The sequence below is a fragment of the Streptomyces sp. NPDC015220 genome (assembly GCF_043079345.1).
Classification (GTDB): Bacteria; Actinomycetota; Actinomycetes; order Streptomycetales; family Streptomycetaceae; genus Streptomyces.
Genome location: NZ_JBIBUK010000001.1, coordinates 491,104 through 605,043 on the forward strand (window position 1 = coordinate 491,104; position 113,940 = coordinate 605,043).

Below are 113,940 nucleotides of genomic sequence, written 5' to 3' on the forward strand. Positions count from 1 at the left end.
CTGGGGCCTGCTGGAGCTGCGCATCGCGGCCCCGCTGGTCGACCTGCGCACCACCGCCCGCCGCGAGGTGCTGCTCACCAACCTCGCCTCGATCATGGTCGGCGTCGCCTTCTACGTCGTCTCCCTCGTCCTGCCCCAGCTTCTCCAGCTCCCCGCCGCCACCGGGTACGGCCTCGGCCAGTCGATGGTCGTCGCGGGCCTGTGCGTGGCCCCGCTGGGCCTGACGATGATGTTCACCGCGCCGGTCTACGCCCGCCTGTCCGCCCGCTACGGCCCCAAGGTCACCCTGATCACCGGTCTGCTGGTCATAGCGATCGGCTACGGCGGCGGCCTCGGCCTGATGGACGCGGCCTGGCAGACGGTGGTCACCTCCGTGATCCTCGGCGCCGGCATCGGCCTGGCCTACTCCTCGCTGCCCGCGCTGATCGTCGGCGCGGTCCCGGCCTCCGAGACCGGCGCGGCCAACGGCCTCAACACCCTGATGCGGTCCATCGGCACGTCGGTGTCGAGCGCGGTGATCGGCATGGTGCTGGCCAACACCGCCCACCGGACCGGCGACGTCGCGGTCCCGACCATGCACGGCTTCCGCGTCTCCTTCCTGATCGCCACGGCCGCCGTCGCCCTCGGTCTGCTGCTGGCCCTGTGCCTGCCGAAGCCGAACCGTTCGACCGTCCCGCAGCTGCGCGCCAGCAGCGAGGAGGAGGCCAACCTGGCCCGCGCGGAGGAAGTGCGCCGGGGGTCGGTCCCGCTGGAGCGGAGCGGAGAGCCCGAAGGAGGTTTCCGCGGCCGGGTCCTGGACGCCGCCGGCGTTCCGGTCGCCCGAGCCAAGGTCACCCTGATCGACCGCCACGGCCGCCAGGCCGGTGCGACGCTCTCCGCCGAGGACGGCGGCTACCGGCTCGCCGTGCCCGCCAAGGGCCCGTACGTCCTGGCCGCCCGCGCCGGCGGCCACGGTCCGCACGCCTCCGCCGCGACCCACGCGGGCGACGACCGCCCGGTCGAGCTGGACCTCCTCCTGCCCGGCGAGACGGTCAGCGCCTGACGGCGCCGCCCGGTCACTGAGACGCACGCCACCGCACCCCCTGTCGCCCGTCCGGCAGGGGGTGCGGCAGCATGGGCGCCCGGAACGGACGTACGACCGGAAGGACCCCTGCCATGCCCGCGGCACCCAAGCCCGAGATCCTGGCCGCGTTCGAGGCCGCGAAGGGGTTCATGCCCGTGGACGAGGGGCTCGCCCTGTACGCGGCGGCGACCGAGGCCGGCCGGCTCGGGCTGCCGCTGCTGGAGGTCGGCACCTACTGCGGGCGCTCCACCGTCCTGCTCGCCGACGCCGCCCGGCAGGCCGGAGTGACCGCCCTCACCGTCGACCACCACCGCGGCAGCGAGGAGCAGCAGCCCGGCTGGGAGTACCACGACCCGGAGACGGTCGACCCCGAGATCGGGCTGATGGACACGCTGCCGGCCTTCCGGCGCACCCTGCACCGGGCGGGCCTTGAGGAGCACGTCGTGGCGCTCGTCGGCCGCTCCCCGCGGATCGCCGCGCTCTGGAACACCCCGCTCGGGCTCGTCTTCGTCGACGGCGGCCACACCGACGAGCACGCCGGCGCCGACTACGCGGGCTGGGCGCCGCACGTGGCCCCGGGCGGGCTGCTGGTCATCCACGACGTGTTCCCGGACCCGGTGGACGAGTTCACCGGACAGGCCCCGTACCGGGTGTACCTCCGGGCCCTGGAGTCCGGCGAGTTCGCCGAGGTCTCGGTGACGGGCTCACTGCGCGTCCTGCGGCGGACCGGGGCTGTCCCCGGCACCCGCGGTTAGAGTCGCTGTCGTGTCGTACACAGGCCCCGACCTCGATCCCCCGCAGCCCGAACGCTCCGGCCGCTCCGGCCGTCGCCGCCGCTGGCCGGCCGCCGCCGGTGTCGCGGCGGTCACCGGGGCGCTGCTGGGCTGGCTCGTGTACGAGGCGGCGGGCTCCTCGGGCGGCGACCCGGATCCGGGCCGGACCGCCGCGCGGTCGGCGGCCGGCGGTTCCACGTCCCCGTCCTCCTCCGACGGGTCGCCGTCCCGGTCCGGTTCCCCCTCGCCGTCCCGGCCGTCGGCGGGCCCCCCCCCCGGCCCCCCCCCCCCCCCCGGCCCCCCCCCCCGCGGGGGGCCCCCCCCCCCCCCCCCCCCCCCCCCCCCCACGCCCCCCCCCCCCCACCCCCCCCCCCCCCCCCACCCCCGCGGGGGCGCGGCCCCGGCCCGGCCCCCCCCCCCGGCCCCGGCGGGGGGCGCCCCCCGCCGGGTCCGCGGACGACGGCGAGGACGACGACGGCGGCGGGCGGCAGGAACCGCCCGCCGCCTCCGGCCCGCTGAAGGGCAAGGTCGTCGTCATCGACCCGGGCCACAATCCCGGCAACTTCCAGCACACCTCCGAGATCAACCGCAAGGTGAACATCGGCACCAACTGGAAGGAGTGCGACACCACCGGCACGTCCACCAACGGCGGTTACGCGGAGGCCCGGTTCACGCTGGACGTGGCGCACCGGCTGCGTACACTGCTCCAACGGCAGGGCGCCACGGTGAAGTTGACCCATGACGACGGCTCGCCGTCCTGGGGTCCGTGCGTGGACGAACGGGCCCGGATCGGCAACTCGGCGCACGCGGACGCCGCGGTCTCCATCCACGCCGACGGATCGGCGCCCGGCAACCGCGGCTTCCACGTCATCCTGCCGGCGGCCGTGCACTCGGGGGCCGCCGACACCCGGCCGGTCGCCGCCGCCTCCAAGAAGCTCGGGACGATGATCGCGGGCAACTTCGTCCGCGTCACCGGCGAGCCGCCCTCCAACTACCTCGGCGGCGGCACCGGTCTCGTCACGCGCGAGGATCTGGGCGGTCTCAATCTGTCAACGGTTCCCAAGGTGTTCATCGAGTGCGGCAACATGCGCGACCGCACGGACGCGGCCCTGCTCACCAGCGCTCAGTGGCGGCAGAAGGCCGCGGAGGGGTTGTCTGAGGGAATCGTGAGTTTCCTGGGCGGGTAGCGGCCGAGGCGCTGATCCCTGCGGACAGCCCGCCCGTACTGGCGATAGTGTCACCCGTACGATGAGGGGCCACCCCCACGCTTCGCACCAGGGCCTGTTGGCGGCATGGTGACAGCGACGCCTCTACCGACGAGACGACCTACGAAGGACCTGACGTGAATATCCGCTCCCTGACTCGGGGCGACGGCGTGGTGATCGGAGCAGCGGTGTTGCTGTTCATCGCGTCGTTCCTCGACTACTACTCCTACTCCGTCTCCGGCTACTCGGACAGCCGGAACTCGTGGGAGTCCCTCGGGACCGGCCTCGGCATGTACATGGGGGCGGTCATCGGTGGCGCCCTGATCGTCCTCAACCGCTGCCTGCCGCAGCCTCGCAAGGTGGCAGGTCTCGACCTGGGCATGGTCGGCGCGGGGTTCGCGATCCTGTCCGCGTGGACCTTCTTCTGGTCGCTGGTGGACGTCCCCGACGGCATCGACGCCGGCGCGGGCCTGATCCTCGGCTTCATCGCGGCCCTCGTCCTGGCCGCCGGCGCCATCGCCACGCCGCTGGTCCCCGCCCTCCAGGTCGCCCTGATCCCGGCTCCCAGGCCGGTCTCGCCGCAGCCCTACGGCGCGCAGCCGCCCGGCGGTTACGGCTACCCGGGCGCCCAGCAGCAGCCGTACGGCGCCCAGCCTCAGCCGGGCCAGCCCTTCCCCGGCGGCGCCCAGCAGCCGCCGCCCCAGGCGCAGACGCCCCAGTCGGCGGCGCCGTTCTCGCCGTTCTGGTACGCGGTGCCCGCGCCGCGTCCGCTGTTCGGGGAGGACGGCTCGCCCACCCCGATCGCCGAACTGGCGCCGGGTGTCTGGTACCTGGCGGTGGAGCAGCGCGGCCAGGGCCTGCTGACCGAGATGCAGGACGGCCGTCGCGGTGTCCTCCAGGACGCCACCGACATCCAGCGCGGCTGACACCCGCCGCACCAACGGCCCCGCGGCCCCTCGCCCCTCGGGCGGGGGGCCGTCGCCGTACGTCACACGGTCGTCGTCCATGCGGCCCCGCGGTCGGGGAGGGCACGGGCGGGGGACGTGCGGCCCGTGGTCGGGGTCCGCTCGGTTCGGTCGTCGTCCATGCGGCCCTGTTGCCGGGGACCGCACGGTCGCGGGACGTGCGGCGCTGTCCTCAGGGAGCGGCCGTGGCGCCGCTCTTGAGGTCGGAAGTGGACGGCACCTTGTTCTGGACCGGTGCGCCCGCGTCCTTCCCTGCGCCCTTCACCTTGTCGATGGTGTCGTTGAAGCTCTTGGCCGCCGAGCCGTCGCCCTTGCGCAGCTTGGCGGGCAGGTCCTTCAGCCCGTCGATGGCCGAGTTGAGCGGGGCGAGCGCCTTGGAGAGCGTCGGGTCACCCTTGGCGTTGCGCACCGCCGCCTTGAGCCGGTTGTACGTGAACGCTCCGGCCAGGCCTGCCTTGAGCAGCGTGGCCTTGCGGCCGTGCGCCCCCTTCTTGAACTTGCCCTCCTTGTAGGGTTTCCAGATCCACTCGTAGGTGGCTCCGGCCGCGAGACCCGCGTTCGCCACGAAGCGGGTCTTGGCGAACTTCTGCCGCTCGGCGGAGGTGGTGGGACTGGGTGTGGCGGCCACGACGGCGGCCGTCGGATCGGTCTGCTGCTGCCCTCCGCTCTGGCTCGCGGCCCACGCGGCGGAGCCTGCGAGCAGGGCGCAGCAGAGGGTGAGCGCCACGGCGAGGCGCCGTATCGGTACGGGCACGGTGTCCTCCGAAATGGTGTTGCTCCGGGTACTCCGTCGATCCGTGTGATCCTGGGCAAACCAGCCGAAACAGGGCACTTGGCGTGCCGCTCGCGTCACTCCCCGTGCCCATTACAGGTTTCGAGCGGGATCGCGGGGCCAGACGGGAGTCATGTCCCCTCGATATCGCACGGGTCCCAACTCCGCCGGTACGGTCATCGCGGTGGTCGCGGACGTCATGGCCGCCATCCTCGGACTGTGGATACTGATGTATCTGCTGGACGCCAACCGGGCCAACGATCTGGTGCGGTGGGTCCATGACGCGGCCGACTGGCTCGCCGGCTGGTCCCGGGACCTCTTCACCTTCGACAGGGCGTGGGCCCGGGTGGTCGCCGGCTACGGTCTGGCCGCCGTCGTCTACCTCTTCGTCGGCCACGCCATCGCCAACCGCATGCACCGCAACTGACCGCACGCCGGGGGCGGTTCGGACGGCTGTGCTCGGTCTGCCGGGGGTCCGGCCGCCGGCCCTGTGGGCGACCGCGGCCCGGCCGACGGGAGTGCGGCCGGTGGCAGTGCGGTCAAGGACAGTCCGGCCGCCGACCGTCAGTCGCAGCAGTCCGGGTCCAGGTCCAGGCCCCTCGGCAGGCGGTCGCCCGCGAAGACCGTGCAGGTGGGCTCGTGCCCGCCGAGCGCGGCCACGGCCAGGAGCAGGGATCCGGCGGTCCACGTGGTCAGCTCCCGGGGCCATATGGCCTCGTCCTCGAAGACGTAGCCCGTCCAGTACAGGCCGGTCTCCGGATCGCGCAGGTGCTGGATGGACTGGAGCACGTCCAACGCGCGGTCGGACTCGCCCACCGCCCACAGCGCCAGCGCGAGTTCGGCCGACTCCCCGCCCGTCACCCACGGGTTGGGCACGACGCAGCGCACCCCGAGACCGGGCACCACGAAGCGGTCCCAGCCCTCTTCGATGCGCGCCTTGGCCTCCGTCCCCGTCAGCGCCCCGCCGAGCACCGGGTAGTACCAGTCCATCGAGTAGCGGTCCTTGTCCAGGAACCGCTCCGGGTGGCGACGGATCGCGTGCCGCAGCGCACCCACCGCCAACTCCCAGTCCGGTTGCGGCTCTTCACGCTGCTCGGCGATGGCCAGCGCGCAGCACAGCGCGTGGTGGACGGAGGAGGAGCCGGTCAGCAGCGCGTCCGCCGTGCCCGTGCCGTCGTCCTCCCGCTTCCAGCCGATCTGCCCACCGGGCTGCTGGAGCCGCAGCACGAACTCGACCGCCGCGTAGACGACCGGCCACATGCGGTCCAGGAAGGTGTCGTCGCCGGTGGAGAGGTAGTGGTGCCAGACGCCCACGGTGATGTAGGCGACGAAGTTGGTCTCCCGGCCGCGGTCGGTGACGTCGTCGTGCGCACCGTCGGCGTAGGCCGCGTACCAGGAGCCGTCCGGCAACTGGTGCCGGGCCAGCCAGGCGTACGCCCGCTCGGCGGCCTCGTGCTCGCCGGCCGCGTCCAGCGCCATCGCGGCCTCGACGTGGTCCCACGGGTCGAGGTGGTGGCCGCGGAACCACGGGATCGCCCCGTCCTCCCGCTGTACGGCGAGGATGCCGCGCACGGTCGCGGCGGCCTGCCCCGCGGTGAGGACCCCGGGCAGGACGAGGTGTTCTGTCCGGGGAGTGGTCACTTGGCGGCCGCCCCGTCGGTCTCCGCGGTCCTCGGCAGGTGCGGTTTGGTCGCGTAGGCCACGAAGCTCTTGCCGATCAGCGGGTTCAGCGCCTGCTCGGCCACCCGGGTGGCCAGCGGCTTCTTCATGATGTCCCAGACCAGCAGCTTGTGGTACGCCCGCACCGGCAGCGCCTTGTCGTTGTCGACGCCGAAGGCGCACTTCAGCCACCAGTACGGCGAGTGCAGCGCGTGCGCGTGGTGGGTGCCGTACGGCCTGAGGCCCGCCTCGCGGATCTTGGCCAGCAGCTCGTCCGCCCGGTAGATGCGAATGTGACCGCCCTCGACCTCGTGGTAGGCGTCGGACAGGCTCCAGCAGACCTTCTCGGGTCCGTAGCGGGGCACGGTGATCGCGATGCGGCCGCCCGGCCTGAGCACGCGCACCATCTCGGCGAGGACGCCCTTGTCGTCCGGGATGTGCTCCATCACCTCGGAGATGATGACGACGTCGAAGGACTCGTCGGGGAAGGGCAGGTTGAGGGCGTCGCCCTCCATCGCGGTCGCGGTGGCCCCGGCGGGCGCCTCCCCGGCCTCCTTCATCGCGGCGAACCACTTGGCGACCTCGCGGATCTCCTCACCGTTCCGGTCCAGCGCCACGACCTGCGCGCCGCGCCGGTAGCACTCGAACGCGTGCCGGCCGGCGCCGCAGCCGAGGTCCAGTACGCGGTCGCCCGGGGCGAGCGGGAACCGGGAGAAGTCGACGGTCAGCACGTGGCCCTGCTTTCGGAGTACTCGGGGTGGTCGCCAACATTGACTGGTGCCGCGGAGCGGTCGGGGGTCCGGTCCGTGGTGGGGGCCTGGTCCGTGGTGGGGGCCTGGCCCGTGGCGGGGGTCCGTCCGGCCACGGGGCGGCCCGGAGTACGGCCCGCGGCGCCGGCGATGGCCTCCCGGTACCGGGCCACGGTGCCCTCGGCGGCCCGTGCCCACGTGAAGTGCTGGAGGACCCGCTCCCGGCCGGCCGCGCCGAGCCGCGCCCGCAGCCCGGGGTCGCCCAGCAGCCGGCTCAGTGCGGCGGCCAGCGCCCCGGCCTCGCCCGGCGGCACCGCCAGGCAGGTCTCGCCGTCGGGTCCGGCGACCTCGGGGATCGCCCCGCCGGTCGTGGCGACCAGCGGGGTGCCGGTGGCCATCGCCTCGGCCGCCGGCAGTGAGAAGCCCTCGTACAGCGACGGCACGCACGCCACCTCGGCCGAGCGGACCAGGTCGACCAGCTCGGCGTCCGAGATGCCCTTCACGAACTCGACGGCGCCGTCGAGGCCGTACCGCTCGATGGCCTGGGCGACCGGTCCGTCCTCGGCGCGTTTGCCGACGACGACGAGGTGTGCGGCGGGGTGTTCCGCGCGCACCTTCGCCAGCGCCTCGACGAGGAAGACCAGCCCCTTCAGCGGCACGTCCGCGCTGGAGGTGGTCACGATCCGGCCCGGCACCTGCGGCACCGACGGGTCCGGGGAGAACAGCTCGGTGTCGGCGCCGATGTGGACGACGTGGATGCGGCCGGGGCGCACCCCGAGGTGGTCGACGATCTCCTGACGGGAGGTGCCGGAGACGGTGAGCACGGAGGGCAGCCGGCGCGCGACCCGCTTCTGCATGCGGGTGAAGGCGTACCAGCGCCGCACCGACCACTGGCGCTGCCGGGTCTCCGCGGCGTCCAGCTCGAGCTGCCGGTCCACGGTGATGGGGTGGTGGATGGTGGTCACCAGCGGCGCGCCGACGTCACCGAGGAGGCCGTAGCCGAGCGTCTGGTTGTCGTGCACCACGTCGAACTCGCCGCGCCGCGCGCGCAGATGGCGGCGGGCGCGCAGCGAGAACGTCAGCGGCTCGGGGAAGCCGCCGGTCCACATGGTGGCGACCTCCAGCGCGTCGATCCAGTCGCGGTACTCGTCGCGCCCCGGGGTGCGGAACGGGTCCGGCTGACGGTAGAGGTCGAGGCTGGGCAGCTCGGTCAGGCGCAGGCGGTCCCCGGCGGCGCCCTCGACGACGTCGAGCACGGGGTACGGCTGGGCGCCGATCACCTCGACCCGGTGACCGAGGCGGGCCAGTTCGCGGGAGAGGTGGCGGACGTAGACGCCCTGACCGCCGCAGAACGGGTTGCCCTTGTAAGTGAGGAGCGCGATCCGGAGCGGTCGCTCGCCGTCCGCGGCCAGGTCCTCCGGGGACCCTGCCTGACTGGCCTCAGCGGTCACTCTGGGCCCCCTTCTGACTGCACCGTCCCGCGAGATTACGCCGGGTCGCTAATCTAGAACAAGTTTCAGACTTGATCGTTCAAGAGGCTCCGAATCTACCCGCAGGTAGCCACGCTGTGAGCGGTGGCTCGGGTGATTCACACCACGGCACAGACCCTGGCATGCTGTCTGGTCGCACGCCCTCACCGACTGTCACGGAACGGGATCCATGCCTGCGGAAGTCCGTACCCCACGCCCTTCCCCGCCGCCCCTCACCGAGCGGCAGGAGGCCCGCCGTCGCCGCATCCTCCAGGCGAGCGCCGAGCTGGCCTGCCGGGGCGGCTTCGACGCGGTACAGATGCGGGAGGTCGCGGAGTGCTCGCAGGTCGCGCTCGGCACGCTCTACCGCTACTTCCCGTCCAAGATCCACCTCCTGGTGGCCACGATGCAGGACCAACTGGAGCGGATGCACGGCACGCTGCGCGACAAGCCGCCCGCCGGTGAGCGCCCTGCGGAGCGGGTGACGGAGATCCTGCTGCGCGCCTTCCGCGCCCTGCAACGCGAACCCCAGCTGGCCGACGCGATGGTGCGCGCCCTGACGTTCGCGGACAGCAGCGTCTCGGCCGAGGTGGGCCAGGTCATCCGCCAGACCACGGCGATCATCCTGGACGCCATGGGGTACGACGACCCCGGTCCCGAACAGCTCTCCGCGATCCACGTGATCGAGCACACCTGGCACTCGGCCCTGATCACCTGGCTCGCGGGCCGCGCCTCCACGGCCCAGGTCGAGACCGACATAGCGACGGCGTGCCGGCTGATCGAGCTGACCATGCCGGACGGGGCGGTGTGACGGCGGGGCGGCGTGACGGGGCGGGAACGGCTTCGACTGGCGCACGCCGGGCACGGGGCACGGGGCACGCACGGGGCACGGGGCACGGGGCACGGAAGAACCTACGAGACGGGTTCCCTTCGCCGGTATTGCCCGGATCAGGTAATGGGGGTCGCCTTCCAGTCCTTACGACTTTCCAGCCTCTCAGCCCGACCGTCGACGTCGGCCCTGGCGGATGCCTAAGCGTCTCGCCCAAGTCGGCTACTCCGGTTGAACTCCCTCACTCGCCTCGTAGGCCACTTCCAGAATAGGCCCCTCAAAGCAGGACACAACCCCTGGAACCGGGAAATTTTCGGAGATGCTTCGGCGGCCTCGTGGGGGGCGTGGGGCGGCTCGGTCACAGGGGTGCGATTCGTCTGGGCTACAGGCGTGGGACTTCCCGGCTCGGTCACAGGCGTGGGACTTCTCAGCTCGGCTACAGGCGCGGGGAGCGGCTACAGGCCAGGCGTGGGACTTCCCGGCTCGGTCACAGGCGTGGGACGGCTCTTGTGAGCGGATCCGTTGCGCTACCGAGGGCGCGTGGCCTCGGATCCGACGTGCGTCCAGGCCAGGTGGGGTGTCCTTCGGGTGAGTTGCGTCCGCGTCCGGAGGAGGGGGCCTGCGTGGGGCGCCTTCGGATGGCTTGGGGGCAGGGGCGGGATGGCGGTGGTCAGCGGTAGTCACAGGAGTCTCGCCCGTCACGCCCAGGGAGGTGAGTGGCGGGTTTGGGCCAGGGGGGAACGCGTGGCCCGAAGGAGGGGGCTTCGGGGTGGCCCGGATCAGTCATTGTGTGTGCCCCCCTCTCCAGGTGTCCGCGCCCCTCTTCCAGGCGTCTGTGTCCCCTCTCCAACTCGCTTCCGTGTGGGGCGGTGCTGGGCTCCTGCGTCGTTCCCGCCGACCGTGCTCCGCGACCGGCCCTCAAGGGGTTCGGTACGGGCCGGTAGAGTGGCGGCGTCGTCATCACAGCCGTACGGGGGGAAGCCGGTGCGAATCCGGCGCTGACCCGCAACCGTGAGCCGTCCCGAAGGGCGGCGAGTCGGACTGCCCCGTGCGGCGCGTGACCGGCTCGCCCGCGTCGGCAACCCGCCGCCGCGCAGCACCGTCGAGGTATACGGAGCCGAGCCGCGGGGATGCCCCGTGCTGTCCGGCTCCCCGCAGGGAGAGGCACCCGCCGATCATGAACTTCCGCCGCAGCGCAGCGGCCCTGGCCGCCGCAGTCGCCGTGATCGGCATACCGGCGCCCGCCTTCGCCGCCGGATCGTCCCCCTCCCCCGCCGCGTCACCCGCCCTGCCCGCCGGGCTGTACGGGCACACCGATCCCAAGTACGACGGCGTGTGGCGGCAGTCCCTCGCCCTGCTCGCGCAGCACACCGCGGGTGTGCTGCCCGCCGCCAAGGCCGTGGACTGGCTGACCGGGCAGCAGTGCGCGAACGGCGCCTTCGCCGCCTTCCGCGCCGATGCCGCGCAGCCCTGTGACGCCAAGGTCACGGTGGACACCAACAGCACGGCCGCCGCCGTGCAGGCGCTGGCCGCGCTCGGTGGTCAGGACGCCGCGACCGGCAAGGCGGTGTCCTGGCTGAAGTCCGTGCAGAACAAGGACGGCGGCTGGGGGTACACGCCCGGCGGGCCCAGCGACACCAACTCGACCTCGGTCGTCATCGGGGCGCTCACCGCCGCCGGCGAGAAGCCCGCCGCCGTCCTGAAGGACGGCAAGTCCCCTTACGACGCCCTGCTCGGGTTCGCCCTGCCGTGCTCCGGCGAGGACGCGGGCGCCTTCGCCTTCCAGCCGGACCAGAAGGGCAAGCTCACCGCGAACGCGGACGCGACGGCCGCCGGCGTGGTCGGCGCGCTCGGCCGGGGTCTGGCCGCCACGGCGGCGGGCGAGGACGGCGGCGCCGCCAAGTGCAGCGGTTCCGGCAAGCCGTCCCCCGACCGGGCCGCCGCCGACGGCGCCGCCTATCTCGCGCGGGCCGTCGCCCGGAACGGCTATCTGACCTCCGTCCTGCCCGGCGCCACCGACCAGCCCGACTACGGCAACACCGCCGACACGGTCGTCGCGCTCGCCGCGCAGGGCGGGGCAGCCCAGGCGCGGAAGCCGCTGCGGTGGCTGGAGCAGCACGCCGAGGCGTGGGCCCGGCAGAGCGGTCCGGCCGCCTACGCCCAGCTCGTCTTCGCCGCCCACGCCACCGGAACCGACCCGCGCGACTTCGGCGGCATCGATCTGGTGGAGGCGCTCAACGCCACCGGCCCGGCTCCGCAGGCGGCGAACAGCGGCAAGGGCGCCGGTGACACGGCGAAGAGCGGTGACAGCCACGCCGTCTGGTGGTTCGGCGGCGTCTTCCTCGTGGTGATCATCGCCGTCGGGTTCATGCTGAGCGGCCGCGGGAAGCGGGGACAGCAGCCGTGATCCGCCGCTCGCGCGCGCTTCCCGTCCTCGCGGCGCTGCTCCTGGCCGCCGGGGTCCTGCTGTCGGCGGGCGCGGGTCCGGCGCAGGCCGTCGGGTACCGCTACTGGTCCTTCTGGAACCACGCCGGCGAGCAGTGGGCGTACGCCACCGAGGGCCCCTCGACGGCCCGGCCGGCCGACGGCGACGTCCAGGGCTTCCGGTTCGCGGTGAGCCAGGACTCCCAGGACGCCGCCAAGCCGCGCGGGACCGCCGGCTTCGCCGCCATCTGCGCCGGCACGCCGGCCCAGCACGGCAGGAAGCGGGTGGCGCTGGTCCTCGACTTCGGCACGCGGGCCGACGCTCCCTCCGGCGAGACCCCGCCCGCCCCGCGCACGGCCTGTGCGCGCGTGCCCGAGGACGCCACGACGGCGGAGGCCCTGGCGGCGGTCGCCAAACCCCTGCGCTACGACACCAACGCCCTGCTGTGCGCGATCTCCGGATACCCGCACAAGGGCTGCGGCGAGCAGGTCTCGGGAGCGGCGGCCTCGGCCGGCGAGCAGGACGGGCAGGCCGGGAAGGGCGGCGAGGCGGAGAGCGGCGACAAGGACGGCGGCCCGTCGGTCGGTCTCGTGGCGGGTGGCGCCGTCGTGGTCGTCCTCGCCGGCGCGGCCGTCTGGCAGGCCCGGCGGCGCAGGCATGCGTAAGCCGCCGGACGGCTTCACCACTCGTACGACGTCCGGCGGCACGGTGAGTGTGCGTGCGGCGACCGGGGTGCCGCGCGCCCACCGGGCGTCCGGTGTGCACGCGGGCGCCTGGTGGCTGTGGGCCCTCGCGCTCGGCACCGGCGCCACCCGCACCACCAACCCGCTCCTGCTGGCCCTGCTGCTCGCGGTCTCCGGCTATGTGGTGGTGACGTGCCGGCCGAACACCCCCTCGGCCCGCTCCTATACCGCCTTCGCCCGCCTCGCCCTCGCCGTCCTGCTCATCCGGCTGGTCTTCGCCGTCGTCCTCGGCTCGCCGATCCCCGGCACCCACGCGCTGCTCACCCTCCCCGAAGTCCCGCTGCCGCACTGGGCGCAGGGCATCCGCCTGGGCGGCCGGGTGACGGCGGAGGCGCTGCTCTTCGCCCTGTACGACGGCCTGAAGCTGGCCACCCTCCTCATCTGCGTGGGCGCCGCCAACGCCCTGGCCGCCCCCGCCCGGCTGCTGAAGTCCCTGCCCGGCGCCCTGTACGAGACGGGCGTCGCCGTGGTCGTGGCGCTCACCTTCGCCCCGCACCTGGTCGCCGACGGCCGACGGCTGCGCGCCGCCCGCCGGCTGCGCGGCCGGCCCGACCGCGGTGTCCGCGGCCTGCTGCACGTCGGGCTGCCGGTCCTGGAGGGCGCGCTGGAGCGTTCCGTCGCCCTGGCCGCCGCGATGGACGCCCGCGGCTACGGCCGCACCGCCCTGGTCACGCCCGCGGTGCGCCGTACCACCGCGGCCCTCACCCTGGGCGGTCTGCTCGGGGTGTGCGCGGGAACGTACGGGCTGCTGACCGCGGAGGGCGGCGCCTACGGCCTGCCGGTCCTGCTCGCCGGGCTCGCCGCCGCCCTCGCCGGACTGTGGCTCGGCGGCCGCCGCTCCGCGCGCACCCGCTACCGCCCGGACCGCTGGAACCTCCGCTCCTGCCTGGTCGCCGGATCCGGTGTGGCGGTCGCGGCCCTGCTGGCCCTGGCCGCCGCCCGCGACCCGGAGGCCCTGCACCCCGGGGTCGTCCCGCTGGTCGCGCCCGCCCTCCCGCTGTGGCCCGCGGCGGCCGTGCTCCTCGGTCTGGTCCCGGCCTTCGCCGCCCCCGAGGGCACACCCCGCAGCACCCCCGCGAGCACTGCCCCCAAGGAGCCGTCGTGATCCGCTTCGAGGATGTCTCGGTGACCTACGACGGAGCGGCCGGACCCACCGTCGCGGGCGTGGACTTCGAGGTGCCCGAGGGCGAACTCGTGCTGCTGGTCGGCCCGTCCGGGGTCGGCAAGTCCACCGTTCTGGGAGCGGTGAGCGGACTGGTGCCGCACTTCACCGGCGGCACCCTGCGCGGCCGGGTCACCGTGGCCGGCCGGGACACCCGCACCCACAAGCCGCGCGAGCTGGCCGACGTCGTCGGCACCGTCGGCCAGGACCCGCTGTCGCACTTCGTCACCGACACCGTCGAGGACGAACTCGCTTACGGCATGGAGTCGTTGGGGCTCGCCGCGGACGTGATGCGGCGGCGCGTCGAGGAGACCCTCGACCTGTTGGGCCTGGCCGGCCTGCGCGACCGTTCCATCGCCACGCTCTCCGGCGGCCAGCGGCAGCGCGTCGCGATCGGCTCGGTCCTCACCCCGCACCCGAAGGTCCTGGTCCTGGACGAGCCCACCTCCGCCCTCGACCCGGCCGCCGCCGAGGAGGTCCTCGCCGTCCTCCAGCGGCTGGTGCACGACCTCGGCACGACCGTCCTCATGGCCGAGCACCGCCTGGAACGCGTCGTCCAGTACGCCGACCAGGTCGTCCTCCTGCCCGCCCCGGGCGCCGCCCCGCTGCTCGGCGGCCCGGCGGAGATCATGGCCGTCTCGCCGGTGTGTCCGCCGGTGGTGGACCTGGGCCGGCTGGCCGGCTGGTCCCCGCTGCCGCTGACCGTCCGCGACGCCCGCCGTCGCGCGGCGGACCTGCGCGAACGCCTGACCGGCCGCGCCCCCGAACCCGCTCCGGCATCCCGGCGCGCGTCGGCCGCGCCGCGGCCCGCGCCCCGGACCAGGCCGCGCCTGCGGCTGCGCAGGCCCGCCGCCCCCACCGGTGACGGCCTGGTGGCCGAGGTCCGCTCGCTCGCCGTCCGGCGCGACGGCGTCCAGGCGCTGCGCCACGTCGACCTGACCGTGGCCCCCGGCGAGACCATCGCGCTCATGGGCCGCAACGGCGCCGGCAAGTCCACCCTCCTCGGCTCGCTCGTCGGCCTGGTCCAGCCCACCGCCGGTCACGTCGAGGTCGGCGGGGCGGTGCCCCACCGCATGTCGCCCCGCGAGCTGGTCCGCCGGGTCGGGCTGGTCCCGCAGGAGCCGCGCGACCTCCTCTACGCCGACACGGTCGCCGCCGAGTGCGCGGCGGCCGACCAGGACGCGCAGGCCGCGCCGGGCACCTGCCGCGCGCTCGTCTCCGAGCTGCTGCCCGGCGTCTCCGACGCCACCCACCCCCGGGACCTGTCCGAGGGCCAGCGGCTGGCCCTCGCCCTCGCCGTGGTCCTGACCGCCCGCCCGCCGCTGCTCCTCCTCGACGAGCCCACCCGCGGCCTCGACTACGGCGCGAAGGGCCGGCTGGTCACCGAGCTGCGCGCGCTGGCCGCGGCGGGGCACGCCATCGTGCTCGCCACGCACGACGTGGAGCTGGCCGCCGAACTCGCCCACCGGGTCGTGCTGCTCGCCGAGGGCGAGGTGATCGCCGACGGCCCGACGGCCGAGGTGGTCGTCTCCTCCCCCTCCTTCGCCCCGCAGGTCACGAAGATCCTGGCCCCGCAGGAATGGCTCACCGTCGCCCAGGTCCGCGAGGCCTTGGCATGAGCGGCGCGGGGCCCGGCCGCCAGGCGCGGCCCGTCCGGCTCGGCCCGCGCTCCCTGGCCGCGCTGCTCCTCGTCAGCGCGGTCGGCGTGGCCGCCTTCACCTGGCCCTTCTTCGCCCCGCCCACCTCGCGGCTCAGCGCGCACGCGCAGGACGCCCCCTGGCTCTTCGCGGGCCTGCTGGTGCTCCTCGTCGCCGTGGTCGCCGCGACGATCTCCGAGTCCGGCCTCGGCCCGAAGGCCGTCGCCATGCTCGGCGTACTGGCCGCGTCGGGAGCCGCGCTGCGCCCGATCGGCGCCGGGACGGCCGGCCTGGAACCGATGTTCTTCCTGATGGTGCTGAGCGGGCGGGTCCTCGGGCCGGGCTTCGGGTACGTGCTCGGCTCGGTGACGATGTTCGCGTCCGCCCTGCTCACCGGTGGCGTGGGCCCGTGGCTGCCGTTCCAGATGCTGACCATGGGCTGGTTCACCATGGGCGCGGGCCTGCTGCCGGGCCCTGACCGTCTGCGCGGCCGCGCGGAACTCCTGATGCTGGCCCTCTACGGCTTCCTCGCCGCCTTCGCCTACGGCACGATCATGAACCTCGCGGGCTGGCCGTTCATGGGCGCCCTCGCCTCCTCGATCGCCTTCGACCCGCACGCCGCGGTCCCCGCCAACCTGGCCCGGTTCGTCGCGTACTGCCTGGCCACCTCGCTCGGCTGGGACCTGGGCCGGGCCGTCCTCACCGTGGTGCTGACCCTGGTCGTCGGCCCGGCGGTCCTCAGGGCGCTGCGCCGGGCCACCCGGCGGGCCGCCTTCGAGACGGCGGTCACGTTCGACGCGCCGCCGAAGTGAACCGACCGTGACCCGGGGCCGCCCGACCGTGACGGCCCCGGTGAAGCGGCCCACATGACCCGGATCACCTACGAGGCCGGGCCGTAGCCCAACGGCCGTGGCATGTACGCGCCTTTACCCGCGCCGACCAGGGCATTGAGACCGCGCTCACACGGCCGTACCTCACCCCGAATGCGACGGCGACTAGTAAAGGGGGTGTTTGCGGACGGATTTCCCGGCTGCTTCTCTGGACGACGTCGCAGGGCGCCGACGGTCCTCCCGGGCCCCGGTCCCAGTGCGGCCCCTCTCCCGCTCCCGCGGGCTCCGGCCGCTCGTGACCCCCTGTCCCCCACATAAGAGGTTCTCCGTGTCCGTCTCCTTCATCCGCCGCATCGCCGCCCCCAAGAAGGCCCTCACCACCGCCGCGCTGGCCGCCGCCACCGTCGGCATGGCCCTCACCTCGGCCCCCGCCCACGCGGCCACCACCGGCTCGGCCGCCGACGCGAGGACGATCGCGCACCAGATGATCCCGGACGACGCCCAGTTCAACGCCTTCAGCCACATCGTCGAGCACGAGAGCGGCTGGAACATCCACGCCACCAACTCGTCCTCCGGCGCCTACGGCCTGGTCCAGGCGCTGCCGGCCTCGAAGATGTCCTCGGCCGGCGCCGACTGGAAGACCAACCCCAAGACCCAGATCAAGTGGGGCCTGGACTACATGAACTCCCGCTACGGCAGCCCGGTCAAGGCCTGGAGCTTCTGGCAGGCCAACGGCTGGTACTGAGCCGTCCTCCGTGGAGTCCGGCACCGGTGACCCCGGTCTGAGCCACCTCACGGCACTCGTGGAGGCGGCGGCCCCCGATCCCCTGGGCCGCCGCCTTCGCCGTGTCCGGGGACCTGTCCGCGGTCGTGCCCGGGCTCCCGTCCTCGGTCGCGTTCCGCGTCAGTTCCCGCGTGCCGCTCCCACGCTGTCGAACCACCGCGCGATCTTCGGCAGCGAGGCCAGCGCCGACCCCTTGTGGTCGACGTGCCCCTGGTCCACGACCGGCGCCGCCACCCCGTGCCCGGCCAGCGCGCGGGCGCAGTCGCGGGCGTTGCCGATGGGCACGTCGGTGTCGCCGTTCCCGGCGTACAGGCGCACCGGCGCGGCCGGCTTCCAGTCGCAGACGTCGTCGTTGGCGCGCAGCGCCTCCAGCAGGCCGCCCTTCGGCCGGGTGAGCTGCCGGTAGAAGTCGTCCGTCACCAGTCGCCGCACGGTCGGCGCGAGCCGGGCGACGACGTCCTCGTCCTCGTGCCGCCCGTCGAAGAGGGACTCGACGCGGCTCGCGTAGGGCGCCCGGAAGACCTCGGCCGGGTTCTTGTAGATGGGGTGCAGCCGGTTCTGCGCCACCAGGAAGTACGCCATGTAGAAGACGCCGCTGGTGTCGTTGACCCGGCCGTCGGTGAGCGCCGGCATCTCCACGCCCGCCAGGTCGTACGGCCCGCTGACCGGCGCGAGCGCCCGCAGCCGGAAGTGCCGGTCGGCGCCCTCCTCGATCGCCCGGCCGAGGGCCATGGCGACCTGCCCGCCCTGCGAGAACCCGCTCACGTACAGGTCGCCGGTCAGGGTCCGGCCCAGGCTCCGGGCCGCCGTACGGGCCGCGCGCAGCATGTCGACCGAGGCGGTCACGGCCGAGCGCGTGTCCATGTACGGGTGGGTTCCGGGTCCCTCGCCGAGCCCCAGGTAGTCGGGGGCGGCGACGGCGTGCCCGGCGGACGCGAACAGGTACGACTGGGCGCGTCCGTCCTCCGCCACGGACGGCGCGTAGGCGCGGTCGACCATGGTGCCGTGGGTGTCGGACACCAGGCTCAGCCGCCGCCCGCCGCCCTCGGGGAGCGTGAGCAGCCCGGTGGCGGTGGTGGGGCGGCCGTGCGGGTCGACGGTGCGGTACGTCAGCCGGTACGCCCGCACCCCGTACCGGACCGGGTCGGTGGCCATGGGCACGGCGGCCAGGTACCGCACGACCTCGGCACGGCCGTGCGCGGCGACGGGGGTGACGGCGAGGAGCTGTCCCCTGCGGGACAGGTGTCCCGCGGACGCCGGGTCGGCGGAGGACGCGGTGCGGGCGGAGGGGGAGGCCGGGGCCGCGACGGCGGTGGCGGCGGGCGCCGCGGCGAGTGCCGCGAGCAGCAGGGCGGCGCTCGCGGCGAGTCCGCGACGCATCCGCCAACTGGTCTGCTTCTCTGGTGCTTTGCGCATGTCCTTCGTCATGTCACCGACGCTACGGACGCGCGCCGCGCCCGGACATCCACGCACCCCCCGGGTCCGTGGTGGAGATGACGACACCGCCCCAGGCGACCGGAGGACACCTTGACAGCGGACGCACGGCCGGAGGCGGACCCCGAGGCGCGCGGTCTGCGCCTGGTGGCGGTCCTGCTGGGGCTGACGGTGGTCAGCGGGCTGATCGACGCGGTGAGTTACCTCGGCCTCGGTCACGTCTTCACCGCGAACATGACCGGCAACGTGGTGGTGCTCGGTTTCGCCGCCGTGGGGGCGCCCGGCTTCTCGATCCCGCACACCGCCACCTCGCTCGCCTGCTTCCTGGCGGGCGCGCTCCTCGGCGGCCGGGTGGCGGTGCGCTACCGGGAGGTGTCGCGCCGCACCTGGGCGCGGGTGACGCTGGCCGCCGAGGCGGTGCTGGTCGGGGCGTCGGCGGCGGTGGCCTTCGCCGCGCCGGGTGCGACGGGCACGGTGTACGCCCTGATCGCCCTGACCGCGTTCGCGATGGGCCTGCGCAACGCCACGGTCCGCAAACTGGGCGTGCCCGACCTCACGACCACCGTCCTGACGATGACCCTGACCGGCCTCGCCTCTGACTCCCGCGCGGGCGGCGGCACCGGCCACCGCTCGCCGCGCCGCACCGCCTCGGTCCTCGCGATGCTGGCCGGCGCCACCATCGGCGCCTGGCTGGTCGTCCACCGCGACCTGGGCACCCCGCTGCTGATCGCGGCGGTGGCGGCGGGAGTGCTGGCGGCGGTGACGTCGGGACGGGAGTGAGTGCCGCTCGCCGTGCCGAGGAAGATCTTGTGCGGATGAGGACCGGCAGCAACCTCCGCGGTTTCCAATAGAGTTGGCGACGCGTACACGGAGGTGGTCGATGGCGCGGCAGCACGGGAACGACAAGGGACCGGCTCACGGTTCATGGGCGCCCGCCCCCGACGCCGGGGCTCCGGTGCCCTGGTCGCACTTGGACGAGCACCTGTGGCACACCTGCGACATCGTCGCCGACCTGCTCGAAGGCAGGCTGGACCGGCGTCCGCTCGTCGCCACCGCCGCGCGGCTGGCGCCGGGCGACCGCGCACTCGCCGTCGGTCCGGCCGAGCGTGCGACGTGGCGGGCCCTCGGCGACGGCAGCTACGCGCACCAGAACGTGGTCGCCTTCGGAAGCCCCGCCTTCATGGTCGGCGCCCTGGTCGGCAACGCCGTGGGCAACTCCGTACGCCGGCAGAACGCGGCGAACAGCGCGCGCCCCCGCTGGATGCCGGACGGCTTCGGCGAGCTCACCGTCACCACCCGGAAGATCTACTTCGGGCATCCGACGGCCTGGCTCGACCTGGGCTGGGACGGACTCGACACCGTCGACCTGGTCGCCCCGGACGTCTTCCAGACGAGCTTTCGCAACAACCAGGCGAACGGCCGGCAGCTCACCGTCCAGATCCGCACCCCCTGGGCGTCGCTCCTCTTCGTCCTGGCCGCGATCACGGGTTTCCCCGCCCATCCTCGGCTGCTGGGGCGCGGATGGCTTCCCCCGGACTTCGAGCGACGGTGCGCCGCCCTGGGCAGGCCCTGCCGCCCGGCGGCCCACCTCGCGGTGAACCGCGGCATCGCGGGGATGTAGTCGGTGATCAGCCGGAGACGGCGGAGCTCCACGACACGAAGTCGCCGAAAGCCCCCGGCCGGAAGGTGAGCACCGGCCCGGCGGGCGTCTTGGAGTCGCGGACGGCGACGGCGGCGCAGGGGGTGTCGGCGATCTCCACGCACTCGCCGCCCTGGTCACTGCTGTACGTGGACTTGCGCCAGGCGAGGGGGCCGAGGGGGGCGCATTCGACGCACTGGCCCCCCTGGTCACTGCTGTAGCTGGACTTACGCCACTGGATGTTCGTCGGCTGCGCCTTGTTCTCCATAGCGTTCCTCCATTACCTGCCGGATCAACTCCGCCGAGTCCTTGGTGCCGCGCGCCCGACCAGGGGCCGCCAAGGGCGCGCGGTACAGGACCTGGCCTCTCCCGCTGTGGCGGGCGCGCCTCACCGCACCGCCGGCTCCGGTCTCCCCTTCTCGTTCTCCTTGTCCTTCTCCGGCCGCGCCGAAGCCGCCGCCCGGGGTCCCTGCAAGAGGTACGTGATGCCGAAGCCCGCCGTGACGACCACCGCGCCGCCCACCGCGTCCAGGACCCAGTGGTTGCCGGTGGCGACGATGGCGGAGACGGTGAAGAGGGGGTGGAGGAGGCCGAGCGCCTTCATCCACCACTTGGGGGCGACGACGGCGATCACCAGCCCGCACCACAGGGCCCAGCCGAAGTGCAGGGACGGCATCGCCGCGTACTGGTTGGTGAGGGCGGTCAGGGTGCCGTAGTCGGGCTTGGAGAAGTCCTGGACGCCGTGGACGGTGTCGATGATGCCGAGGCCCGGCAGGAGGCGCGGCGGGGCCAGCGGGAAGGCCCAGAAGCCGACCAGGGCGAGGAGGGTGGCGAAGCCGAGGGCGGCGCGGGCCCAGCGGTAGTCGACCGGGCGGCGCCAGTACAGGACGCCGAGGACGGTCAGCGGTACGACGAAGTGGAACGACTCGTAGTAGAAGTCGAAGAAGTCACGGAGCCATTCGACCTTGACCACCGCGTGGTTGACCGCGTGCTCGATGTCTATGTGCAGGAAGCGCTCGATGGAGAGGATGTCGTGGCCGTGCTGCTCGGCGCGGGCCCGGCCGCCGGAGTTGGTGCCGCCGGTCGCCGCCAGGCGGACCTGCTGGTAGGCGGCGTAGGTGACCCGGATGCCGAGGAGTTCCAGGAGCAGGTTGGGGCGGGTGAGGACCCTGCGCAGGAAGGGCACCAGGGGGACGTGCTTGAAGCGGGCCGGGACCGGGGCGGCGTAGTCCGTGGGGACGGGCGTGCGGTAGTGCTCCGAGGTGCGGGACAGGAAGGGGACGGCCGTCGCGGCGGCCAGCGCGGCGAGCAGGACCATGTTGTCCCGCAGCGGGTTCATCACCGCCATGTTCGGCAGCATCATCTTGGCCGGCAGGGTCATGACCAGGATGACGGCGACCGGCCAGACGTAGCGGTCCGAGGCCCGGCGGCCGACGCGGCCGACGACGGCGAGCAGCACCCACAGGAGCTGGTGCTGCCAGGCGGTGGGGGACACCGCGATCGCGGCGCAGCCGGTGACGGCGACCGCGAGCAGCAGCTGGCCGTCGTGGGCGTAGCGGACGGCCCGGCGGACGCCGAGGACGGCGACGGTCGCGCCGAGGGCCAGGAAGAGGGCGATCTCCAGCGGGCCGCTCAGGCCGAACCGCAGAAGGGCGCCGTGCAGGGACTGGTTGCCGAGGGCGTCGGCACGGCCGCCGAGGCCGACGCCCGCCATGTGGTGGACCCAGTAGGTGTAGGAGTCGTGCGGCATCGCGGCCCAGGCGAGCGCGGTGCACGCGGCGAACGCGGCGCCGGTGGACGCGGCGGCCTTCCTGCGGTCGGTGAACCACAGCAGCGGCGCGAACAGCAGCATCGTGGGCTGGAGGGCGGCGGCTAGGCCGATCAGCGCGCCGCCGGTCCGCTGTCCCCGTACGACGAACAGGCCGAGGAGGACGAGCAGGACCGGGATGATGCTGGTCTGGCCGAGCCAGAGGGTGTTGCGCACCGGCAGCGACAGCATGAGCAGGCTGATCGCCACGGGCGCGGCCAGCAGCGTGGTGCGTCTGTCGGCCGGCTGGGGCAGGGCGCGGGCGGCGATCAGGCCGAGGGCGACCACCAGCAGCAGGGTGCCGAAGATCCAGCCCCAGCCGAGGGCCTCCTCGGCGGCCTTGGTGAAGGGTTTGAGGACGAGCCCGCTGAACGGCGTCCCGGTGAACCGGGTCGAGTCGTACAGCGACCCCTTGACGTGCAGGACCCCGTCCGGCCCCACCCAGGTCTCCAGGTCCGTCAGCCGCTCCGCGCGCGGGGTGGTGAGGACGACCGTCACCTGTCGTATCGCGAGGATCCCGGCGATCAGCCAGAGGCCCAGGCGGGCCACGCGCAGGCGGTCCCGGGCCGGGGCGGTGGCCGCCGTTCCGAACGCCCCCGCCGGTCCCCCGCTGTGTTCCGCATTCGCCACGCCCCGTCGGCCTCCCGCCCCGTATGTCCCGTGCGCGCGTGCGCCGGGATCCATGAAGTGAACCCTTGAACCCTATGAGGCTCGCAGGTCCCCCGTGAGCAGACGCAGGCAGCCCCGGCTTCACCTGTCGTCCGCACGCTTTTTGTCCGGAAGACGATAGTGCGCGGCCGGTGCGGTTCCCCCTGCCGGGCGCGACAAGGATCACACTTCGGGCCTGTGGGAGTCGGCGGGAAGTGGGCAGACGTGCCAGCGTATCGACCATTTAGGTGCGCTACGCATCGACCCGCGCACGACCCGTAACGAATGCAAACTTGCGTATGGTCGATTTCCGGTCGGACCCCCTGGGCCCGGCCCGGCCCGCACGGCAGAGCCGCCGCGACGGCCATGTCCCTGTCCCCGTCGAAAGGCAGGCGAGCGAAGCCTTGTCGGTTGTCACAGTCACCGCCCCCCGGTCCGTGTCCCTCACCAAGAGGCGCCCCGCCCCCACCGTCACCGACCCCGTGCTCGTCAAGCGCGCCGTGAAGGCCGCCGCGCTCGGCAACGCGATGGAGTGGTTCGACTTCGGCGTCTACAGCTACATCGCGGTGACTCTGGGCAAGGTCTTCTTCCCTTCCGGAAATCCGACGACACAGCTGCTGTCCACTTTCGGCGCCTTTGCCGCGGCCTTCCTGGTCCGCCCGCTCGGCGGCATGGTCTTCGGCCCGCTCGGCGACCGCGTGGGCCGGCAGAAGGTGCTGGCCGTCACGATGATCATGATGGCCGCGGGCACCTTCGCGATCGGCCTGATCCCGTCGTACGCGACGATCGGCGTGGGCGCCCCGATCCTGCTGCTGGCCGCCCGGCTGGTGCAGGGCTTCTCCACCGGCGGCGAGTACGCCGGCGCCTCCACCTTCATCGCCGAGTACGCCCCGGACAAGCGGCGCGGCTTCCTCGGAAGCTGGCTGGAGTTCGGGACGCTGGCCGGCTACATCGGCGGCGCCGGTCTGGTGACGCTGATGACGGCGCTGCTCTCCCAGGGCGACCTGCTCTCCTGGGGCTGGCGGATCCCGTTCCTGATCGCCGGTCCGATGGGCATCATCGGCCTCTACCTGCGGATGCGTCTGGAGGAGACCCCGGCGTTCGCGGCGGAGGTCGAGAAGGCCGAGTCCAGCCGTCCGAAGGTGCCGCTGCGCGAGATGGTCGCGGGCCAGTGGAAGGCGCTGATGCTCTGCGTCGGCCTGGTGCTGGTCTTCAACGTCACCGACTACATGCTGCTGTCGTACATGCCCAGCTACCTGACCAGCGTGCTGAAGTACGACGAGACGCACGGCCTGCTCGTGGTGCTCGGCGTGATGGCCCTGATGATGATCGTCCAGCCGTTCGCCGGCGCGCTGACCGACCGGGTCGGCCGCCGTCCGGTGATCGCGGCGGGCTGCGCCGGCTTCCTGGTCCTGTCCATCCCGGCACTGCTGCTGATCCGCCAGGGCAGCCTGGTGGCCGTGGGCCTGGGCATGGCCGCGCTGGGTCTGCTGCTGGTCTGCTTCACGGCCGCGATGCCGGCCGCCCTGCCGGCGCTGTTCCCGACCCGGGTCCGCTACGGCTCCCTGTCGATCGGCTTCAACGTCTCCGTCTCGCTGTTCGGCGGCACGACCCCGCTGGTGGTCACGGCCCTGATCGGCGCGACCGGCGACATGATGATGCCCGCCTACTACATGATGGCGGCGTCGCTGATCGGCGGCGCGGCGGTGTGGTTCATGGCGGAGTCGGCGGGCCGCCCGCTGCCGGGCTCCGCCCCGTCGGTGGAGCGCTAGCCACACGCACGGCCGAGCCGGCCGACCGCCTCCGGGCCGGTCGGCCGGCTCCGTGCTGTACCGGGGCCGTCCCGGGCCTGCCGGCCGTCTCCAGACCGGTCGGCCGCCTCCGATCCGGTCGGCCACCTCCAGACCGGTCGGCCGCCTCCGATCCGGTCGGCCGCCTCCGGACCGGTCGGCCGCCTCCGGACCCGCCTACCGCCTGTGGCTCCGACCGTCCGCCGGGGTCCGACCCGCTGTCCTGAAGCTCCAAGGCACCGGCGACCGGCCGGCCGTCCCGGACCACCAGGACACCAGGGCCCGACCAGCCGTCCCGGGCCTGCTGTCCCCCGGGGTCCGGCCGCCCACCGGTCGTCCGACCGGCCGCCCCTGAGCCGATTGGCGGAAATTCCCTGACATCACTCATGCACCGGGCTAACATTCGTTAGCGCAGCTAGTTAGCACATCTAACTAGACATACGAAAGGCTTGGTGCATGAGCGACTCGCAGCTCTGGAACGACGTCGACGCCTACTTCACCTCCCTGTTGTCCCCGGAGGACGAGGCGCTGCGGGCCGCGCAGCGCGACAGCGACGCGGCGGGCCTGCCGCCCATCAACGTCACCGCCAACCAGGGCAAGCTGCTGCAACTCCTCGCCCGGCTCCAGGGCGCCCGCACCGTGCTGGAGATCGGCACCCTCGGCGGTTACAGCACCATCTGGCTGGCCCGCGCCCTGCCCGCCGACGGCCGTCTGATCACCCTCGAGTACGACGCCCACCACGCCGACGTGGCCCGCCGCAACATCGCCCACGCCGGCCTCGACCGGATCGCCGAGGTACGGGTGGGTCCCGCGCTGGAGTCGCTGCCCAAGCTCGCCGACGAGAACCCGCCCCCCTTCGACCTGGTCTTCATCGACGCCGACAAGGTCAACAACCCGCACTACGTGGAGTGGTCCCTACGGCTGACCCGCACCGGGAGCCTGATCATCCTGGACAACGTGGTACGCGGCGGCAAGGTGACCGACGCCTCCAGCACCGACCCCAGCGTGCGCGGCACCCGGACGGCCCTCGAACTCATCGCCGAGCACCCGAGACTGGAGGGCACCGCCATCCAGACCGTGGGCACCAAGGGCTACGACGGCTTCGCGCTGGCGCGGGTGCTCGGCTGACGGTGAGGACGTGGCGTGGTGACGCCGCGGGTGGGTCCGCCCCGGACCGGATCGCCCGGCCGGGGCTCCCCCGCCCCTCACACCTCGTGGTAGAAGCCGACGTTGACGCTGCGCGGGCTCGTGCGGTCCTGGACGACGATCTCGCCGGAGCCGCCCCGGGGCAGCGGCGCGGTGCCGCCGTAGGCGAGGGGCCGCTGGTGGGCACCGGCCGTCAGCCGGACCTCGGAGGACGGGTCGGGCTGGGAACCGCGCAGCCAGGTCACCTGCCAGGCGCCGTCGGGCCCGCACCGGAACTCCAGGTGCACCCGGGAGACGAACAGCCAGTCGTCGGGGGTCACCAGACGGCACGCGGACCCGTCCCGGCCCACCCGCAGCACGGCGCCCGGTTCGCTGGGCGCCTCGGCCATGAGCATGCCGGCCGTGGCGCCCGCGTCCGTCCCGGAGACGGAGGCCATGGTGAGTTCGAGCACGTGCGCTCCTCGTGGTCGCCGGCGCCCGGGGCCGCCGCCTCGTGCTCAGCCGCCCGGCCGCGCCAATGCCGGTGTCGGGACGCCTGATTGGCGCACCGCGCGGCATGATAAATCGCCCGGCCCGGGCACGTCCGGCACAATGGACCCATGACCGAGCGAAAGCCACCCGGTGTTCCGTTCGAGTCCTGGGTCGAGAAGGAGATCCGCGACGCGCAGGGGCGGGGCGACTTCGACCGGTTGCCGGGCGTGGGAAAGCCGTTGCCGGACGACACGACGTACGACGAACTGTGGTGGGTCAAGCGGAAGATGGCCCGCGAGGGCCTGTCCGTCCTGCCGCCTACGCTCGCGCTGCGCAAGGAGGCCGAGGACGCCCTCTCGGCGGCCTACGCGGCACCCTCGGAAGGGGCCGTGCGGAAGATCATCGCGGAGATCAACACGAAGATCCTCGACATGATGCTCAAGCCGCCGCCCGGGCCCCCGCTGGGCCTCAAGCGGTACGACGTCGAAGAGGTCGTCCACGAGTGGCACCAGCGCCGGGAGCGCCGGGCGGCCGCCGAGTAGCACCGCTCCCGGATGTCACAGGCGGGTGAGCCGGTCGGCCAGCTCGCGGTAGTCCCGCAGCGCCAGCCGGAGTCGTTCGGTGTCCCCGCCCCGCTCGCCGTCACCGTCGCTCTGCCAGGACGAGCGCAGCGCATGGCGACGCCTGGTGACGGCCTCGGTGAACCGCCCGGCGAGCTCCTCCACCACCCGGTCCGCCTCCTCCACGGCGCCTCGGGGACCGTCGACGAAGCCCGTGACGGCCTCCCGCAGCCGCGCCCCGAAGTCGTCGCACTCGTCGCGCGGAAGCAGGGAGGAGACCCCGGTTCCGTCCCCGTCGGCGGCGGTGGTCGCGGACGCGCTGCCGGACGTGCGGGCTCCGGCGGAGGCGGGGAATCCGGTCGAGCCGGGTGCGGGGGCACCCTTCGTGTCGGCCGCCGCGGCCTCGCCGAGCGGCACCACGCCCGGGCCGGCCGTCCGTCGGCCGTCCGGTCCGGCGTCCTGATCCGCCACCGCCTCCCGGCCGGCGCCGTTGTCCCGGCGCGGGTCCGCTCCGGTCTCCGGATACGGGTCCGCTCCGGTCTCCGGATACGGGTCCGCTCCGGTCTTCGAGTGCGGGTCCGCTCCGGTCTCCGGGTGCGTGCCGGGGAACGGTCGCGTGCCCGCGCCGGTGCCCGTGTCGGTGACGCCCGCGGCGGCCTTGCGGCCCCTGACGGCCTCACGGCCGACGGCCGCGGCCTCGCGTGCCGCCGCCTGCCGTGCCGGCGGGACCTGTTCGTCCGTCGCGGATTCCGGTGTCCTGCCCGGTGTCGCCTCGGCCATGTCGCTCAGCTCTCCTTCGCGTGGCGTCGGTTGAGGGTGCGCGGAAGGTGGGTTCGGGCGCCGTCGGAGCGCGCCGGGGCGGAGCCGGCCGGGGCACGGTGCTGGTGGCCTGAGCCGTTGCGGGCCGGGGCCAACAGATCCTCGAAGAGGTCGCGGGCCTCGACCATGGCGGTGCGCAGTTCCTCGGTGCCGGCGCGGCCGTCGGACGTGCCGTCCAGCGGGGCGTGGGCGGCGCGGTGGATACGGCGGTAGCCGTGGACGTGGGGCCCGTGGTGGACGGACAGCGCGGACAGCTGCTCCTCGTACTGTCCGTCGTCGGGGAAGCCCTTGGCCCCGGCCAGTTCGGCCAGCAGCCGGTCCGCCTCGGTCACCGCCTCGCGCGGCGAGTCGACGAACCGCTCCTGCGCGGCCGTCCAGCGCGCCTCGAACCGCTCGCGCTCGGGCTCCTCCAACGGCCGCTCACGCAGGTCGCCGTGGCGTTCCACGCGCTCGGCGAGCTCGCGCTCGGCCGCCTTGGTGTCCCCGTCGTGACGGGCCACGGTCCGGTCGTACTCCGGACCGAAGCGCCGCTTCAGGTTCTGCCCGCCGTGCCCGCCGCGGGCACGCGAGGCGAGGACGGCCGCCACCACGACGACGACCGCGACGATCACGATCAAAGCAATGATCAGGCCTGTGGACATGGATGCCTTCCGGTGTGGCCGGCCCAACTGGCCGGTTCTCCGTTCGGGTTGCCCGGAAGGGGTCGGGCAAACGGTCCGCCGAGCCGCGAACCGGAGCGCTGCCGCCTCGTCGAGCCCGTTATCGGGTTGCGCGGCCGGTGCGCCCGCCGCCGAGAATGCCCGCATGGACCGCACGACCACGACGCCCTGGACCCTGGCCCCGGAGCCGTACGACTCGCCCACCGCCGCCGCGCTGTGGCGGGCGTACTACACCGAGGTGAGCGACCGCTGGTACCTGCTGCACGAGGGGCGCCGCACCGATCCCGCCGAGCTGGAGCACGAGCTGGCCGCCCGGACCGGCGCCGAACTCGCACCGCCCACCGGGCTGTTGCTGCTCGCCCGGTACGAGGGCGCCGCAGTGGGCACCGCGGGCGTACGGCTGCTGGACGCGGGGACCGCGGAGCTGACCCGGGTCTTCCTGGTCGAGGACGCGCGGGGCAGGGGCGGGGCGGCGCTGCTGGTCGCGGCGGCCGAGGACGCCGCCCGCGCGCTGGGCGCCCGGCGCATGGTCCTGGACACCCGCAGTGATCTGGTGGAGGCGCGCGCCCTGTACGCGCGGCTCGGCTACGCGGAGACCGGACCGCACAACGACGACGTCTACGCCGAGCACTGGTTCAGCAAGCCGCTCACGGCTCCCGAGGCGAACGGCCCGGCGCAGCCTGCTCCGCCCCTCGCCTGAGGGCGCCGCCGGGGGTCCGCTCAGGCCGGCCGGGTCGCCGCGCGCTCCTCGTGCGGCCGTTCGGCGTCGCAGCCGCACAGCTCTCCGGTCAGCTCGCGCACCAGCCGCGCCAGATCGGCCGACCGTTCGCCGCCCCACCAGTCGCCGAGCAGTTCGGCGAGGGACTCCTCGCGGGCCTGGGCCAGCCGTTCGGCGACCTCCCGGCCCTGTTCGGTCAGTACGAGGTCGAGCCCGCGGCGCTCTGCCAGCCGCCGCTCCTCGACTTGGCGGGCGGCCTCCATGAGGACGTTGAGCGGGATGGGGACGCGGTCGGCGAGCAGGGCGGGCTCCACCCAGCCGTACTTGTTGACCCGCAGGACCAGCCAGCTCGCCGCGGGCAGCAGGTCGTAGCCCGCCCGGGTGGTGATCCGGCGGTAGACCTCGTGCCGTCCCTCGCGGGTGCCCAGCAGTGACAGGGCGCGGCACACCTCGTCGTGCGAGGACCGCTCGACCGGGTTGGTGACGTAGGTCTCCGTGACGTCGGGGGCCGTGACCGAGCCGCGCAGCCTGTCCTCCTTCAGGAACCAGGCCAGCACGAAGGCGAGCAGGGCGACCGGCGCGGCGTAGAGGAAGACGTCGGTGATGGCGGCGGAGTACGCGTGCAGGGCGGCCGGGCGGAGCGCGGGCGGCAGGGCGGCGATGCCGCGCGGGTCCGACTTGAGGGCGTCCGCCGAGGCGCCCGGCGGCAGCTTGGCGCCCCGGAAGGCCGTGGCGAGCTTGTCGCCGAGCCGGCTCGCGAAGACCGTGCCGAAGATCGCCACGCCGAAGGAGGCGCCGATGGAACGGAAGAAGGTGGCGCCGGAGGTGGCGACGCCCAGGTCCTCGTAGCCGACCGCGTTCTGCACGATGAGGACGAGCACCTGCATGACCAGGCCGAGACCGAGGCCGAAGACGAAGAAGTAGCCGCTCATCTGGGCGGTGGAGCTGTGCTCGTCGAGCCGGTGCAGCAGGAGCAGGCCGACGGTGGTGACGGCGGTGCCCGTGACGGGGAACACCTTCCAGCGGCCGGTGCGGCTGACGATCTGCCCGGAGCCGGTCGAGGCCAGCAGCATGCCGACCACCATCGGCAGCATGTGGACGCCGGACAGGGTCGGCGAGATGCCCCGCACGACCTGGAGGAAGGTCGGCAGGTAGGTCATCGCGCCGAACATGGCGAAGCCGACGATGAAGCTGATGATCGCGGAGAGGGTGAAGGTGCGGATGCGGAACAGCTTGAGCGGCAGCACCGGCTCGGCCGCCCCGCGCTCCACGGCCACGAACGCCACGGCGAGCACCACGCCCAGCACCGCGAGGCCGGTGATCTGCGGGGAGCCCCAGCCCCAGGTGGTGCCGCCGAGCGAGGCGACCAGGACCAGACAGGTGGCGACCGAGGCGATCAGGAGCGTGCCGAGGTAGTCGATGACGTGGCGCTGCGCCTTGTGCGGGATGTGCAGGGCGGCGGCGACCACGGCGAGGGCGATCACACCGACGGGCAGGTTGACGTAGAAGACCCAGCGCCAGCTCAGGTGTTCGGTGAACACGCCGCCGAGCAGCGGTCCCAGCACACTGGTCGTACCGAACACCGCGCCGAACAGCCCCTGGTAGCGGCCGCGTTCGCGGGGCGATACGACGTCGCCGACGATCGCCATCGACAGCACCATCAGCCCGCCGCCCCCGAGCCCCTGCAACGCCCGGAACGCGATCAGCTCGGGCATGTTCTGCGCCATCCCGCACAGTGCCGAGCCGATCAGGAAGATCACGATCGCGGTCTGGAAGAGCTTCTTGCGGCCGTACTGGTCCCCGAGTTTGCCCCACAGCGGGGTGGCGGCGGTCGAGGCCAGGAGGTAGGCGGTGACCACCCAGGACAGGTGCTCCAGGCCGCCGAGGTCGCTGACGATGGTGGGCAGCGCGGTCGAGACGATCGTCTGGTCCAGCGCGGCCAGCAGCATCCCGAGGAGCAGCGCGCCGATGGTGACGAGGACGTTGCCGGGGACGTGCTCCGGCTCCGCCGGTCCGGCGCCGGGCGGCGGCGCGGACGCGGCCGACAGCCGGGTGCCGCCGGGCTCCGCTCCCGACGGCCCGCCCGACGGACGCCCTGCCGGACCGCCCGTCGAACGGTGCGTCGGATCACCCGCCGGATCGCCCGTCGTTCCCGCCATCCCCGTCCTGCCGTCCGCATCCCCGGCCATGGAGACCTCCCGACGCTCTGCTGACATCTCCCATCGTCACGGGTGTGTCCCGTTATGGCCTGTCGAGTCACCCCGGAAGCCGCCATTCCGGGGGCTTCGGGGAGACCTTGTGGAGAGGATCTGCATAATCCTTGGAGTTCGGACGGGAGGGGACCGACGCGTGGAAGAGCCGAAGGGTCACGTCTGCCCCGAGTGCGGTGCGCCCCGGGCGGCGGACAACTCCCCGTCCTGCGCCTGCGGGCAGCGGGCGGCCGACGCCCTGCGCGACACGCGGACGGCCGAGGCCGCCGCGGCGGAGGACTTCGACCCGTTGCGCATACGTCCGTACGTGGACATCGAGGGAGACACGGCGTCACGCACCGGAGATGCCGGTGCTTCTGAGGGCGCCGATGCCGCGGGGGTCGCCGGTGCTACCGGGGACGCCGTGGCCGCTGGGGACGCCGGTGCTGCCGGTGGCGGCGGTACCGGTGACGCGACGACGGGGCTCGGTCCGGACGGTGGTCCGGACGGTGCCGCAGCGACCGGGCGCACCGGACAGGCGGACGACGCAGGGATCGGGACGGACCGGCCCCTGGGCCGACCGGCGCCACCCGGACAGCCGGGAGCGTCCGCACGGCCGGGAGGACGGCCGGCACGGCCGGGGCAGCCCGCACAGCCGGGCAGACCCGGGCCGGCGCGGCGGGCGGGCGCGGAGGACGGGGCAGCGGCGGACGGGGCCGGGGTGGAGACCCGGCCGCTGCCCGCCGTGGAGTCCACGATGCCGCTGCGCGCGCTCGCGCCGCGGCCGTCCCCGGTGACCGCTCCACTGGCCCCGCGGACGGGCGAGCCGTCCGCCTCCGACCTCAGCCTGTTCGAAGCCGGACCCGGCGGCGGCCCGCCGGGGGCCGTGGGCCGGGCGACGGCCGCGGAGGACGGAGGGGAGCGCGGGGAACCCGGGCGGTCCGGCCGCGGTCGCCGGCCCGCCGCCCTGCTCGCCGTGGCGGGGGCCGTGGTCGCGGTCGTGGCGGCCGCCGGCTACGCGAGCGGGCTGTTCTCGTACGAGTCCCCGGCGCGGGACGACGCGACGGCCCATGATGTGCGGGAGAGCATCCCGGACGCCCCGTCCCGCCCGGCCTCGACGGCCCCGGGGACCGCCGCCTCGCCGTCGGCGCCGTCGGCGACCGCTCCGGCGAGTCCGTCGTCGTCGGCCAGTCCGAGCCCGTCGCCGTCCTCGCCGTCCTCGTCGCCCTCGGCGACGACCGCCTCGCCTTCCCCGTCGAGGTCCGCCACCACCGAGCCGGGGTCGCGGCCCACCGCGCCCACCCAGAGCGCGACGACCGCGCGCGCCGGGGAGACGGCGCGGCCCGCCGCCGTCCTGCGCCGCGGCGACCGCGGCCCCCAGGTCGCCGATCTCCAGTCGCGGCTGGCGAGGTTGTACCTCTACACGGGACCGGTCGACGGTGACTACGACCAGCAGGTCGAGGACTCCGTACGCGTCTACCAGTGGTCGCGCGGCACCACCGCGGACGGACTCGGCGTCTACGGCCCGGCGACCCGGGCGAGCCTGGAGTCGGAGACCTGACGCCCCCGCCGGCCGGCCGACCCGCCGCGCCTCACCCGACGTGCAGGCGGACGGTCCCGTCCTCCGGCACCGGTTCGACCCGCACCCGGGTGAGGTCCGGCACCACCGCGTCGGGACGGTGGAGCGCGGCGCGCGGGCCGATGCCGATCACCCGCATCCCCGCGGCGCGTCCGGCCGCGATGCCCGCGCCGGAGTCCTCGAAGACCACGCAGTCGGCGGGCGCGACACCGAGGTCGGCGGCGCCCTTGAGGAACCCCTCGGGGTCGGGCTTGCTGGCGCCGACGGACTCGGCGGTGACGCGCACGTCCGGCAGGGGCAGGCCCGCGGCGGCCATCCGGCCCGTGGACAGCGCCACGTCGGCCGAGGTCACGAGCGCGTGCGGCACCTCGCGCAGCGCCGCGAGGAACGCGGACGCGCCGGGCACCGGGACCACGCCGTCCATGTCCGAGGTCTCCTCGGCCAGCATGCGCGCGTTCTCGGCGAGGTTCTGCTCGGCGGGCCGGTTCGGCAGCAGCAGCGCCATCGAGGCGTGGCCCTGGCGGCCGTGGACGACCTTCATCACCTCGTCGCCGTCGAGACCGTGCCGGTCGGCCCAGCGCCGCCAGATCCGTTCGACGACGGCGTCGGAATTGACGAGGGTGCCGTCCATGTCCAGCAGCAGGGCGCGGGCGGTGAGCACGGCGGTGGCCGACATCGGCGACTCCAGGAACGGACGCAGGGACGTACGGGTGCGGGTGACCCCGGTTTCCGGACCGCCTCCGGGTCGGCCGGGTCCGGCCGCCGGAGGGGCCCCGAGGGGCACCCGCGGGAACAAGGCGGCCCCGCCCACCGGTCAGGGGAAGCGGGCGGGAGCCACTTTGTTCCTTCACGGTACAAAACAAGTCGGGCATCCCGCCACCGCCCCGCGCGCACTTCACCGGAAGTTCAGCTCCGCACCCCGGGCCGCCCATGGCGGATCCGCGCCTCACAGACCCCCTGACATCCCCGCCGACCTGCGGTTTTCCCCAGGGCACCGGCCCGGCTCCTCCGTTCCCGCCCCGAGGGACCTCCGGTCCTGACCGGGTCAGGCGACGGCCTCCCACAGGCTCCAGACGCCCAGCGCGATCATCAGGACGGCGGCGATCCTGGTGATCAGGACCAGCGGGACCCGCCTCATCAGCGCCTTGCCGCCGACGATGCCGAGGCCCGCGACCGCCCACAGGGCCAGCACCGCGCCGACGCCGACGGAGACCGGGTCGTCGTAGCGGGCCGCGAGGTTCGCCGTCATGATCTGGGTGAGGTCGCCGAACTCCGCGACGAGGATGAGCATGAACCCGGTCCCGGCCACCTTCCAGAAGGACTGGTCCTCCGGCCGCCGGATGTCCTCCTCGTCGTCGTCCTTCTTGAACAGCAGCACCGCCGCACCGCCGAGGAACAGCACGCCCGTCAGCGCGTGCACGATCCGCTGGGGCAGCAGCGTGAGCACGCTGCCCGCCGCCACGGCCAGCGCCACGTGCAGCAGGAAGGCCGCGGCCACGCCCGCGAAGACGTACGAGGCGCGGTAGCGGGTGCCGAGGACGAGTCCCGCCAGGGCCGTCTTGTCCGGGAGCTCGGCGAGGAAGACGACGCCGAAGACGAGCGCCAGGACGCTGAGACTGATCACTGTTCCTCAATCGGTCGGGGCGGCCCCGCCGAGAGTGCTGCGACGTGCGCGACAAGAGCCTCGGCAGGGCAGCACACGGTCCGCCCGTGGCGTACGCACGGGCGTGCACTGCTTGCCGAAGGTCTCGCCGGCCGGTCCGGTCGGTGTGACCGAACCTGCCTCCGGGCGCCGGCTCAGGCGAGCTGAGCAGTATGTCGACGGTCCGGCGAAGGACTACTCCCCTTCTGCGCCGTCCATGGTACGGGACCGAAAGTTCGACCCCAGACCTTGTCGTGTCATGCGCACGTCACTAACTTCTCACCGAGCGCACACCCCCGCGCAACACGGTGCCGCGAGCATTCCCCTGCCCGCGCCCAACGCCCCGATCCCACCAGGGAGTTCACATGACCCGCAGGTTCCGGTTCTACGCGCGTCGACGGCTGAGCATACTCGCGGCCCTCACCGGTCTGGCAGTCTCCGCGGCCCTCTTCAACTCCCCGAGCGCCTCCGCCGCCCTCCCCACCCCGGTCAGCGCCGCCACCGCCCGGACCTACCTCGCCTCGCTCACCGTGGCCGCGGAGAACCGCACCGGCTACAGCCGCGACCTGTTCCCGCACTGGATCACCATCAGCGGCTCGTGCAACACCCGCGAGACGGTCCTGAAGCGGGACGGCTCGAACGTCGTCACCGACTCCTCCTGCGCGGCCACCAGCGGCAGCTGGTACTCCCCCTACGACGGCGCCACCTGGACCGCCGCCTCCGACCTGGACATCGACCACCTCGTCCCGCTGGCCGAGGCCTGGGACTCCGGGGCGAGCAAGTGGACGACCGCGCAGCGCCAGGCCTTCGCCAACGACCTGACCCGCCCGCAGCTCATCGCGGTCACCGACAACGTCAACCAGGCCAAGGGCGACCAGGACCCCGCCACCTGGGTGCCGTCCCGGTCGGCGTACGTCTGCACCTACGTCCGGGCCTGGGTGCAGGTGAAGTACTACTACGACCTGTCGGTCGACTCCGCGGAGAAGAGCGCGCTGCAGAACTACCTCGCCGCCTGCTGAGCGAGCCGGAAACGACAGCGATGCCCCGCCCGCCGCGCGGGGCCTCGCCGCGTTCCGGGACCCGCGCCGCACGATGCCCCGGCCGCACGATGCCCCGGCCGCCGAGGCCCCGGCCCGCCCACGGCCCACCGCTTCGGCCGGCCCGCCCCGGCCGGCCGAGCGGCGGGGCGGCGCGCGCCTCCGCCGCCCCCGGGGCCGGGCACGGCCCACACCCCGGCCACCCGATAGCGGCACAGGCGCTGTGATGAGCCACCGGACACCCGGCGCGACAACAGCGACCGCCGCTCCGGCGGCCGGTTCACGGCACACACTGCACAGCCGGTCAGCCCCGTGCCGCGGCGACGGGCCCGGGTGCAGGCGGTACGGGCGGCCGGGCACGGCCGGCGCCCCCGCCGCAACCGGAACCCACCCGGCGCCGGGCGCGGCGACGCGTCCGATGACACACCCCCTATGCACGGATTCGTCCACCACGGAGACCGCCCCTCGCGCGCCGCTCAATACCCGCCATACCGGCGCAGACGGAACCGCAAGCGGAACCCGAGCATGACCGAATGTTGAACTTGCAAGTACTGCTGGCGCGGCCCTAGCCTCGGTCACCCGTTCGGATACACCCCCACGCCGGCCCGCCCCTCCCCTCGGACCGGCCGACCGAAGGAGAACCCCACATGACCGGCCTGACCGGACGCCTCAATGCCGCGCAGCCGTACGCCCTCGGCCTGTTCCGCATCGTCGTCGGACTGTTGTTCGCCTGCCACGGCGCGGCCGCCCTGTTCGGCGTGCTCGGCGGCGCGGTGGGCACCCACGGCGGCACGATCCCGGCCGGCACCTGGCCGGGCTGGTACGCGGCCGCGATCCAGCTGGTCGGCGGCGCCCTCGTCCTGTTGGGCCTCGGCACCCGGGCCGCCGCGTTCATCGCCTCCGGCTCCATGGCCTACGCCTACTTCGACGTGCACCAGAAGTCGGCGCTGTGGCCGATCCAGAACGGCGGCGAGCTGTCTGTGCTGTTCTGCTGGGCCTTCCTGCTGCTGGTCTTCACCGGCTCCGGCGCGTTCGGTCTGGACACGCTGTTCGCCCGGCGCTCCGGCGATCAGCGGCAGCCCGCGGCCGAGCGGCGGCCCGTGGCGGCCTGACGGCCCGACGCCCGGAGCCCGGGCGCCCCGATGTACGCGGTGGCCCCCGGTGCACCCTCCGTCACACCAGCGGCGTACTCTGTATGGCTGTTCACAGGCCGCCCCTGCCGCTCCCCCGCGACGTCGCGGCACAGTCCGGTCCACGGGGGGAGTTCAGGGAGTAATCGGTGCTGGAGAGTGTGGCGGGGGTGGGGTCGCTCACCGGCACTCCATGGATCTATGCCGTGGTGGCGCTGTCCGTGCTGCTCGACGTGTTCCTGCCGCTGCTGCCCAGCGGCGTGCTGATCGTCACGGCGGCCACGGCCGCCGCGGCCGGTACGGGGGCCGCCACCGGCCAGGTGCCGCGGGAGGTGCCCGACATCCTGGCGCTGACGCTGTGCGCGGCCACGGCGTCGGTGCTCGGCGATCTCGTCGCCTACCGGCTGGCCTGGCGCGGCGGCGAGCGGCTGGACCGGGCCATCGCCCGCTCGCGCCGGCTCAGCACGGCGCAGGAACGGCTCGGCGCGGCCCTGTCCCGGGGCGGCGGCGCCCTGGTGGTCATCGCCCGGTTCGCCCCGGCGGGCCGCTCGGTGGTCTCCTTCAGCGCCGGGGCGACCCACCGCCGGGTGCGCGAGTTCCTCCCCTGGTCCGCCCTGGCCGGCCTGTCCTGGGCCGCCTACAGCGTCGCCCTCGGCTACTTCGGGACCCGCTGGCTGGGCGCCGCCTGGCTGGCGACGGGCGTGTCGGTGGCGGCGCTGTTCGCGGCGGGCGCGGGGGCGGCGTACCTGATGCGCCGGACACCTGGGCGCCCCGAGGCCGAGGCGTCGTAGCGGCCGGGGTCAGCCGGCGGCCTCGCGCCGCGTTCCCCCTCCCCGCACCTCCAGGCCCGCCAGCAGCTCCTCCGTCGCCGCCGCGATCGCCTCGACCGCGTGGTCGAAGACCTCACGGTTGTGCGCGGCGGGCGCCCGGAAGCCCGAGACCTTCCGTACGAACTGCAGCGCTGCCGCCCGGATCTCGTCCTCCGTCGCCTCCTCGGGCAACGCGGGCGGGCGCAGTGTCCTGATGCTCCGGCACATGGCCCCAGTCTCCCCGCCGCCCGGCTCCGGGGACAGCCCCCGGGGCGGCGAAGGACCGGCCGGCCCGGCCCGGCCCGCGGAGGGTTCGTCCCCGGCCCCACAGAGGCATTACCTCCGGTACGCCCGCCACGTCGTGCCGCTGCACTTAGAGCACTGGGCGCGCTTCACCGAGGACGGCACGGTCCTTACCAGGGCGTTCGCCGACGCGGGCCTCGCCGAGCGGCTGCGCCTGCTCACCCGGGCTCCTCCGTCCGGTTGTAGGGCCCGCCGCCGCTCACGCGGTGAGCTGTCCGAGGGCGAGCATCGCGCAGAACAGCACGGCCAGCAGGCCCAGCCCGATGCCGCCGGCGCGGGCGCCGCCGCGCGGGTGGAACAGGCCGGCGACGGTTCCCAGGGTGACCAGCGGCACGCCGACGCGGTCCACCGCCGTGAGCGCGTCGTAGAAGCGAAGCGGGCCGCGCACCCCGTCCTGGCAGGTGTCGCAGGCGATGGCGAGCAGCGGGCCGAGCCCGCCCACGACCAGGCCGGAGAGCAGCACGAACAGGGCGAGGGCGGTGAGCCCGAGGTAGTCGGCGGTGGTCCGCTTCCGGGACCGCGGCTGCGGACCGGCGGCGGTGTGCGTGGTGTTCTCCATGACAGGGACGCTACGGAGCGCGGGGACGTACCGGCATCCGCGCCCGTACTCAGGTGCGCCTCCCCGTACTCAGTCCCTCCCGGCCCCGGCGGCGCGGACCGTGGGACCGGACTCGGACACACGGACCCCCTGGGAGAGTCGCGCCCCAAAATCGAACAGGCGTACCATTGTGCCGTGGCTACGCCGTATGACTTCCCGAGTGACCTCCTGGCCGGTCAGGAGGAGCTGCACCAGGTCCGGGCCGAGCTGTCGGCCCTGCTCAAGCGGCTGCCCTGGTCGGTCGAGCCGCTGGACGGGTTCAGCGACGACGGTGGCTGGCGCAAGGTGGAGCGCCCGGCCTCCCCCGGCTGGACGCCCGACGAACAGGCCGAGGTCGAAAAGCTCCGCCGCCGCGAGCACGAGCTGGCGGTGTTCGTCACCGCCCACCGATACTGGTCCGGGTTCACCGGCCCGGACGGCGTCGACGCCCGCAGCCGGCTCAAGCACGCCCACGGGGCTCCCGGGGCGGAAAACGAGGACGCATGATCTACCACGTGGTGCCGTCGGCCGAGTGGAACGCCGACCCGGACCGGCCCTACGCGCCCGCCTCCCTCGCCGAGGAGGGTTTCGTGCACTGCTCCCCGGACGAGGCGACGACCCTGGCCGTCGTCAACGCCTTCTACCGCACGGCGCCCCGGCCGCTGCTGGCGCTGGTGATCGACGAGGACCGGCTCGCCGCCCGGCTGGAATGGGAGGAACCCGTGCCGGCGCCTCCGCCCGGAGTGCCGGCGGACACCGCGTTTCCGCACGTCTTCGGGCCGATCGGCCGCGACGCCGTGACGCGGGTCCGCGAGGTGCGCTTCGACGAGGAGGGGCGCGCGACGGGTTTGCGGGACAGTCCCCCCGGCAGGGTAGGCTGTCCACTCGTCCCGGGTGCGTAGCTCAGGGGTAGAGCGCCTGCCTTACAAGCAGGATGTCGGCGGTTCGAAACCGTCCGCGCCCACCGATCTCGGCGTACGAGCAGGCCCAGGCCACCGGTACCGACCGGAGACCTGGGCCTTTGCCGTGCCCGGACCGCCGTCGCGCCCCGAGGGCCGCAGCTCGCGGCCGGAACCGGGGACGGGGACGGCCGGGACGGGGACGAACCCGGACAAGGGCGGCCCCGGGCGGTGCGGCGGTGGGGTTTTCCCCACCCCCCACCCGGCAGGGAGCCGGATTCTCCTTCCCCACGCGCCTTCCTAGGCTCGAAGCGATCAACCGGATCGTCGTCCGTCCCAGGGGGAGACCGTCATGACCCGCACCGCCGTCGTCCGCGCCACAGCCGTCACCGGCGCCGTCGTGGCGCTCCTCGCCACGGCCACCGCCTGCGGCGCCTCCGCAGCGGACGACGAGCACCCCGAGCACCGCTCCTTCGCGCTGCGCGGGCACACCCTGACCGTCGACTCCGACGACTCCTCGCTCGAGATCGTCGCCGCCGACGGCAACAAGGCGGGACAGGTCGAGGTCACCCGCTGGTTCCAGGGGTCGGTGATGATCGGCAAGGACCCCAGCGTGACCTGGTCCATGAAGGACGACCGGCTGGTGCTGCGGCTGAAGTGCTCCGGGATCGGCGTCAACTGCGCCGCCAAGCAGCGCATCGAGGTGCCGCGCGGGGTCGCCGTGAAGGTCGAGGGCAAGGACGGCAGCGTACGGGCGCGCGGGTTCCAGGACGCGCTGGACATCCGTACCTCCGACGGCTCGGTGCACGTCACCGACTCCACCGGCCCGCTCCGGCTGCGTTCCGGGGACGGCTCGGTGCGCGCGGAGGTCGCCTCCCGGCAGGTGCGGGCCACCACCGGGGACGGCTCGGTCCACCTCCGGCTCGGCGCCGTGCCGGACCTGGTGGACGCCCGCTCCGGGGACGGCTCCGTCGGTATCACGCTGCCCGACGCCAAGTACCGGGTGACCACGAGGACCGGGGACGGCTCCAGCCACGTCTCGGTGCCCCGCGACGACTCCAGCCGCCATGTGGTGTCCGCGCGCACGGCCGACGGGAGCATCACGGTCCGTACGGCGAACTGACCGGCCCGTGTGTTCGTCCTGTACTGGTGGGAGAATGAACACCACGCAGGGCGGACCACAGGAGAGGGATGTGACGGCCACACCGGCGGCACGGGCCACACCGGCGACACCTCGGCAGCCGCACTCGCCGGATCGGCGGCCCCGGCCCGGCCGGCTCCGGCCCTCCCGGGCCACCTCCCCGACCGCTGCCGCCGCGCGTGACGTCCTCACCCTGCTCGGCCTGCCCGTGCTGGCCGCGCTCGCGCTGCCCGCCGCGTTCGCCGGGGGCGGCACCCGGCGCTGGTTCGGCGGAAGGTCCGAGAGCCACCGGGCCGAGGCGCAGGCGGCCAAGGACGCCGCCGCGGCCGCCTTCTACGAACTCGACACCGCCCAGCGCGACCTGCGGATCTCGATGGAGACGATCACCGCCGTCGACGACTCGCCCGCCGCGCGCCGCGCGGTCGCCGACTTCGAGGCGCTCGGCCGGCGGATCGACGAGGCGAGCCGGCGCTACATCCAGGCCGTCGACGCGCAGGATCTGGACCGGGACGACCTGGAGGCCGCCGCGGCGGCCCGGGCGCGCACCGATCTGGTCGCCGCCAAGGACGAACTGGGCGGCGTCAAACGGGAGCTGGATCGTTTCGCCGACGGTCTGGGGCCGCTGCTCGGCAAGGCCGAGACCCAGCTGGCCCGGCTGGCGCCGGCCGTGGAGCGCGCCCGGCAGGCCCTGCTGGCGGCGAGCAACGCGCTGGACGCCGTACGCGCCTCGGGGCTCGGCGCGGACGACCTCGCCGCCCGGCTCGCGGCGCTCTCGCCGGAGCTGACGAGGCTGAACCAGGGCGCGGGACAGCACGGTGTGCAGCAGACGCTGGACCGGGCCGAGCGGGTGGCGCGGGAAGCGGAGGCCATCCGGACCGAGGCGGAACGGCTGCCGGAGAAGGCCGCCGAGATCGACCACCGGCTGGTGTCGTTGCGCACCCGGGCGCAGGCGCTCACCACACGGGCCGGGCAGGTGGAGCCGGTGCTCAGCGAGCTCAGGCGCCGGTTCACGGCCGCCTGCTGGCAGGACTTGCAGCACGTGCCCGAACAGGCCGCCCAGAACGTGCGGCAGGCCGAGTCGAGGCTGAAGGAGGCGCAGGCCGCCCGGGACGCGCAGCGCTGGCCGGACGCGACGGCGCTGCTGTCGACCGTGCGGGCGCTGCTCAACACCACCGACGAGGCGGTGTCGGCCGCCGGCAACCGGCTGGCGCGGCTGAACGCGGTGCAGAAGGATCCGCGGGGAGAGATCGACAAGACCCGGTTCGCCATCCGGGACGCCCAGCGGCTGGCCATGACGGGCCGGACGACACCGGACCCGCGGCACGCCCGGCCGCTGGACGACGCGGTGGCCCGGCTGGACCGGGCGGTGGACGGCCTGACGGGCCGCCACCCGGACTACTGGCACTTCCTGACGGAGACCGAGGCGGTCCGGGGGACGGCGGCCCGGGTGGTCGCGCTGATCCGCGAGGAGCGGGGAGCCGGTCACTGAAGGCCCGGCCCCCCCGCTCGGGAGCGAAACCGGATCAGGTGCGGTAGGCGTAGTAGTTCGCGTTCGGGTACGACGCGATGAGGCTCGCCACCGACCTGTTGTAGGTGTTGGTGGAGTGGTACGACACGTACGGCACGCCCTCCGGGCTGCGGTAGGTGACGATCATGGTGTGGTCCTTGGACCCGTCCCGGTCGAAGTCCATCTGCAGCACGTCACCGACGTCGAGCTGGTAGACGTAGGGCAGGCTGGTGACCCGCCCCGAGGACAGGGCGAACCAGGAGAACTCGTTGACGCCGATGAACGAGTCCGACACGATCTCGCTGTTGCCGAACCACTTGTGGAAGTCGTACGTGTAGCCGGGCACGTGCTTCCAGCCGCCGGCCTTCAGGGCCTGACTGACGAAGTTGGTGCAGTCGCCGCCGTCACCGTGCCCGTTGTAGTCGGGGTAGTCCGGGTTGTACTTGCTCCAGTACTTCGCCGCGTAGTCCGCCATGGCCTTGTAGTCGTAGGCCCCGGAGGTGAGGTTCTTCGCGTTGGCCGGCGCGTTGCGCTGGGTGGACGAACGGGGCGCCTCGGGCGGGTTGCCGTCGTCGGTCGCGGGCGCGGAGGTGGTCGGTGCCGCGGTCGTCGGCGCCGGAGCCGAGGTCGACGGGACCGTGGTGGGCGCCGAGGTCGACGGAGCCGGGGACGACGGGACCGTGGTGGGCGCCGAGGACGACGGAGCCGGGGACGACGGGACCGTGGTGGGCGCCGAGGTCGACGGAGCCGGGGACGACGGGACCGTGGTGGGCGCCGAGGACGACGGAGCCGGGGTCGACGGCTCGATGATCGACTGCGGCTTGTTCGGCTTGCCGGGCTTCGTCTGCCGCAGGCTGGGCAGCGAGACGCGCCGCGGCTTGGCGATCTGGTTGACGGCGACGCCGTCGTCGGTGTCGCGGATGCCGGTCAGCTGCCAGTTGCCGCGTTTGTCGGCCTGGAACGTCAGCTCGTGGTGGGCCTGGAAGCCGGTGGTCCTCGGCTCGTTGCCGCGGACCTTCTCGTAGGTCAGCGTGGTGCTCTCGGTGACGGCGACCTTGGCGGCGCGGCCCTTCACCTGAGTCGCGTTCAGCGTGACGGTGGTGCTGCCCGCGCTGTACTTCTCGCCGAGCTGCTCCAGGCGGGTCTTGCGGCCGCGCAGCGTGCTCAGCGCGGAGTCCTCCTGGCGGGACTGCGTCCCGGAGAGGCGGACCTTGCCGGAGAAGCCGGAGGTCAGCTGCTGGTGCCGCCCCTTCTTGCCGTCCTTGCCGCCCTTGGTGTCGTCGACCAGGGCCTGGGTGCGGTCGGTGAAGACCGCGTCGGCCAGCTTCTGGAAGGTGGCCTTGGTGGCCGCGTCCACCGTCGGGTCGTCGGTGACCGCCGCTCCCGCGCTCCAGTTGGGCACCAGGGCGACACCGGCCACCACGGAGGCGGCGGCAGCCGTGACGATGGCGGTGCGCCGCCGGCTACGGCTCAGTTTTCTGGACTTCAATGATGTTCCCCTCTACGCCGGTACTGCTACCGGGAAATCGCATCTTCGCATGACCCGGGAGGCGTTTGTGAAGAGGGTGCGCACAAGCGGAACCAAGCGGTTACAGGCGTCACTTGACGACCGAGGACCAGTCCGGGGACTGCGCCGGGTCGAGACCGCGCAGTGCCTGGAGCGTCTCCGGCTTCTGCACGTCCATCCAGTCCGCGAGCTCCTTGAAGGACACGCACTTGACGCCCTGTTTGGTGCAGACGTTCTTGATGACCTGGTCGATGGACTTCATGTAGATGCCCCCGTTCCAGTCCTCGAAGTGGTTGCCGATGAACAGCGGCGCCCGGCTGCCGTAGTAGGCGCGGTTGAAGCCGGCCATGTAGGAGTCGACGGTCTGCTGCTCCCACTGGGGGTACTTGGCGGGGTCGCCCTTGGTCTCGCCCTCGGACTGGTTGTAGAGGAAGTTGAAGTCCATGGACAGGCCCTGGTACTTGCCGTTCTCGTACGGGAGCATCTGCAGCGGGAAGTCCCAGATGCCGTTCTTCTTCTTCGGCCAGATCTGGAAGTCGCCGGGCGAGGAGGCGTCGTAGCGCCAGCCGTAGTCCTTGATGGCCTTGAGCAGGTTGGGCTGGCCCTCCAGGCAGGGCGCGCGGCCGCCGACGACCTCCTTCTTGAAGTCGAAGGGCAGCGGGGCGACGTCGGTGAAGCCGGTGTTGGTCTTCCACTTCTCCACGAAGTCGAAGAACTGGTCGATCTCGCTCTTCCACTCCTCCACGCTCCAGTCGCCGCCGCCCTTGGCGCCGCAGAAGTGGCCGTTGAAGTGGGTGCCGATCTCGTTGCCCTGCTCGTAGGCGAGGCGTAGCTGTCCCACGGTGTCGCGGATGTGCTCGTCGGTGGCGTAGTCGATCGCCGCGTCGCCCGGGTCGTGCATCGGCGGGTGGTAGAGGGACTTCTTGCTCTTGGGCAGCAGGTAGATGCCGGTGAGGAAGAAGGTCATGTGGGCGTTGTACTCCTTGGCCAGCTCCCGGTAGTGCGAGAACAGGTGGTCGCTGCCCTCCAGGGCGCCGTCCCAGGAGAACACCACGAACTGCGGAGGCTTCTCACCCGGTTTGAGCGGTACGGGCTTCAACTCGCCCTTCTGCGGCCCGGTGTACGAAGTGGACCCGTCCCCGAGCACCTTGACCTTGCCGTCCCACTCGGGCTCCTTGGTGGCCGTGGCCGTGGGCACGGGGCTCCCCCCGCCGGCCTTGGCGCCGGCCGAGGCGGTGGGCGCGGTGGAGTCGCTGCGGGTCAGCACGAGGTAGCCCGCCACGACGGAGGCCACGACCAGCAGGGCCGCCAGGGTCACGAATTGGGGACGGGAGGGGCGGCGGCGCGCGGGCGCCTTCCGGCGGCGGCCGGGGGTCGACTTCATGGGCGGCTCGATTCGCGAGGGGGTTCTTCGGGCGGGTGCGGTGCGGCCGTGCCGCCGGTGGTCAGCCGAGCGGTGCCATGGCGCCTGCCCATATGGAGTACGGAACACTGTCGGCGGTTGTTCCGGCGAGCCCCTTCAACGGCAGCGGTTCGAGACTCTTGGCCAGATCCATGCGGTAGACGACGACTGCCGTCGACACCGACTTCGCGGTCCCCACGTACCAGGCGGCGGTGTCCTTCTCGGTGGTGCCCGCCTTGCCGGTCACCCGGGCGCCCGCGGGCGCCGCGGTGGGATGGGCGGTGCGGAAGGCGTCCCCGAGCGCGTCCTCGACCTGCTGGGCGACGGTGGCGCCGACCGCGCGCCGCGAGGCCGGCCGGTCCAGCCGCACGGCGGCGCCGTTGCGGGTGATCCGGGACACCGAGTACGGCTCGGTGCTCATCCCGCCGTCGGCGAAGGTGGCGTAGCCGCCCGCCATGCGGATCGCGCTCGGCGTGGAGCTGCCCAGCGACAGGTCGGGCACCTGCGGGCCCAGGCTGGAGGAGAGCAGTCCGGCCGCCATGGCGGTCTGCTTCACCTTGTCCAGGCCGGTGTCCATGCCGAGTTGCATGAACGGGGTGTTGACCGACTGGGCGAGCGCCTTGCGCAGGGTGATCTTCCCGTAGGACCTGCGGCCGTCGTTGTGGGCGGCGACCTTGCGGCCGCTGCGGTCCCAGTAGGGGCCCTCGGGGGTGGTGACGGGAACGGCGTCGTCGCCGTCGTAGACGCTCTCCGGGGTGACCGGCTCGCGGGCCGCGTCGCGCTGCTTGATGACGCCGTTCTGCAGCGCGGCGGCGTACACGAACGGCTGGAAGGCCGAGCCGGCCGGGACAGTGGAGGCGTTGGACTCGTTGTAGCCCTGGGTGCGGTGGTCGGGGCCGCCGTAGACGGCGACGATCCGGCCGTCGGTGGCCACCGAGGCGGCGCCGTAGTGGGCGCTCTTCGCCGCGCCGGGGTCGGTCTCCTTCGCCCGCTTGCGGGCCTTGGTGACGGCGTCGGTGAGCGCGGTCTCGCGGCCGCGGTCGAAGGTCGTGTAGATCTGGTAGCCGCCCAGGTCGAAGTCCTTGTCGGAGATGTGGGCGGCCTTCTTGGCGTACTGCGTGGCCAGTTCGACCAGGTAGTCGCTCTGCTGGCCGGTGTCGGCGAGCGGGTTGCGCTTGAGCGGCTCGGGGAACGTCGTGTACTTGGCGCGCTCGGCCGGGGACAGCCTGCCGATCTTGACCATGCGGTCGAGGGTCCACTTCCAGCGCTTGACGGCACGGTCGTGGTTCTTCGGGCTCAGGGTGGGGTCGTAGAGGCCGGCGCCCTTGAGCAGGGAGGCGAGGAAGGCGGCCTCGCTGGCGTTGAGCTTGCTGACGTCCTTGCCGTAGTAGGCCTGGGAGGCCCGCTGGATGCCGTAGGTGCCGCGGCCGAACCAGCTGGTGTTCAGATAGCCCTCGAGGATCTTGTCCTTGCTCATCCTGTTGTCGAGCTTGAGGGCGATCATCGCCTCGGTGAACTTGCGGCTGACGGTCTGGTTCTGCGTCAGGTAGACGTTCTTGACGTACTGCTGGGTGATGGTCGAGCCGCCCTCGGTGTCCCCTTCGCCGACCGTGCGCCACAGGGCGCGGGTGATGCCCTTGAAGGAGATGCCGGGGTCGCTGTAGAAGCTCTCGTTCTCGGCCGCGAGCACCGCCCAGCGGACGTCCTCGGGTATGTCCTGCAGCGGCATCGCCTGCCGCTGCACCCAGCCGGTACGGGCCATGGGGGTCCCGTCGGACCAGAAGTAGACGTTGTCCTGCTGGGTGGCGTAACTGTTCAGGTTGTCCGGGATGTCGGTGGCGGCGTAGGCGATGACGAGGAACAGGGTGGTCAGGCCGCACGCCGAGAGGGTGGCGCCGACCCACTGCCGCCAGGAGGGCAGCCAGCGGCGCCAGCCGGTGCGTCCCGGGCGCGGGTACACCGGTTTCAGCTTCCGGGCGTACGGCGCGAGCACGGCGAGGACGGGTGCCAGGCGCCGGCCGACCGGGGCGGTCAGCCGGGCCACGGCCGGGGGCAGGGCGAGCCGGCGGCGCTGCCTCTTGCGCCGGTCCGCCCGCTGACCGGCGGGCCGGGAGGACGGCTTCGGCCGGAAGACGCGCAGCTGCATGGTCTCGTGCGGCTGCGGCTGTTCCGGGCCGGACGGCGGCTGTTCCCGGTTCTGCCGCCGCGGCTCCTCCCGGTCGTGCCGCTCGCGCAGGGCGTCCACCTTGAGCTGCATGGTCTCGTCCGGCCTGGGCGGCGCGGGGTCGGACGGCGGCCGCGCCGACCGGTCCCGCTTGCGCAGCGCGTCCACGCTCAGCTGCATCGTCTCGTCCGCGGTCGGCGGGGGGACGTTCGTCGAATCCCCCTGCGCGGCGCGGCCCCCACGGGGCCGGCGGCCTTCCTCCGGAAGGCCCTCCCCCTGCCCTGCCTCGGTCACGACTGCGTCTCCCTCCGCACTCCGTGTTGCTCGCGCGGGTCGACGCAGCCGCCGCGAACGCGGCCGCCTGCTCCCTCACTCCCAGCCGTCTCACGGCTCTCGCGGCCATACAAAATTATCAGCCGTCTTTTCAATTTCTCCGCATGAGAACGGGACAGAAACGAACACACAAGAAACACAGAGCTCTCTGGGTCTGCTCACGCCCGCTAGCCTGGGCGTATGCCTCGCTACGAGTACCGCTGCCGCAGCTGCGGCAACACCTTCGAACTGAGCCGCCCGATGGCGGAATCCGCCGCTCCGGCGACCTGCCCGGCCGGCCACGACGACACGGTCAAGCTGCTGTCCACCGTCGCGGTGGGCGGCTCGGCGCCCGCCTCCGCGCCCCGCTCCGGCGGCGGGGCCGGGGGCGGCTGCTGCGGCGGCGGCTGCTGCGGCTGACCCCCCGCGACGGCCGGGCGGGCCCGCGGGGGGCCGGGCGGGCCCGCGGGGGCGCCGCCCCCACCGGCCCGCCGCCCCTACCGGGGCGCCCGGGCCGTCCTGAGGAACTCCCGCACGATCCGCTCCCCGGCGAGCACACCGCGCTCGGGCAGTGAGCTGACGCCGGGCGCGGTCCAATCGGTCTCGGCCAGCTCGCCGTGGCCCGGCCGCCAGCCGCGGTCCACGGCGAGCAGCAGGTCGGCGTCGAGCAGCGAGTCGCCCGCGCCCAGCACGAGGTCCGCGCCGGTGCGGCGGGCGACCTCGCGGACCGCGGCGCTCTTGGTGAGCGGCTTGGGCACGGCGTAGATCTTGCGGCCCTGCAAGGAGACCGTCCAGCCCCGCGTCTCCGCCCAGGCGCCGAGCTCCTTCACCCATTGCTCGGGCAGCAGTTCGCGCTCCACGACGAGGTAGGCGAACAGGTCCTCGGCGACCCGCTGCTTGCGCACCCAGACCGGGTCGGCGGTCCGCAGCAGGTGCTCCCGCACCTCCGCGAGCGGTGCGCACTCCCCGGCCAGCCGTTCGGTCACCCGCCGGTGCCAGTCGGCGTCCGACACCCCGTCCACCAGCAGGTGCCCGCCGTTGGCGCAGACGGCGTACGTCGGCGCCGGACCCGGCAGGTTGATGCGCAGGTACTGCTTGCGGGTCCGGGTCGTGGTCGGCACGAACACCGCCGCGTCGCCGAGGTCGGTCAGCAGCCGGGCCGCGGTCTCCGTCATGTAGGACAGCGGCCTGCTCTCGTGCACCTCCACGCACAGCAGGCGCGGCGCGCGGGCGTCCGGCATGGTCAGCGCCAGCGCCGCGGACGAGTAGATGAGCGTACGGTCGAGGTCGCTCGCCACCAGCACCGGCGTCACAGGGCCACCGCCGTGCCGTCGGCGCCGGTCGCCCCGCGGGTGAAGCGGGGGTGGATCAGCCCCACGCAGGTGTACGGCAGGTCGTCCACCTCCTCCACCGGCACCCCTCTCTGCTCGGCGAGCAGCCGTACGTGGTCCAGGTCGGCGCCCGCCCCCGCCTTCGCCAGGATCTTCCACGGCACCCGGCGCAGCAGCACCCGCGTGGTCTCGCCGACGCCCGGCTTGACCAGGTTCACGTCGTGGATGCCGTACTCCTCGCTGATCCGCTCGACCGCCGCCCAGCCCTCCCAGGTGGGCGTGCGGTCCTCGCAGAGCAGTTCCTTCACCGCGGTGTCCACGGTCTCCGCGGCCTCCGGGAAGCGGGCCGAGACGGCGTCGAGGAAGTCGTTGGAGACGTCGGCGCCGGCGAGTTCGCGGTAGAACTTCGCGCCGTGGAAGTCCTCCGGGCCGACCAGGTCGGCACGGAGCACGGTCCTCGAGACGAGCCCGGAGACGGTGGAGTTGAGGCAGGCGGAGGGGATGAGGAAGTCCTCCCGGGTGCCGTACGTCCGCACGCACGAGCCCGGGTCGGCCAGTACCGCGATCTCCGGGTCGAACCCGACGGGGCCGCCGGTCTCCTCGAACTCCCGGATCGCTTCGGCCAGTTCCCGGGTGATGGCGCCCTTGCCGGTCCAGCCGTCGACGAAGACGACGTCGGCGGGGTCGTGGTGGGCGGCCAGCCAGCGCAGCGCGTTGGCGTCGATGCCCCGGCCGCGCACGATGGACACGGCGTAGTGCGGCAGTTCGAGGCCGTGCCGGAAGGCGGCCCAGCGGCGCATCAGCACGCCGACCGGGGTGCCGGCGCGGGCGAGCGAGACCAGGACGGGCCGGGACGCGGGCGTCCGCCCGCTCGACGCGGTGGTGCGGACCGCCCCGCGCCCGCCGCGCAGCGGGAGCTCGGCGAGGACGACTTCGGTGACCACGCCCACGGCCCGGGCGAGCCGGGCGGCGGAGTCCTCCAGGGCCGCCCGGAACAGCTCCTGGTACTGCTCGCTGGGCTGGTACTCCACGGGCAGCGACTCCGCGTAGTGCGCGCCACCGCTCTGTATCGCCTCCTCGCGCTCCTCCGTCGGCGCCTCCAGCGTCACCTCCGAGAGGTCCTGGAGCAGCCAGCCGACCTCCTCGGGGGCGTAGGAGGAGAAGGCTGGGCCGCGCAGGGGTTCGGGCAGCATGGGGCGACTCTCCTGGGAGGAGGCGGGCACGTACGACGGCACGACCGCGAGCAGGACGTGCGGGGTGTGCGCGGCGAGCCGGGCGAGCAGGCCCCGCGGCGCGTGCAGGGCGGGTGTGTCGGCGACCGAGTCGACGACGGCGACGACGGCGTCGAAGCCGCCGCCCGCCACGTTGTAGGCGTAGCGCTCGCCGGGTCCGTCGGCCGGGTCGTCGTGCGCGGGGAAGACCAGCCGGGTGCGGATCGCGTAGCCGGGGTCGTCCACGGCGAGCACCGGCGAGCGGGTGGTGGTGGAGCAGCGCACCTCGGCGTCGGCCGTCCGCTCCAGCTCGCGGGCCAGCCGCAACGGCGCGTACATCAGTTCCTCGGAGCCGAGCACCAGCACCCGTCGGGCGCCCGCGGGCAGCGCCTCGGCGATCCGGGCGGTCATGGCGGGCAGCGCCCGCTCCAGCCGCTCCCGGTGAGCGGGCGTGAAGCCGTGCCGCCCCCCGTCGGGCAGCCCCCGGGGCCAGCGCAGGTCGAGCCGAGTGACGCGGCCGCGGCCGCCCTGGGCGGGCAGGACCGCCGCCCGCTCGTGGCGGGCGACCAGTTCCCGGCCCCGGCGCAGCACGTCCTCGGGCAGGCGCACGGTGCCCGAGGCGGAGGCGATCACGTCCACGCGGGCGCCGATGCCGTGCGCGAAGGCGTCCAGGCGGGCGGTGTCGGCCGGGGAGCGCATGTCGACCAGGGCGACCACGACGTACCGCCGGCGCGGGTGGCGGGCGTGCAGGTCGCGGATGGTGTTGAGGATCGTGTTGCCGGTGGAGAACTCGTCGTCGACCAGGACCAGCGGCCCCTGGGCGGCCAGCAGGGCCGGGTCCTCGGGGAGCAGCAGGTGGGAGGTGGCGTGCGAGTGGGACTCCTCGAAGCCGCCGGCCGGGGCGAGGCCGGCGACGGGACGGCGGGTGGAGTGCAGGTAGGGGACCGGGCCCAGGCCGTCGGCGACCGAGTGGCCCAGGCCCGTCGCGGTCTCCGCGTAGCCCAGGACGACCGCCGAGGCTGCCTCCCGCTCGCCCAGCAGCTCCCGGACCCGGCGGCCCAGGGCGAGCCCGTGGTCGTAGACCACCGCGGGCGACTGGGGCACGTGCTTGCCGAGGACGTTGGACACGAGCAGGTGCGCCCGCTTGGGGTTGCGGCGCAGCGCGAGTCCCAGCAGGCCGGTCAGCTCCTCGCCGCCCACGAGTTCGATCCCGAGCCGTTCGGCGACCCAGGTGCCGGACCAGACCCCGTCGTTCACTGCCTTGTTCATGCGTTCCTTGTGGTGAGTGGGCACGGTGCCGGGATCAGCCGGGGATTCCGGCCGCGAGCAGCTCCACGAAGCCCACGTCCGCCCTGGCGACGCCGAAGACCTCGGCGCGCAGCAGGGTCCGCTCGGCCCAGGCGCGGTGCGGCTTGACCTCGTTCATCTTGTTCGTGTACGCCGACCGCAGCACGCCCCCGCCCCCGCGCTCCGGACGCAGGATGTCCGCCGCGTCGCTGTACTCCTCGTGGCTGACGACCGACAGCGCGTGCACGGGCAGGACGTGGGAGGGGTGGATGCAGGTCTTGCCCAGCAGCCCGTTCGCCTGGTCCAGGGAGATCTCCCGCAGCAGCCCGTCCATCGCGTGCTCGATCAGTCTCTCGCGCAGCCCTGCCGCCTGCACCTCAAGGAAGGGGCTCTGCCGCAATTGCGGCTTGAACATGCGCTCCGGCGCCCGGAAGTACTCCCACACCGGCCCCGTGACCGTGAACCCGGTGCCGTCGGCCCGGCCCAGCATGTTGACCACGTCGGCGATCACGGAGGCGACCACCTGCACGTCGTAGGCGGTCATGTCGGGGGCGCGGCGCAGCCCGTAGGCGGAGCAGAAGTCGGTCACGCCCAGGCGCAGCGCGAGCACCCGGTCCCGGTACTTGTCGACCGCGCGGAAGATCCCCTCCAGGGTCTCCACCCGCGACTCCCGGTACAGCAGCTCGGGCGACTCCAGCACCGGCATGGCGAACAGCCGGCGGCCGCTCGCCGCCTCGGCGGCCTCGAGCGCCTCCAGGTACGGCATCCCGCGCTCGGCGGTGAACTTGGGCAGCACGAAGCCGGACAGGAGCCGGACGGAGGGCCCGAGGCGCCGCACCAGGTCGGGTATCTGCTCGGGGGTGCGGACCCGGATGAACAGCAGCGGGAGGCCGGCGGCGCCGTCGTCCCGGGCGGGGCCGGCGGTCCGGAGGCGGGCGGCCAGGTCGGCGAAGTGCCGGACGAGGTTCTCCTCGCCCCGCTCCACGTCCGCGTCGTCGATGGAGTCCTCCAGGCACAGCACCATCGAGACCACGCCGTTCGCGGCCTGCTTGAGGATGTCGTCGGCGAGGAGCGGCCGGGTGGCCGGGCTGTAGAGCGTGGCGCCCAGGGCCGCGGCGAGCAGCCGGGCCGGGGAGTTGGCGGTGAACTCGCAGGGCTCCTGATGGAAGAGGCGCTTCCGCACCTCAGGAGCGAGGTGCCCGAAATGACGCATGGAACTCCCCCGTGGTGACGCCGAGCAGAAAAAAGGTGGCCGGTAATAGTACGTACGAATCAATGGCATCAGTTCCCATGGAGTGTGAATTTCTGGTAGCGCGGGTGGGCATGGCCGTGGTCGCGGCCCGGGCCGCGTTGTCGTGAGCAGGACCGAGAAGGCAGGATGACCGCATGACGCACGCGATGACGAAGGGGTCGAACGTCCCGCTGGAAGCCGCCACGGTCCGGGCGGTGGTGCGCTGGACGCCGGGGCAGGGGGTGCCGGACGTGGACGCCTCGGCACTGCTCCTCGGTCCCGGCGGTCGTGTGCGCTCCGACGAGGACTTCGTCTTCTACAACCAGCCCCGGCACCCCTCCGGGAAGGTATGGCGGCTCGGCAAGCGGCGGCTCGCGGAGAGTCTGACGGACACGATCCAGACAGACCTGACCGGCGTCGAGCCCGCCGTCGGCCGGATCCTGGTGGTCGCCTCGGCGGACGGCGTCACGTTCGACCGGGTACGGACGCTGAGCATCCTGCTGTACGACGCGGCGGCCGCCGACGGGGAGCCGCTGGCGTACTTCGACATCAAGCCCGAGACCGGCCGGGAGACCGCGCTGATCTGCGGCGAGCTGTACCGGCGGGGTGAGGGCTGGAAGTTCCGGGCGCTCGGCGAGGGCTACTCGAACGGGCTGAAGGGCCTCGCGACCGACTTCGGCATCTCGGTGGACGAGACGGAGGAGGCGGACGCCGACGAGGGCGCGACCGCGCACGTCGCGCAGCCGCTGCCCCCGGAGCAGCCGCCCACGTACGGGTATCCGCAGCAGGCGGCGGGCGCGGTGCCCTCGACCCCGCCGGCTCCCGCTCTGCCCGCGGCCGCCGGTCCGGCGTACGGCCATCCGCAGCCGGCGTACGGGTATCCGCAGTCGTCGCCCGTGCCCGCCGTGGTGCCGGACCCCGACTTCCGGCTGCCGCCGCAGGGTCCGCAGTTCATCGGGCGGTGAACGGACTCCCGGCGGCGCGCCGGGCTGTCCGGCTGTCCCCGGGCTCCGCGGGCGGGGGCCCGGCCCGCCGGGTGCGGGCGGGCCGCGGCACGGCGGGCCCTCGCCGCGCGGGAGGCGTCAGCGGTCGGCCTTCTTGTAGCCCCTGCCCCACTGCAGGCCCCAGCCGTAGAGCCGGTCCAGTTCGGACTGGAAGCCGTAGACGAACTTGACCTCGCGGCGGACGGTCAGCTCGCCGCCCTTGGTGTTCTCGATCAGCACCACCGCGCACGAGCGTGCCTGGGGGTGGCGCTCGTCGAGGCCGATCTCGATGCGCGGGCCGTTGCTCGGGTAGAGCGTGACGACCGCGTGGGTGCGGTCGAAGGCGGGCGTCTGGTCGTAGATGTAGACGAAGACCAGCAGCCGTTTGATGTCGTCGCGGTGGTCGAGGTTCACGTAGATCGTCTCACCCGAACCGGAGCCGAACCGGTCGTCGCCGCTGAGTTTGACGTATGGCGGTGCGTTCACGTCGCCCAGGAAGCCGCCGAGCGGCTGCACGACGCCCTTGGTGCCGTCGGCCAGCTCGTACAGGCAGCCGAGGTCGAGGTCGACGTTGACCATGGACTGGCTGTGCCCGATCACCTCCGGCGGCTTGAGCGCCCTGAAGGGGTGGCGCAGCAGGCTCTCCCGGCTGGCGCCGCCGAAGTCGGAGGTGCGCATCCGCCAGGTCAGGTTGATGCGCAGGTTCCCGGTGGCCGCGCCCTGTTTGGTCAGCGACACCTGGTGGTGCCGTTTGGTCAGCTCGATCGCGTTGGACGCGGCGCTGCCCGAGTCGAACTCGGCCGCGCGTCCGCCCAGCAGACCGTCGAAGAAACCCATTCCCGCCCCGCATTCACACCCTGGTCACCGCCCCGCACGCATGCCGCGGGGCGGCCCGGAGGATCCGGCTCGGCCTGCTCGCCGTCCTCCTCGTCGGCCGCCCCGTTCGAAGCGTTCCCTCGCCCGGAGGGCTGTCACACCCCGGACCGGACCTCAGTCTTCTCCCCCGGGCCCGCCGCGCTCCCCTCCGCGGCCGCCAGCGCCCGGTTGCGGCGCACCGAGGACCAGAAGGACCAGGCGATCAGGACCACGCCGACCAGACCGGTGATCACCTCGTTGATCTCGTACTGGATGGTGACCATGAGGATCACGGCCAGCGCGCCGATCGCGTAGTGGGCGCCGTGCTCCAGGTAGACGTAGTCGTCGAGGGTGCCCTGGCGGACCAGGTACACGGTCAGGGAGCGGACGTACATGGCGCCGATGCCCAGGCCGAGGGCCATCATGACGATGTCGTTGGTGATGGCGAAGGCGCCGATCACGCCGTCGAAGGAGAAGGACGCGTCCAGGACCTCGAGGTAGAGGAACATGAAGAACGCGGCCTGGCCGGCCAGCCTGACGGCCGAGCGCTGCTTGCCGGTGCGGGCGGCCTCTTCCTCCTCCTCGTGCTCACGCTCCTCCTCCGCCTCCAGCCGGTCCTCGAAGAACCCGGACAGACCGCCGACGATCAGGTAGGTGATCAGACCGGCGATGCCGGCGATCAGCACCGTCTGGGCCTTGTCGGCGTGCGCGCCGCCGTGCTGGTGGGCGTGGGCGGCGAAGGTGAAGGAGGTGATCAGCAGGACGATCAGGGAGATGCAGACCGACAGCATGTCGACCTTGCCGAGTTTGGCCAGCGGCCGCTCGATCCAGCGCAGCCACTGGATGTCCCGGTCCTCGAAGATGAAGTCGAGGAAGATCATCAGCAGGAACATGCCGCCGAAGGCGGCGATCGCCGGGTGGGCGTCGGTCACCAGCTGCTGGTAGCGGTCCTTGTCGTTGAAGGCCAGGTTGACGGCCTCGACGGGACCCATCTTGGCGGTGATGGCGACGATGACGACGGGGAAGACCAGCCGCATGCCGAAGACCGCGATGAGCACGCCGACCGTGAGGAAGATCTTCTGCCAGAAGGCGTTCATCTTCTTCAGGACCCCGGCGTTGACCACCGCGTTGTCGAAGGACAGCGAGATCTCCAGGACGGCGAGGATCGCAACGACCCCGAAGGCGGTCCACCCCCCGTAGAACACCGCCGCGACCAGGCCGAGCGCGGTGATCGCGAACGACCAGCCGAAGGTTTTCAGAAGCACTGGCTACCCAATCCGTACGTGTACGGGGCTCCCCCGCGCCGTACTCGGCTTTACGAAACGTTGACTCCGAAGTCTAGAGCGATGCCCCGCAAGCCGGACGCGTACCCCTGTCCCACCGCCCGGAACTTCCACTCGCCCTGGTAGCGGTAGAGCTCGCCGAAGATCATGGCCGTCTCGGTGGAGGCGTCCTCGCTCAGGTCGTAGCGGGCGAGCTCCTGGCCGTCGGCCTGGTTGACGACGCGGATGAAGGCGTTGGAGACCTGTCCGAAGGTCTGGCCGCGCTCGTCGGCCATGTGGATCGAGACCGGGAAGACGATCTTCTCGCACTGCGGCGGCACCTTGCCGAGGTCCACCAGGATCGATTCGTCGTCGCCCTCGCCCTCGCCGGTGAGGTTGTCACCGGTGTGCTCGACCGAGCCGTCCGGGCTCTTGAGCTGGTTGTAGAAGACGAACCACTCGTCGCCCATCACGCGGTTGCCGGCCGAGCAGAGCAGCGCGCTGGCGTCGAGGTCGAAGGGGGCTCCGGTGGTGGAGCGCGCGTCCCAGCCGAGTCCGACCATGACGTTGGTCAGATTGGGTGCGGCCTTGGACAGGGAGACGTTGCCTCCCTTGGCGAGCGTGACGCCCATGATGCTGGTCCTCCCCGGGGATGGTGCTTCTCTCGTTTTCCTGCGCGTCCGGCGCCGCGCGGAAACGCGCGGCGCCGGACGGTCAGGCGTTCAGTCGCTCGGGTGTTCGTGAGCGTCGGACGTACGGCTCAGACGTTCACGCCGAAGTCCTGGGCGATGCCACGCAGGCCCGAGGCGTACCCCTGGCCGATGGCGCGGAACTTCCACTCCGCGCCGTGGCGGTAGAGCTCGCCGAAGACCATGGCGGTCTCGGTCGAGGCGTCCTCGCTCAGGTCGTAGCGCGCGATCTCCGCGCCACCGGCCTGGTTCACCACGCGGATGTACGCGTTGCGGACCTGGCCGAAGGACTGCTGGCGGTTCTCGGCGTCGTAGATCGAGACCGGGAAGGTGATCTTGTCCACGTCGGCGGGGACAGCGGCGAGGTCGACCTTGATGACCTCGTCGTCGCCCTCGCCCTCACCGGTGAGGTTGTCACCGGTGTGCTCGACCGACCCGTCCGGGCTCTTGAGGTTGTTGAAGAACACGAAGTTCTGGTCGCTGCCGACCTTGCCGGCCGTGTTCAGCAGCAGCGCGCTGGCGTCCAGGTCGAAGTCGGTGCCCGTGGTGGTGCGGGCGTCCCAGCCCAGGCCGACCAGGACCGCGGTCAGGCCCGGGGCCTCCTTCGTCAGCGATACGTTGCCGCCCTTGCTGAGGCTGACTCCCACGAGTCCTCCATTGGTGTCCGGGGGCGGGGAGCCCCGTCGTGCATCGGATATGGGATCAACGTCTCGATCCTAGTGACGGGTTCCCGCCTCGGGCGGACCGTGCGACCCGATGATCAGATGGTGTCGAGCGCCTTGACGTACTCGTTCAGGTCGCGGGCGTCCGGCAGACCGTTGACCACGGTCCAGCGCACGACGCCCTCCTTGTCGACGATGAAGGTCCCGCGCACGGCGCAGCCCTTGTCCTCGTCGAAGACGCCGTAGGCGCGCGAGGCGGCGCCGTGCGGCCAGAAGTCGCTCAGCAGCGGGTACTCCAGGCCCTCCTGCTCGGCGAAGACCCGCAGGGTGTGGATGGAGTCGTTGGAGACGGCGAGCAGCTGGGTGTCGTCGTTGACGAACTTCGGCAGGTTGTCGCGCAGCTCGCACAGCTCGCCGGTGCACACGCCGGTGAAGGCGAACGGGTAGAACAGCAGCACCACGTTCTTCTCGCCGCGGAAGTCGGACAGCCGCACGGTGCGGCCGTGGTTGTCCTTCAGCTCGAAGTCGGGTGCCTTGTCGCCGACCTGGATCGCCATCGTCCTGCTTCCCTTCGGTGGGACTGTTCGGGTGGCTCCACCCTACGCAGCGATCACCGCGGGCCTGCGGACGGGCCGACACGAGCCGGCCCGTCCGCCGGGCGCTCCGGGCGTCCGGGGGCGGTTCGGGCCCCCGGGGTCCGGGACTACTTCTTGGACTTCGCGGCCTTGGGCGTCAGCAGCCTGGTGCCGTTCCAGTCCTTGCCGACGCTGACGCTCTTGGTCTGCGCCAGTCCCGCCGTGGTCGCGGCGTCGCCGATGTCGCTGGGCTCGACGTATCCGTCCCGGCCGGTCTTCGGCGTCAGGAGCAGGATCACACCGCCCTCGTCCAGGAAGCCGAGGGTGTCGACCAGCGAGTCCGTCAGGTCGCCGTCCTCTTCACGGAACCACAGCACCACGGCGTCGGCCACGTCGTCGTAGTCCTCGTCGACGAGCTCGCTGCCGATCGCTTCCTCGATGGACTCGCGGAGCTCCTGGTCGACGTCTTCGTCGTAGCCGATCTCCTGGACCACCTGCCCGGGCTGGAAACCCAGCCTGCCGGCCGGGTTGGTCCGCTCCTCCGCGTGGTCCGCGGTCGCGCTCACGGGTTGCCTCCTGATGGTGTTGCGATTGGGTCTTCGGCCTCGCGCGTGCGCGAAGCGTTGGCCGTAGTCCACACGTGCGGGCCGGATCGCGCAAGTACCCGGCGGTTCGGACCGCCGAAACGGTGACGTTCCCGGCTGTGTCGCCGCAACTCCTGACACCGTATCCCGGGCGATGGTGACGTACACCACACCATTGTGTCCGTTTCGCCCGGTCGGCAACCTCCGCCGTCGGGGCCATTGGTCCCCGGCCCGCCCCCTTACCACTCGGTAGAGGTGACTTTGCCTGTTGCGAGGTACACGATGGGGAATGGTTCAGGCACAGGCAGACAACCCGATCGCAAACCAGAAATGTCGCCCTCTGACAGGTAAGGAACAGCGTGGCTTCCGGATCCGATCGAAACCCGATCATCATTGGCGGCCTTCCGAGTCAGGTTCCTGACTTCGATCCCGAGGAGACCCAGGAGTGGCTCGACTCGCTCGACGCGGCGGTCGACGAGCGGGGCCGGGAGCGGGCCCGCCACATCATGCTCCGGCTGATCGAACGCGCCCGGGAGAGGCGCGTGGCCGTGCCGGAGATGCGCAGCACGGACTACGTCAACACCATCCCCACCAAGAGTGAACCGTTCTTCCCGGGCAACGAGGAGATCGAACGCAAGATCCTCAACGCCACCCGCTGGAACGCCGCGGTGATGGTCTCCCGCGCCCAGCGTCCCGGGATCGGCGTGGGCGGCCACATCGCCACCTTCGCCTCCTCCGCCTCGCTCTACGACGTCGGCTTCAACCACTTCTTCCGCGGCAAGGACGACGGCCGCGGCGGCGACCAGGTCTTCTTCCAGGGACACGCCTCACCGGGCATCTACGCCCGCGCGTACCTGCTGGACCGGCTCACCGAGCAGCACCTGGACGGCTTCCGCCAGGAGAAGTCCAAGTCGCCCTACGGCCTGTCCAGTTACCCCCACCCGCGCTCGATGCCGGACTTCTGGGAGTTCCCGACCGTCTCCATGGGCCTCGGCCCGATCGGCGCGATCTTCCAGGCCCGGATGAACCGCTACATGCACGCGCGCGGGATCGCCGACACCTCCGCCTCGCACGTGTGGGCGTTCCTCGGCGACGGCGAGATGGACGAGCCGGAGTCGCTCGGCCAGCTCTCCATCGCCGCCCGCGAGGGCCTGGACAACCTGACCTTCGTGGTCAACTGCAACCTCCAGCGCCTGGACGGCCCGGTGCGCGGCAACGGCAAGATCATCCAGGAGCTGGAGTCGGTCTTCCGCGGCGCCGGCTGGAACGTGATCAAGCTGATCTGGGACCGCTCCTGGGACCCGCTGCTCGCACAGGACCGCGACGGCGTGCTGGTCAACCGGATGAACACCACGCCGGACGGCCAGTTCCAGACCTACGCCACCGAGTCCGGCGCCTACATCCGCGAGCACTTCTTCGGCGACGACCACCGGCTGCGCGCGATGGTCGAGAACATGACCGACCACCAGATCCTGATGCTGGGCCGCGGCGGCCACGACCACCGCAAGATCTACGCGGCCTTCAAGGCGGCCGTGGAGCACGAGGGGCAGCCCACGGTCATCCTGGCCAAGACGGTCAAGGGCTGGACCCTGGGCCCGAACTTCGAGGGCCGCAACGCCACCCACCAGATGAAGAAGCTGACGGTCGAGGACCTCAAGCGCTTCCGGGACCGGCTGCACCTGCCGATCTCCGACAAGGAGCTGGAGTCCGGGCCGCCGCCGTACTACCACCCGGGCCGCGACTCGGAGGAGATCCAGTACATGCACGACCGCCGCAAGGGCTGCGGCGGCTACGTGCCGACCCGGATCGTGCGCGCGAAGCCGCTGCCGCTGCCCGGCGACAAGACGTACGCGACCGTGAAGAAGGGCTCGGGTCAGCAGGCCATCGCCACCACGATGGCCTTCGTCCGGCTCCTGAAGGACCTCATGCGGGACAAGGAGATCGGCAGGCGGTTCGTGCTGATCGCACCGGACGAGTACCGTACGTTCGGCATGGACTCCTTCTTCCCGAGCGCGAAGATCTACAATCCGCTGGGCCAGCAGTACGAGTCCGTCGACCGCGACCTGCTGCTCGCGTACAAGGAGTCGCCGACCGGGCAGATGCTGCACGACGGCATCTCCGAGGCGGGCTGCACGGCCTCCGCGATCGCGGCGGGCTCGGCGTACGCCACGCACGGCGAGCCGCTGATCCCGGTCTACGTCTTCTACTCGATGTTCGGTTTCCAGCGCACCGGCGACCAGTTCTGGCAGATGGCCGACCAGCTCGCGCGCGGCTTCGTCCTCGGGGCGACCGCCGGCCGCACGACCCTGACCGGTGAGGGTCTGCAGCACGCCGACGGCCACTCGCAGCTGCTGGCCTCGACCAACCCGGCGTGCGTGGCCTACGACCCGGCGTACGCGTACGAGATCGCGCACATCGTGCAGGACGGCCTGCGCCGTATGTACGGCGGCGACGAGCGGCATCCGCACGGCGAGGACGTCTTCTACTACCTCACCGTCTACAACGAGCCGATCCAGCAGCCGGCCGAACCGGCGGGCGTGGACGTCGAGGGCATCCTCAAGGGCATCCACCGGGTCTCCGCGGGCCGGGCCGGCGAGATCCCGGCGCAGATCATGGCGTCCGGCGTGGCGGTGCCCTGGGCCCTGAGGGCGCAGAAGATCCTCGCCGAGGACTGGAACGTCAAGGCCGACGTCTGGTCGGCGACGTCCTGGAACGAGCTGCGGCGCGAGGCCGTGGCGTGCGAGGAGCACAATCTGCTGCACCCGGAGGAGGAGCAGCGGGTGCCGTGGGTGACGCGGAAGCTGAGCGGCGCCGAGGGGCCGTTCGTGGCCGTCTCCGACTGGATGCGGTCGGTGCCCGACCAGATCGCCCGCTGGGTGCCGGGGCCGTACCAGTCGCTGGGCGCCGACGGCTTCGGCTTCGCCGACACCCGGGGCGCGGCCAGGCGGTTCTTCCACATCGACACCGAGTCGATCGTGGTGGGCGTGCTGACCGAGCTGGCCCGCGCGGGGAAGGTCGACCGGTCGGTGCTCAAGCAGGCCATCGACCGCTACCGGCTGCTCGACGTGACGGCGGCCGACCCGGGCGCGGCGGGCGGCGACGCGTAGGACGCCGCCCGGACACGCGACCGGTCCCCCGCCCCTCCTCGTGGAGGGGCGGGGGACCGGTCCTGTGCCGTTCCGTACCGCCCGGGGTCAGAACATGCCGTTGCCCCAGGTGGCCGCCCCGGCCAGCCAGATGATGGCCAGGAGCGTGTCGATCGCGCCCAGAACCAGGGCGACCAGGGCCGGGACCGAGCGGTCGGAGCCCGCCCAGCTGCGGCCCATCGCCAGCCATCCGCAGACGACCGCCACCGGGCCCAGGACGATGCCCAGCACGAAGAACCCGGCGATCGCGCAGATGGTTCCGATGATTCCGAGCGTCGCGCGGTCCGGCCCGGTCCGTGACCATGTACGGCTACGTGAGCGGGGGTATCCGCGCGTTCCGTGTCCGAAGCCCGCCATCATCAACTCCCTGAACCCCGGGTCGAGTCGGCGTTCTTCGGGGTTCACCGTGCCGGGTACCCCGGATCCGCGCGCCCATCCCGCCGCCCGGCGCGCCGCCCCCCTCCAGCGGCGCGCCGCGGCGGGTCGTCCGCCGTCCCCTGCGGAGGACTTGACCCACTGTCACCTGTGGCGCGCGCCGAGGGCGAGCGGTCCCGACCCGCGTCACCCTGATGGATGAACCCCGGCCGGGTCGGGCCCGGCCGGGGTTCGCGGCCGGCGGGTCCGTGCGGCCCGCCGGCCCGGAGCGCGTCAGATGTGGCCGACGCCCGCGCCCGCCTCCGCGTTCTCGCCGCGCTTGGTGAGCAGCGCGACCAGGACGGCCACGACCGCGACACCGGCGGCGACGAGGGAGGCGAGGCTCATGCCGGAGATGAACGTGTCGTGCGCGACGGAGGTGATCTTCGCCGCGACCGCCTCGGGCACGCCCTTCGGCACCGGCGCCACGCCGACCTGGACCGCCTCGGAGGCCTGGTGCTCCTGGGCCGCGGTGAGCGGCGGGAGTCCGGCGTCCTTCCAGTTGCCGGCCAGGTCGCTGTCGACCTTGGAGGCCATCACGGCGCCCAGCACGGCCGTGCCGAGGCTGCCGCCGATCTGCATGGCGGCCTGCTGGAGACCGCCCGCCACACCGGAGAGCTCCATCGGCGCGTTGCCGACGATGACCTCGGTGGCGCCGACCATGACGGGGGCGAGGCCGAGGCCCAGCAGGGCGAACCAGAGCGACATGGTGGCGCTGCCCGTGCCCGTGTCGAGCGTGGACATGCCGTACATGGCGAGGGCGGTGACGGCCATGCCGCCGGCCAGCGGGACGCGCGGGCCCAGCTTGGTGATCAGCGCGCCCGCGAGCGGGGAACCGACGATCATCATGCCGGTGAGCGGCAGGAGGTGCAGACCGGCGTCGATCGGGCTCATCCCGTGCACGTTCTGCAGGTAGAAGGTGACGAAGAACAGGCCGCCCATGAAGGCGATGGCCATCAGGACCATCAGGACGACACCCGCGGACAGCGCCACGGAGCGGAACAGTCCGAGCGGGATCAGCGGCTCCCTCACCTTCGTCTCCCAGAAGGCGAAGACGGCGAAGGCCAGCACGGAGGCGCCGATGAACGCCCATGTCTTGCCGTCGCCCCAGCCCCAGGCCGGCGCCTTGATGAGCGCCCACACCAGGCAGAACATCGCGCCGGAGAGCAGCACGATGCCGGGGATGTCGAAGGAGCGCGGAGCGTTCTCCGCGCGGTGGTCGAGGAGCATCAGCGCGCCCAGGACCAGGGCGAGGGCGCCGACGGGCACGTTGATGAAGAACACCGACTGCCAGTTGACGTGCTCGACGAGGACACCGCCGAGGATCGGGCCGCCGGCGGTGGAGGCGCCGATGACCATGCCCCAGATGCCGATGGCCATGTTCAGCTTCTCGGCCGGGAAGGTGGCCCGCAGCAGGCCGAGCGCGGCCGGCATCAGCAGCGCGCCGAACAGGCCCTGGAAGACACGGAACGTCACGACCATGGCGATGCTGTCCGACAGGCCGATGGCCCCGGAGGCGGCGGCGAAGCCGGTCACGCCGATCAGGAAGGTCTGCCGGTGTCCGAACCGGTCGCCGAGCTTGCCCGCGGTGATCAGGGAGACCGCGAGGGCGAGGAAGTAGCCGTTGGTGATCCACTGGACGTCGGCGAAGCTCGCGCCGAGGTCCTTCTGGATGGCCGGGTTGGCGATGGCCACGATGGTGCCGTCGAGGGCCACCATCATGACCCCTACGGCGACGGTGATCAGGGTGAACCACGGGTGGCCGCGCAGCCCCTTGGCCGGCCCGGGCTGCGACGGGTCCGCCGAGGCCCCGCCCCCCTGCCCGGCCTCGTCGATGGTGGTCTGACTAGTCATACATTCGAGGTTAATGTCAGTGACTGACAAACGACAAACCAATTCACAAGTCGGTAACTGACATGTCACTCCCCTATAGGCTGAACTGGGGGAACAGTTCGCGGGGAGTCCGCAGAGGCACGGAGAAGTACATGGAGACGGCGGGGACCGCCGAGGCGGCGGCACGGCCGGCGCCGCGCCCGGGACTGCGTGAACGCAAGAAGCAGCGCACCCGCGGCGCGCTGCTGCGGGCCGCGCTCGAACTCTTCACCACCCAGGGGTACGAACGGACGACGGTCGACGACATCGCGGACGCCGTCGGCGTGTCGCAGCGCACCTTCTTCCGCTACTTCCCCGGCAAGGAGGAGGCGGCCTTCGCCGTGCAGGACATGGTGGAGGCGCACTTCGTGGAGTCGCTGCGGGTGCGCCCGCCCGCGGAGGCCCCGCTGGAAGCGCTGCGCCGGGCGGTGCTGGACGGCTGGGACACGATCAACGACGCCGTCGCGAGCGTCGTGCCCGTGGAGCTGTACCTGCGCATGTTCCGGGTGATCGAGTCGACGCCCGCCCTGCTCGCCGCGCACCTGCGCCGTTCGGTGGAGACGGAGGAGACGATCGCGCGCCTGCTCGCCGAGCGCGAGGGCCTCGACGCGGACACCGACCCCCGGCCGCGACTGGCGGTGGCCGTCTTCGGCGGGGTGATACGGGTGACGGGACGTCAGTGGAGCGCGGGCGAGGACTCCAGCCTGGAGGCGATACGCGCGCTCACGGCCGCGTACCTCGACCAGATCGTCCCGGCGCTGACCGGGAACTGGCGGGCCACGGCCGCTCCGGGCGCGGCGGCCCCCGCGCGGGCCACCGACGGACCCGACGCGAACGCCTGAACGCGGGGACCGACGCCGAGCCCGGCGCGCGTACGAGCACGGACCAAAGGCACCACCCCCGGACCCAACGCCTGCGCCCGAGGACCGACGTTGGGACCGGCGCGCACGTGACGGCACGGACTTCACCGGCACCCCCGGAACGAACCACCGGGCACGGACCACCCCCGGCCCGAGACGCCCCCGGACGCGGACCGTCCCCCGACCCGGCACGACCGCCCGAACACGGACCGCCGAACCGAGCGCGGACCATCGGCTGCCCCGGCGCGGGCACTTGGGCGCGGGCCGTCGGCGGCGGGCGCCCGCACCCCGGCACGCGGCGCCGGACGGTCCGGGAGCGCGGCGCCGAACGGTCCGGCGCCGGATGTGCGACCGGTCACGAACTGCCGTACAGACGGCCGATCTTGAACAAGAGTACGGACTGAGATTCCCGTCACGCGGCTCGAAACGTGATACCCGTCACTCGGTTAACGCGAGACCCTCCCGTTCTCCTAGTGTGTCCTCCCAGTGACTTCCTTCGACACCTCCCCGCCGCTCAACGTCTCGCGCGCGCTGCTCGCGCTGGCCGTGGTCTTCGTGATGCTGGCGACCACCGGCTGGACCGCCAGCCGCGGCCACCGCGGGACCACCGCTCTCCAGGCGTCCCTGTCCGCGTGGCAGCACGGCCGCCTGCACGGGCACCGGCTGCCGGACCCGGAGGCGGCCCCCGCCCGGCTGACCCGCTTCTTCGCCTCACTCGGCGCCCGGGACCGCGACCGCCTCGCCCACCGCTACCCGCTCGCCGTCGGCAACATGAACGGCGCCCCCGTCCGGCTGCGCTACCAGGCCAACCGCATCGCGCTCGGCCAGGCCCGCGCGGTGGAGCTGAAGCGCACGCACGACAGCCGGCTCACCCCGGCCGGGCAGCAGGACGCCGTCCGCCGTATGCACCACTTCGCGGCGCTCATGGGCGACGGCCGCCAGATCCTCGCCTTCGACCCGGAGGGCTCCGGCCGCGTCGCCGAGGTCTTCGGCGACCTGACGAAGGCCGAGCGGGTCTCCGTCCTGGTCCCCGGTGTCGACACCAACCTGTTCACCTTCCGCAAGACCCACCTCCCGTACTCGGCGCCGTACGGCATGGCGAAGTCGCTGTACGCGGCCGAGCGCGCGGTGAGCCCCCGGACCCGCACGGCCGTGATCGCCTGGGCCGACTACACCACCCCGAGCGGGCTCGGCGTGGACGCGGCGACCGCGATGCGCGCCGAGGAGGGCGCCGTGCGGCTGGACAAGGTGCTGCGCGGGCTGCCCGGCGACGCGCCCGTCGCCCTGTTCTGCCACAGCTACGGCTCGGTGCTGTGCGGCGTCGCGGCGCGCTCGCTGCCGGCCCGGGTCTCCGACATCGCGGTCGCCGCGAGCCCGGGCATGCGCGCCCGGAGCGCCTCCGGGCTGCGCACCTCCGCCCGGGTGTGGGCGATGCGGGACGCCACCGACTGGATCCGGGACGTCCCGTACCTGGAGCTGGGCGGCCTCGGCCACGGCGCCGACCCGGTCTCCACGGCGTTCGGGGCGCGGGTGCTGTCGGCGCGGGACGCCAGGGGGCACGCCGGTTACTTCGAGCCGGGCACCGACAGCCTCACCAACCTCGCCGAGGTCGGCGTCGGCGCCTACGCGTCGGTCCAGTGCGCCCATGACAACGACGGGTGCCGGGCGGATCTGCCCGGCACGACGACGGCTGGACGCGCGTAGAGACAGCAGGAAGTGCGGTCCGCGCGGGGAGGGACGAAGGAGCTCGTGCCGCCTACGATGAGCCGCATGGGTGACGTACTGACCGGATTTCATGCTGCCTGGGAGTTCGAGTCCGATTCCGTGCTCATCCGATACGAACGGGGGATACGGACACCCAAGCTCTTCCAGGCGCTGGGCGAGCGCCGCGTTCCGCTGGCCGCTCTCGCCGACGTGACGCTCGCTCCCGGCCGGCGCGGGACCGTGGTCCTGCGGATCGAGCCCCGGCCCGGCGCCGACCCGCTGATGGACGCCGCCGACGGGCAGCTCAAGGAGGGCAGCGACCCCTACCGGCTGGTGCTGCCCGCCGAACGGGAGACCCTCGCCGAGTACTACGCCGACGAACTGCGCGACCGCCTGACCGGGACCGGCCCGGCCGACCGCCATCTGGTGGCCGCGCCCGAGGTCCCGCTCCGGTTCAAGGCCTACGACGGCAAGGCGTCCTTCGACGGCGCCGCGGTGCGGTTCCGCTGGTCGTGGACCGGGGCGTCGTCGGCCAAGTGGAAGGCCGGCGACCAGAGCTTCCCGGTCGACGCCCTGGGCGGAGTGGAGTGGCGCTCACCGGAGGTGTTCGAGGGGCACCTGCGGCTGCTGCGGCGGGACGCGTGCGGCGCGCCGCAGCAGACGCAGGTGCCCCCGCAGCCGGACCAGGACCCGGCCGCGGTCGTCTTCGGGCTCGGGTACGGGCCGGTCCACGAGTCCCTGCCGTTCGCGGCGGCGGTGCTGGCCGCGGTGCGGGCGGCCGCGCCCGCGCCGGCCCTCTCCGTCCCGGCGGCGCGCCGCGATCCCGCCGACATCGCGGACCGCATCCGCCACCTCGGCGAACTGCACCAGGCGGGACTGGTGACCGACGACGAGTTCTCGGTGAAGAAGGCGGAACTGCTCGCGGAGCTGTAGGCCCGGGCCGCCCGCCGCTACTCCCGTCCGGCCGAGGTGAACGTCATGTCCTGGTACCTGCTCCCGGCCACCCGCCCGGCGATCGGCTCCAGCAGCGCCAGCTCCTCCCGCGTCAGGACGATCCTCGTCGCCGCGACGTTCTCCTCCACGCGGCCGGGCCTGCGAGTCCCGGGGATCTGCACGACCGGCAGACCGTGCACGGCGGACCGCTGCTGCACCCAGGCCAGCGCGATCTGGGCGAGCGAGGCGCCGTGCGCCTCCGCGACGGCCCGGACCGGCTCCAGCAGGGCCGCGTTGGCGGCGGCGTTGTCGCCGGTGAAGCGGGGCATCGTACGGCGGAAGTCGTCGTCGGTCAGGTCCTTCTCGGCCTGGACGAAGCCGCCGGTGAGGAAGCCCCGGCCGAGCGGCGAGTACGGCACCAGCGCCACCCCCAGCTCACGGGCGGCCGGCACCACCTTCGCCTCGATGTCCCGGCTGAACAGGGACCACTCCGACTGGACGGCGGCGATCGGGTGCACGTCCTGGGCCGCCCTCAGCTCGTCGCCGGTGACCTCGCTCAGCCCCAGGTGCTTGACCTTGCCCTCGCGCACCAGCTCGGCCATGGTCCCGACGCTCTCCTCCAGGGGGACGCCCACATCGCGCCGGTGCATGTAGTACAGGTCGATCACATCGACGTCCAGGCGCTTCAGACTCGCCTCGACGGCCTGCCGGATGTACGGCGCGTCGTTGCGGATGACGCGCCTGGTCGGCTCGTCGGGCGGGATCGACAGCGCGAACTTCGTGGCGATCACGACCTCGTCCCGGTGCGCCTTGAAGAACGGGGCGAGGAACCTCTCGTTCTCGCCCGCGCCGTACGCGTCCGCCGTGTCGTACAGCGTCACGCCCAGCTCCAGGGCCCGCTCCAGGGTGGCGCGGGAGGTCTCGGCGTCACTGGGGCCGTAGGCGAAGCTCATGCCCATGCAGCCGAGGCCCTGGACCCCGACCTCCGGTCCGTGCGTGCCGAGCCGCACCGTCGCGATCCTGCTGTCGGTCATCGGGTCGTCTCCCTCTCCGTCTCGTGGTGGCGTCCGGCGTCCGCGTAGAAACCGATCTTGTGGTTCAGCACCGCGAGGGTGTCCTGGAGCTCGGTGAGGCGGGCCAGCACGTCCCGGCGGGTCGCCACCAGCAGCTCGTACCGCTCGCCGTAGGTGCTCTCGCCCCCGCGCACCAGCTCCGCGTACCTCACCATGTCGGCGACCGGCATGCCGGTCAGCCGGAGCTTGCCGACGAGGTCGAGCCAGTCCAGGTCGCCGTTGGTGTAGCGGCGCTGGCCGGTGTGCGAGCGGTCGACGTGCGCCATCAGCCCGATCCGCTCGTACCAGCGCAGGGTGTGGGCCGTCAGCCCGGTGAAGGCGACCACCTCGCTGATCGTGTACCGGTCCTGCCCGTCCGGACGCGGATGCCGCCGGGGCCCGGCGGCGCAGGTGCGAACGGGGGCGGCGCTGTCCTCGGTCTCCTCGATGGCCACGGCCGTGGTCTGCATCACCGTCATGCCCTTCACGCTATGGGGTTGGAGTGCACTCCAGGCAAGCGGAATCCGGCAAGGCGACAAAATCGCGCGACGCCTGCCAGGCTCGCTGACTAGCGTGCGGGGCATGAGTCCCGTACGACGTGCCGAGCCCGCCGACGCCGGGGAAGTGCTGCGGCTGCGCCAGGTGATGATCGACTCGATGGCCGGAGCGGACACCTCCACCGACTGGCACACGCGTTCCCTGCCCGCCCTGCGGGCCAGACTCGCCGAACCGGACGGCGACTTCGCGGCGTTCGTCGTTGACCACCCGGAGCGGCCGGGGGCGCTGGCCACGCTGGTGGCGGGCACGGTCGACTACCGCATCGGACGGGCCCGCAACCCGCTCGGCGCGGTCGGCTACGTCTTCAGCGTCGCCACCGATCCGGACGCCCGCCGACGCGGGTACGCGCGCGCGTGCGTGGACGCGCTGCTGGAGTGGTTCCGCGAGCGGGGCGTCGACCGGGTCCAGCTCACCACGTCCGCCGAGGGAGCGCCGCTGTACTCCTCGCTCGGCTTCCGGCCCAAGCCCGACCCGTTGCTGGAGCTGTGGCTGTAGCGCCCGGCCCGTCCGGCGGACCGGGCCGCGGAAGGGACGGCGGCGACCGGCCCGCGCCGGGCAGGCCGTAGGCTCGACATCATGTCGTTGAACAGCCTGGCGTCGATCGAGAACTGGCCGGTCCCCACCGCGGCGGCGGGCGTCGTCCGCGCCGACGGCACGGTCGTCGGCACCCACGGCCCGACCGGGCAGCGCTTCGCGCTGGCCTCGGTCACCAAGCCGCTGGCGGCCTACGCGGTGCTCGTCGCGTACGAGGAGGGCGCGATCGAACTGGACGAGCCGGCCGGCCCGCCCGGCGCGACCGTCCGCCACCTGCTCGCCCACACGTCGGGCCTGGCCTTCGACGAGCACCGGGTGACGGCACCGCCCGGTGAGCGGCGGCTGTACTCCAACGCCGGTTTCGAACAGCTCGGCGACCACGTGGCGAAGGCGACGGACATCCCGTTCGCGGAGTACCTGCGCCAGGCGGTGCTGGAGCCGCTGGGCATGGACCGGACATCGCTGGACGGCTCCCCGGCCAAGGACGGCGTCTCCACGGTCGACGATCTGCTCCGCTTCGCCGCCGAACTCCAGGCCCCGCGCCTGCTGGACCCGCGCACGGTCGCCGAGGCGATGACCGTCCAGTACCCGGGCACCAAGGGCGTCCTGCCGGGCTACGGTCACCAGAACCCCAACGACTGGGGGCTCGGCTTCGAGATCCGCGACTCCAAGTCCCCGCACTGGACGGGTTCCTCGTCCTCCCCCCGCACCTTCGGCCACTTCGGCCAGTCCGGCACGTTCCTGTGGACCGACCCGGACGCCGGCGCGGCCTGCGTCGCGCTGACCGACCGCGCCTTCGGCCCGTGGGCGATCGAGGCCTGGCCGCCGTTCACCGACGGGGTGCTGGCGGAGCTGCGCTAGGGCCTGCCGTCCGCACGTCCCCGTCCGCCCCTCGGGCGACGACGGGAACGTGCGGGCCCCAGGAGACCCGGGGCCGCTCGCTCGGACCGGGCCGGCAGAGGCCGGGCGGGCCGGGCGGGCCGGTCATCCCGCCGCCATCTCCCACACGATCAGCTCCGCGTCCGTCGCCGCCACCGCTTCCAGTCCCTCGGCGTCCGTGACCCGCGCCGCGTCCCCCGCCGCCATCTCCCGTCCGCCGAGGCGCACTTCACCGCGTACGACATGGACGTACACGTACGCCGCCGCCGGGAGCGCCGTCCGCCCGCCCGGCCCGAGCCGGCGCACATGGAGGGTGGCGCCGGCCCTCGGGACGGCGTACGGGGCGGAGTCGGCGAGGGCGCGTACGACCTCGTAGCGGGGCGCGCCGCCGGGCTCCCGGGGCGCCAGCCACATCTGGACGAAGACCAGCGGGACGTCGGCGTCGTTGCGCTCGACGTGGCGCACGCCGGCCGCCGCGCTCAGGTGCTGCACGTCGCCGGGGCGGACCACGCTCTCGTGGCCCGCGGAGTCGCGGTGGGTGAGCTCGCCCTCGACCACCCACGTGACGATCTCGGTGTGGCTGTGCGGGTGCTCGTCGAAGCCGGCGCCGGGAGCCAGGCGCTCCTCGTTGCAGGCGATCAGCGCGCCGAAACGGAGGTTGTCGGGGTCGTAGTGCGGGCCGAAGGAGAAGGCGTGCCGGGTGTCGATCCCGGCCGCGCTCTCGCCGCCTCGGTAGCGCTCCGCCGCGCGCCGTACGTCCATCGTCACGGGAACCACCGTAGCCCCGGGCCGAAAGCCGGCCGAGCGGCCCCCGCGCGACCCGCACCGGTCCCGGCGAGCGCGCCTGTGAGCAGCCCCCGCCAGGACCCTCCGCGAACGCCCGTGCGGCTCGTCCCGGACCGGGTCGCGCCCACCCGGGGCAGCCCGTCTCCGGCGCGGCCCCGCTTCCGCCGCCGGCCCCCGGACGGTCCAGTCCGACCCGGCGGCACGCACGTGCGTCCGGATAAGGCAGTCTTGTCCCCGTGCCCGAACCCGAATCCCGTCACGCCGAAGCCGCAGCGCGCCCCGTCCATCCGCACACCGCGACGCTGAGACGGCTGGAGAAGTCCTCCGGGTCGCTCGCCGCCCAGGCCATCGCGCGGATGGACGAGACGCTTCCGTGGTACCGGGCCATGCCCCCGGAGAACCGTTCCTGGATCGGACTGGTCGCCCAGGCGGGCATCGCCGCCTTCACCGAGTGGTTCCGGCGCCCGGACGCGCCGCAGGCGATCTCCACCGATGTGTTCGGCACCGCTCCCCGCGAGCTGACGCGGGCGATCACCCTGCGGCAGACCGTGGAGATGGTGCGCACCACGATCGAGGTCATGGAGTCCGCCATCGACGAGGTGGCGGCGCCGGGGGACGAGTCCGTGCTGCGCGAGGCGCTGCTGGTGTACGCCCGGGAGATCGCGTTCGCCACCGCCCAGGTCTACGCCCAGGCCGCCGAGGCACGCGGTGCCTGGGACGCCCGGCTGGAGTCGCTGGTCGTCAACGCGGTCCTGTCCGGCGAGGCGGACGAGGGCGCCGTGTCGCGGGCCGCCGCCCTGGGCTGGAACTCCCCCGACCATGTGTGCGTGGTGCTCGGAACCGCGCCCGACGGCGACTCCGAGCTGACCGTGGAGGCCATCCGGCGGGCCGCCCGCCATGCCAAGCTCCAGGTGCTCACCGGGGTGCTCGGGGACCGGCTGGTGGTGATCGCCGGCGGCAACGACAACCCGCTGGCCGTCGCCAAGTCGCTGATCGGGCCGTACGCGGCGGGCCCGGTGGTGGCCGGGCCGATCGTGCCCGACCTGCTGGCCGCGACCCGGTCCGCGCAGGCCGCCGCGGCGGGGCTGAAGGCGTGCTCCGCCTGGCAGGACGCCCCCCGCCCGGTGCTGGCGGACGATCTGCTGCCGGAGCGCGCCATCGCGGGCGACCCGGGCGCGCGGGAGCAGTTGGTAGAGGAGATCTACAGACCGCTCGAGGAGGCCGGGTCCGCGCTCCTGGAAACGTTGAGTGTTTATCTTGAACAGGCGAGCAGTCTGGAAGGCGCGGCCCGAATGCTCTTCGTTCACCCGAACACCGTGCGCTACCGGCTCCGACGTGTGACTGACGTCACCGGTTGGTCGCCGTCCGATGTACGATCCGCGTTCACGCTGCGGATCGCACTGATCCTGGGGCGTCTGGCCGACGGAGATCCTCAGGCCTAGCGTTTTGTCGGGGTCCCACAAAACCCCTTCGTGTTCTTCGTCCTTGTCCTCACGGGCGGCCGTGGCCGTCCCCAAGAGAGAGTGTGAGAGTGCTCGTACTCGTCGCTCCCGGCCAGGGCGCCCAGACGCCCGGCTTCCTGACCCCCTGGCTCGAACTGCCCGGGGCCGCCGACCGTGTGACCGCCTGGTCGGACGCCATCGGCCTCGACCTCGTCCACTACGGGACGCAGGCCGACGCGGACGCGATCCGCGACACCGCCGTGGCCCAGCCGCTGCTGGTGGCCGCCGGAATCCTGTCGGCCGCGGCACTCGGTGACGTGGCACCGGATGCCGTCGCGGGCCACAGCGTCGGCGAGATCACCGCGGCCGCCTTCGCGGGCGTGCTCGGTGACACCGCCGCGCTGACCCTGGTGCGCAAGCGCGGCGTGGCGATGGCCGAGGCCGCCGCGATCACCGAGACGGGCATGTCGGCGCTGCTCGGCGGCGACCCGGAGGTGTCCGTCGCGCACCTGGAGAAGCTCGGTCTGACCCCGGCGAACGTCAACGGCGCGGGGCAGATCGTGGCCGCCGGCACCATGGAGCAGCTCGCCGCGCTGAACGAGGACAAGCCCGAGGGCGTACGCAAGGTCGTGCCGCTGAAGGTGGCCGGCGCCTTCCACACCCGCCACATGGCACCCGCGGTCGACCGGCTGGCCGAGGCCGCCAAGGCGCTCGCGCCCGCCGACCCGAAGGTCGTCTACGTCTCCAACAAGGACGGCCGGACCGTCGCGAGCGGCGCCGAGATCGTCGAGCGGCTGGTCGGCCAGGTCGCCAACCCGGTCCGCTGGGACCTGTGCATGGAGACCTTCAAGGAGCTCGGCGTCACCGCCCTGGTCGAGGTGTGCCCCGGCGGCACGCTGACCGGTCTCGCCAAGCGGGCGCTGCCCGGCGTGAAGACGCTCGCGCTGAAGACCCCCGACGACCTCGAAGCGGCCCGCGACCTCATCGCCGAGCACGCGAACGCCTGACGCCCCGAAGGAGCCGATCGAACATGTCGAAGATCAAGCCCAGCAAGGGCGCCCCGTACGCACGCATCCTCGGTGTGGGCGGCTACCGCCCCACGCGGGTGGTGCCCAACGAGGTGATCCTCGAGAAGATCGACTCGTCCGACGAGTGGATCCGTTCGCGCTCCGGCATCGAGACCCGCCACTGGGCGTCGCCGGAGGAGACCGTCGCGGTGATGTCCGTCGAGGCGGCCGGCAAGGCGATCGCCGACGCCGGGATCGACGCGGAGCGGATCGGCGCCGTGGTCGTCTCCACCGTCTCGCACTTCAGCCAGACCCCGGCCGTGGCCACCGAGATCGCCGACAAGCTGGGCACCGACAAGGCGGCCGCCTTCGACATCTCGGCGGGCTGCGCCGGCTTCGGCTACGGCCTCACCCTCGCCAAGGGCATGGTGGTGGAGGGTTCCGCCGAGTACGTGCTCGTCATCGGCGTGGAGCGGCTGAGCGACCTGACCGACCTGGAGGACCGGGCCACGGCCTTCCTGTTCGGCGACGGCGCCGGCGCGGTCGTGGTCGGCCCCTCGAAGGAGCCGGCGATCGGCCCGACCGTGTGGGGCTCGGAGGGCGACAAGTCCGAGACGATCAAGCAGACCGTGTCCTGGGACCGCTTCAGGATCGGTGACGTGTCCGAACTGCCCCTGGACAGCGAGGGCAACGTCAAGTTCCCTGCGATCACCCAGGAGGGCCAGGCGGTGTTCCGCTGGGCCGTGTTCGAGATGGCGAAGGTCGCCCAGCAGGCGCTGGACGCGGCCGGGATCAGCCCGGACGACCTGGACGTCTTCATCCCGCACCAGGCCAATGTGCGGATCATCGACTCGATGGTGAAGACCCTGAAACTGCCGGAGCACGTCACGGTCGCCCGTGACATCCGCACCACCGGCAACACCTCGGCCGCCTCGATCCCGCTCGCGATGGAGCGGCTCCTGGCGACCGGCGAGGCGAAGAGCGGCGACACCGCACTCGTCATCGGCTTCGGGGCGGGTCTCGTCTACGCCGCTACGGTCGTTACCCTCCCCTAGGCACTCCGTGCCGGATCACGCGTCCGGTGCGGGAAACACTGCCACACCCTCTGGAACATCTACGAAGGAGCGCCGACATGGCCGCCACTCAGGAAGAGATCGTCGCCGGTCTCGCCGAGATCGTGAACGAGATCGCCGGGATCCCCACCGAGGACGTCCAGCTGGACAAGTCCTTCACCGACGACCTGGACGTCGACTCGCTGTCCATGGTCGAGGTCGTCGTCGCCGCCGAGGAGCGCTTCGACGTCAAGATCCCCGACGAGGACGTCAAGAACCTCAAGACGGTCGGCGACGCGACCGACTACATCCTCAAGCACCAGGCCTGATCCACCGATCACCGCCTTGGGCTGACTGCCCCGCCACCCGGCGGTGGCGCCGTACGAATCCTCGCATCCGTTGGAGAAAGAATTCCCGTGAGCTCGACCAATCGCACCGTGGTCGTCACCGGTATCGGCGCAACCACACCGCTGGGTGGCGACGTAGCCTCCACCTGGGAGGCCCTGGTGGCCGGCAAGTCCGGCGTCAAGCCGCTGACCCAGGAGTGGGCGGCCGAGCAGGCCGTCCGTATCGCGGCCCCGGTCGCCGTTGAGCCGACCGAGACCATCCCGCGGCCGCAGGCCCGCCGGCTGGACCGCTCGGCGCAGTTCGCGCTGATCGCCGCTCAGGAGGCGTGGGCCGACGCCGGCTTCACCGGCAAGGCGGGCGAGACCGGGACCTCCGCCGACGCGGCGGACACCGTCGACCCCGACCGGCTCGGTGCGGTCATCGCCTCCGGCATCGGCGGCGTGACCACCCTGCTCGACCAGTACGACGTGCTGAAGGAGAAGGGCGTCCGCCGCGTCTCCCCGCACACCGTGCCGATGCTGATGCCGAACGGCCCCTCGGCCAACGTGGGCCTGCTCGTGGGCGCCCGCGCGGGCGTGCACACGCCGGTCTCCGCCTGTGCGTCGGGCGCCGAGGCCATCGGCTACGGCATCGAGATGATCCGCACCGGCCGCGCCGACGTGGTCGTCGCGGGCGGCACGGAGGCGGCGATCCACCCGCTGCCGATCGCCGCGTTCGGCAACATGATGGCGATGTCCAAGAACAACGAGAACCCGCAGGGCGCCTCGCGTCCCTACGACGTCGACCGGGACGGCTTCGTCCTCGGCGAGGGCGCCGGTGTGCTCGTGCTGGAGTCCGCCGAGCACGCCGCCAAGCGCGGTGCCCGCGTCTACGCGGAGGCGGTCGGCCAGGGCATCTCCGCCGACGGCCACGACATCGTGCAGCCGGAGCCGGAGGGCCGCGGCATCTCGCACGCCCTGCTGAACCTGCTGGACCGCACCGACCTGGACCCGGCCGAGATCGTGCACGTCAACGCGCACGCCACCTCCACGCCGGCCGGTGACATCGCCGAGCTGAAGGCGCTGCGCAAGGTGTTCGGCGACGACGCCGACCACATGGCGGTCTCCGCGACCAAGTCGATGACCGGTCACCTGCTCGGCGGCGCGGGCGGCGTGGAGTCGGTGGCGACCGTGCTGGCCCTCTACCACCGGGTCGCGCCGCCGACCATCAACGTCGAGAACATCGACCCCGAGGCCGAGGCGAACGCCGACGTGGTCCGCGGCGAGGCCCGCAAGCTGCCCGTCGAGGGCCGCATCGCCGCGCTGAACGACTCGTTCGGCTTCGGCGGCCACAACGTCGTGCTGGCGTTCCGGACGGTCTGAGAACCCCCGTCACGCACCTGAAAGGGCTCCCACCGGTCGGTGGGGGCCCTTCGTCTTCGCGGAACCTCGCCGCGCGGTCCTCGGGGCGTGCGGGAGCCGGCACCGCGGCGGTCGGTGTGCGCGGGAGCCATCGCGTGGCGGGCCGTCGGCGGGCACGGCGGCCCCGGCGCACCGGCGTACCCGGTGGCCTTCGTGTCCGTGCGGGGCGGGGCCGTGCCGGCCGGCGGTCAGACGACCTGGTGCAGCCAGCGCACCGGGGCGCCCTCACCGGCGTACCGGAAGGGCTCCAGCTCGTCGTCCCAGGGTTTGCCCAGGAGCTTGGCGACCTCCGCCTCCAGGTCCGTCTCGCCGCCCTGGGAGCGGGTGAGCGCCGCGCGCAGCCGGTCCTCGGGGATGAGGATGTCACCGTGGATGCCGGTGACGGCGTGGAAGATGCCGAGGTCCGGGGTGCAGCTGTAGCGCTCGCCCTCCGCGGTGGCGCACGGCTCCGCGGTCACCTCGAAGCGCAGCAGGTGCCAGCCGCGCAGCGCCGAGGCGAGTTTGGAGCCGGTGCCCGCCTCGCCCTGCCAGGAGAACTCCGAACGCCAGGTTCCGGGCGCGGCGGGCTGCCGGATCCAGTCCAGGCTGACACGCGTGCCGAGGACCCCGGCGACGGCCCACTCGACGTGCGGGCACAGCGCGCGCGGCGCGGAGTGCACGTACAGAACTCCACGTGTCGTCACCGGGACCTCCGGACAGGGCGGGACAGGATGCGGTCGGGCGGGCAGTGGCGCGACGGCCACGTTGATGGCGAGGCTACCGTGCGACGGGGCAAGGAGTGTGACGTACCGTCGGTCCCGGTGCCAGGAAACCCCCGCCATTCACCCATGGGGACGCTTGTGCGGGTGTGCGCCGTCACATCGAGCGGGAACGGGAACCCCCACGCGTTCTCATGGAGGGGACCGGATCAGCGCCCGACGACCGAGGGGAACTCCAGGGGATGCGGAAGCGAAGCCACCCCATGCGGGCAGCGCACGCCGTGGTGGCGGCGGCGGTGCTGGCCACCGCGGGCTGCGACAGCGCCGACGGGGGCACCTTCGGCCGGGGCGACACCGGGGCGCGCGCGACCCGGCCGTCCGCCTCGCCGACCCCGGTGTGGGACACCGCGCCGGACTCGATCGCCGCGGTGGGCGACTCCATCACCCGCGGCTTCGACGCGTGCGCGGTGCTGTCGGACTGCCCGGAGGTGTCCTGGGCGACGGGCAGCGACGCCTCGGTCAACAGCCTGGCCGTGCGGCTGCTCGGGGTGACCGGCGCGGCGCAGCACAGTTGGAACCACGCGGTGACCGGTGCCCGGATGAGCGATCTGAACGGCCAGGTCGGCCAGGCGGTGCTGAACAAGCCGCAGTTGGTGACGGTGATGGTCGGGGCCAACGACGCCTGCCGCGCCTCCACGGACGAGATGACGTCCGTCGCGGACTTCCGCGGCCAGTTCCAGGACGCCATGAACACCCTGCGTCAGGCGCTGCCGAAGACCGAGGTGTACGTCTCCAGCGTGCCGAACCTGAAGCGGCTGTGGTCCGAGGGGCGTACGAACCCGCTCGGCAAGCAGATCTGGAAGCTGGGCATCTGCCCGTCGATGCTGGGCGACGCGGAGGCGCTGGACGGGACGGCGACCCGGCGGCGCGACGCCGTGCAGGACCGGGTGGTGGCGTACAACAAGGCGCTGGCGGAGGTCTGCGCCAAGGACCGCCGTTGCCGCTTCGACCACGAGGCGGTCTTCGACTACCGCTTCGGCACGGAGCAGCTCAGCCACTGGGACTGGTTCCACCCGAGCCGTGACGGCCAGGCCCGCCTCGCGGAGATCGCCTACCGGGCCGTCACCGCCAAGAACCCGTGACCTAGGGTTCCGGGCATGAGCGAAAATTTCGGCAGACTTTCCGACGGAACACCGGTGCACCGTTGGACGCTGGAGCGGGCCGGGGTGCGGGTGCGGGTGCTGTCGTACGGCGGGATCGTGCAGTCGGTCGAGGTGCCGGACCGCGACGGGCGCACCGCCGACGTGGTGCTCGGCTTCCCCGGCCTGGACGGCTACCTGGCCCATCCCGAGCCGTTCCTCGGCGCCCTGGTCGGCCGGTACGCCAACCGGATCGGCGGCGCCCGGTTCCCGCTGGACGGGCGGACGTACGCGCTGGCGCCCAACGACGGCCCCAACTCGCTGCACGGCGGCGAGAGAGGCTTCGACAAGCGGGTGTGGGAGGTGACCGAGGTCGAGCACGGGGTGCGCCTGGCCCGGGTCTCCCCGCACGGCGAGGAGGGCTTCCCCGGCCGGCTGGAGGTCTCGGCCACCTACACGCTGGACGCCTCGGGCGCCCTGCGCATCGCCTACCAGGCGGTCACCAACGCGCCGACGGTGGTCAATCCGACCAACCACGCGTACTGGAACCTCGGCGGGGCCGGCTCCGGCGCGGCGGGCGGTCACGAACTGCGGCTCGCCGCCTCCCGCCGCACCCCGGTCGGCGCCGGTCTGATCCCGACCGGCGTGCTGGCGGAGGTCGCCGGGACCCGCTTCGACTTCCGCCACCCGCGCCAGGTGGGCTCCGGCTACGACGACAACTTCGTCCTCGACAAGGGCGTCACCCCGGCGGCCGAGGAGGTCGCCGAGCTGTACGACCCGGCGTCCGGCCGCGTCCTGACGGTCTCGACGACCGAGCCGGGCCTCCAGCTCTACACCGCCGACCACCTCTCCGGCCCGTTCGCCCCGGGCGCCGGGATCGCCCTGGAGACCCAGCACTTCCCGGACTCCCCCAACCGCCCGGAGTTCCCGAGCACCGAACTGCGGCCCGGCGAGGTGTTCCGCTCGGAGACGGTGTACGGCTTCTCGGTGCGGTAGCGGCCGGCCGGGCGTCCACCGCACCGGGCGTTCCCGCGGCCCGTACCCGCGGCGCGCGCCGGGCGCCGGCCGCCCAGGACACGGGTGTCACTCATGTCGCCGGGCCCTCCCGCCGCGCGTCCGCCCGGCCGCCGTGCCGAGCAGGGCCGCCGCGTCCGCGCGGTTCAGCGGCGCCGTGCCGCCGGTGATCACCGGCCGTTGACCGCTCGCCTCGCGCCCGCTCCCCCGGACGTCTCCCCGTGGCGGGCTGCCGGGCCGTCCGGGCGTCCGCGGGCCGGGGGTCCGCCGGATGGCCGGTGGCGCCACGAGCCCCGGTCCGGGGGTCAGGTTCTCGGACCGGGGCCGCCGGCGGGAGACTCGTCCCCGATCAGACGGTAATCGCCGAAGGGGCGCGGTGCCCGGTGATCGGCAGCCCGGCCGCAACCTCGTACGAACCCTTCACAATCAGGCGGGTACCGCCGACCCGCCCGGTTCCTCCGCGCCGTCGGCCTCCCCCGGCTCGCCGGTCTCCTCGCCGAGCAGGTCGCGGGCGAGCAGGGTGGCGCCCGCGACCGCGCCCGGCATCAGGAACACGGCGACGAACGGCAGCAGGAAGGCCAGCCCGAGCGGGGTGCCGAAGCCCCAGACCAGCAGCTTGCGCGAACGCAGCAGGGCGAGACGGGCGCGCAGGTCCACGTCCCGGCGCTGGAGGGCGACGGCGGCCAGTTCCTCGGTGAGGAAGAAGCCGGTGACGAAGAAGCCGATCACCGGGACCACCGTCTGGCCGACGAAGGGCAGGAAGCCGAGGGCGAAGAGCAGCACGCCCCACAGCGCGGCCCGCACCACGATGCGCAGCCCGTCGCGGGCGGAGATCCACAGCTCGCGCCAGAGCGGCAGCCCGGACTCGGGCGCGGTGCCGTCCGGGGAGACGTCGCGGTCGACCTGTTCGGAGAGGTTGTCGTAGAAGGGCTGGCCGATCAGCAGGGTGGCCGCGGTGAAGGTGACCACGGCGAGGAGCAGCCCGAGGGCGAACAGCACGGCGGTGAGGAAGCCGCGGAAGAGGCCGAGCCAGGGACTCGGCCAGCCGTCGGCGAAGGGAGTGGCCCAGGCGACGGCGTCCTCGCCCCACAGGGCGAGCGCGACGAGCGCGGCGGCGTACAGGACCAGGGTGATCAGTCCGGGGAGCAGACCGAAGCCGTACGACCTGCCGTGCCGGGCGACCCAGCGCTGGCCCTTCAGGAGATAACCGAATCCCACCCCAAGATCACGCATGGGCTCACTCTATCGAGGGACGCCCGGGGGCCTCCCGGGCGATTCCCCGCCGGGCCCGGCCCGTCGTCCGCGCCCGGCGGTGGCCGCACCGGGAGTGCGGCCTCCTTGCCGGGCGGCGTCCGGTTCAGGCCAGCGTGACCGTGATGTTGCCCCGGGTGGCCTTCGAGTACGGGCACACCTGGTGGGCCTTCTCGACCAGGCTCCGCGCGGTGGCCGCGTCCACGTTCGGGATGTCGGCGGAGATCTCGACGATGATGCCGAAGCCGTCCTCGTTCTTGCCGATGCCGACCTTCGCGGTGACGGTCGAGCCGGAGATGTCGGCGCCCTCCTGGCGGGCGACGACGCCCAGGGCGCCCTGGAAGCAGGCGCTGTAGCCCGCGGCGAACAGCTGCTCGGGGTTGGTGCCGGTGCCGCTGCCGCCCATCTCCTTGGGCGGGTTCACGACGACGTCGATCTTGCCGTCGTCGGTGGCGACCCGGCCGTCGCGGCCGCCCTCGGCGGTGGCGACCGCGGTGTACTTGACGTCGGACTGCTGGATGGGCATGCGGTGCGTTCCTCCTCGTTCCGTCGTGACTCGCGCCCACGATCACAACGGTTTCGGAATAAACTTACCGCATGCCGGAATCCCTGCGGAAGACCGCGCGCCGGTCGGCCTGCCGGCCCGCCGTCGAACGGACCGGCGGACCGAGCGGACGGGCGGACCGAGCGGACGTGCGGACCGGCCGGAGGGCGGCTTGGCGGGCCGGACGCCCGGCCGCCGACGTCCCGGTCCGTCAGAGCTTGACGATCATCTTCCCGGTGTTGTCGCCGCGCAGCACGCCGAGGAAGGCCTCCAAGGTGTTCTCGACGCCCTCGACGACGGTCTCGCGGTACTTCAGCTCGCCCGAGCGCACCCACGGGCCGACCTCCTGGACGAACCGCGGCTGGAGGTCGTAGTGGTCGCCGACGAGGAAGCCCTCGATGCGCCCCCGGGTCTGGATCAGCCGGGCCAGGTTGTTCGGGCCGGGCGCGGGCTCGGTGTTGTTGTAGACCGAGATCATGCCGCAGATCGCGATGCGTCCGCCCCGGTTGAGGGAGCCGATGGCGGCCTGAAGGTGGTCGCCTCCGACGTTGTCGAAGTAGACGTCGACGCCGTCGGGGGCGGCCGCCCGGAGCTGCTCGGCCACCGGGCCGCTCTTGTAGTTGAACGCGGCGTCGAAGCCGTACTCGTCGAGGAGCAGCTTGACCTTCTCGTCGGACCCGGCGGAGCCGATCACGCGCGAGGCGCCCTTGAGCCTGGCGAGCTGCCCGACCTGGCTGCCGACCGCGCCGGCCGCGCCGGACACGAAGACGACGTCGCCCTCCTTGAGGGAGGCGATGCGCAGCAGGCCCGCGTAGGCGGTCAGGCCGGTCATGCCGAGCACCCCGAGGTACGTCGACAGCGGCGCGACCTCGGGGTCGACCTTGACCGCCTGGCCGGCGTCCACGGCTGCGTACTCGCGCCAGCCGCCGGAGTGCAGGACGTGGTCGCCGACGGCGATGCCCTCGGCCTCGGAGGCGACGACCTCGCCGACGGCGCCGCCCAGCATGGGCTTGTTCAGCTCGTACGGAGGAGCGTAGGACTTTGCCTCGCTCATCCGGCCACGCATGTAGGGATCCACCGAGAGGTACTCGTTGCGCACCAGGACCTGGCCCTGGCCCGGCCGCGGGAGCTCGGCCTCCACCAGGGCGAAGTCCTCCGGCTTCGGCCAGCCGACCGGCCGGCTGAGCAGGTGCCATTCACGGCTGACGGCGGGAAGTGCGGGGGTGTCGGACATGGGGGGCGCCTTTCGTCGGTGCGGTGGGGGGATGCTCCGGGGAGCGGATTACTTCACTATCTGAAACAACCATGCGCCTGAATATTTCAGCCTGTCAAGCAACGGGGTACGCTGGACGACATGGCCACTGCACCGAATACCCGCCGCCCCGATGCCCTGACCATGGAGGTCGTCGAGCTCATCGGTGACGTCGTGGCCCGGTTCTACGAGGACTACGAGGAAGCCGCCGGCGAGCACGCGCTGACCGGCGCGCAGGCCCGGCTGCTGAGCCTGCTGTCGCTGGAGCCGCTGCCGATGCGGAAGCTGGCGCAGAAGCTGAAGTGCGAGCCGTCCAACGTGACGGGGATCGTGGACCGGCTGGAGGTGCGGGGGCTGGTGGAGCGGCGACCCGATCCGGCCGACCGCCGGGTGAAACTGGCGGCGGCGACGGAGGAGGGGCGCCGGGTGGCGCGGGAACTGCGGGAGGGACTGCGCTTCGCGCGGGAGCCGCTGGCGGAACTGAGCGACCAGGAGCGACTGGCACTGCGGGACCTGCTGCGCAGGATGCTGGGCTCCGACTGAGCCGCGCCGCGCGGAGGGGCCGGGTCGGGGTCCTCCGCTCGCGGGCCCCGGAGGAGGCGGCCGGCCGGCGCCGACGGCGCGGGGCCCCTGGGCGGCCCCCGAGCGGCGGCTTCCGTCCACGTCGGCCGGCCTCAGGAGCACCACCACAGGAACCGCTCGCACGTGTGCGTCGGCGCCGGCTGCGGTGACGGGTCCGACGGGGCCGGCTGCGACGCCGCGGGGGCCGTCGGCTGCTGGGCCGCCGGGGTCGTGGGAGTCGCCCCCGCGCCCCCGCCCACGGCCGCACCCGCACCCGCACCCGCACCCACGGCGGCACCGGGTGCCGCACTCGGTGCCGCCGACGACGGCGACTGCCGCGCACCGCCGGAGCCGCTCGGCCCCGGCTCAGGCCGGCCGTCCCGCGCGGAGGCGGACGGCGACGCGGAGCCCGAGGACGGCATCGCCGCCGGGCGCGCGCTCGCGGCCCCGCCGGAGGCGTCCGCGGGCGGCCCGGCCGCTTCCGGCACGCCGGGGCTCGCCGTGACGCCGTCGGCCGCCCCGCCGTCGGCCGCCGTCGGTCCCGGGCCGGTGAGGCCGGGCAGGCCCGGCGCGACCGTGCCCAGTTCGGCCAGGCTCAGTCCGCCCGCCGCCAGGACGAGGCCCGTGGTGATCAGGACGGTCCGGCGACGGCGTCTGTGCCGGGCCGCCGCCTTGCGGTCGCGCCGGCTCGCGGCCGTGCCCGCCGCATCCACCGGGTCGTCGCCGGCCGCCCCGCGACCGCGCTCCGGCGCCCGGCGCCGGTCCGCCCGTTCCGCCGGTCGCCCACGGCCCTCACCACCGTCCGGGCCGTCGCGGTCTCGCTCGGCGTCAGCGTCGCCGTCGTCCCGTCGCGCACGCGCGAACTCCTCGCCGTCACTCCCAAGTTCGGGCCCGTAAGGGTCCACCGGGCGCGTGTCGGCCGGAGTGCCGCACCCCGGGCAGACGAGGGCGCCGTTGAGATGCCGTCGGCACGGGTGGCAGTAGTTCATGACGCCGGAAGACTAAGTTCCGGGCAGGCGGCGTTCCCAGTGGCCCATGTGAAGGTTCCGTGGGGGATCGAAAGAGCTGTCGAAGGGCTTGCCGAAACCGTTACCTGTCGGCCCCATTGACACCCCCCGCGCGCCGTCCTTACTGTCACGCCAGCATTTCGAACGCCTGACGAAATTTCGAACAACCCATCTCGAACAGCTACCGCCAGAACCGCAATCTCGAACAGCTGAGGGGCAACCGCCGTGCGCATCACCGGAATCAGCACACACGTGGTCGGGACGCCGTGGCGCAACCTGACCTACGTCCAGGTGCACACCGACGAGGGCATCACGGGAGTCGGCGAGACCCGGATGCTGGGCCACACCGACGCGCTGATCGGCTACCTGCGGGAGGCCGAGGCCAACCACGTCCTCGGATCCGACCCGTTCGCCGTCGAGGACCTGGTCCGCCGGATGAAGTACGGCGACTACGGCCGTGCGGGCGAGATCGTCATGTCCGGCATCGCGCTCGTGGAGATGGCGTGCTGGGACATCAAGGGCAAGGCGCTCGGGGTGCCGGTGTGGCAGTTGCTCGGCGGCAAGGTCACCGACAAGGTCAAGGCGTACGCCAACGGGTGGTACACCACGGAGCGGACCCCGGAGGCGTACCACAAGGCCGCCCAGGGCGTCATGGCGCGCGGGTACCGGGCGCTGAAGATCGACCCGTTCGGCACCGGGCACTTCGAACTCGACCACGAGCAGACCCTGTACGCCGTCTCGCTGATCGAGGCGGTGCGGGACGCCATCGGACCCGACGCCGAGCTGATGCTGGAGATGCACGGCCGCTTCTCCCCCGCCACCGCGGTGCGGCTGGCCAGGGAGATGGCCCCCTTCAAGCCGGCCTGGCTGGAGGAGCCGTGCCCGCCGGAGAACCTGAAAGCGCTGGAGAAGATCGCCGCCAAGGTGGACGTCCCGGTCGCCACCGGTGAGCGCATCCACGACCGGATCGAGTTCCGCGAGCTCTTCGAGAGCCAGGCCGTCGACATCGTCCAGCCGGACGTCGGCCACATCGGCGGCATCTGGGAGACCCGGAAGCTCGCCGCGACCGCCGAGACCCACTACATGCTGGTGGCCCCGCACAACGTCGGCGGGTCCGTCCTGACCGCCGCGTCCCTCCAGGTCGGCTTCACCTCCCCCAACTTCAAGATCCTCGAGCACTTCAACGACTTCGCGGACGCGGAGATCAAGAAGGTGGTCAAGGGCGCTCCCCAGGTGGATCCGGAGGACGGCTGCTTCCACCTCTCCGACGCGCCCGGTCTCGGCGTGGAGCTGGACGTCGACGCGGCGGCCGAGTTCCCGCAGCAGCAGGCCCGGTTCGACCTGTGGGCCGAGGGCTGGGAGACGCGCAGGCCGAAGGGCGCCCGGTGAGCACCGCCGTCGTCGTCGAGGCGCCGGGCGCGCACCGCCTCGTGGCGCACACGCCCCGCGAGCCGGGTCCCGGCGAGGCGCTGGTCGACGTGCACGCCGTGGGCCTCTGCGGCAGTGACCGCGAGCTGTACCAGGGCACCCGGCCCGAGGGGTACGTCCGTTACCCGCTCACCCCGGGCCACGAGTGGTCCGGCACGGTACGGGCGATCGGCGCCGGGGTGCACGAGCACCTGGTGGGCCGCAAGGTGGTCGGCGAGGGCTTCCGCAACTGCCAGGTCTGCGACCACTGCCACGCGGGCCGCACCACCCTGTGCGGCGCCGGGTACGAGGAGACGGGTTTCACCCAGCCGGGCGCGATGGCGGCCACCCTCACGCTCCCGGCCCGGCTGCTGCACGTCCTGCCGGACGACGCCGACCTCACCGCGGCCGCCCTGCTGGAGCCGGCCGCCTGCGTCGCGGCCGCCGCGCTGAAGGCGAACGCCCGGCCGGGCGAGCGGGTCGCGGTGGTCGGCACCGGGACGCTCGGCATGTTCGCCGTGCAGTTCCTGAGGGCGGTCTCCCCGGCCGAGCTGGCGGTGGTCGGCGTCAGCGACGACCGGGAGGCGCTGTCGAGACGCCTGGGCGCCACCGGCTTCTGGACCAAGGACCAGGAACTGCCGTGCGGCTTCGACGTCGTCATCGAGACCGCCGGGTCCGCGGACGCGGCCCGCACCGCCGCGGCGCTGCTCGGGCGGGGCGGACGGCTGGTGCTGACCGGGATCCCGGCACCGGGCGCCGAGGGCCTGGACCCGACCGATCTGGTGGTACGGCAACTGGAGGTGCACACGGTCTTCGGGGCGCCGCCGCACGCGTGGGCGCACACGGTGCGGGTGTTCGCGGCCGGACTGCTCCAGTCGCTGCCGCTGGTCACCCACGAACTCCCGCTCACCGAGTTCTCGCACGCCATCGACCTGGTCGGGGCCGGCGATCCCGCGGTCGGCAAGGTCCTGCTCCGGCCCTGACGCCCGCCTCCCGGGGGCCCCGTCCCCGACCGTGCGCCGGTCGCGGCGCGGCCCGACGACGCCGCGACCGGCACACCACCGAGCCTTTTCCGCACCCCGAGCCACGAACCGCGTTCGACATGTCGAACAGGTTGGCTTGTCGAACCGAAGGACAGCTTGTGACAGACGCTTCCGCCACGGCAGCCCGCAGGCCCGGTGAGCAGGTGCTCACCGCGCTCGGTCTGGCCGCCCCGGCCCTCGACCCCGCCGACGCCTCGCCGCACGCCTTCCCCGGCGGCGGCCGCTGGCGCACCGAGATCCCCTCGTGCGAGGGTCCCGAGGCGCTGTCGGTGGTCCTGAAGGAATCCTCGCGGCTCGACGTCCCGATCCACCGGATCAGCCAGGGCAGCGGCGTGTGGATGCTGACCGACGCCGAGATCACCGAGATGGTCGAGGCCACCGCCGAACGCGACATCGAGCTGTGCCTGTTCACCGGCCCGCGCGGCACCTGGGACACCGGCGGCTCGGTGCGCTCCGACTCCCGCGGCGCCGGACTGCGCGCCCGGGGCCACGACGCGGTGGCCGGATGCGTCGAGGACGCCGTACGGGCCGCCGAACTGGGCGTCAAGTGCCTGCTCGTCGCGGACGAGGGCGTGCTGTGGACGCTGCACCGGGCGCGCACGGCCGGCATCATCCCCGCCGACACCACGCTCAAGGTCTCCGCGCTGATCGGTCCGGTCAACCCGGCCTCGTACGCCGTCTACGAGCACCTGGGCGCCGACTCCGTCAACGTGCCCAGCGACCTGACGCTCGACCACCTCACCGAGATCCGGCGGGTGTCGGGCGCACCGATGGACATGTACATCGAGGCGCCCGACGACCTGGGCGGCTATGTGCGGATGTACGAGGTCGCCGAGCTGATCCGGCGCGGCGCGCCGCTGTACCTGAAGTTCGGCCTGTCCAAGGCGCCCGGCATCTACCCGTACGGACACCAGATGCGCGAGGTCACCCTGGCCACCGCCCGGGAGCGGGTGCGGCGCGGCCGGCTCGCACTGGACCTGCTCGAGCGGCACGGGGCGGCCGGGGACATGGCGCCACTGGGCTCCCGACTGCCGGGCGACCTGCGCCGGTTCGAAACACCGGCATAACGTTCCGGAAACTGCGCTTCACAGAACAAGACACAGCCGCGCACAATCCCACACAACCGTTCTCGGTCCATCACCGCTCCACCCGCGCCCCGCTCCACCGCACCGCCAGGCACCGCAGCCCGCACCGCAGTGGTACCGCTCCCGCACCGCATCCGCGCCACCCCAGCACCGCCGGACCGACCCCGCACACACATCAAGGATGATGAGCATGCGCAACCGCAGAGCCGCACTCGCCGCGATGGCCACCGCCGCCTCCCTCGCCCTGACCCTGTCCGCCTGCGGGCAGAACAGCGACGGCGGCTCCAAGGAGGACAAGGACAGCAGCGCCAAGGGCGGCACGATCGGCATCGCGATGCCGACCAAGTCCTCCGAGCGCTGGATCTCCGACGGCAAGAACGTCGTCAACGACCTCAAGGCCAAGGGCTACAAGACCAAGCTGGTCTACGGCGAGGACAACCCGGACACCCAGGTCTCGCAGATCGAGAACCTGATCACCCAGGGCGTCAAGGGCCTGATCATCGCGGCCATCGACAACAAGTCGCTGAACAACGTGCTCCAGGAGGCCGCGGACGCGGACATCCCGGTCATCTCCTACGACCGCCTCATCCTGGGCACCAAGAACGTCGACTACTACGCCTCCTTCGACAACGAGAAGGTCGGCGAACTCCAGGCCGGCTACATCGTCGACAAGCTGGGCCTGAAGAACGGCAAGGGCCCCTTCAACATCGAGCTGTTCGCCGGCTCCAACGACGACAACAACACCAAGTACTTCTTCAACGGCGCGATGAGCGTCCTGAAGCCGTACATCGACAGCAAGAAACTGGTCGTCCGGTCCGGCCAGACCGCGCTCAACCAGGTCACCACCCTGCGCTGGGACGGGGCCACCGCCCAGAAGCGCATGGACGACATCCTGACCTCCTCCTACAAGAGCCAGCGGGTCGACGCGGTCCTGTCGCCGTACGACGGCATCTCCATCGGTGTGCTGTCCTCGCTGAAGTCGGACGGCTACGGCTCCGGCAGCAAGCCGCTGCCGGTCATCACCGGCCAGGACGCCGAACTCGCCTCCGTGAAGTCGATCATCGCCGGCCAGCAGACGCAGACCGTCTACAAGGACCTGCGCAAGCTCGCCGACGTCGCCTCCACCATGGTCGACGACGTCCTCAAGGGCAAGAAGCCCCAGGTCAACGACGACAAGTCGTACGACAACGGCACCAAGGTCGTCCCCGCCTACCTGCTCCAGCCGGTCAGCGTCGACAAGTCCAACTACGAAGAGGTCCTGGTCAAGGGCGGCTACTACACCGACGCCCAGCTCAAGTAACAGCCCGCTCCCACCGACCGCACACGACTGGAAGGCACGACCATGGCGGGACCCGTCCTGGAAATGCGCTCGATCGTCAAGACCTTTCCCGGTGTCAAGGCGCTGTCGGACGTCAACCTGAGTGTCCGTCAGGGCGAGGTCCACGCCATCTGCGGGGAGAACGGCGCCGGCAAGTCCACCCTGATGAAGGTGGTCTCCGGCGTCCATCCGCACGGCAGCTACGAGGGCGACATCCTCTTCGAGGGGGAGGTCTGCCGCTTCAAGGACATCCGGGCCAGCGAGCACCACGGCATCGTCATCATCCACCAGGAACTGGCGCTGGTGCCGTTCCTGTCCATCGCCGAGAACATCTTCCTCGGCAACGAACACGCCAAGCGCGGACTCATCAACTGGAACGACACCCTCAGGCACGCCACCGAACTGCTGCGCCGCGTCGGCCTGGACGAGCACCCGGAGACCCGCGTCGCCGACATCGGCGTCGGCAAGCAGCAACTGGTGGAGATCGCCAAGGCACTGTCGAAGTCGGTGAAACTGCTCATCCTCGACGAGCCGACCGCGGCCCTGAACGACGAGGACAGCGACAAACTCCTCGACCTCATCCTGGAGCTGAGGAACCAGGGCATCACCTCGATCATCATCTCCCACAAGCTGAACGAGATCCGCAAGGTCGCCGACTCGGTGACGATCCTGCGCGACGGCCGCACCATCGAGACCCTCGACGTCAGGGCCGAGGGGACCACGGAGGAACGGATCATCGCCGGAATGGTGGGCCGCGACCTCGACCACCGCTTCCCCGAGCGCACCCCGCACCAGCCCGAGGACGGCGCCGCCCCCGCGCTGGAGATCCGCAACTGGACCGTGTTCCACCCCATCGACCAGCAGCGCAAGGTGGTCGACGACGTGTCGATCCAGGTACGCCGCGGGGAGATCGTCGGCATCGCAGGTCTGATGGGCGCCGGCCGCACGGAACTCGCCATGAACGTCTTCGGCCGCACCTACGGCCGCTATGCCCGGGGCACGGTCCTCAAGGACGGCGCCGAGATCCGCACGAAGACCGTCGCGGAGGCGGTCGGACACGGCATCGCGTACGTCACCGAGGACCGCAAGCACTACGGCCTGAACCTCATCGACACCATCAACCGGAACATCTCGCTCACCGCCCTGCGGAAGGTCGCCCGGCGCGGCGTGGTCGACGAGCACGAGGAACGCCAGGTCTCCGAGGGCTTCCGCAAGTCCATGAACATCAAGGCGCCGACCGTCTTCGAGTCCGTGGGCAAGCTCTCCGGCGGGAACCAGCAGAAGGTCGTCCTCAGCAAGTGGATCTTCTCGGGACCCGACGTGCTCATCCTGGACGAGCCCACCCGCGGCATCGACGTGGGCGCCAAGTACGAGATCTACACGGTCATCGACCAACTGGCCGCCCAGGGCAAGGCGGTCGTCTTCATCTCCTCCGAACTGCCGGAACTGCTCGGCATGTGCGACCGCATCTACACGATGTCCGCCGGACGGCTGACCGGCGAGGTGCCGCGGGCCGAGGCCACGCAGGAAGAGCTGATGCGCCGGATGACGAAGGACACACAGGACAAAGAGGTAACCCGATGAGCACGGATGTGACCGCCAAGACCCCGGCCCCCGCGCCGCCGGGCGGCACCGGATCGGCCGGCGGCAACGGCCTGCTCCAGCTGGTGCTGACCGGACTGCGCCGCAACATGCGCCAGTACGGCATGCTGATCGCGCTCGGTCTGATCGTGATCCTCTTCGAGATCTGGACCGGCGGCGACCTGCTGCTGCCCCGCAACGTCTCCAACCTGGTCCTGCAGAACAGCTACATCCTGATCCTCGCGATCGGCATGATGCTGGTGATCATCGCCGGCCACATCGACCTGTCCGTCGGCTCGCTCACCGCGTTCGTGGGTGCCTTCGCCGCCGTGCTCACCGTCCAGCACGGCGTGGCCTGGCCCGTCGCACTGGTGCTGTGCCTGCTGGTCGGCGCGGCGGCCGGCTCGGTGCAAGGCTTCCTGATCGCGTATCTGGGGATACCGTCGTTCATCGTCACCCTCGCCGGGATGCTGCTCTTCCGCGGCCTGACGGAGATCCTGCTCAAGGGGCAGACCCTCGGCCCGTTCCCCGACGGCCTGCAGAAGATGGGCAACGGCTTCCTGCCCGAGGTCGGCCCGAACACCAACTACCACAACCTCACGCTGCTCCTCGGCATCGTCCTGATCGCCGCCGTGGTCTGGCAGGAGGTGCGGGCCCGGCGCCGGCAGCGGGAGTTCACCCTCGACGTCGTACCCGTGAAGCTGTTCGCGCTGAAGCTGGTCGCCCTGGTCGCCGCGATCCTCGTCCTCACCCTGCTGCTCGCCAGCTACAAGGGCGCGCCGATCATCCTGATCATCCTCGCCGCGCTGGTGGTGGGCTACGGCTACATCATGCGCAACGCCGTCTTCGGCCGGCACATCTACGCGATCGGCGGCAACCTGCCGGCCGCGAAGCTGTCCGGTGTGAAGGACAAGCGGGTCACCTTCCAGGTGTTCCTGAACATGGGCGTGCTCGCCGCCCTGGCGGGTCTGGTGGTCGCCGCCCGTCTGAACGCGGCCTCGCCGAAGGCGGGCGTCAACTTCGAACTGGAGGCCATCGCCTCCTCGTTCATCGGCGGCGCGTCCATGAGCGGCGGTGTGGGCACCGTCCTCGGCGCGATCATCGGCGGTCTCGTCCTCGGCGTGCTCAACAACGGCATGAACCTCCTCAGCGTCGGCACCGACTGGCAGCAGGTCATCAAGGGGCTCGCACTGCTGGTGGCGGTCGGCTTCGACGTGTGGAACAAGCGCAAGTCCGGTTCGTGAGTCAGCTCGGGCCCCGCCGCAGGCGGGGCCCTTCCTCATCAGGGAGCCGCAGCACATGGAACTGAACAGACGCACGGTCATCGCAGGAGCGGCGGCGGGCATCGCCGCCGCCTCGCTCGGCGGCACGGCCCAGGCGGCCGGCCCCGGCCCCTCGTCCGCGGGCAAAAAGCCGGTGAGGGAACTCTTCGGCACGCTCTCCGACGGCACCAAGGTCCACCGCTGGTCCCTGGAGAACGGCGGCACCCGCCTGCGGGTCCTCTCCTACGGCGGCATCGTCCAGTCACTGGAGATCCCCGACCGCCACGGCCGCTACGCCAACGTGTCCCTGGGCTACGACAACCTGGCCGCCTACGTCGCCGGCACCACCTTCTTCGGCGCCACCATCGGCCGCTACGGCAACCGCATCGCGGGCGGCCGCTTCACCCTGGACGGCAGGACCTACCAGCTCTCCGTCAACGACGGGGTCAACAGCCTGCACGGCGGCGCCAAGGGCTTCAACACCAAGGTCTGGGACGTGGAACCCTTCACCCGGGGCTCCGACGTCGGCCTCCACCTGCACTACACCAGCGTCGACGGGGAGATGGGCTACCCCGGCACGCTGAGGACGAAGGTGACGTACACCCTCACCCGGCACGGCGACTGGCGCATCGACTACGAGGCCACCACCGACAAGCCCACCATCGTCAACCTCACCAACCACACCTACTACAACCTCGCGGGCGAGGGCAGCGGCAGCGTCCACGACCACGAACTGTGGCTCGCCGCCGGCCGGTACACCCCCACCGACCAGGGCCTGATACCCACCGGCGAACTGGCCCGCGTCCAGGGCACGCCCTTCGACTTCACCCGCCGCAAGCCGATCGGCCGGGACATCCGCGCCGGCCACCCCCAGCTGGTCACCGCCAAGGGCTTCGACCACAACTTCGTCCTCGACAAGGGCGTGACCGCCGGACCCGTGCACGCGGTGACCCTGCGCGACCCGGCCTCCGGCCGCACCCTGAGGATCTCCACCGACCAGCCCGGCGTGCAGTTCTACTCGGGCAACTTCCTCGACGGCACCCTGGTCGGCACCTCCGGCCGCACCTACCGCCAGGGCGACGGCCTGGCCCTGGAGACCCAGCACTTCCCGGACTCCCCCAACCACACCGCCTTCCCGTCGACCGTGCTGCGCCCGGGCCGCACCTACCGAACCACCACGATCCACTCCTTCGGCGCGTGAACACACCCTCCCATGCGCTGAGTTGAACAGCGCGGCAGGCACGCACCCCCGCCAGTGCACAGAGGCGGCCCGTGCTTCCCCGCACGGGCCGCCGCCCGCTCTCCGCCTGCCCCGGACGCCGCTGACCCCTCCCCCGGCCCACACCCTTCCCGGGTCCCCACCCCCGGCCCGGCCCGCGCCCCGTCCCGCAGGCCGCCGGCAGCACTCCAGGCACAAGGCAGGCGCACGGGACGAGGGGGCCGTCGCCCTCCTGCCACTGGACGGCCCGGCACGACCGGATGACCAACCCGCCCACGCCGCCCGCCCCGCCGACGCCGCCCCGCCGACGCCGCCCCGCCGACGCCGCTCCGACGCGCCTCCTCCCCGCCCACCCCCGTCCCGGGCGTACGCCCACAACGAGGTGGCGGCTCGCCATCGCGCAAGAATGACCTCCGGACACATTCCGCAGGGAGGACGAGGACACATGAGCCCACGAGGGGTCGCCACCCCGGACGCGCGCGAGCGGCTCTACGCCGCCGCGGAGGCCCTGCTGACCGAGGAGGGCCCGCACGCGGTCACCACGCGCGCGGTGGCCGAACGGGCGGGCTGCTCCAAGGGCGTGTTCCACAACTACTTCACCGGGGTGGACGAGTTCCTGGCCGAGCTGGTCCTGGACCGCATGCGGCGACTGGTCCAGCTCGTCACCGCCGTCACCGACCGGGCCGGGCAGAACACGGTGGCCGAGAACCTGCTGGACATCACGCTGGTGATGACGACCCCGCCGTTCCCCGCCATCGCCCGGACCGCGCTGCTCCGCCCTGCCGCGACGGACCGCATCCGCACCGCGCTGCACGGCGGCGAGGCCGGCTACACGGCCGTCCAGCACACCATCGCCCAGTACATGGCAGCCGAGCGCGCCCTGGGCCGCATCCCGTCCGGCACCGACACCGACACGGCCGCGCTGGCCCTGGTCGGCACGCTCCACCACCTGCTCATGTCCCACTCGGTCGACGAGGAGGAACTGCGGTCCACGCTACGACGCCTGATCGCCCTCATCACCGACGAGCGTCCCTAGCCCGCTCTCCCCGGTCGCAGGGTGTTCTCCCCACGCGGGAGGACAAGTGGCTGTGGGCCCCCGCAAGCCCCACACTCACCCGAGAAGGAGGCGGCCCCACAGCCACTTGCAAACACCGGGATCGATCTCCGCCCTTCCAGGGCGCCCATCACCGACGTCACGAGCGCCGCGACGCACGCCGCCACCGCGTACCCCCGCTTCCGGCCGCCCAGGAAACACCCAGGTGCCCTGAGACGGCTCGCGACGTCCACGGCCAGCCGCGTCCCCGACCTCACGGGTCAGTACAGCCAGCCGTGCCCACGGGTCGCGCCGCGGCCGGGGCGCGCCGTGGGTCAGGGGTTTTCCCAGGCCGTCGGCTCCGCTGCCAGGCGTCGTACCTCCTCGGGGAGGGCACACGTCGCGATGTCGGCCACCGTGACGCCCTCCAGGATCCGGCGGACGTTGGCGCGCAGGGCGATCCACAGGGGGAGCAGCGGCTCCGCCGAGCCGGTGTAGGTCAGGCCCGTGGGCCGCTCGCCGCGCACCGAGACGATCGGGCCGTCCACCGCGCGGATGACGTCGGCGACCGTGATCGACGACGCCTCCCGGGCCAGGGCGTACCCGCCGCCCCCGCCGCGCCGGCTGGTCACCACGCCGGCGCGGCGCAGGTCGCCGAGGATGCCCTCCAGGAACTTGTGCGGGATGCCCTGTTCGACCGCGATCCTTTCTGCCTTCACCGGGCCGTCGCCCTGCCGGACGGCCAGTTCCAGAACCGCCCGTACCGCGTAATCCGCCCGCGCCGAGATCCTCATGCGTCCATTGTGGCTGTCGGGACGGTGGAGAATGTCGGCACCCGCGCCCCGTAAGATCCGCCCGGGAGGCACAGCTTTGGCGCTCAGCAGACGTTCATTCAGCGCCCTCGCGGGCACCGCCGCGCTCGGGCTGGCACTGGGCGGCAGTGGCGGACCGGGGGCGTCGTCGGCGTACGCCGCGCGCGAGGTGCCGACCGGGCCGCCGCCGCCCGCGCCGAGCGCCGACGGGCGGCGGCACACCGTCGGGTTCGACCACTACTCGCTGCTGGTCGACGGCAGGCGGCTGGTGCTGTGGTCGGGCGAGATGCACCCCTTCCGGCTGCCCAGTCCCTCGCTGTGGCGGGACGTCCTGCAGAAGATGCGCGCCCACGGCTACAACGCCGTCAGCGTCTACGTGGCCTGGAACTACCACTCGCCCGCTCCCGGGAAGTACGACTTCACCGGGGTCCGCGACCTCGACCTGTTCCTTCGCACGGCCGCCGAGACGGGGCTCTACGTCGTGCTGCGGCCGGGCCCCTACATCAACGCCGAGGTCGACGGCGGCGGTTTCCCCGGCTGGCTCACGGCCACCGCGGGCACCGCCCGGACCGCCGATCCGACGTACCTCGGGCACGTCGACGAGTGGCTGGGGCACGTCGACGCCATCGTCGCCCGGCACCTGTTCACCAGGGGCCGCGGCACGGTGCTGCTCTACCAGATCGAGAACGAGTACGACGCGCACGTCGACGAGCCGACGGGCCGCGCCTACATGTCGCACCTGTACCGGAAGGTGCGCGCCGACGGCATCGACGTGCCCCTCTTCCACAACGACAAGGGCCGCAACGGCTACTGGACGCCGGGCAGTTTCGACACCGGCGGCGAGCGGGGGCGGTGGCTGTACGGGTTCGACGGGTACCCCTCGCCCTCCCAGGTCCCGCCGGACTGGGGGAAGTTCGGGACCGGCGGGCCGACCGGCGGGGCCGGGGCGAGTCCCCGTACGCCCGGGTTCATGCCGGAGTTCGGGGGCGGCTGGTTCGACCCGTGGGGCGGGGTGTTCTTCAAGGGCAAGGGGTACGCCGAGGCGCGGCGCACCCGGGACGCGGCGTACGAGCGCCGTTTCCACCTGACCAATCTCGCCAACGGCATCACGGCGCACAACGTCTACATGACGTTCGGCGGCACGTCGTGGGGCTGGCTGCCCGCGCCGGTCGTCTACACGTCGTACGACTACGGGGCCGCCATCGACGAGGGCCGGCAGCTCACCGGGAAGCTGGCGCCGATGCACCAGACGGGGCACATGCTCCGGACCATCCCGGACTTCGCCAAGCTGGACCGGGCGGCGGACGTGAAGGTGGCGGGGCTGACCGCCTACCACCTGAGGAACCCGGACACGGACGCCCATGTCTACGTCCTGCGCAACGACGGTGACCGGGAGGTCACCGCAGCCGTCGCCTCCGCGGTCGCCCCCGCCGTCCCGGTCGGCGGTGACGACCTGCCGGTCACGGTGCCGGCCCGGGACGCCCGGCTGATGGTCGCCAACCTGGCGCTGGGGCCGCGCAGGCTGCGCTACTCCACCGCGCAGCCGATGCTGTTCCTGTCCGCGGGCCGGCAGGACGTCGTCGTGTTCTGCGGGCGGCGCGGCGACATGGCGCGCGTGGTCCTGGAGTCCGCGGAGGAGCCGCTGGTCACACGGTTGAGCCAGCAGGCGGCGTACGTCTACGACCAGGGGCTGCTGCGGCTGACCGCTCCGCTGGGCGCGGGCGGGCTGATCGGGGTGCGGGTGGAGGGCGACGGCAACGACCGTCCGCTGCTGGTGCTGTTCGCCGACGAGGCGACGTCGCTGCGGCTGTGGCCGTACGACACGCCGTCGGGTTCGGTTCTGGTGTACGGGCCGGAGCTGCTGCGCGGCGCCGTCCTGCGCGACTCCACGTTGCGTCTCACCGGTGACACGGTGGCGGCGGCCGGCCTGGAGGTGTGGGGGCCGCGCGGCGTCGAGGGCGTGACGTGGAACGACGGCGCGGTGCGGACGGTTCCGACCGGTTCGGGCAGTCTGCGCGCCGCCGTGCCGCAGGCCGGGGTGCCCGAGGTGGAGCTGCCGGTGCTCGGCGGCTGGCGGACGCGGGCCGAGAACCCGGAGTCGGCGCCGGGTTTCGACGACTCCGGGTGGCGGGTCGCCGACCGGACGTCCTCGTACAGCACCACGGCGGTCCCCGAGGGCGGGCCGGTCCTGTTCGCCGACGACTACGGCTTCCACTACGGCGACGTCTGGTACCGGGGAACGTTCACGGACGCCACCGGCATCGAGTCGGTGTCCCTCTCCTACAGCACCGGAACGCTGGGGCTGCTGATGGCGTGGCTGGACGGGGAGCCGCTGGGCACGCACCGCATGCCCGTGCCGGACGACGGCACGATCCGCAGGGGCACCTGGACGGGCACGGCCGTCCTGCCGGTGGGCAAGCGGTCGCGGACGGGCGGGCGGCACGTGCTGTCCGTCCTGGTGCGGCGGATGGCGCACGACCAGGACGGCAGGGCGCTGGACACGCACAAGGCGGCGCGCGGGCTGACCTCGGCCGCCTTCACCGGGGGCGCGCCGAGGGTGACGTGGCGTATCCAGGGCGAGGCGGCGCCGGATCCGGTGCGCGGGCCGCTGAACAACGGCGGGCTGTTCGGGGAGCGGGAGGGCTGGCACCTGCCCGGGTTCGCGGACGGCGGCTGGAAGCCCGTCGCGTTCCCCCGGGCCGAGCGCCGGCAGGGGGTGACCTGGTACCGGACGACGTTCCGGCCGGCCGTGCCGGCGGGCGTGGACGCGTCGGTGGGGCTGACGCTGGAGGACGATCCGCGCCGGGCCTATCGCGCGCAGATCTTCCTGAACGGCTGGAACCTGGGGCAGTACGTCAACGACGTGGGCCCGCAGCACACCTTCGTCCTGCCGAACGGGATCCTGCGCACCCGGGGCGTCAACACCCTGGCCCTGGCGGTGCTGTCCGAGGGGACCACGCCGGCCGGGCCGGGGCGGGTGCGGCTGACGTTGCTGGGCAGCGCGGCCGGAGGGGTGCCGGTGTCCTTGGTGGCCTGTTCCGGCCGCTGAGCCCGCGCGGGCCGGGAAGCAACGCCCGGTCGGCGGTCGTTCTCCGTTGAACAGCGGTCGTCGGATCGCATGACGCGGACACATACGGCCGCGTAGGCTCGTACGAACCGTCCCGCACGGGCGGCCGGAAGGGGTGGGACGATGCACTTCGCGGGCGCGCGGCGCGCGGCGGCCCGTCCTGCGGGGCACCTCCACCGCGGGCGTCCGGGAGCGGCACGGTGATCCTGCCGGCCGAACCGGTCGCCGTCCTGGCCGGCCCGGCCGCCGGGTCCTGCGAGGACGCCGGTCCCGGCCGGCTGCGGCTCGCGTTCGACCCGGCCGAGTTCGCCGGTCACTGCTCCATCTCCTTCTGGATCCCGGCCGCGGTGCTCACCGCCGCCCTGCTGATCAAGGTGCCCACGATCATCCGGCTGTGGCACGACCCGATGCTGCGCGCGGTGGGCGGGCTGCTGCTGCTCGCCTGCGCGGTGTTCGTGTTCGTGGCGCCGCCGACGATCCACTGGACCAACCGGGTCACGGGCGTGCCGAACATCTCGGCGCCGTGGGTCTACTCGCTGCTCACCGCGTTCTGCGGGTCGTGTCTGCTGCTGATCATCGCCTGGCGCAACGGCCTGGCCGACCGCTCGGCCGCGACCCGCCGGGCCACCCGCTGGGTCGTGTCCGTCTACTCGGGGGTGATCGTCGCGCTGTGGGGGTTGTTCGCCCTGGCCGACGTGCCGGTGGAGCGGCTGCGGGACCTGGACACCTACTACGCCGGCACGCCGTTCATGCGCGAGGAGATCCTGCTCTACCTGCTCGCGCACGCCGTGGCGGTGCTCATCACGTTCCGGGTGATCTGGAACTGGGTGCGCACCGACGGGCTGGACGCCTGGCTGCGCTGGGGGCTGAAGTCGCTGGGTGTCGGTTACGGGTTCAATCTGCTCTTCGACACCGTCAAGTTCACCGCCGTGGGGGCCCGCTGGTCGGGGCGCGACCTGGACTGGCTGAGCACCGACCTGGCGCCGCCCGTCGCGTGCGTGTCGGCCATCCTGATCGCGGTCGGCTTCATCGTCCCGCACGCCGGCCAGTATCTGCACGACCGCTGGCGCGTCCGGCTGGCCCACCGTCAACTGCGGCCGTTGTACCTGCTGATGCGGACCGTCGACGGCGGCGTTCCGGCCCCGCTGCTGCGCGGCGGGCCGGAGTTGCGGCTGACCCGGCGCGAGACGTTCATCCGGGACGTGCTGCTGCCGCTGGCGCGCCACATCGACGAGGAGTCGCGCGGGCGGGCGTACGAGGCGGCGCTGGAGCTCGGGTACGCACCGGAGAAGGCGCGGGCGCTGGCCGCCGCGGTGGCGGTCCAGGACGCCGTGGCCGTCCGGGGGCGGGCCGCCCGGGACGACGCGGACGGCGCCGGAGGCGACACCACGGAACTGCTCAAGGAGATCGGCGCCCTCTCCCGTGCCCTGCGCCGGCCCGACCGTCTCCAGGCGGTGCGGGTGCGGGCCGCCGTCCCGGTGAGGAGCGTGCCCGTCCATGAGTGAACGCGCTGGTCCGGCCGTTCGGCGCGGTCCCCGGCCCGGGGGTGCCGGGGGCGCGCGGCGCGGCGATGATGGGGGTCCGCGGCGCGGGAATGGTGGAGGTTCGCGGTGCGCGGGCGACGGGGGTCCCGGGCACGGGGATGATGGGGGCGGTTCGGAACGATCCACGGGGGCGTGTGGTGCGGGTGCGTAGGAAGCGGGAGATGCGGCGGCTCGCCGACGCTCTCATCGACTCCATCCGGGTGCCGGTCCCCGCGGACCCCGAGACGCTGTTCGCGGCCCTCGTCGAGTCGGTCAGCGCCTGGCGCGGGCGGCGGGTGGTGGTGCGCCGCGAGGTCTTCCCGCCGCACACCGCGAGCGGGTTGTGGCTGGAGGCCGAGACGCAGGACGTGGTCGTCGTCGACCAGCGGGCCGCGGTGTGGCACCAGATCGTGATCTTCTGTCACGAGGTGTGGCACATGAACCGGCGGGACGCGGACGCCGCGGCGGACGAGGCGGGCTCCGCCGGCGCGCCCCGGCCCGTCGCGGCGCGCACCGACTTCAGCCTGGCCGACGAGCAGGAGGCGGACCGGTTCGGCATGCTGATGGGCGGTCGGCTGCGCGGCTGGCTGGAGGAGTCCCCGGCGGCCCCGGAGCCGCCCGCCGCGGACCGGGTGGCGGGTGGCGAGGACCTCGCCGGACGCATCGGCGCGGCGCTCAACTACCGCGGGACACGGAGACGATGACCGGCCTGATCAACTACGTCAGTTGCGGCGCGCTGTGGCTGGGCCTGGCGGTGAAGACGCCGGACCTCGTCCGCCACCGGCGCGACCCCTATCTGCGGGCGATCTGCGTGGTGCTGGGCCTGGCCGGCGTCTGCTTCCTCCTCGGGGCCGCGCCGACGGTCGGCGCCGTCAACCGGCTCAGCGGCGTGCCGAACCTCGCCGCCCCGCTGACCTACGCGTCGATCACCGCCTACAGCGCGGCCTCCCAGGTGCTCATCGTGCACTGGCGGGGCGGTGAGCGGGTGCGTCGCGTGGTGCGCTGCTGGGTGGTGGCGTACGCGTTCGTGCTCGTGGGCATCGCGGTCATGTTCGCGCTCGGCCGGGCGCCGGTGGAGCGGCGTACCGACCTCGACACCTACTACGCGACGACGCCGTTCATCTCGGAGATGATCGTGCTGTACCTGGTCGGGCACCTCACCGCCGTCAGCGTGACCACGGTGTCGTCGCTGCGCTGGGCCCGCGAGGTGGCCGGCTGGCTGCGGGCGGGGCTGGTGCTGCTGGGGATCGGGTCGCTGTGCAACGCCGGGTACAGCGTGTCCAAGCTGGTGGCCGTGGTCGCCCGCTGGTGCGGGCGGGACTGGTCGGCGCTCAGCACGTCCGTCTCGCCGGCCGCCGCCGGGGCGGGCGCCCTGCTGACCGCGGTCGGCATCCTGGTGCCGCTGGCCGGGCCCCGGCTGACGGAGTGCCGGCGCGCCTGGCGGACGTACGCGCGTCTGGAGCCGCTGGAGCGCGAGCTGGACGGCGTCCTCACCCGCCGTGCCCTGCGGCTGCCCCGCCCGCGCTGGGCCTCGCCCGCCACCCGGCTGATGTGGCGTCGCACCAGCATCCACAACGCCCTCGGCTATCTCGACGCGTCCTTCGACCACGCCCTGTACGAGCGGGTCCACGCGACGGCCCTGGACGCCACGGGTGACAAGGAGCGGGCGGAGGCCACGGCGTGGGCGGCGGTCATCCGGGCGGCGGTCCGGGAGCAGACCGTGCCCGGCCTGGCGGAACCCGCGCCGGCGGTGGGCGCCGCGCGCCCGGCGGGGGCCGCTGCGTGCGGGCGGCTGGAGGCCCGGGTGCCCGGTCCCGCGGTACTGGTCCGGATCGCCGACGCGCTGGCCGCGGGTGCGGCCGGGGGCGGTCCGTCGGTCCTGCCGGGCGCCTTCGGGGGGATGTCGCCGGCCGGGGCCCTCCCGGGCGGTGCGCCGGCGTCGGAACCGGTGGGCGGTGGCGCGGCACCGTCGCGGGCGGTCGGGGGCGGTACGTCGTCGTCGGGGGCGGTGTGAGCGGGTCGTCCGCGCCGGCGGCGCGGTCCCGGCGCGCCGTCCGCCGGGCCGGGCGGGGGTGCCGGGGGTGAGTGTGGTCGTGTATCTGGCGGCCGGTCTGTTCGGGCTGTCGGCCGTCGTGCTGTTCCGGCGGCCGCGCACGGCGGTGCGGGATCCGCTGACCGTGTCCACGTGCGTGGCGATCGTCCTCGGGTCGCTGGTGTTCGTCTGCTCGGCGCCCCTGACCCTGTCCGCCGTCAACGAGCTCACCGGCATTCCCAACTTCGGCGCCCCGCTGACGTACGGCATGCTCTCCGCGTACAGCTGCTCGCTGCTGGTCCTGCTGATCCACTGGCGCGGCGGCCCCCGCGAGCGGGTCCGGCGGATGGTGCTGCGCGCCCTCGCCGCGTACGTGCCGCTGATCGCCGCCGTCGTCGTGCTGTTCGCGCTCGGCGACGCCCGCACCGAGCGCCTGACCGACCTCGACACGTACTACGCCGACACGCCGTACCTGCGCGAGATGATCCTGCTCTACCTGATCGGGCACAGCGCGGCGACGTTGGCGATGTGCGTGCTGTGCGTGAAGTGGAGCCGGGAGGTCACCGGGCTGCTGCGGGCCGGGCTGCGGCTGATCCTCGCCGGGTCGGTGCTGGACGTGGCCGGGTTCCAGGTGACCAAGTACACGGCCGTGGCGGCGCGTTGGTGCGGGCACGACCTGGACGTGCTGTCCACGAAGGTCGCCCCGCCGATGGCCTCGCTCGGCGCGCTGCTGTGCTCGGCGGGCTTCGTGCTGCCCAGGCTGCTGCCCGTGACGCTCGCGCACGTGCGCAGCCTGCGGGACTACCGCAGGCTGGGGCCGCTGTGGTCGCGGGTGCGGTTCGTGTCCACCGCGCCCAAACCGCCCAGCTCCTGGTGGCAGTCGCCGCGGGAGCGCCTGCACTGGCGCGAGGTGTCCATCCACGACGCCCTGCTGGGCCTCGCCCCGTACTTCGACGACCGGGTCCGCGAGCGGGCCCTGGCCGCCGCCCGGAGCGCGGGCCGGACCGCGCACGAGGCGCGGATCGCGGCGGAGGCGGTGATGCTCGCCGACGCCGCGCGCCGCGCCGCCGCCCGCGAGGAGCCGCTGCGCGCGCCGAGCGGGTACCGCCTCCACGCCACGGAGGTGTCCGGGACCAGCGGCCTGGTGGAACTGGCGGTGGCGCTGGTCCGCAGGCCCGCCGAGACCGCCGTACGTCGAGGAACGGTGAGGACCTTCCATGGCTGAGCCATGGCCGACTCCGAGGAGCCCCATGTCCCGTAGAGCATCCAGCGACCCCGGCGCCCCGAGAGCGCTCGGGGCGCGCCGGGCCGTCGTCGTCGGCGCCGGCCTGGCCGGCCTGCTGGCCGCGGCGGCGCTGTCCACCGCCGTGGACGAGGTGGTCGTACTCGACCGCGACGAGCTGCCCGACGGGCCGGAGCACCGCAAGGGGCTGCCGCAGGGCCGCCACGCCCATCTCCTCATGGCCGGCGGGCTGGCCGCCATGGAGGAGGTCGTGCCGGGGGCGGGCCTGCGGGAGCGGCTGCTGGCCGCGGGCGCCCGTGAGGTGTCCCTCGGCTCGGGCATGCTGGCCCTCAGCCCCGAGGGCTGGTTCCGCCGCTGGCGGCACGACGGGCCGAGCATGCTGAGCTGTACCCGGGCGCTGCTGGACTGGACGGTGCGCGACGCCGTCCTCGCGCGCACCGGGGTCGAGGTCCGCAGGGCGCGGGCCCTGGGGCTGCTGGGCGACGGGGAGCGGGTGCGCGGGGTCCGGGCGGCGGCGCCGGACGGCGAGGAGACGGAGCTGGCCGCGGACCTCGTGGTCGACGCGAGCGGCCGGGGGTCGCGGATCGACGTCTGGCTGGAGGAGCTCGGGATCACCGGCGTGCGGACTCGGACCGTCGACTCCGGCCTGGTCAACGCCACCCGTGTGTACCGCACGCCCGCGGGCACGGAGCGGTTCCCGCTGACGGTCGTGCAGGCCGATCCGTACGGGTCCGCCCCTGGCCGCAGCGGCATGGTCATGCCGATAGAGGGCGGCCGGTGGATGGTCAGCCTCGCCGGCACCCGGGGCGGCGAGCCCCCCGCGGACCCGGCCGGGTTCCTGGCGTACGCGCTCGCCCTGCCGAGTCCCGTGGTGGGCCGGCTGATCTCCGGCGCCGAACCCCTGACCGGGGTGCACATCAGCCGCAGCACCAGCAATGTGCGGCGCTACCTGGAGAAGGCCGGGCGCTGGCCGGAGGGCTTCGTCGCGCTGGGCGACGCCGTGGCCACCTTCAACCCGGCCTACGGGCAGGGCATGTCGGTGGCCGCGCTGGGGGCGCGGCTGCTCGGCGAGGAGCTGCGGCGCACCGGTCCGGCCGCGCCCGGGCTGGCCCGCCGGGTGCAGCGCGGAGCCGCCCGGTCGGTCGACGCGGCCTGGGCCGCGGCGGTCGGCCAGGACGTCTGGTACCCGGGCACCCGCGGGGCGCGCCCCGGCCCGGCGGACCGCCTCGTGACGGCCTTCAGCCGCCGTCTGACCAGGGCGGCCACCGGCTCCTACCGCGCGGCCGCGGCCCTGTGGGACGTGACCAGCATGAACACCGGTCCCGAACGCCTCCTGCGCCCCGGCACCCTGCTGGACGTGGCCTGCGGCGCCCTGCTGCCCCCGTTGTCCGGGCCGCCGCTGACCGCGGCGGAGCGCGCGGTCCTCGACGACCTGGACCGGACCGGGGCCGGGGCCGGGGACCCGGCGCTGAGGGTCGGGGGCTGAGGGCGCAGGGCGGGGGCCGGGAGCGGGGCCCGGAGGGGGCCGGGGCCGGTCAGCCCGCGAAGGACGGCTGGGGCAGGCCCTCGCCCGCGTTCGGCACCACCAGCACCGAGCCGGCCAGGGGGTGGGGTGCGGTCAGGCCGGTGCGGGCCGTGGTGATGTACAGGTCGGTCAGGGCGGGGCCGCCGAAGGCGCAGGCCGTGGCCCGGGGGACGGGGAGGCGGACGACGCGGTCCAGCTCTCCCTGGGGGGTGTAGCGGCGGACCGCGCCGCCGTCCCACAGGGCGACCCAGACGCAGCCCTCGGCGTCGACCGTGAGGCCGTCGGGGTATCCGGCTCCCTCCTCCACCTGTGCCAGTGCCCGCCTGCCGGTGGCCCGTTCGCCGTCGAAGTCGAAGACGTCGATCCGGCGGGTGGGCGTGTCGACGTAGTACATGAGGCGGCCGTCGGGGCTCCAGCCGGTGCCGTTGCTCACCGTCACCCCGGTGAGCACCGTCTCCGCCGTGCCGTCCCCGGTGAGGCGGGAGAGCGTGCCGCCGCCCAGGGCCTCGTCGTAGCGCATGGTGCCGGCCCAGAGCGAGCCGTCGGGCGCCACGGCGGCGTCGTTGCCGCGGCGGCCGGGCACCGGGTCGTGGTGCAGCCAGCGGAAGGCGCCGTCGGGGTCCAGCAGGCCCACGCCGTCCCGCAGGTTCAGCACCAGCCCGCCGCCGGCGCGCGGCTTGGCCGCGCCCACGTGCTGTCCGGTGGCGCGCACCGTGCGGTGGCCCGTCGCCGGGTCGTAGGTGTGCACCCGGGAGGAGAGGATGTCGATCCAGATCAGCCGCCCGGCCGCCGGGTCCCACGTCGGGCCCTCGCCCAGCTCGGCCTGTGCGCGGACCGCGACCTCGAACTCGGGTCCGTACGTCGTCGTCATGCCACGCTCCGGTGGCCGAGGCGCTCCGAGAGGTCGGCGGCGCCCTTCGCGGCGAGCCGCTCCAGCTCGGTACGGCGCTCCTCGCTCCAGCGGATCATGGGCACGGAGATGGACAGCGCCGCGACGACCTGTCCGGTGCGGTCGCGCACCGGGGCGGCCACGCAGCTGACGTCCGGGTTGGACTCGCGGCTCTCCACGGCCATGCCCCGTTGCCGGATGCCGGTGAGCGCCTCGCGCAGGGCGGCGGGGTCGGTGATGCTGTTGGGGGTCATCGCCGGCAGTTCGGCGTCGTCCGGGACGCGGGCGGCGAGCTCCTGCTCGGGGAGGGAGGCGAGCAGCATCTTGCCGACCGAGGTGCAGTGGGCCGGGAGGCGGCGGCCGGCCGCGGACACCATGCGCACCGCGTGCGTGGAGTCGACCTTGGCGATGTAGATGACGTCGGTGTCCTCCAGGATCGCCACGTGCACGGTCTCGTCGCAGGTCTCGGCGACGGTCCGGGCGACCTGCTGGCCCTCGGCGGCGAGGTCGAGCTGCTCGGCGTAGCGGCTGCCGAGCTGGTAGGGGCGCACACCGAGGCGGTAGCGGCCGGGCTGGCCGGCCACCTGGACGATGTACTTGCGGGCGGCGAGCGTCGTGACCAGCTCGTGCACCGTGGTGCGCGGCAGTTGCAGCCTGCGCACGATGTCGGGGGCGGAGAGCGTCCCGTCCCCGTCGAGGAAGAGCTCGAGTATGTCGAGAGCCCGGGTCACGGCGGGTACGAGGCGTCCCACGACCGGCCCCCTCCCTTGAACTTGGCCTTGTTCGAAATCTCAACAGGCGATCGGCATGACGAACACAGGCTAGTCACGGGTGCGACGCGCGGGCAATGGGTCGTACGGGATGCGCGGGCGACGGGCGTGGCACGACACGGCAGGGCAGGGCAGGGCAGGGCACGGCACGGCACGGCACGGCACGGAGGACGGGACCGGCGACGGGGCGTGCCGGATGCCCGGCCCGGGCGACGGGTGGCGGCGGGGCGGGTCCGCAGGCGCGGGTCGTGCGGTGCGTGCTCCCGGGCGATGGCGAGCGGGCGAGGCGGGCGTGAGCGGGCGAGGCGGGCGGGTGAGCGGGCGAGGCGGGCGGGTGAGCGGGCGAGGCGGGCGGGTGAGCGGGCGAGGCGGGCGGGTGAGCGGGCGAGGCGGGCGGGTGAGCGACGATGGTGCCATGCCCGCGCCCTTCACTCCGTTCGACTTCCAGTTGGTGCTGCTGCGCCGCATGGCCGACCACAATCCGGATCTGGTGGCCGACGCCCGCCGTGAGCTGGGCGCCTCGCTCACGGACATGCGGGAGGCCAACAAGCGCTGGCAGGCGATGGTCCGCTCGCCGTGGGCCCGATCGGCCGCCGCTCGCTACCGCTCCGTCCTCGGCGCGCCCGAGTCCGCGACCGCCCACCGCGTCGGCGACCTGGACTGCGAGGCCCGGCAGTGGGCGCTCCCCCTCTGGCCCGGTCTGCGCTTCGAGGTGCTGGCCGGGCCGAACGGCCAGGTCTGGAACGAGTGGCTGGTCCGCGCCCCGGGCGCCCCGGTGCCGGACCTGCGCACCGTCGAGGACCTCACCCCCTGGTCCTGCACGGTGGACGAGGCGGCCCGCGCCTTCGCGCCGGCCCGGCCCCTGGAGGGCACCGCGCCCACGCGTTGGGGGCTGGCCTTCGAGGCTCCCGACACCCGGGGCGTACGGCGTCCGGTCGTCGCGGAGTTCACCTGGGGCCTGCTCCAGCGCACGCGGACCGGCGAGTGACGGCGGAACGTGACCGGCTTGAGGCCGCGGCCGGCGGCGGACATGGCCGGCCGTGGGGTAGGAACGGGGTGTCGTCCCCCAGTAACCCAGTACCCCCAGTCGCTCAAGTCCTCAGTCGGCACACGAGTCACAAGGAGTCGCCGCGTGTCCTCCCTCTTTCCGGCCCTGACGGGTGAACCGGGTGCGCGTCCCGCGCTGCGGTTCGGCGCCCGGTCGTTGACGTATGCGGAGCTCGCGGCGGCGGCCGGGGCCGTGGGCGCGCGGGTGCGCGGCAGGGCCCGGGTCGCCGTGTGGGCGACGCCGGAGCTGGAGACGGCCGTCGGGGTCGTGGGCGTGCTGCTCGCCGGGGTCGCCGCCGTGCCGCTCAACCCGAGGTCGGGGGAGAAGGAGCTCGCGCACATCCTCGCCGACAGCGCGCCGTCGGTGGTGCTCGCCGCCCCCGGTGACGAACTGCCGCCCGCGCTGGCCGGGTTGGAGCGGATCGACGTCGACGTGCGCGGCGCCGGCCCCGTTCCCGGCCCGGTGGAACGCTCCGGCGACGGCGATCCGGCGCTGGTCGTCTACACCTCCGGGACCACCGGTCCTCCCAAGGGCGCCGTCATTCCGCGCCGGGCCGTCGCCGTCACCCTGGACGCGCTCGCCGATGCCTGGCAGTGGACCGGCGAGGACGTGCTGACGCACGGGCTGCCGCTGTTCCATGTGCACGGGCTGGTGCTCGGTGTCCTCGGCCCGCTGCGGCGCGGCGGGAGCGTACGGCATCTCGGGCGGTTCACCACCGAAGGCGTGGCGGCCGAACTGAACGGCGGCGCGACCATGCTGTTCGGGGTGCCCACCATGTACCACCGGATCGCGGAGGCGCTGCCCGGCGACCCGGAGCTGGCCAAGGCGCTCGCCGGTGCGCGGCTGCTGGTCTCCGGGTCGGCCGCGCTGCCCGTGCACGACCACGAGCGGATCGCGGCCGCCACCGGGCGCCGGGTGGTCGAGCGGTACGGCATGACCGAGACGCTGATGAACACCAGTGTGCGGGCCGACGGCGAGGCGCGCGCGGGCACGGTCGGGGTTCCGCTGCCGGGTGTGGAGCTGAGGCTGGTGGAGGAGGACGGCACACCGATCACCCGGTACGACGGGGAGACGGTCGGCGAGATCCAGGTGCGCGGGCCGAACCTGTTCACCGAGTACCTGAACCGCCCCGACGCGACGGCCGCAGCCTTCACCGCCGACGGCTTCTTCCGCACCGGGGACATGGCGGTGCGCGACCGCGACGGTTACGTCCGGATCGTCGGCCGCAAGGCCACCGACCTGATCAAGAGCGGCGGTTACAAGATCGGCGCGGGCGAGATCGAGAACGCGCTGCTCGAACACCCGGGGGTGCGGGAGGCCGCCGTCACCGGGGAGCCGGACGCCGACCTCGGGGAGCGGATCGTCGCCTGGATCGTCCCGGCCGATCCGCAGTCCCCTCCCGGTGCGGCCGAGCTGGCCGACCATGTGGCCCGGCGGCTCGCCCCGCACAAGCGGCCCCGGGTCGTGCGGCTGCTCGACTCGCTCCCCCGCAACGACATGGGGAAGATCATGAAGCGGGCGCTGCCGCATGACTGAGCGGCTCACCGCCCGGCAGGCCGTCGCCCTGGTCACCGACGACTTCCGGGAACTGGCCGACGCGGCGCCGGAACCGGAGGCCACCGACGGGCCGCTCGGCTGGCGGGGCTACGACGCCGCGCGGGCCCGTGCCGCCGAGCGCACCGGCGAGCGGGAGTCCGTGGTGTGCGGCACCGCTCGCGTGGCCGGGGTCCGGGCCGTGCTGATCTCCTTCGAGTTCGGCTTCCTCGGCGGTTCGCTGGGCCGGCGCACCGGCGACCGCCTGGAGTCGGCGTACCGCCACGCCCGCGAGCACCGCCTTCCGGTGGTCCCGCTGGTCGCCACCGGCGGCAGCCGGATGCAGGAGGGCATGCTCGCGCTGACCCAACTCCAGCGCGTGGCGCGGCAGATCGCGCTCACCCGGGCGGCGGGCCTGCCGCAGATCGCGGTGCTGCGCGATCCGACGACGGGCGGCGGCTGGGCCACCCTCGGCGCGGGCGCCGACGTGGTCCTGGCGCTGCCCGGGGCACAGGTCGGTTTCGCCGGCTCCCGGGTCCGGCCGCCGGACGCCGACCCGGCCGCGTACACCGCACAGGCCCAGGTGGCGGCGGGCGCGGTCGACGCGGTCGTACGCCCGGAGGAGCTGCGGGAGACTCTGGGACTGTGGCTGCGGCTGCTGACGAGGCCGTCGTCGGCCGCGGTACCCCCGCCCCGGGCGCTGCCCGCGACCGGCCCGTCCGCCTCCGGCCCGGTCACACCCCCACCGGCCGACTCCGTACCGGCCGTCTCCGGGCCGGCCACGGCGGCAGCGGCCCCGGACGCCCGTCTGCCCGCGACCGGCTGGGAGGCCGTACGGCGGGCCCGCCTGCCCGGGCGGCCGCGCGCCGAGCGGTACCTGGACGCCTGTTTCACCCGGCGCGCTGCGCTGCGCGGCGACCGCTGCGGGGGCGTGGACGACGGGATGCTGTGCGGGTTCGGGGAGACCGACGGGATCGACGGCGCACCTCGCACCGTCGCCTACGCCGCCCAGACCGGCACCGCGACCCTGCCCGCCGGGTACCGCACCGCCGCCCGGCTGATCCGGCTCGCCGACCGGCTGGGCGTCCCGGTGCTGACGCTGGTGGACACCCCGGGCGCCGCGAACGACGCCGAGGCGGAGCGGCAGGGCGTCGGAGCCGCGATCGCCGACCTGTTCGGCACGGTGGCGGCGGCCCGGACGCCGGTCACCACACTGCTGATCGGCGAGGGTGGCTCGGGCGGCGCCCTCGCGCTGGCGGCGCCCGGCAGGACTTGGGCCACGCCGGACAGTTACTTCTCGGTCATCGCCCCGGAGTCGGCCGCCGCGATCCTCAAGCGGCCGGCGGACCAGGCGCCGGCCACCGCCGACCAGCTCCGCATCCGCCCCCAGGACCTGGTCGAACTCGGCGTGGTCCGAGGGGTCGTGCCCGCGGCGGACGCCCCGGACACGGGATCGGGTTCCCACTGGTACAGGTGATCGCCGCCCATGTGATCACTTGGTCGGACGGCGAGGACTCACGCCCACGGTGCGCACGTCACCGGCCGCCGAGGCGGTCGGGCGCGTGTCCCGCCTGCCCACCGCGACACGATCACCCACCTCGGCGCCGACGTGCTCGGCGGCCTCGCCCACTCCATCGGCCGGCTGGTCGTGCGTCCACGCGGACGCACGACGGCGCCGTGTCCCCCGTCCCGGGGAGGCGGCGCCGTCCGCGTACGCGCCGGGGCCCGGCGTTCGGATCACGCGGGGCGTGCGGGGTCCGAACGCCGCTCCCCCGAGCCCTTGGAGCAAGGGCGCCGTCCGAACGGCGCGGGGATTCCCCCGGCCCCGCTCCCCGGTCCGGCGTGGTCCGAACGGGAAGGCCCTACCTGACACCCGCGGCCCGCACGATCTCCTGCCGTACCGAACCGCCCCGGTCGTCGCGCGCGGCGGCCCGCAGGGAGACGGACGCGGCGCCGCGCGGCACGGTGAGCGTGCCGCTCCAGGCGGCGGCCCCGTGCCCCGCGGTGAGCCGCACCGCCTGCCAGGTGGCGCCCTCGTCGTACGACACCTGGAGGCTGCCGCCGCCGATGGTCCCGGTGCCCGGCGCGCCCGCCACGTACTGGGCGCGCAGGCCGACCGGGACCCGGCCGCCGCCCCTGAGGTCGCCCGCGAGGTCGGTGTCGAGGTCGAAGGCGAGGTTGATCAGGGGCAGCGTGCTCCAGCGGTCGTCGGGGGCGGCCGACGAGCGGAACGTCCACTCGGCGTGCCCCCGGGTGGCGAGCTTCCAGCGGCCGGGGTCGAGCGAGGTGTCCGTGACGAGTTCGTAGGCGTGCTCGTCGGCGGGCGCGTCCCACACGTACGCGGCGGAACCGGAGCGCCGGTCCACCGGCTTGCCGTCCAGGCGGACCTCGGTGGTCTGCGTCATGCCGCTGTCGGTGCTCCACACGTCGCCGAAGCCGGTGTGGTCGGGGCCGGAGTCGCCCCAGCCGGGGGCGTTGAACCGCAGGCTGTTCCCGGCGCGTTGCTGGCCCCAGCCCAGGCCGGTGCCCAGCCACGGGTGCCAGACGGGCTCGAACCAGTCCAGCGCCGGACGCGAGCCGCCCTCGTACCGCACCAGGCCGCTGCGCTCCTCCAGGGTCCCGTCGCCGACCGTGACGGACTCGTGCCAGAGCTGGCCGGGGCCGGTGGAGACGTAGTCGGTCCGCTCGGCCGGGTAGTCGATCCGTTCCTGGAAGCCGATGCCGATCGGGAAGGCGTCGGTGACGGAGTACCGGTACTCGCCGCCCTGGGCGGGACGCGCGGCGTGGAAGGCCGTCGTGAGCTCGGCGAGTTGGCGGGGGCCGGGCCGGTAGGTCAGGTCGTGGTCGGGGACCGCTCCCGGGTGGCCCTGGGAGAGGTCGTACACGTACGGGGTGTCGCGCGTGCCCGTCATGTCGACCCGGCCGGCCGCGCGCAGCCGGGCCGCGTCCGCCGTGTCGACCGTCGCTATCTGCAGGGGGCGGTCGGCGTTGTCGTCGGTGCCCCACCAGGTGCTCAGCCGGCCGGGCACGTCGTCCGTCACGAACAGCGCCCGGGCGCCCGCCCGCTGGGCGGCCTGGGCGAGGGCGGTGGGTTCGGCGCCGTCGGTGAGCTTCGCCAGGACCGCCTTGCCGCGCACGTCCCTGCCGGTGAACTCCCCGGCGCCCACGTCGACCAGCGGCAGCCTGCTGCGGCCCTCGGTCAGGGTGCCGCCGGACTGCGCCACCGCCTCGTCGATCCCCTTGACCTCCAGGAGCGGCTTGCCGAGCCGCCACACCGTGCGGTACTCGAAGCCGCCCCGGGTGACCGGCCCGGTCGGCGCGGCGAAGACGCTGTCGTACAGGGGCGGCACCTGCACGGCGCCGAACAGGTCGGAGCCGCCCCCCTTCCGGTCGTACTCCATGAGCAGCTGCCGGGTCTCGGTGCGCCGGCCGACGTCGGCCCGGATCTCGCGCAGCCGCCGCCCGTCCAGGGTGACCTCGCGGTCCCGGTCGAGGGTGATCTCGGGGGCGGCGAGGAAGCCGAGCCCGAGGGAGTCGGCGCCGTGGCCGCCGCGCACGTCGAGGAAGGAGGTGAGGCTGTACGTGCCGGGTGCCAGCCGCAGTCGAAGGGTGCCCGAGTCGCCGACGCGGGCGGGTACCGGGTCGATCCCCTCGGCGAGTTCCTGCACCGTGAGGTCGGCGGCCGTGGCTGCGCCCGCGCGGTCCTTGACGTGGACGGTGAGCGTGTACCGCTCGTCCTCCTTGACCAGGCCGAACGCGGTGTGCGCGACCGGGGCGCCGGCCGCCGAGGCGACGATCTGTCCGCTGGTCGTGCCCACCGGGGCCCCGGTGGCGTCGCCGGTGACCGTGGTGGAGGCGGTGCCGTGGGCGGGCACGGTGAGGCGGGAGTCGGCGAGGGTGGCCACGCCGTCGGGGGCGCCCTGGACGGCGAGGTCCAGTTCGACGGCGTGGTCGGTGGAGTTGGCGTAGGCGAGGGTCCGGGTGACCGGCCGGTCCGCGCCGTACGGCCAGCGGTGGAAGCCGAGATCGGCGCTGCCGGTGGCGGTGACCGGGGCGGTCACGGCGTCCGGGACGCTCACCCGGCCGGCCCCCAGCGCGTAGGCGGGGGCGTCGAGCCGCTCGGACGTCGACATCAGCGCGTCCTTGATCCGGGCGCCGGTCCAGTCGGGGTGCTGCTGGGCGAGCAGCGCGGCCGCGCCGGCGACGTGCGGCGTCGCCATGGACGTGCCGCTCATGGAGGTGTAGTAGCCGCTGCCCTCGGTGAGCTGGGAGCGGGCGGCGAGGATGTCGACGCCGGGGGCCGCGAGGTCGGGCTTGAGGGCGTTGTCGCCGAAGCGGGGGCCGGTGCTGGTGAAGTAGGCGGCCTCGTCGCCGGAGTCGACCGCGCCGACGGTGAGGGCGGCGTCGGCGGCGCCGGGCGAGCCGATGGAGGACGGGGCGCCGGTGTTGCCCGCGGCGACCACGAAGAGCGCGCCGGTCTCAGCGGAGAGGGTGTCGACGGCCCGTGCCATGGGGTCGGTGCCGTCGCTGGGTTCGTCGGAGCCGAGGCTCATCGAGACGATCCGCGCGCGCACGTCCCGCGCGGCCCACTCCATCCCGGCGATGATCTGGGACTCGCTGCCGGTCCCCTGGTCGTCGAGCACCTTGCCGACGGCGAGCGTGGCGTCCGGGGCGACCCCCTTCTCCCGGCCGTCGGAGGCGGCGCCGCTGCCGCCGACGGTGGAGGTGACGTGGGTGCCGTGGCCGTTGCGGTCGGCGACGTCCTCGCCCTCGACGAAGCTCCTGGTCCGCGCGACCCGGCCGGCGAGGTCGGGATGGGAGGCGTCGACGCCGGTGTCGAGGACGGCGACGGTGACGCCCTTGCCGGTGAGCCCGGCCTCCCATGCCTTCGACGTCCCGATCTGCTCGTTGCTCCGGGCCATCTCGGCGGTGACGCGCGCGTCCAGCCAGACCTTGTCGACGCCGTCCGGCGAGAGGCCGCGCACGCCCTGTCCGGCGCCGTGCCGGGTGAACTCCCGCCAGAACGTGCGGTCCTTGACCGCGTCCACGGCGGCTCCGTGCACGCTGGCCAGGTCCCGGGTCCGCTCGGTGCCGGGCGGGGTCGCCGTCCGGGCGCCCTTGCCGTAGGTCACGATGAGCGGTGTCGCGCCGGTGCTCCGGTCGCCGAACCCCTGCCGCAGGAGCGCGCTGACGTCGAACAGCCGCCGGTCCAGCCGTCCCGCCCGCAGGTACGGCAGCGCCTCGTCCGGTACGACGGTGACGTCGCCGCCCGCCGCCTGGGTGCGCACGGCTCCCGTGGCGCCGGCGGGCCGGTCCACCGTGACGGTCTCCTTGCCGCCGCCGAGCTCCGTGACGGTGACCTTGTCGCCGGTGACGAGGGTGACGGTGCGGGCGCCGCCCGGGGCTCCCGGGGCGGGGGCGGCGGACCCGGTCGCGGGTGCGGGCGCCTGTCGCGCGGCGGCCTGCCCCATGGGCAGCAGGGCGATCACGAGCCCGGCCGACAGCAGGGTCGCCGCCCGTCCGCCTGGTCCTCTGCTCATCCGTGCCTCTCTTCGTCGAGTGCTACGTCGAGTGCTTCGAAGAGTGTCAGGAGACTTGTGTTGCAGGGGAGTTGACGGGAGGTGGCGGAAGGGCGCGTGGCGGTTTCCCGCCATGCGTCCGGCGTGGTGCCGGGGGCCGGTGCGGCCGTCGCGAAGGGCGCGGCCGAGGGGGGGGCGTCTCGCCGGTGGGGACGGGCCGGCCGCCGTAACGGGGCGTGCCCGCCCGGGAGTCCGCCGGCCCGTGGTGAGCGGTGACGTCCGGCCCGCCCGCGCCGCGTGCGGGAGCGAGGCCGCCGCGGGCTCCCCCGGTCACCGCCCGCCGGGTCCTCGTCCGCGCCCGTCGCGCGGCGCGGCGCGTCAGCGCGCGGACGGGGCGCGTCAGCGCGCGGACGGGGCGGGCCTTGGGCCGAACAGACCTTTATATGGCACACAGGGCTTTTTCCGAGCCATATTTAGGCGTATATACGGGTTACGAGGGACAACGCACCCGTTCAGCGGCACCCCGACCGGCCCCTTCCACCGGGCGGCCCCGATCCGCTCCGCACAGGATGCGAACAAGGCCCGCCACCCGGCGGCCGTCACGGTCCGCGCTCTCGGGAGGATCTGCCATGACCGCCAGTCTGGAGCAGTTGCGCCGCTGCCACTTCGCCGTCGACCTGGGCGCGGCCCGGACCCGGGTGTACGTCAAGGGGGCGGGGCTCGTCGTCGACCAGCCCTCGGTCGCCGCCGTGAACACCCGCACCGGCGCGCTGATAGCGGTCGGCGAGTTCGCGGAGCGGATGACCGGCCGCACCCCCGGCTACATCCGCGTGGTCCGTCCGGTCTCCGGCGGCACGGTCGTCGACATCGAGATGGCCCAGCGCATGCTGCGGCACCTGATCGGCGACCCGATGCGCCGGTCACTGCGCCGCAGGGCCCGGTTGCGGGCCGCGG

Annotated in this window: 101 protein-coding genes, 1 tRNA gene and 2 riboswitches (2 of these 104 cut by a window edge); of the genes, 61 read left to right on the forward strand and 41 right to left on the reverse strand. The window is 73.2% G+C overall.

What is annotated here, in order from left to right; all coding sequences use genetic code 11:
- The 4 genes from ACF061_RS02495 to ACF061_RS02510 form a co-directional block, all read left to right on the forward strand.
- A protein-coding gene (locus tag ACF061_RS02495) for an MFS transporter (protein ID WP_392264923.1) crosses the window boundary here: on the forward strand, positions 1-1,042 show its 3' portion. 737 nt of this gene lie to the left of the window's left edge; the window shows 1,042 of its 1,779 coding nt (coding positions 738-1,779); the start codon falls outside the window, past its left edge; it ends in the stop codon at positions 1,040-1,042.
- Between the two features lie 113 nt (positions 1,043-1,155).
- The gene (locus ACF061_RS02500; RefSeq protein ID WP_392264924.1) at positions 1,156-1,818 is read left to right on the forward strand and encodes a class I SAM-dependent methyltransferase; all 663 of its coding nucleotides are present in this window, start codon (positions 1,156-1,158) and stop codon (positions 1,816-1,818) included.
- Between the two features lie 173 nt (positions 1,819-1,991).
- A complete protein-coding gene (locus ACF061_RS02505; protein WP_392265378.1) occupies positions 1,992-3,023 on the forward strand; it encodes an N-acetylmuramoyl-L-alanine amidase in 1,032 nt (343 codons plus the stop codon).
- A gap of 155 nt (positions 3,024-3,178) precedes the next feature.
- Positions 3,179-3,967 (forward strand): DUF5336 domain-containing protein, encoded by a 789-nt coding sequence (locus ACF061_RS02510; protein WP_392264925.1) that lies wholly within the window; start codon positions 3,179-3,181, stop codon positions 3,965-3,967.
- Between the two features lie 211 nt (positions 3,968-4,178).
- Here ACF061_RS02510 and ACF061_RS02515 read toward each other — a convergent pair whose 3' ends face one another.
- Positions 4,179-4,760, reverse strand: a complete 582-nt coding sequence (locus ACF061_RS02515; RefSeq protein ID WP_392264926.1) for a hypothetical protein — start codon at positions 4,758-4,760, stop codon at positions 4,179-4,181.
- Between the two features lie 151 nt (positions 4,761-4,911).
- Between ACF061_RS02515 and ACF061_RS02520 the strand changes: the two genes are divergently transcribed.
- On the forward strand, positions 4,912-5,205 hold the full coding sequence (locus ACF061_RS02520) for a hypothetical protein (protein WP_392264927.1): 294 nt from the start codon (positions 4,912-4,914) through the stop codon (positions 5,203-5,205).
- 137 nt (positions 5,206-5,342) lie between these two features.
- On the opposite strand, the gene ACF061_RS02525 is transcribed toward ACF061_RS02520, so the two are convergent.
- From ACF061_RS02525 to ACF061_RS02535, 3 genes are read right to left on the reverse strand one after another with little or no spacing between them, the layout of a single operon-like run.
- Positions 5,343-6,419, reverse strand: coding sequence for a prenyltransferase/squalene oxidase repeat-containing protein (locus ACF061_RS02525; protein ID WP_392264928.1), 1,077 nt, complete (start codon positions 6,417-6,419; stop codon positions 5,343-5,345).
- Entirely contained in the window at positions 6,416-7,168 is a 753-nt protein-coding gene (locus ACF061_RS02530) for a methyltransferase domain-containing protein (RefSeq protein WP_392264929.1), read from the reverse strand. The genes ACF061_RS02525 and ACF061_RS02530 overlap by 4 nt, the downstream gene beginning before the upstream one ends.
- Positions 7,162-8,637, reverse strand: a complete 1,476-nt coding sequence (locus ACF061_RS02535; protein WP_392264930.1) for a glycosyltransferase family 4 protein — start codon at positions 8,635-8,637, stop codon at positions 7,162-7,164. The genes ACF061_RS02530 and ACF061_RS02535 overlap by 7 nt, the downstream gene beginning before the upstream one ends.
- A gap of 208 nt (positions 8,638-8,845) precedes the next feature.
- Between ACF061_RS02535 and ACF061_RS02540 the strand changes: the two genes are divergently transcribed.
- The 7 genes from ACF061_RS02540 (at position 8,846) to ACF061_RS02570 (ending at position 17,026) form a co-directional block, all read left to right on the forward strand.
- A complete protein-coding gene (locus ACF061_RS02540; RefSeq protein WP_392264931.1) occupies positions 8,846-9,466 on the forward strand; it encodes a TetR family transcriptional regulator in 621 nt (206 codons plus the stop codon).
- A 97-nt stretch (positions 9,467-9,563) separates the two neighbouring features.
- Positions 9,564-9,737: riboswitch (TPP riboswitch) on the reverse strand.
- A 721-nt stretch (positions 9,738-10,458) separates the two neighbouring features.
- Positions 10,459-10,531, forward strand: a riboswitch (cobalamin riboswitch).
- Positions 10,532-10,661: 130 nt separating this feature from the next.
- Positions 10,662-11,891, forward strand: a complete 1,230-nt coding sequence (locus ACF061_RS02545) for a prenyltransferase/squalene oxidase repeat-containing protein (protein WP_392264932.1) — start codon at positions 10,662-10,664, stop codon at positions 11,889-11,891.
- Positions 11,888-12,574: an SCO2322 family protein gene (locus ACF061_RS02550; protein WP_392264933.1), complete on the forward strand. Its 687-nt coding sequence runs from the start codon at positions 11,888-11,890 to the stop codon at positions 12,572-12,574. Before ACF061_RS02545 ends, ACF061_RS02550 begins: the two co-directional genes overlap by 4 nt.
- A complete protein-coding gene (locus ACF061_RS02555) occupies positions 12,567-13,757 on the forward strand; it encodes an energy-coupling factor transporter transmembrane protein EcfT (RefSeq protein ID WP_392264934.1) in 1,191 nt (396 codons plus the stop codon). The genes ACF061_RS02550 and ACF061_RS02555 overlap by 8 nt, the downstream gene beginning before the upstream one ends.
- Entirely contained in the window at positions 13,754-15,433 is a 1,680-nt protein-coding gene (locus ACF061_RS02560) for an ABC transporter ATP-binding protein (RefSeq protein ID WP_392264935.1), read from the forward strand. Before ACF061_RS02555 ends, ACF061_RS02560 begins: the two co-directional genes overlap by 4 nt.
- Entirely contained in the window at positions 15,430-16,263 is an 834-nt protein-coding gene (locus ACF061_RS02565; RefSeq protein ID WP_392264936.1) for an ECF transporter S component, read from the forward strand. The genes ACF061_RS02560 and ACF061_RS02565 overlap by 4 nt, the downstream gene beginning before the upstream one ends.
- Before the next feature lie 346 nt (positions 16,264-16,609).
- A complete protein-coding gene (locus ACF061_RS02570; protein WP_392264937.1) occupies positions 16,610-17,026 on the forward strand; it encodes a transglycosylase SLT domain-containing protein in 417 nt (138 codons plus the stop codon).
- 159 nt (positions 17,027-17,185) lie between these two features.
- Here ACF061_RS02570 and ACF061_RS02575 read toward each other — a convergent pair whose 3' ends face one another.
- Complete coding sequence (locus ACF061_RS02575; RefSeq protein WP_392264938.1) at positions 17,186-18,493, reverse strand: alpha/beta hydrolase family protein; 1,308 nt, start codon at positions 18,491-18,493, stop codon at positions 17,186-17,188.
- Between the two features lie 99 nt (positions 18,494-18,592).
- On the opposite strand from ACF061_RS02575, the gene ACF061_RS02580 reads away from it, so the two are divergent.
- Together ACF061_RS02580 and ACF061_RS02585 are read left to right on the forward strand one after the other, a co-directional pair.
- Positions 18,593-19,279 carry a YoaK family protein gene (locus ACF061_RS02580; RefSeq protein ID WP_392264939.1) on the forward strand — a complete coding sequence of 229 codons (687 nt, stop codon included), beginning with the start codon at positions 18,593-18,595 and terminating at the stop codon, positions 19,277-19,279.
- Between the two features lie 190 nt (positions 19,280-19,469).
- Positions 19,470-20,120 carry a hypothetical protein gene (locus ACF061_RS02585; RefSeq protein WP_392264940.1) on the forward strand — a complete coding sequence of 217 codons (651 nt, stop codon included), beginning with the start codon at positions 19,470-19,472 and terminating at the stop codon, positions 20,118-20,120.
- Positions 20,121-20,127: 7 nt separating this feature from the next.
- On the opposite strand, the gene ACF061_RS02590 is transcribed toward ACF061_RS02585, so the two are convergent.
- Positions 20,128-20,406 carry a DUF397 domain-containing protein gene (locus ACF061_RS02590; RefSeq protein ID WP_392264941.1) on the reverse strand — a complete coding sequence of 93 codons (279 nt, stop codon included), beginning with the start codon at positions 20,404-20,406 and terminating at the stop codon, positions 20,128-20,130.
- A gap of 120 nt (positions 20,407-20,526) precedes the next feature.
- The gene (locus ACF061_RS02595) at positions 20,527-22,575 is read right to left on the reverse strand and encodes a bifunctional glycosyltransferase 87/phosphatase PAP2 family protein (protein ID WP_392264942.1); all 2,049 of its coding nucleotides are present in this window, start codon (positions 22,573-22,575) and stop codon (positions 20,527-20,529) included.
- Between the two features lie 317 nt (positions 22,576-22,892).
- Between ACF061_RS02595 and ACF061_RS02600 the strand changes: the two genes are divergently transcribed.
- Positions 22,893-24,365, forward strand: a complete 1,473-nt coding sequence (locus ACF061_RS02600; RefSeq protein ID WP_392264943.1) for an MFS transporter — start codon at positions 22,893-22,895, stop codon at positions 24,363-24,365.
- A 474-nt stretch (positions 24,366-24,839) separates the two neighbouring features.
- The gene (locus tag ACF061_RS02605) at positions 24,840-25,511 is read left to right on the forward strand and encodes an O-methyltransferase (RefSeq protein ID WP_392264944.1); all 672 of its coding nucleotides are present in this window, start codon (positions 24,840-24,842) and stop codon (positions 25,509-25,511) included.
- Positions 25,512-25,588: 77 nt separating this feature from the next.
- Here ACF061_RS02605 and ACF061_RS02610 read toward each other — a convergent pair whose 3' ends face one another.
- Positions 25,589-25,981 (reverse strand): FHA domain-containing protein, encoded by a 393-nt coding sequence (locus ACF061_RS02610; protein ID WP_392264945.1) that lies wholly within the window; start codon positions 25,979-25,981, stop codon positions 25,589-25,591.
- 147 nt (positions 25,982-26,128) lie between these two features.
- Between ACF061_RS02610 and ACF061_RS02615 the strand changes: the two genes are divergently transcribed.
- Positions 26,129-26,542 (forward strand): DUF1992 domain-containing protein, encoded by a 414-nt coding sequence (locus tag ACF061_RS02615; protein ID WP_392264946.1) that lies wholly within the window; start codon positions 26,129-26,131, stop codon positions 26,540-26,542.
- Positions 26,543-26,557: 15 nt separating this feature from the next.
- Here the strand turns inward: ACF061_RS02615 and ACF061_RS02620 are convergent, their stop codons facing one another.
- Together ACF061_RS02620 and ACF061_RS02625 are read right to left on the reverse strand one after the other, a co-directional pair.
- Entirely contained in the window at positions 26,558-27,340 is a 783-nt protein-coding gene (locus ACF061_RS02620; RefSeq protein ID WP_392264947.1) for a hypothetical protein, read from the reverse strand.
- Positions 27,341-27,345: 5 nt separating this feature from the next.
- Complete coding sequence (locus ACF061_RS02625) at positions 27,346-28,020, reverse strand: hypothetical protein (protein WP_392264948.1); 675 nt, start codon at positions 28,018-28,020, stop codon at positions 27,346-27,348.
- Positions 28,021-28,183: 163 nt separating this feature from the next.
- Between ACF061_RS02625 and ACF061_RS02630 the strand changes: the two genes are divergently transcribed.
- Complete coding sequence (locus ACF061_RS02630; RefSeq protein WP_392264949.1) at positions 28,184-28,738, forward strand: GNAT family N-acetyltransferase; 555 nt, start codon at positions 28,184-28,186, stop codon at positions 28,736-28,738.
- Positions 28,739-28,758: 20 nt separating this feature from the next.
- Here the strand turns inward: ACF061_RS02630 and ACF061_RS02635 are convergent, their stop codons facing one another.
- Both ACF061_RS02635 and ACF061_RS02640 read right to left on the reverse strand, forming a co-directional pair.
- Positions 28,759-30,945 (reverse strand): DHA2 family efflux MFS transporter permease subunit, encoded by a 2,187-nt coding sequence (locus ACF061_RS02635; RefSeq protein ID WP_392264950.1) that lies wholly within the window; start codon positions 30,943-30,945, stop codon positions 28,759-28,761.
- Positions 30,946-31,959: 1,014 nt separating this feature from the next.
- Positions 31,960-32,238, reverse strand: a complete 279-nt coding sequence (locus tag ACF061_RS02640) for a hypothetical protein (RefSeq protein WP_392265401.1) — start codon at positions 32,236-32,238, stop codon at positions 31,960-31,962.
- A 61-nt stretch (positions 32,239-32,299) separates the two neighbouring features.
- Between ACF061_RS02640 and ACF061_RS02645 the strand changes: the two genes are divergently transcribed.
- A complete protein-coding gene (locus ACF061_RS02645) occupies positions 32,300-32,506 on the forward strand; it encodes a peptidoglycan-binding protein (RefSeq protein WP_392265379.1) in 207 nt (68 codons plus the stop codon).
- Positions 32,507-32,537: 31 nt separating this feature from the next.
- On the opposite strand, the gene ACF061_RS02650 is transcribed toward ACF061_RS02645, so the two are convergent.
- Both ACF061_RS02650 and ACF061_RS02655 read right to left on the reverse strand, forming a co-directional pair.
- On the reverse strand, positions 32,538-33,200 hold the full coding sequence (locus tag ACF061_RS02650; RefSeq protein ID WP_392264951.1) for an HAD-IA family hydrolase: 663 nt from the start codon (positions 33,198-33,200) through the stop codon (positions 32,538-32,540).
- 369 nt (positions 33,201-33,569) lie between these two features.
- The gene (locus ACF061_RS02655; protein ID WP_392264952.1) at positions 33,570-34,148 is read right to left on the reverse strand and encodes a TMEM165/GDT1 family protein; all 579 of its coding nucleotides are present in this window, start codon (positions 34,146-34,148) and stop codon (positions 33,570-33,572) included.
- Positions 34,149-34,531: 383 nt separating this feature from the next.
- Between ACF061_RS02655 and ACF061_RS02660 the strand changes: the two genes are divergently transcribed.
- The 3 genes from ACF061_RS02660 (at position 34,532) to ACF061_RS02670 (ending at position 37,124) form a co-directional block, all read left to right on the forward strand.
- The gene (locus ACF061_RS02660; RefSeq protein ID WP_392264953.1) at positions 34,532-35,185 is read left to right on the forward strand and encodes an HNH endonuclease family protein; all 654 of its coding nucleotides are present in this window, start codon (positions 34,532-34,534) and stop codon (positions 35,183-35,185) included.
- 674 nt (positions 35,186-35,859) lie between these two features.
- Entirely contained in the window at positions 35,860-36,315 is a 456-nt protein-coding gene (locus ACF061_RS02665; RefSeq protein WP_392265380.1) for a DoxX family protein, read from the forward strand.
- 167 nt (positions 36,316-36,482) lie between these two features.
- Positions 36,483-37,124, forward strand: coding sequence for a DedA family protein (locus ACF061_RS02670; protein WP_392264954.1), 642 nt, complete (start codon positions 36,483-36,485; stop codon positions 37,122-37,124).
- A gap of 9 nt (positions 37,125-37,133) precedes the next feature.
- Here the strand turns inward: ACF061_RS02670 and ACF061_RS02675 are convergent, their stop codons facing one another.
- Together ACF061_RS02675 and ACF061_RS02680 are read right to left on the reverse strand one after the other, a co-directional pair.
- Complete coding sequence (locus tag ACF061_RS02675) at positions 37,134-37,370, reverse strand: DUF2277 domain-containing protein (protein ID WP_392264955.1); 237 nt, start codon at positions 37,368-37,370, stop codon at positions 37,134-37,136.
- Between the two features lie 274 nt (positions 37,371-37,644).
- Positions 37,645-38,004, reverse strand: coding sequence for a hypothetical protein (locus tag ACF061_RS02680; protein WP_392264956.1), 360 nt, complete (start codon positions 38,002-38,004; stop codon positions 37,645-37,647).
- Between the two features lie 174 nt (positions 38,005-38,178).
- Between ACF061_RS02680 and ACF061_RS02685 the strand changes: the two genes are divergently transcribed.
- The 5 genes from ACF061_RS02685 to ACF061_RS02705 all read left to right on the forward strand — a co-directional run bounded on the left by ACF061_RS02685 (position 38,179) and on the right by ACF061_RS02705 (position 41,551).
- Positions 38,179-38,529, forward strand: a complete 351-nt coding sequence (locus ACF061_RS02685) for a hypothetical protein (RefSeq protein ID WP_392264957.1) — start codon at positions 38,179-38,181, stop codon at positions 38,527-38,529.
- The gene (locus tag ACF061_RS02690; protein WP_392264958.1) at positions 38,526-38,924 is read left to right on the forward strand and encodes a DUF952 domain-containing protein; all 399 of its coding nucleotides are present in this window, start codon (positions 38,526-38,528) and stop codon (positions 38,922-38,924) included. The genes ACF061_RS02685 and ACF061_RS02690 overlap by 4 nt, the downstream gene beginning before the upstream one ends.
- Positions 38,915-38,986 (forward strand) — tRNA-Val (locus tag ACF061_RS02695). The genes ACF061_RS02690 and ACF061_RS02695 overlap by 10 nt, the downstream gene beginning before the upstream one ends.
- Before the next feature lie 287 nt (positions 38,987-39,273).
- A complete protein-coding gene (locus tag ACF061_RS02700) occupies positions 39,274-40,044 on the forward strand; it encodes a DUF4097 family beta strand repeat-containing protein (RefSeq protein ID WP_392264959.1) in 771 nt (256 codons plus the stop codon).
- Between the two features lie 34 nt (positions 40,045-40,078).
- On the forward strand, positions 40,079-41,551 hold the full coding sequence (locus tag ACF061_RS02705; RefSeq protein WP_392264960.1) for a hypothetical protein: 1,473 nt from the start codon (positions 40,079-40,081) through the stop codon (positions 41,549-41,551).
- Between the two features lie 34 nt (positions 41,552-41,585).
- Here ACF061_RS02705 and ACF061_RS02710 read toward each other — a convergent pair whose 3' ends face one another.
- From ACF061_RS02710 to ACF061_RS02720, 3 genes are all read right to left on the reverse strand, one after another.
- Positions 41,586-42,992, reverse strand: coding sequence for an amidase domain-containing protein (locus ACF061_RS02710; RefSeq protein ID WP_392265381.1), 1,407 nt, complete (start codon positions 42,990-42,992; stop codon positions 41,586-41,588).
- A gap of 175 nt (positions 42,993-43,167) precedes the next feature.
- Positions 43,168-44,460 (reverse strand): hypothetical protein, encoded by a 1,293-nt coding sequence (locus tag ACF061_RS02715; protein WP_392264961.1) that lies wholly within the window; start codon positions 44,458-44,460, stop codon positions 43,168-43,170.
- 61 nt (positions 44,461-44,521) lie between these two features.
- A complete protein-coding gene (locus ACF061_RS02720; RefSeq protein ID WP_392264962.1) occupies positions 44,522-46,822 on the reverse strand; it encodes a transglycosylase domain-containing protein in 2,301 nt (766 codons plus the stop codon).
- Between the two features lie 333 nt (positions 46,823-47,155).
- On the opposite strand from ACF061_RS02720, the gene ACF061_RS02725 reads away from it, so the two are divergent.
- The gene (locus ACF061_RS02725) at positions 47,156-47,374 is read left to right on the forward strand and encodes a zinc ribbon domain-containing protein (protein ID WP_392264963.1); all 219 of its coding nucleotides are present in this window, start codon (positions 47,156-47,158) and stop codon (positions 47,372-47,374) included.
- Between the two features lie 77 nt (positions 47,375-47,451).
- On the opposite strand, the gene ACF061_RS02730 is transcribed toward ACF061_RS02725, so the two are convergent.
- The 3 genes from ACF061_RS02730 to ACF061_RS02740 are packed head-to-tail and all read right to left on the reverse strand — an operon-like array spanning position 47,452 to position 51,996.
- Entirely contained in the window at positions 47,452-48,267 is an 816-nt protein-coding gene (locus ACF061_RS02730; protein WP_392264964.1) for an HAD family hydrolase, read from the reverse strand.
- Positions 48,264-50,765, reverse strand: coding sequence for a phosphoribosyltransferase (locus ACF061_RS02735; RefSeq protein ID WP_392264965.1), 2,502 nt, complete (start codon positions 50,763-50,765; stop codon positions 48,264-48,266). The genes ACF061_RS02730 and ACF061_RS02735 overlap by 4 nt, the downstream gene beginning before the upstream one ends.
- A gap of 34 nt (positions 50,766-50,799) precedes the next feature.
- Positions 50,800-51,996 carry an HpcH/HpaI aldolase/citrate lyase family protein gene (locus tag ACF061_RS02740; protein ID WP_392264966.1) on the reverse strand — a complete coding sequence of 399 codons (1,197 nt, stop codon included), beginning with the start codon at positions 51,994-51,996 and terminating at the stop codon, positions 50,800-50,802.
- 173 nt (positions 51,997-52,169) lie between these two features.
- Between ACF061_RS02740 and ACF061_RS02745 the strand changes: the two genes are divergently transcribed.
- A complete protein-coding gene (locus tag ACF061_RS02745; protein WP_392264967.1) occupies positions 52,170-52,979 on the forward strand; it encodes a TerD family protein in 810 nt (269 codons plus the stop codon).
- A gap of 117 nt (positions 52,980-53,096) precedes the next feature.
- Here ACF061_RS02745 and ACF061_RS02750 read toward each other — a convergent pair whose 3' ends face one another.
- The 6 genes from ACF061_RS02750 to ACF061_RS02775 all read right to left on the reverse strand — a co-directional run bounded on the left by ACF061_RS02750 (position 53,097) and on the right by ACF061_RS02775 (position 57,606).
- A complete protein-coding gene (locus tag ACF061_RS02750; protein WP_392264968.1) occupies positions 53,097-53,834 on the reverse strand; it encodes a Tellurium resistance in 738 nt (245 codons plus the stop codon).
- 134 nt (positions 53,835-53,968) lie between these two features.
- Positions 53,969-55,117, reverse strand: a complete 1,149-nt coding sequence (locus ACF061_RS02755) for a DUF475 domain-containing protein (RefSeq protein ID WP_392264969.1) — start codon at positions 55,115-55,117, stop codon at positions 53,969-53,971.
- A 50-nt stretch (positions 55,118-55,167) separates the two neighbouring features.
- On the reverse strand, positions 55,168-55,746 hold the full coding sequence (locus tag ACF061_RS02760; RefSeq protein WP_392264970.1) for a TerD family protein: 579 nt from the start codon (positions 55,744-55,746) through the stop codon (positions 55,168-55,170).
- A gap of 128 nt (positions 55,747-55,874) precedes the next feature.
- On the reverse strand, positions 55,875-56,450 hold the full coding sequence (locus ACF061_RS02765; RefSeq protein ID WP_392264971.1) for a TerD family protein: 576 nt from the start codon (positions 56,448-56,450) through the stop codon (positions 55,875-55,877).
- 113 nt (positions 56,451-56,563) lie between these two features.
- Positions 56,564-57,022 carry a peroxiredoxin gene (locus tag ACF061_RS02770; RefSeq protein WP_392264972.1) on the reverse strand — a complete coding sequence of 153 codons (459 nt, stop codon included), beginning with the start codon at positions 57,020-57,022 and terminating at the stop codon, positions 56,564-56,566.
- A 146-nt stretch (positions 57,023-57,168) separates the two neighbouring features.
- Positions 57,169-57,606, reverse strand: a complete 438-nt coding sequence (locus ACF061_RS02775) for a DUF3052 domain-containing protein (RefSeq protein ID WP_392264973.1) — start codon at positions 57,604-57,606, stop codon at positions 57,169-57,171.
- A gap of 377 nt (positions 57,607-57,983) precedes the next feature.
- Between ACF061_RS02775 and aceE the strand changes: the two genes are divergently transcribed.
- Entirely contained in the window at positions 57,984-60,731 is a 2,748-nt protein-coding gene (aceE, locus tag ACF061_RS02780) for a pyruvate dehydrogenase (acetyl-transferring), homodimeric type (RefSeq protein WP_392264974.1), read from the forward strand.
- An 87-nt stretch (positions 60,732-60,818) separates the two neighbouring features.
- Here the strand turns inward: aceE and ACF061_RS02785 are convergent, their stop codons facing one another.
- On the reverse strand, positions 60,819-61,130 hold the full coding sequence (locus tag ACF061_RS02785; protein WP_392265382.1) for a small hydrophobic protein: 312 nt from the start codon (positions 61,128-61,130) through the stop codon (positions 60,819-60,821).
- 288 nt (positions 61,131-61,418) lie between these two features.
- Positions 61,419-63,038: an MFS transporter gene (locus ACF061_RS02790; protein WP_392264975.1), complete on the reverse strand. Its 1,620-nt coding sequence runs from the start codon at positions 63,036-63,038 to the stop codon at positions 61,419-61,421.
- A 131-nt stretch (positions 63,039-63,169) separates the two neighbouring features.
- On the opposite strand from ACF061_RS02790, the gene ACF061_RS02795 reads away from it, so the two are divergent.
- From ACF061_RS02795 to ACF061_RS02805, 3 genes are all read left to right on the forward strand, one after another.
- On the forward strand, positions 63,170-63,898 hold the full coding sequence (locus ACF061_RS02795; RefSeq protein ID WP_392264976.1) for a TetR family transcriptional regulator: 729 nt from the start codon (positions 63,170-63,172) through the stop codon (positions 63,896-63,898).
- A gap of 504 nt (positions 63,899-64,402) precedes the next feature.
- The gene (locus ACF061_RS02800) at positions 64,403-65,620 is read left to right on the forward strand and encodes an alpha/beta hydrolase (protein WP_392264977.1); all 1,218 of its coding nucleotides are present in this window, start codon (positions 64,403-64,405) and stop codon (positions 65,618-65,620) included.
- Between the two features lie 66 nt (positions 65,621-65,686).
- Entirely contained in the window at positions 65,687-66,553 is an 867-nt protein-coding gene (locus ACF061_RS02805) for a DUF4429 domain-containing protein (RefSeq protein WP_392264978.1), read from the forward strand.
- A 17-nt stretch (positions 66,554-66,570) separates the two neighbouring features.
- Here ACF061_RS02805 and ACF061_RS02810 read toward each other — a convergent pair whose 3' ends face one another.
- Both ACF061_RS02810 and ACF061_RS02815 read right to left on the reverse strand, forming a co-directional pair.
- Entirely contained in the window at positions 66,571-67,587 is a 1,017-nt protein-coding gene (locus tag ACF061_RS02810; RefSeq protein ID WP_392264979.1) for an aldo/keto reductase, read from the reverse strand.
- Positions 67,584-68,084: a MerR family transcriptional regulator gene (locus ACF061_RS02815; RefSeq protein WP_392264980.1), complete on the reverse strand. Its 501-nt coding sequence runs from the start codon at positions 68,082-68,084 to the stop codon at positions 67,584-67,586. The genes ACF061_RS02810 and ACF061_RS02815 overlap by 4 nt, the downstream gene beginning before the upstream one ends.
- 103 nt (positions 68,085-68,187) lie before the next feature.
- Here ACF061_RS02815 and ACF061_RS02820 point away from each other — a divergent pair, with 103 nt between their 5' ends.
- On the forward strand, positions 68,188-68,658 hold the full coding sequence (locus tag ACF061_RS02820; protein WP_392264981.1) for a GNAT family N-acetyltransferase: 471 nt from the start codon (positions 68,188-68,190) through the stop codon (positions 68,656-68,658).
- Between the two features lie 81 nt (positions 68,659-68,739).
- Positions 68,740-69,558, forward strand: a complete 819-nt coding sequence (locus tag ACF061_RS02825; RefSeq protein WP_392264982.1) for a serine hydrolase domain-containing protein — start codon at positions 68,740-68,742, stop codon at positions 69,556-69,558.
- Between the two features lie 123 nt (positions 69,559-69,681).
- On the opposite strand, the gene ACF061_RS02830 is transcribed toward ACF061_RS02825, so the two are convergent.
- Entirely contained in the window at positions 69,682-70,338 is a 657-nt protein-coding gene (locus ACF061_RS02830) for a pirin family protein (protein ID WP_392265383.1), read from the reverse strand.
- 260 nt (positions 70,339-70,598) lie between these two features.
- Here ACF061_RS02830 and fasR point away from each other — a divergent pair, with 260 nt between their 5' ends.
- The 5 genes from fasR to ACF061_RS02855 all read left to right on the forward strand — a co-directional run bounded on the left by fasR (position 70,599) and on the right by ACF061_RS02855 (position 75,572).
- Complete coding sequence (fasR, locus tag ACF061_RS02835; protein ID WP_392264983.1) at positions 70,599-71,804, forward strand: fatty acid biosynthesis transcriptional regulator FasR; 1,206 nt, start codon at positions 70,599-70,601, stop codon at positions 71,802-71,804.
- A gap of 89 nt (positions 71,805-71,893) precedes the next feature.
- On the forward strand, positions 71,894-72,811 hold the full coding sequence (locus ACF061_RS02840) for an ACP S-malonyltransferase (RefSeq protein ID WP_392264984.1): 918 nt from the start codon (positions 71,894-71,896) through the stop codon (positions 72,809-72,811).
- 23 nt (positions 72,812-72,834) lie between these two features.
- The gene (locus ACF061_RS02845; protein ID WP_392264985.1) at positions 72,835-73,866 is read left to right on the forward strand and encodes a ketoacyl-ACP synthase III; all 1,032 of its coding nucleotides are present in this window, start codon (positions 72,835-72,837) and stop codon (positions 73,864-73,866) included.
- 77 nt (positions 73,867-73,943) lie between these two features.
- A complete protein-coding gene (locus ACF061_RS02850; RefSeq protein ID WP_018545314.1) occupies positions 73,944-74,192 on the forward strand; it encodes an acyl carrier protein in 249 nt (82 codons plus the stop codon).
- An 87-nt stretch (positions 74,193-74,279) separates the two neighbouring features.
- Positions 74,280-75,572 carry a beta-ketoacyl-[acyl-carrier-protein] synthase family protein gene (locus tag ACF061_RS02855; protein ID WP_392264986.1) on the forward strand — a complete coding sequence of 431 codons (1,293 nt, stop codon included), beginning with the start codon at positions 74,280-74,282 and terminating at the stop codon, positions 75,570-75,572.
- A 227-nt stretch (positions 75,573-75,799) separates the two neighbouring features.
- On the opposite strand, the gene ACF061_RS02860 is transcribed toward ACF061_RS02855, so the two are convergent.
- On the reverse strand, positions 75,800-76,294 hold the full coding sequence (locus ACF061_RS02860; RefSeq protein ID WP_392264987.1) for a DUF3145 domain-containing protein: 495 nt from the start codon (positions 76,292-76,294) through the stop codon (positions 75,800-75,802).
- Positions 76,295-76,551: 257 nt separating this feature from the next.
- On the opposite strand from ACF061_RS02860, the gene ACF061_RS02865 reads away from it, so the two are divergent.
- Positions 76,552-77,451 carry an SGNH/GDSL hydrolase family protein gene (locus ACF061_RS02865; protein ID WP_392264988.1) on the forward strand — a complete coding sequence of 300 codons (900 nt, stop codon included), beginning with the start codon at positions 76,552-76,554 and terminating at the stop codon, positions 77,449-77,451.
- Positions 77,452-77,466: 15 nt separating this feature from the next.
- The gene (locus tag ACF061_RS02870) at positions 77,467-78,444 is read left to right on the forward strand and encodes an aldose epimerase family protein (RefSeq protein WP_392264989.1); all 978 of its coding nucleotides are present in this window, start codon (positions 77,467-77,469) and stop codon (positions 78,442-78,444) included.
- A 444-nt stretch (positions 78,445-78,888) separates the two neighbouring features.
- On the opposite strand, the gene ACF061_RS02875 is transcribed toward ACF061_RS02870, so the two are convergent.
- The 3 genes from ACF061_RS02875 to ACF061_RS02885 all read right to left on the reverse strand — a co-directional run bounded on the left by ACF061_RS02875 (position 78,889) and on the right by ACF061_RS02885 (position 81,491).
- Positions 78,889-79,695 (reverse strand): EI24 domain-containing protein, encoded by an 807-nt coding sequence (locus ACF061_RS02875; RefSeq protein ID WP_392264990.1) that lies wholly within the window; start codon positions 79,693-79,695, stop codon positions 78,889-78,891.
- A 124-nt stretch (positions 79,696-79,819) separates the two neighbouring features.
- Positions 79,820-80,239 carry an organic hydroperoxide resistance protein gene (locus tag ACF061_RS02880; protein ID WP_392264991.1) on the reverse strand — a complete coding sequence of 140 codons (420 nt, stop codon included), beginning with the start codon at positions 80,237-80,239 and terminating at the stop codon, positions 79,820-79,822.
- 229 nt (positions 80,240-80,468) lie between these two features.
- A complete protein-coding gene (locus ACF061_RS02885) occupies positions 80,469-81,491 on the reverse strand; it encodes an NADP-dependent oxidoreductase (protein WP_392264992.1) in 1,023 nt (340 codons plus the stop codon).
- A 120-nt stretch (positions 81,492-81,611) separates the two neighbouring features.
- On the opposite strand from ACF061_RS02885, the gene ACF061_RS02890 reads away from it, so the two are divergent.
- From ACF061_RS02890 to ACF061_RS02930, 9 genes are all read left to right on the forward strand, one after another.
- A complete protein-coding gene (locus tag ACF061_RS02890; protein ID WP_392264993.1) occupies positions 81,612-82,052 on the forward strand; it encodes a MarR family winged helix-turn-helix transcriptional regulator in 441 nt (146 codons plus the stop codon).
- A 1,250-nt stretch (positions 82,053-83,302) separates the two neighbouring features.
- The gene (locus ACF061_RS02895; protein ID WP_392264994.1) at positions 83,303-84,466 is read left to right on the forward strand and encodes a mandelate racemase/muconate lactonizing enzyme family protein; all 1,164 of its coding nucleotides are present in this window, start codon (positions 83,303-83,305) and stop codon (positions 84,464-84,466) included.
- Positions 84,463-85,467: a zinc-binding dehydrogenase gene (locus ACF061_RS02900; protein ID WP_392264995.1), complete on the forward strand. Its 1,005-nt coding sequence runs from the start codon at positions 84,463-84,465 to the stop codon at positions 85,465-85,467. The genes ACF061_RS02895 and ACF061_RS02900 overlap by 4 nt, the downstream gene beginning before the upstream one ends.
- A 158-nt stretch (positions 85,468-85,625) precedes the next feature.
- Positions 85,626-86,594, forward strand: coding sequence for a hypothetical protein (locus tag ACF061_RS02905; protein WP_392264996.1), 969 nt, complete (start codon positions 85,626-85,628; stop codon positions 86,592-86,594).
- A 208-nt stretch (positions 86,595-86,802) separates the two neighbouring features.
- Positions 86,803-87,912 (forward strand): multiple monosaccharide ABC transporter substrate-binding protein, encoded by a 1,110-nt coding sequence (chvE, locus tag ACF061_RS02910; RefSeq protein WP_392264997.1) that lies wholly within the window; start codon positions 86,803-86,805, stop codon positions 87,910-87,912.
- A gap of 42 nt (positions 87,913-87,954) precedes the next feature.
- Entirely contained in the window at positions 87,955-89,514 is a 1,560-nt protein-coding gene (mmsA, locus tag ACF061_RS02915) for a multiple monosaccharide ABC transporter ATP-binding protein (protein WP_392264998.1), read from the forward strand.
- A complete protein-coding gene (gene mmsB, locus ACF061_RS02920; protein WP_392264999.1) occupies positions 89,511-90,755 on the forward strand; it encodes a multiple monosaccharide ABC transporter permease in 1,245 nt (414 codons plus the stop codon). Before mmsA ends, mmsB begins: the two co-directional genes overlap by 4 nt.
- Before the next feature lie 55 nt (positions 90,756-90,810).
- Positions 90,811-91,974 carry an aldose epimerase family protein gene (locus ACF061_RS02925; protein WP_392265000.1) on the forward strand — a complete coding sequence of 388 codons (1,164 nt, stop codon included), beginning with the start codon at positions 90,811-90,813 and terminating at the stop codon, positions 91,972-91,974.
- A 463-nt stretch (positions 91,975-92,437) separates the two neighbouring features.
- Positions 92,438-93,028, forward strand: coding sequence for a TetR/AcrR family transcriptional regulator (locus ACF061_RS02930; RefSeq protein ID WP_392265001.1), 591 nt, complete (start codon positions 92,438-92,440; stop codon positions 93,026-93,028).
- A 332-nt stretch (positions 93,029-93,360) separates the two neighbouring features.
- Here ACF061_RS02930 and ACF061_RS02935 read toward each other — a convergent pair whose 3' ends face one another.
- On the reverse strand, positions 93,361-93,819 hold the full coding sequence (locus tag ACF061_RS02935; protein ID WP_392265002.1) for an RrF2 family transcriptional regulator: 459 nt from the start codon (positions 93,817-93,819) through the stop codon (positions 93,361-93,363).
- Positions 93,820-93,895: 76 nt separating this feature from the next.
- Between ACF061_RS02935 and ACF061_RS02940 the strand changes: the two genes are divergently transcribed.
- From ACF061_RS02940 to ACF061_RS02965, 6 genes are all read left to right on the forward strand, one after another.
- Complete coding sequence (locus ACF061_RS02940) at positions 93,896-96,886, forward strand: beta-galactosidase (RefSeq protein ID WP_392265003.1); 2,991 nt, start codon at positions 93,896-93,898, stop codon at positions 96,884-96,886.
- A gap of 296 nt (positions 96,887-97,182) precedes the next feature.
- Positions 97,183-98,409 carry an MAB_1171c family putative transporter gene (locus ACF061_RS02945; protein ID WP_392265384.1) on the forward strand — a complete coding sequence of 409 codons (1,227 nt, stop codon included), beginning with the start codon at positions 97,183-97,185 and terminating at the stop codon, positions 98,407-98,409.
- A 200-nt stretch (positions 98,410-98,609) separates the two neighbouring features.
- Positions 98,610-99,131 (forward strand): toxin, encoded by a 522-nt coding sequence (locus tag ACF061_RS02950; RefSeq protein WP_392265004.1) that lies wholly within the window; start codon positions 98,610-98,612, stop codon positions 99,129-99,131.
- A complete protein-coding gene (locus ACF061_RS02955) occupies positions 99,128-100,441 on the forward strand; it encodes an MAB_1171c family putative transporter (protein WP_392265005.1) in 1,314 nt (437 codons plus the stop codon). Before ACF061_RS02950 ends, ACF061_RS02955 begins: the two co-directional genes overlap by 4 nt.
- A 67-nt stretch (positions 100,442-100,508) precedes the next feature.
- Positions 100,509-101,684, forward strand: coding sequence for an MAB_1171c family putative transporter (locus ACF061_RS02960; protein WP_392265006.1), 1,176 nt, complete (start codon positions 100,509-100,511; stop codon positions 101,682-101,684).
- A 25-nt stretch (positions 101,685-101,709) separates the two neighbouring features.
- Positions 101,710-103,188 carry an FAD-dependent monooxygenase gene (locus tag ACF061_RS02965; RefSeq protein ID WP_392265007.1) on the forward strand — a complete coding sequence of 493 codons (1,479 nt, stop codon included), beginning with the start codon at positions 101,710-101,712 and terminating at the stop codon, positions 103,186-103,188.
- Positions 103,189-103,237: 49 nt separating this feature from the next.
- Here ACF061_RS02965 and ACF061_RS02970 read toward each other — a convergent pair whose 3' ends face one another.
- The gene (locus ACF061_RS02970) at positions 103,238-104,098 is read right to left on the reverse strand and encodes an SMP-30/gluconolactonase/LRE family protein (RefSeq protein WP_392265008.1); all 861 of its coding nucleotides are present in this window, start codon (positions 104,096-104,098) and stop codon (positions 103,238-103,240) included.
- A complete protein-coding gene (locus tag ACF061_RS02975; RefSeq protein WP_392265009.1) occupies positions 104,095-104,868 on the reverse strand; it encodes an IclR family transcriptional regulator in 774 nt (257 codons plus the stop codon). The genes ACF061_RS02970 and ACF061_RS02975 overlap by 4 nt, the downstream gene beginning before the upstream one ends.
- 433 nt (positions 104,869-105,301) lie before the next feature.
- Between ACF061_RS02975 and ACF061_RS02980 the strand changes: the two genes are divergently transcribed.
- The 3 genes from ACF061_RS02980 (at position 105,302) to ACF061_RS02990 (ending at position 108,944) form a co-directional block, all read left to right on the forward strand.
- Positions 105,302-105,874: a hypothetical protein gene (locus ACF061_RS02980; RefSeq protein WP_392265010.1), complete on the forward strand. Its 573-nt coding sequence runs from the start codon at positions 105,302-105,304 to the stop codon at positions 105,872-105,874.
- A 144-nt stretch (positions 105,875-106,018) separates the two neighbouring features.
- Complete coding sequence (locus ACF061_RS02985; RefSeq protein ID WP_392265011.1) at positions 106,019-107,470, forward strand: acyl-CoA synthetase; 1,452 nt, start codon at positions 106,019-106,021, stop codon at positions 107,468-107,470.
- Positions 107,463-108,944: a carboxyl transferase domain-containing protein gene (locus ACF061_RS02990; RefSeq protein WP_392265012.1), complete on the forward strand. Its 1,482-nt coding sequence runs from the start codon at positions 107,463-107,465 to the stop codon at positions 108,942-108,944. The genes ACF061_RS02985 and ACF061_RS02990 overlap by 8 nt, the downstream gene beginning before the upstream one ends.
- A 385-nt stretch (positions 108,945-109,329) precedes the next feature.
- Here the strand turns inward: ACF061_RS02990 and ACF061_RS02995 are convergent, their stop codons facing one another.
- Positions 109,330-113,007, reverse strand: coding sequence for a S8 family serine peptidase (locus ACF061_RS02995; RefSeq protein WP_392265013.1), 3,678 nt, complete (start codon positions 113,005-113,007; stop codon positions 109,330-109,332).
- Between the two features lie 608 nt (positions 113,008-113,615).
- On the opposite strand from ACF061_RS02995, the gene ACF061_RS03000 reads away from it, so the two are divergent.
- Positions 113,616-113,940 carry the 5' portion of a rod shape-determining protein gene (locus ACF061_RS03000; RefSeq protein WP_392265014.1) on the forward strand. Its footprint extends 713 nt past the window's final position, so the window shows 325 of its 1,038 coding nt (coding positions 1-325); it begins with the start codon at positions 113,616-113,618; the stop codon falls past the right edge of the window.

Bases quoted from the DNA above. Each gene is read 5' to 3' on its own strand.
- ACF061_RS02500 (WP_392264924.1), top strand. From the start codon at position 1,156: ATGCCCGCGGCACCCAAGCCCGAGATCCTGGCCGCGTTCGAGGCCGCG.
- ACF061_RS02520 (WP_392264927.1), top strand. From the start codon at position 4,912: ATGTCCCCTCGATATCGCACGGGTCCCAACTCCGCCGGTACGGTCATC.
- ACF061_RS02540 (WP_392264931.1), top strand. From the start codon at position 8,846: ATGCCTGCGGAAGTCCGTACCCCACGCCCTTCCCCGCCGCCCCTCACC.
- ACF061_RS02545 (WP_392264932.1), top strand. From the start codon at position 10,662: ATGAACTTCCGCCGCAGCGCAGCGGCCCTGGCCGCCGCAGTCGCCGTG.
- ACF061_RS02555 (WP_392264934.1), top strand. From the start codon at position 12,567: ATGCGTAAGCCGCCGGACGGCTTCACCACTCGTACGACGTCCGGCGGC.
- ACF061_RS02565 (WP_392264936.1), top strand. From the start codon at position 15,430: ATGAGCGGCGCGGGGCCCGGCCGCCAGGCGCGGCCCGTCCGGCTCGGC.
- ACF061_RS02575 (WP_392264938.1), bottom strand. From the start codon at position 18,493: ATGACGAAGGACATGCGCAAAGCACCAGAGAAGCAGACCAGTTGGCGG.
- ACF061_RS02590 (WP_392264941.1), bottom strand. From the start codon at position 20,406: ATGGAGAACAAGGCGCAGCCGACGAACATCCAGTGGCGTAAGTCCAGC.
- ACF061_RS02600 (WP_392264943.1), top strand. From the start codon at position 22,893: ATGGTCGATTTCCGGTCGGACCCCCTGGGCCCGGCCCGGCCCGCACGG.
- ACF061_RS02605 (WP_392264944.1), top strand. From the start codon at position 24,840: ATGAGCGACTCGCAGCTCTGGAACGACGTCGACGCCTACTTCACCTCC.
- ACF061_RS02615 (WP_392264946.1), top strand. From the start codon at position 26,129: ATGACCGAGCGAAAGCCACCCGGTGTTCCGTTCGAGTCCTGGGTCGAG.
- ACF061_RS02620 (WP_392264947.1), bottom strand. From the start codon at position 27,340: ATGGCCGAGGCGACACCGGGCAGGACACCGGAATCCGCGACGGACGAA.
- ACF061_RS02625 (WP_392264948.1), bottom strand. From the start codon at position 28,020: ATGTCCACAGGCCTGATCATTGCTTTGATCGTGATCGTCGCGGTCGTC.
- ACF061_RS02630 (WP_392264949.1), top strand. From the start codon at position 28,184: ATGGACCGCACGACCACGACGCCCTGGACCCTGGCCCCGGAGCCGTAC.
- ACF061_RS02635 (WP_392264950.1), bottom strand. From the start codon at position 30,945: ATGGCCGGGGATGCGGACGGCAGGACGGGGATGGCGGGAACGACGGGC.
- ACF061_RS02650 (WP_392264951.1), bottom strand. From the start codon at position 33,200: ATGTCGGCCACCGCCGTGCTCACCGCCCGCGCCCTGCTGCTGGACATG.
- ACF061_RS02660 (WP_392264953.1), top strand. From the start codon at position 34,532: ATGACCCGCAGGTTCCGGTTCTACGCGCGTCGACGGCTGAGCATACTC.
- ACF061_RS02675 (WP_392264955.1), bottom strand. From the start codon at position 37,370: ATGTGCCGGAGCATCAGGACACTGCGCCCGCCCGCGTTGCCCGAGGAG.
- ACF061_RS02680 (WP_392264956.1), bottom strand. From the start codon at position 38,004: ATGGAGAACACCACGCACACCGCCGCCGGTCCGCAGCCGCGGTCCCGG.
- ACF061_RS02690 (WP_392264958.1), top strand. From the start codon at position 38,526: ATGATCTACCACGTGGTGCCGTCGGCCGAGTGGAACGCCGACCCGGAC.
- ACF061_RS02700 (WP_392264959.1), top strand. From the start codon at position 39,274: ATGACCCGCACCGCCGTCGTCCGCGCCACAGCCGTCACCGGCGCCGTC.
- ACF061_RS02705 (WP_392264960.1), top strand. From the start codon at position 40,079: ATGAACACCACGCAGGGCGGACCACAGGAGAGGGATGTGACGGCCACA.
- ACF061_RS02715 (WP_392264961.1), bottom strand. From the start codon at position 44,460: ATGAAGTCGACCCCCGGCCGCCGCCGGAAGGCGCCCGCGCGCCGCCGC.
- ACF061_RS02720 (WP_392264962.1), bottom strand. From the start codon at position 46,822: ATGCAGCTGAGCGTGGACGCGCTGCGCAAGCGGGACCGGTCGGCGCGG.
- ACF061_RS02725 (WP_392264963.1), top strand. From the start codon at position 47,156: ATGCCTCGCTACGAGTACCGCTGCCGCAGCTGCGGCAACACCTTCGAA.
- ACF061_RS02735 (WP_392264965.1), bottom strand. From the start codon at position 50,765: ATGAACAAGGCAGTGAACGACGGGGTCTGGTCCGGCACCTGGGTCGCC.
- ACF061_RS02740 (WP_392264966.1), bottom strand. From the start codon at position 51,996: ATGCGTCATTTCGGGCACCTCGCTCCTGAGGTGCGGAAGCGCCTCTTC.
- ACF061_RS02745 (WP_392264967.1), top strand. From the start codon at position 52,170: ATGACGCACGCGATGACGAAGGGGTCGAACGTCCCGCTGGAAGCCGCC.
- ACF061_RS02750 (WP_392264968.1), bottom strand. From the start codon at position 53,834: ATGGGTTTCTTCGACGGTCTGCTGGGCGGACGCGCGGCCGAGTTCGAC.
- ACF061_RS02760 (WP_392264970.1), bottom strand. From the start codon at position 55,746: ATGGGCGTCACGCTCGCCAAGGGAGGCAACGTCTCCCTGTCCAAGGCC.
- ACF061_RS02770 (WP_392264972.1), bottom strand. From the start codon at position 57,022: ATGGCGATCCAGGTCGGCGACAAGGCACCCGACTTCGAGCTGAAGGAC.
- ACF061_RS02785 (WP_392265382.1), bottom strand. From the start codon at position 61,130: ATGATGGCGGGCTTCGGACACGGAACGCGCGGATACCCCCGCTCACGT.
- ACF061_RS02790 (WP_392264975.1), bottom strand. From the start codon at position 63,038: ATGACTAGTCAGACCACCATCGACGAGGCCGGGCAGGGGGGCGGGGCC.
- ACF061_RS02795 (WP_392264976.1), top strand. From the start codon at position 63,170: ATGGAGACGGCGGGGACCGCCGAGGCGGCGGCACGGCCGGCGCCGCGC.
- ACF061_RS02805 (WP_392264978.1), top strand. From the start codon at position 65,687: ATGGGTGACGTACTGACCGGATTTCATGCTGCCTGGGAGTTCGAGTCC.
- ACF061_RS02810 (WP_392264979.1), bottom strand. From the start codon at position 67,587: ATGACCGACAGCAGGATCGCGACGGTGCGGCTCGGCACGCACGGACCG.
- ACF061_RS02815 (WP_392264980.1), bottom strand. From the start codon at position 68,084: ATGACGGTGATGCAGACCACGGCCGTGGCCATCGAGGAGACCGAGGAC.
- ACF061_RS02820 (WP_392264981.1), top strand. From the start codon at position 68,188: ATGAGTCCCGTACGACGTGCCGAGCCCGCCGACGCCGGGGAAGTGCTG.
- ACF061_RS02825 (WP_392264982.1), top strand. From the start codon at position 68,740: ATGTCGTTGAACAGCCTGGCGTCGATCGAGAACTGGCCGGTCCCCACC.
- ACF061_RS02830 (WP_392265383.1), bottom strand. From the start codon at position 70,338: ATGGACGTACGGCGCGCGGCGGAGCGCTACCGAGGCGGCGAGAGCGCG.
- ACF061_RS02845 (WP_392264985.1), top strand. From the start codon at position 72,835: ATGTCGAAGATCAAGCCCAGCAAGGGCGCCCCGTACGCACGCATCCTC.
- ACF061_RS02850 (WP_018545314.1), top strand. From the start codon at position 73,944: ATGGCCGCCACTCAGGAAGAGATCGTCGCCGGTCTCGCCGAGATCGTG.
- ACF061_RS02865 (WP_392264988.1), top strand. From the start codon at position 76,552: ATGCGGAAGCGAAGCCACCCCATGCGGGCAGCGCACGCCGTGGTGGCG.
- ACF061_RS02870 (WP_392264989.1), top strand. From the start codon at position 77,467: ATGAGCGAAAATTTCGGCAGACTTTCCGACGGAACACCGGTGCACCGT.
- ACF061_RS02875 (WP_392264990.1), bottom strand. From the start codon at position 79,695: ATGCGTGATCTTGGGGTGGGATTCGGTTATCTCCTGAAGGGCCAGCGC.
- ACF061_RS02880 (WP_392264991.1), bottom strand. From the start codon at position 80,239: ATGCCCATCCAGCAGTCCGACGTCAAGTACACCGCGGTCGCCACCGCC.
- ACF061_RS02885 (WP_392264992.1), bottom strand. From the start codon at position 81,491: ATGTCCGACACCCCCGCACTTCCCGCCGTCAGCCGTGAATGGCACCTG.
- ACF061_RS02890 (WP_392264993.1), top strand. From the start codon at position 81,612: ATGGCCACTGCACCGAATACCCGCCGCCCCGATGCCCTGACCATGGAG.
- chvE (WP_392264997.1), top strand. From the start codon at position 86,803: ATGCGCAACCGCAGAGCCGCACTCGCCGCGATGGCCACCGCCGCCTCC.
- mmsA (WP_392264998.1), top strand. From the start codon at position 87,955: ATGGCGGGACCCGTCCTGGAAATGCGCTCGATCGTCAAGACCTTTCCC.
- mmsB (WP_392264999.1), top strand. From the start codon at position 89,511: ATGAGCACGGATGTGACCGCCAAGACCCCGGCCCCCGCGCCGCCGGGC.
- ACF061_RS02925 (WP_392265000.1), top strand. From the start codon at position 90,811: ATGGAACTGAACAGACGCACGGTCATCGCAGGAGCGGCGGCGGGCATC.
- ACF061_RS02930 (WP_392265001.1), top strand. From the start codon at position 92,438: ATGAGCCCACGAGGGGTCGCCACCCCGGACGCGCGCGAGCGGCTCTAC.
- ACF061_RS02935 (WP_392265002.1), bottom strand. From the start codon at position 93,819: ATGAGGATCTCGGCGCGGGCGGATTACGCGGTACGGGCGGTTCTGGAA.
- ACF061_RS02950 (WP_392265004.1), top strand. From the start codon at position 98,610: ATGCGGCGGCTCGCCGACGCTCTCATCGACTCCATCCGGGTGCCGGTC.
- ACF061_RS02955 (WP_392265005.1), top strand. From the start codon at position 99,128: ATGACCGGCCTGATCAACTACGTCAGTTGCGGCGCGCTGTGGCTGGGC.
- ACF061_RS02965 (WP_392265007.1), top strand. From the start codon at position 101,710: ATGTCCCGTAGAGCATCCAGCGACCCCGGCGCCCCGAGAGCGCTCGGG.
- ACF061_RS02970 (WP_392265008.1), bottom strand. From the start codon at position 104,098: ATGACGACGACGTACGGACCCGAGTTCGAGGTCGCGGTCCGCGCACAG.
- ACF061_RS02980 (WP_392265010.1), top strand. From the start codon at position 105,302: ATGCCCGCGCCCTTCACTCCGTTCGACTTCCAGTTGGTGCTGCTGCGC.
- ACF061_RS02990 (WP_392265012.1), top strand. From the start codon at position 107,463: ATGACTGAGCGGCTCACCGCCCGGCAGGCCGTCGCCCTGGTCACCGAC.
- ACF061_RS02995 (WP_392265013.1), bottom strand. From the start codon at position 113,007: ATGAGCAGAGGACCAGGCGGACGGGCGGCGACCCTGCTGTCGGCCGGG.